Genomic DNA, 115,343 nt, shown 5'->3' with positions numbered 1-115,343 from the left:
GTTACATGCTCTGCCATTACATCAGCATAATACTCTATGTATGAAGATGGAATAATCACTTGAACAATTTCAGCATCTTTTAAAACATATTCCATATCATCACTAATATCAGTGAATTTTACGAAACGTTCATCACCTTCATTATTAAAATCAAATCCGCCCTTTTCGATTGCGTTTTGAAACTTACTTATAGATTGATTACGACAATATAATTTAACATCGTGGCCTTTGCTCACCATATCTACTGCTGCCGTAACCGCGCCATTTCCTGATCCTACAATTGCTATTTTCATAAACAACCCTCTTTCTATCTTTGGTTAAAATTAAAAACAAATTATACGTAAGACAATATAAAAATGATGCGAATTCATTACGCATCATTATAAATGTTAAGTATATATAACCTTAAATTAACCTATTTAAACGCCGACGTCCACCAATTATTTTTATTTTTAATAATTGTTTAATAAACATGTTTATTTTTGATTATATTTTGTTATAGTTAAAGATAATATTACAATTTTCAAAGGAGTGTCTAATATGACAACTGAAATGAACGACGTAACAAATCATCAACCGAATCGCAAATCCAATGATGAGAACATTATGGCGATGCTTATCTATTTATTAAGTTTATTCACATCTATTATTGGTCCACTGATAATATGGTTATTGAAAAAAGATGAATCGAAACTAGTTGATCGTGCTGGAAAAAATTATCTTAACTATACGATTTCTTATATTATTTGGTCTATCGTTTTAGTCGTTATCACTTTAATAGGCGTTTTCCTAATTGCTACAGATATTGATTTCATTATTATTATAGGTTTCATCATTACGTTTATCGGTATTTTATCCATATTCGCTTTCTCAATATTATCTTTTGTATTCACAATTATTGCGTGTGTCAAATATTATAATGGTCAAGAATATGTAATACCTTTAACAATTCGATTTATTTAAACATATTACAAATAAATATTTCCTATTAATTATCTGTTAATCTCATTGTAACTTTGACTAATTTTTATTACAAAATTAGTCAAAGTTTTTTTATTCTTTTACAAATCAATAACATTCCCCACAAGAAGCATTAATTTTGTTAAAGTAACTATTGTCATCAATTCGAGATGTGAGAATAAAACAGTCGCTACGTTTTATTTATAAAAAAAGATATAGAACTTTGGAGGACTTTATTCATGAAAAAATTAGTAACAGCAACTACGTTAACAGCAGGAATCGGTACAGCATTAGTAGGTCAAGCACATCATGCAGATGCTGCTGAAAATTATACAAATTACAACAACTATAACTACAACACGACTCAAACTACAACGACTACAACAACTACGACAACTACATCATCAATTTCACATTCTGGTAACTTATACACTGCAGGACAATGTACTTGGTATGTATATGATAAAGTAGGCGGAGAAATCGGTTCTACTTGGGGAAATGCTAATAATTGGGCTGCTGCTGCACAAGGTGCTGGATTCACAGTAAATCATACACCTTCTAAAGGCGCTATCCTACAATCTTCTGAAGGACCATTTGGTCACGTTGCATATGTAGAAAGTGTAAACAGTGATGGTTCAGTTACAATTTCAGAAATGAATTATAGTGGCGGACCTTTCTCAGTAAGTTCTAGAACTATTTCTGCAAGTGAAGCAGGTAACTACAACTACATCCATATTTAATATAAACACGATGATACATATTGTCTTGAAACTTAATTCTAGTACATATGTCATCAACAAACTTTGAGCTTTCCTTTATAGGAGAAGCTCTTTTTTTGCTATTTTTCGTTGCCACCTACTTATTTATATTTCCTCCCATATTCATAATATTAATTTTTTCTAATACTATTAACTTTAAAACTACGTTATCTAATTTAATTGATCCAGTTTTTCCACATTACAATATTCATAGTTCTACAGTGCCTAAATTATATCACCTCCATCAAAAGTACACGCTTACATCATTGATACACAAGACATCATGACATAGTTGTATACTGTCTAATCTTCTACTATACTAAGATAAAAGGAGTGATCTTTTATGGAAAAAGTTTATGTTGCTGGTGCAATACCAGAAGTAGGTTTAAAACTTTTACAAGAACATTTTGAAGTTGAAATGTATGAAGGTAAAGGATTAGTCGATAAAGACACTTTAATTAAAGGTGTTAAAAACGCGACTGCCTTAATTAGTTTATTATCTACAAACGTTGATAAAGATGTTATCGATGCTGGTAAAGACTTAAAAATCATTGCCAACTATGGCGCTGGTTTTAATAATATTGATATCGAGTATGCCCGAGAAAAAAGTATAGATGTTACAAACACACCTAAAGCATCAACAAACGCGACTGCTGATTTAACAATTGGATTAGTACTTGCAGTAGCGCGTCGTATTGTTGAAGGGGACCAATTATCACGTACAACTGGATTTGATGGATGGGCACCTTTATTTTTCAGAGGTAGAGAAGTATCTGGGAAAACAATCGGCATTATCGGTTTAGGTGAAATTGGTAGTGCAGTAGCTCGTCGTGCAAGAGCATTTGACATGGATGTGCTATACACTGGACCTAATCGCAAAGAAGAAAAAGAACGAGAAATCGGTGCAAAATATGTAGATTTAGATACACTATTAAAGAATGCAGATTTTATCACTATCAACGCTGCTTATAATCCTAAAATGCATCATTTAATTGATACAGAACAATTTAAAATGATGAAATCTACGGCGTATTTAATCAATGCCTCTCGTGGTCCAATCGTGCACGAACAAGCACTAGTGCAAGCATTGAAAGATAATGAAATTGAAGGTGCTGCACTTGATGTATATGAATTTGAACCAGATATTACCGATGACTTAAAATCACTTAATAATGTAGTATTAACACCGCATATTGGTAATGCTACATTTGAAGCACGTGACATGATGTCTAAAATTGTTGCTAATGCTGCAATTAGTGCCGTTCAAGGTGAGAAACCACAATTTGTCGTTAACTAATAATTGAATTTATTATAATAACATTATAAAAACAAGAACCCCCATATGTTGAGCTCTCGTTTCAACATACGGGGGTTTTCATATTGTTGTATTATTTTTCTTTCGATTTATATAAGAATTTAGTTTGTCCAGCTGCTAATGCATTTGGCATCATTTTCATAATACGATTTCTAACTGCAACAAATAAACGACTACGATATTGGGCAATTTTACCGATTTTTCTAGAACGCTTAATTACTTTTGCAGTATGTTTGACACGTATTTTATCATAACGCTGTAATGCTTTTTCAAAGTCGTATGCGTTAAAACAATTTACTAATACGATAGCATCTTCCATTGCTTGTCCAGCACCTTGCCCCATATTAGGCGTTGTCGCATGTGCTGCATCTCCTAGTAAAATAGTACGACCATAAACAAAAGATTTGAGTGGTTTCAAATCATAAATATTATGCAATAAGATACCTGTTTCACTTTGTTTGTCTAAGATCTCTCTAACTTCATTTGGATAGTGATTAAAGTATGCTTGCAAATGAGGTTTACCAAACGAACTATATTTATGATTGTTTTCCTTCGAGTTAATTGTAATGAACCAATATGCTTGATTATTTAATAACGGAACAATACCTACTCTTCCTTTTCTTCCCCAGTATTCTTTTGCACAATCCGGATGCTTTAAATCAATATCATCAATTAAACCTCTAAAGCATGTATACCCTTGATATAATACTTTACTGTCAGCATTTACAGATTGTCTCACTTTAGAATGAATTCCATCAGCACCAATACATAAATCAAATGCTTCACTTTCTTGTTCCGCGAAATGTATGGTAACTTTATCTGTCTCATTATCTATATGCGTGACTTCATGATTTGTAAATATTGCGTCATCTTTTACATAAGATTTAATAATGTCAATTAATGTTTGGCGTGGTAACGTCACATTCAATGTATTACTTTTTAATTTAACAGTAGTTAACAGGCGATCTTTGTCATCTAACACTGTCATTGTAGATAAGATTTGCCCAGCATTTTTAATACCTTTAGCTAAGTCATGATTACCTAGTTTTTTAAGCACATTATCTCCGATACCAATCCCAGCGCCAATTTCTTTAACTGACTCATTTTTTTCAAAGACTTTAATAGTATGACCTTGTTCTTGTAATAATGCAGCAGCTGTTAATCCACCGATGCCTGCACCTATAATTGCTATCTTCATATTGTCACCTCTATATTTTTCATTCTTTTCTATTTTATCACATGCACTATTGTTTAAAAATGACTCTTGGAACTAACGTTTCATTTTTAAGGACTTAAGTGTATTATCTGCACCATTGTATATTACATGCACATTTAGACAGCAATATTCATTTACATCATGTACATTTGTAACAATGATGTGGGAGCTTGGGACATAAATCAATGTCCTAGGGTCTATAATATTATATTGGCAGTATTTGACTGAATGAAAATGCGCTTACAACAAGCTTTTTTCAACTCTAGTCAGGGGCCCCAACACAGAGAATTTCGAAAAGAAATTCTACAGGCAATGCGAGTTGGGGTGGGGGTCCCAACACAGAAGCTGACGAAAAGTCAGCTTACAATAATGTGCAAGTTGGGGTGGGACAACGATAAAGAAATACTTTTTCTATAGAAATTAGTATTTCTTATGCATGAGTTTTACTCATGTATTCCTATTTTTAAGTACACATTAGCTGTGGCTAATGTGTAAGAACCACTACATAATAAATCATTAGTGGCTCTTTATCATTTCTGTCCCACTCCCGCGTTTTTTGTTAGGTTAAAATCCATTTAACTAACACACTCAGAATGTGCTAAAGGAGCTCGAAACAATAAATTGTTCCAGCTCCTTTAAGCACCGATGTCTTATTTATAATATGTTTGTCTAATATCATCTTTCTTTATACCAAACTGCTTATAGGATTTATCCATTAATTTGGCAATTTTATCTGCCCAGCGAATGTCACTCGCATATTGATGTTGCGCAGGATTTTCTGGATTCCATCGCATTTGATATAAATTCAGTTGATTGTTTTCAAAATATTCATTACGAATGAACTTTGCACCACCAATAATCGCCTTATCTGGTGATGTCCATTGTTCCTTTTCAGCATAACTTTTCCCACTACGAACAGCACTACTATCGAATGCTCCTATACCAAAAAAGTTGTAATAGCGTTTTTTTCCATCTTTAATGCCTTTTGCTAATTCTGATTTGCCGTTACCTGTTTCTACTAATGCATGGCTAACAAGATAAATGACATTAACCTCATATTTTTCTTGAGCTTCTAGAAAAACTTTCCCTCGATTTTCTAAAATCCCCTTACCTTTTAGCAATTGGTTAACTTCAGATTCCGACATTGGCACTTTTTCTGTGATATCCATATACTTCATATCATTGTCTTTATGTGAAATAGTCATTGCTTTAGCAATTTCATTATTATTTGCTTCAACAAATTTACCATCCTCTTCTTTTGTCTGTACAATACCTTTCCCTTGTTGCATTGAAACAGCCTCATCAAAAGAGTAATTCACATCATTTTTAAACAATTTAGTTTCATTCACGATGAGTAATACAGCAAAAACAACTAAAATAACTATCAATAGTAGCGTTGAAATGCGTAACTTGAAATTCTTCTTCATATAGACAAAACCTCATTTTTCTTACTTAGACAATAAAAAATATGCCACTACAATCGCTAATATTACGATTAAAAAAGAAGCGTTAACGATTACTTTCATCGTTGTTCTATCTCTGAACATCATATTAAAGACAACTAGACTAATTGATAATGAAACAGCAAAAAAAGTAATAGCTAACACTAATTTCATCATAAATAGACAGACTAAACCTATGACTAATAATGTATTAGAAATTACAGCTGACGTTTTTAACATTCTCGAATTAATATGCACTCACCCTTTTTATTTAAATAACTTACATAATCATAATAATACATGATGTTTCATAGGCCTGTCGATGATTGATTCACAATAGCACGTGATTTTTTTGTTTTTCAATATTATTCATTTATTCCATCAAAAACACCCTTTTTAATTTTTACAAAAATTAAAAAAAGTGCTCCTACACTGCTTGCATGTAGAAACACTTTTTCATTGTAATGTTATTCTTCTCGAGACATACCTTTTAGCATATTAAGCATGTATGTTAAACTACGGTTCATGTCGTCATCTTTCAATACGCCCAATAGACTTCTTATAGTTGTCTTAGCATTTGGACTCGCTTGATTGGCAACGTGTAATCCTTTATTAACTTTATTTAGGAAGTCGCTTAAATCTGATACATTGAGTTCACCTAATAAAAATACCATTGAAGCCATATTAGATAATAGCCCTGTATAAATATCTTTATTAAGTTCAACTGCAAATTTATTTATGATGACTTGACGTCCTCGAATTGCACCATTTAAAGCATCTAATAGTTTTGCATCATCTAATGTTTTAATAAGCTTGATTGCTTTTAATATACTATCTTTATTCGCTGCAATTGCCTCTGTAACTTCATTTAAACTTTCTAACTTAATTTGTTCTTCTGATTTTTCTAAGCGTCTAATTTTAGAAGATATTCTCTCAGCCATTATTTATCCACCTGATTTCCCGGGAAAACATAATCTGAACGTTCCCATTTTTTCTGTACTTGAACACTGTACTGCGGATGACGTTTTTTATTGACACGGAAATTATTAGGGTTCAACGGTGACTTACCACGTTTCGTAATTACCTCCAAACGACAGCTAGTACGTTTATAAGATGGTGTATCCGTGTATTGATCAACATCACTATTAGTTAATAAGTTAATTGCACCTAGATCTCCATTTTCCATCGCATCATTATTTAATGGAATATAGATTTCTTTACCTTTAACACGATCTGTCACGTGAACTTGTAATACCGCTTCTCCTGTTTCAGAAATCAGCTTAACTTCTGCACCTTCATGAATGCCTCTATCTTCAGCAAGCTCTGGAGAAATTTCAACAAATGCACGTGGCACTTTGTATTTAATCATTGGTGTTTGATAAGTCATATTACCTTCATGGAAGTGCTCTAACAATCGACCATTGTTTACATGAATATCATAAATTTCATCTTGCTTAAAGTAATTATCAAATGATAATGGGAATAATTTTGCTTTACCATTATCAAAATTGAATCCTTCTAAGTATAGAATAGGCTCATCAGTACCATCAGGTTGTACTGGCCATTGTAAACTATTGAATCCTTCTAAACGATCATAACTTACCCCAGCATATAGAGGTGTTAAGCGTGCTACTTCATCCATAATTTCACTAGGATGCTTGTAATTCCAATCAAATCCTAATTTATTAGCAATTGCTTGGAAAATTTTCCAGTCAGGTTTTGAATCACCAAGAGGTTCTAATGCTTGGTATAAACGTTGAATACGACGTTCGGTATTTGTAAAAGTACCGTCTTTTTCAAGTGAAGGACTTGCTGGCAATACAACATCTGCGTATGTTGCTGTGAATGTTAAAAATTCATCTTGGACTACCATGAAATCTAATTTTTCAAACGCAGCTTGTACAAAATTAATATTTGAATCCACAATACCCGTATCTTCACCATATAAGTACAATGAGTGTACTTCTCCGTCATGTATACCTTCTACCATTTCATGATTATCTTTACCAGCTTTTGGATTCAATTTAACGCCATATTCTTTTTCAAATTTAGCGCGAATATCATCCGCTTCAATACTTTGATAACCAGTAATCTTATCAGGCATACTTCCCATATCACTACATCCTTGAACATTATTATGTCCACGTAATGGATACGCACCAGTACCAGGACGACGATAATTACCTGTTACTAATAATAAGTTTGAAATCGCTGTACTTGAGTCACTACCAATGTCTTGTTGTGTAATACCCATTGCCCAACAAATTACAACAGATTCAGCTTTAGCACATTCTTCAGCAAATTTAATCAATTCTGATTTAGGAATACCTGTTGCTTCTTCAGCAAAAGCCATTGTAAATGTTTCTAATGATTTGTAATATTCATCAAAATCATCTACCCACTCATCGATAAATGCTTTATCGTGTAAATCATGATCAATAATATACTTAGTCACTGCGCTTAACCACGCTAAATCCGTACCTGGTTTCGGTTGATAAAAACGATCCGCACGTTCAGCCATTTCATGTTTTCTAATATCAAACACATGTATTTTTTGTCCAAATAATTTTTGAGCACGTTTCATGCGTGATGCAATAACTGGGTGTGCTTCGGCTGTATTGGTACCTATCAATACAGACATTGCCGCTTTTTCTAGATCTTCAATACTACCTGAGTCACCGCCGTGTCCAACCGTTCTAAATAAGCCTTTTGTTGCAGGTGCTTGGCAATATCTTGAACAGTTATCAACGTTATTTGTGCCAATAACTTGTCTTGCTAATTTTTGCATTAAATACGATTCTTCATTCGTCGCTTTAGAAGAAGAAATGAATGATAGTGCATCTGGGCCATACTTTTCTTTAATAGATGTAAAATTATCTGCAATGACATTTAAAGCTTCATCCCATTCTACTTCATGGAACTCACCATTTTTCCTTACTAGTGGTTTAGTTAATCGTTGATCTGAATTAATATGTCCCCATGAAAACTTACCTTTAACACAAGTCGCAATTTTATTTGCTGGAGAATCATGTGATGGTTGTACTTTTAAAATTTCTCTATCTTTAGTCCAAACTTCAAATGAACAACCCACACCACAATAAGTACACACTGTTTTAGTTTTCTTAATACGCTCTTTACGCATTTCTGCTTCTGAATCTGAGATTGCAAATAGTGGACCATAACCAGGTTCTGCTTTTTTAGTTAAATCAATCATTGCTGCTAATGAACCAGGTTCCGTATCAGTCATATAACCCGCATTACCTTCCATATTCACTTCCATCATGGCATTACATGGACATACCGTCGCACATTGACCACAAGATACACATGAAGACTCATTAATCGGTACATCATTATCCCAAATAACACGTGGATGTTCACGATCCCAATCAATTCTAATAGTTTCATTCACTTCGATATCTTGACATGCTTCTACACAACGCCCACATAAGATACATTGATTTGGATCATAACGATAAAATGGGCCGTAATCTTTTTCGTATGGCTTCTCTTTATATTCATACGTTTGATGCTGAAGCCCCCATGCATCCATCGTATTATGAATTTCACAATCACCATTATTATAATCACATACTGTACAATACAGCATATGCTTTTCTAAAATTCGATCAAGCGCTTCTTTTTGAGCATCTTTCACATCATTGTTCACAGTATTTACAGTCATTGGACGATCAATCACCGTACTACATGAACGTTCAATTTTACCGTCAATCTCAACAGTACATGTATCACATGTTTGAATTGGTCCCATCGACTCGTTATAACAAATTGAAGGTACAAAAGTATCTTGTGATTTAATAAATTCAAGTAAATTCGTACCTGGTTCTACAAGATAATCTTTTCCATCAAGTGTAACCACCAAATGTTCTTGCATATTACTCACCCCGTCTATATATATTTTCCGTAAATGACTTTTAATAAATTGCTCATATCCACCTAAAATAACGATGCCCCACACATCTTTCAGATAGAATTAATTTAATTGTATTACTTTATGTACTAGTTGTTAAGTGAAATTTTGTATTTTGCCTTTTTACAATCATTTTTATTTGAAATATTTTGCGCGAAATTAAATCATCTTTTTGTTTAATTGAAAATAATTATCATTGTTAGTTTTCCAATTATCTGTTTCACGCTTTTCAGTCATATCTTTCACAACCTTATTAATGACAATACTTAATAATCACCTCACCTAAAAATCGTTATACTATTTATAAATACCCTTTTTCTGAAAATTAATAACCCAAGTTTGATAAATATCTACTATCATTTAGAAGGTAATATTTATCTTTAAATTAAATTTGTAATGGATTAATTTATAAAAATCAAATCAGGCATTAAATAAAATAGCCCATAAATACAAAGTGTTATCACCTTCTATTTACGGGCTATTAGTTCTATTCGTTATTCTATTTACAGATCATTCTATCTAATTAATTTGTGTACAATTTTGATAACTTATTTTCCCTTAGTTTACTACTCTAGATTATCTTTTAATAACTTAGTACTTTCAGCTTTTGACTGCTCACTAGGAATGAAGTAGTACAATCCGTCACTTTGAATGCCACCTTGACCACTCAATTGATGTTTATTAATCGTGTCATTAGCATCTTTATAATTGCTTCTAATCGTATTCAAATCACCTAATGTTAAATCTGTTTTAACATTATTTTGAATTTCATTCATTAGACTATTAAAATGTGTAATCGATGATGGGCTTGCAATCTTATTGGCCATCGCTTCAAGCACAATTTGCTGACGTTGTTGTCGACCAAAGTCACCACCAGCACCTTCTTCTTTACGACTTCTAATAAACTTCAATGCTTGATCACCATTTACATGTGTTTGCTGTCCTTTTGTAAAACGAACACCATCAACAGTGAATGTATCATTACTTACTACATCAACACCGCCGATGCTATCTATCATATTATGCAAACCATCCATATCGATTGTCGCATAATGATCAATTGGCACATTCATTAATTTTTCAAGTGATTTAACAGCCATATTTGGTCCACCATATGCATAGGCATGTGCAATTTTTTCAGTAGTACCACGGCCAACAATTTCTGCTCTTGTATCTCGCGGTATACTTACTATTTCAGTTTTCTTCGTTTTAGGGTTGATAGATAAAATCATAATACTATCACTACGCTCTCCACCACCCTTTTTCTTACGATCAGCATCTGAATCGACACCAAATAAAGCGATTGTGAATGGATCACCATCGTTTAAACTCACTTTTTTATCTCTTAATTCTGAATGATTGCGATCTAACGGATTGTGTATCTTATTACCAGTAATAAAAATTTTAGCAGCTACATACACAACAGCCACAATCGCTAAGATTACTAAAATACCGAATACCCATAAAAATATTTTTTTCGGTAGGCTCATTTTACTTTTAGACGAACGTTTCAATCCCACCACTCCTTTACTATTCCTTACATACTTTGTCTGTTTTCTCTATTTATTATATAGTAAAATAATTTTTTTACTATACTTCTGTAGACGTATAACTATTTTTTATCATTTTTTATCTCTAGAGAATATCTATCTGTATTTTTGATAACCACCATTTGCATTTAAAATTTTAAGTACCGTTTCATGACATGCTTTATTACTTATAATAAAAGGTGCACCCTTTAAATGATCAATTGCCTTACCATCTAAAGTCGTCATTTTTAGATTCAATATTTCTGCAAATAAAAACTGTGCAGCAATGTCCCAAGGTTTAGGATTTGTATTAATATGTGCCCCAAATTGACCTTTTGCCACTCGCATAGAATCTAATCCGCAAGCACCAACTAAACGATAACTAAATGAGGCGTCAAATAAATCTTGTACCGTATCCAGATTCATTACTTGTGCATTAAACGATATAATAGCGTCTTCCAATTTTAATGATGGTGGTTCTTCCATCTTAATTCCATTACAAAAAGCACCTTCTCCTCGTATTGCTTTATAAAGCTTTTTATGCGGATAATCATATACGTACGATAACATTGGTTTACCTTCATAAAAATACGCCAATATAATACAATAATCTTCTTGCTGTTTTACTAAATTGGCAGTTCCATCAATGGGATCCATAATCCATAAATGATTAATTTCATTCGTAATCATTTCATTACTTTTTTCTTCCGCTAATAGTTGGTGTTCCGGAAAATGTGTTGCTAAAAATTGTTGAAATTGTTGTTGAATCTGTTTATCTACATTTGTAACTAAATCAAATCGATGACGCTTAGTTTCTGTAGTCATTTCCATAATTAATTGCGGAATAACATTGTCTATTTGTTTCAACCACGAACATATTAACTTATCTATTTGCTGTAATGTTTTATCTGTCATTTCGTCCACCACTTCTCATATCATTATCATTTTATTATTACCCTATATTAAAAGAATCAACAATACAACTGAAGACTTCTTCATTTTATGCATAAAAAAATCGGCTAGTCACGTGCTAGCCGACAAATAGAAAGGAAAGTAAGTAATAAATATTGAAGATGTTGTGATGTAACTTGAACGATTAAAAGCTATCTGTTATATAGCTCTACCCCTTTGTTTAATCGCTCCCCCTGTTACAAGTAATATCATAGCACAATCTTTTTTAAAATGTAAGCGTTTTCCAAAAAATTTTTCCGATTTTTTTAAAAAGATATTGAAAATGTCCTCATTGTCACTCTTATGTTATACTTTGTGTAATATATCATCTTTTAGGAGGTGGCTGTCATGAATAAAGCTGAAAGGCAAAATTTAATAATTACTGCAATTCAACAAAATAAAAAAATGACCGCTTTAGAATTAGCTAAATATTGCAACGTATCCAAACGCACAATTTTAAGAGATATTGATGATTTAGAAAATCAAGGTGTTAAAATTTATGCGCATTATGGGAAAAATGGTGGTTACCAAATACAACAAGCACAATCTAAAATTGCATTAAACTTATCTGAAACACAATTATCGGCCTTATTTTTAGTGCTTAATGAAAGTCAGTCGTACTCGACATTACCATATAAAAGCGAAATCAACGCAATTATTAAACAATGTTTAAGTCTTCCACAAACACGCTTAAGAAAATTGCTTAAACGCATGGACTTTTATATTAAATTTGATGACACACAACATATGACACTCCCAATGCTGTTTTCCGACATTTTAATTTATTGTACAGAACGAAATGTGATGTTAGTAGATCATAGGGTTGATGATAATATTAAAGCCGAAAACGTTATATTTATTGGCCTTTTGTGTAAACATGGACATTGGCATGCAGTCATTTATGACATTGCTCAAGACAAAACTGCCGAACTCGAAATTGAAAATATTATAGATATTTCGTATTCATTCGGTAAGACGATTCAAACCAGAGACATATCCATTGATAACTATCATCAATTTTTAAACCCCATCGATTCCTAAAAAACAGCAGTAAGATGATTTTCAATTAGAAAATATCTTGCTGCTGTTCTCTATTTATACAATACTTCGTATTGAATGGCTTCGCTTTCCTAGGGTGCCGTCTCAGCCTTGGTCTTCGACTGGCACTGCTCCCTCAGGAGTCTCGCCATTAATACTACGTATTAACATGTAATTTTACTTTGAAATACTTAAAAAAATAAAACACTTTGCCCAACTTACACTACCAATAGAAACTGCTGTTAGAATTCCTCAAAATGATATTTCGCGATATGTTAATGAAATTGTTAAAAAGATAGCTGATAGCGAATTCGATGAATTCAGACATCATCGTGGCGCAACATCCTATCATCTAAAAATGATGTTAAAAATCACCTCATATTCATATACTCAATCTGAATTTTCTGGCCGTAGAATAGAAAAATTACTTCATAACAGTATTCGAATGATGTGGTTAGCTCAAGATCAAACACCTTCTTATAAAACTATTAATCTTTTTAGAGTGAATCCTAATACTGATGCGCTAATTGAATCTTTATTTATTCAGTTTCATAATAAAATGCATATCAAAAAAGCTGATTTCTATCAAATAATTAATAGAAATCAGCTTTTTTCATTGCCTAAAAACTTAATGTCCCGACCTCTTTATCTACGCATAAATACTTATTACTGATATAACGAAAGAAACAAAATTATTTGCTATATGTAATGCAATTGTTGAACCTAGGTTTCTTCCAGATTTTAAATAAGTGAAAACTAATATGATGGATAGTATGAGATATGGACCAAACTCAAACGGCGACTTTGCATCAGTCACATGAATAAATGCAAATAAGAACACCGAAACAATACTCATAGCTATAAAATTAAACTTCTTACCTAATTCTCCAATTAAAATATGTCTAAATACGATTTCTTCAACTATTGGACCTACAATCACAATTAATAAGAATGCTACAGGTAAAAATGCAGGCACTTCAAACATTTTATTTAGCTCAAGTTCATTGGCTGTTTCACTATATTGCAAATGTTTAGGTAGAAACTGTGTCATATATTCATATGTATAAATTAAGATGAGAGCAATAATATACGTTATTGACAATCTAAGCCAATATTTTTTGATATACGCAAAACCAGCTCGAAGCCTTGATGGCATCACTTTTAAATGAAATAAATAAAATGCGCCAATCCCAATCGTATATGCTAAAGCTTGTGTGATAGTCGCTACAAATATCAGATTACTATCGATTTCATAATAACCAAACAAAATTGGTCCTATGTAAGCTGCAATTGTGAGTGCATAAAATATAACACCTATAATTGGAATTATAAGCAAATCTCTCCATGCTATATCTTTAAACGTGTATTTCTTTTTTTCATTTTCCACTGTTATATCCTTTCCTGTTTAATAATTGATTTTTGGAGGTACTTCTACATGATAAACGAAACTAAGTATATGAGACAACAAATTACTAATTTGATTCAAATCATTGATACGATTAAATATAATACCTTAATGACAGATTGGAACATTCAAACGCATATTTATAAATTTAACCAAATAGTTACTAATGAATTGAATAAGTTCAAAGGCTTTGAAACATTATATATAATAAACGAAAATCAAGTTTCCTATTATGAAATTATAACACTACTTAATAAACGTCCCCTCCGACAAGTCGACTATGGTAACAAAATTCAATATCTTAATTTTTATCATACACAACTATCTAACGCATTATTTGCAATTAAATTTGCCCATTAACCTATTTTTCATAAAATGTCATTTAAACAAGTTATTTATTAAAATTCACTTTATTACATAAATTATACAATTAAAAAGTTTCTTCAAATTGTAAAGATGCATTAATCGAGTTATAATCATAATGATTAAGATGGTAGATTTAGTCTTATATAACTACATTTACTAAGATTTAAATAGATGAGTACATAATGTATAAATTGGGAATATACAGTATGACTTACGGTAATATATCAATATATTGATATATTATTTGCACATGGGAGTATGCTATTTTTTATCTATACATCTTAAAAATATTTACAGTTTTATAATTCAATATCATTAAACAAACAACATATTCAGCTTATTTTTCATTCTCTTACGTTACAAGTTGTAAATACCATCGCGTTAAACAACAATAGCCAACGCTAATAAAATATATTGCGTTAAAGTGGAGTGATTAATATGTCAAACGTACTAACAGAAATAGATAGTCAATATCCATATATGACTAAAAATGAAAAAAAGATAGCTAAATTTATACTAAATTCACCTCAAAAGGTGATTAAAATGAGGTCTCAAGACTTAGCAAGCTTATTAGATATTAGTACATCATCAGTCATTCGATTCAGCAAGAAAATTACTGATGGCGGTTTTCACGACTTGAAAATAAATATATCTAAATATGTTCCTAAAGCATCATCAATTTACAATGTTGAATTAATGAATAACGAAAGCACAGAATCTTTAAGAACTAAACTCCATACACGTACTACACGCGCACTTAATCATGCTAATAACGAATTAAATGATAAAACTATTGATCAAATATGTCATTGTTTAAAACGTTCTGAGACGATTTTTATATATGGTTTTGGCGCATCTTTTGTAGTTGCTACCGACTTATACCAAAAGTTATCAAGAATAGGTCTTAATATTCAACTTGTTCAAGAAACACATATTTTTGCAACATTATTAGCAACTCACAATTCGAACGACAGTGTTATTCTTATTACTAACAATGGTACGCAAAGTGAAATGCAATCAATGGTTAAAGTTATTGATGACTACCATATACCTATAATTACAATTACTAGTACAAGGGATAATCCCGTAGCACAGGCATCAAATATTGTTTTAACTTATGGGAAAACTGATGAAAATGAGATGCATATGGGAGCAACAACTTCATTATTTGCTCAAATGTTCACTATTGATATTTTATATTATCGTTATGTTGCATTAAATTATCACGCATCATTAGATTTCATAACACAATCTAAAATGGCTTTAGATAACTATCGTAAACATTTATCAAATATTAACTTTAAACATTAACAGTCTTATATAAATTTTTTAATCATGTCATATAATAATTTATGCATCATTTTCAAAGCTTACATGTCTTTTATCTTGTATAACATACGCATATGACCAATGATTTGATAAGGCCATTCTATTTCTTATATTAAAAACAAACGCAGTTGATTAACGGATTCATTCCATATATCAATTGCGTTTGTTATTTTTATAATGCTATTTTTTATTTTAAAGCCCACAGTAAAAACTAACGATAATATTGCCACTTATAAGTTTCTCACACTACAACTTCGATTTAAGCTATATTTATAAAAAAATGCGCCTACTCATAACATTCTTTGGCTATTTAACTTTAATAAGCTAGGGCCAAGTTTGTCATAAAATAAGCGCACATTATAATCATACTATTTTGCTTTTACATTATTTTTATTATATCTAATAAAATAATAAATCGTTACAATCGTTAAGAAGATGACACCAATAAGCACTGATATTCTAGTTTCAACATTAAATACCATACCGACTAATACTAATATTAAGAATAATATTGTTAAGTAGTTACTTACTGCGCCACCAGGCATTTTGAATGGGTGACCTTCCACTTCTTCAGGGTGTAATTTTCTAAAACGTAAGTGACTGAATAAAATCATAAACCAAGGGATCATACCTGGTAAAATAGACGCACTATATACGTATACGAAAATACTCTTCGCTCCATCGATATATAAAGGTAAAATTACATTTAATAAAGCACCAATTAAAATACCAAGAGATACTGCAACAACAGTGTACAATGGCACACCATTTCTCATGATTTTAGTAAATATTTTCGGCATTTCACCTTTATGAGCAAGTGTATAAATCATACGACTCGCACTGAAAATACCTGAGTTACATCCTGACATTGCTGCAGTTAATACAACAAAGTTAATTAATCCAGCTGCAAATGTAATACCGATTTTAGCAAATGTTGCAACAAACGGACTTCCAATGTCGCCTAATTGATTCCAAGGATACACTGAAACAATAACAAAAATAGCACCTAAATAGAAAATTAAAATTCTCCAAACGCTTTTACCGAGAATAAATTCGCTGCCATTAATAATAAAATAGCAATAACACCAGGAATCCAAGTTGGCAATTCCGGGAACCAAAACTTCATATATTCTCCTACTGCGATGACCTCACTCATACCAACTACAATCCATTGGAATATATTACTCCATGCTGTCATATAACCTGCTGCAGGATGTATATAATCACTTGCAAATGTTGCAAATGATCCTGTTGTAGGGTTTAAATAAATCATTTCCCCCATTGCTCTCATGATTAAAAATAAAAAGATACCCGCAATTAAATATGCAAGGATAACTGATGGGCCTGTCCATTTAATTGTACTTGTCGCACCCATGAAAAGCCCCACGCCAATCGTACCACCAAGTGCAATCATTTGAATTTGACGGGCACTCAATCCCCTTTGTAGTTCATTGTTCTCCATAACTTCTTACCCCATCTCTGATTGATACTAAATAAATCCATAAAAAAACTTATTGCCGTAATTATACTATAAATTATCGATTTTGGTACATTAATATTTGCATACCATGCAATCGTTTACAGAACTACTATAGCAGACTTTCGCAACTTTGCAAACAATTATTTTGTGATTTTTCTAAAAAATTAAAAAAGTTGTCCGTGAACCGTTGAGTCACATACAACTTCAGCTATTCTCGGTAATTATGATATAATTTTAATAATATTAAAAAGGAGTATATCAATGTTAAAACAAATACTGCCACGTGCTACAAAAATATCGATACTCTTTGCTGTAGCATTTTTCATCATAAATTATATCGGTATGGAAAAACCTGACATCCTATATTTAGTTGGAAGAACTATTATTGCAACACTTGCTTTCATACTCATTTGTCTTACATTATTTACTATTATTAATTCTCCAGAGCGCAAGATTAAACTCGGTACGACTTTACCGATTGCATTAATTATTGGTATCATTTTCGGCGCCATATTTTTAACGGTACAAATCGGTGTCATCACTGGGTTAATCATCGGTGTGATTGCTACGTTTATTTGGGAATTGATTGAAAAAAATAAAGGAGGTCGTTCATCATGACAACAGCATTAATTGGTGTAATTGTATTAATCTTACTAATTATTAGCTTTGTGCCAAACTACCGTGCTATGAAATCAGCAAAAGAACAAGGAAGTAATGCAACAAGAGCTACAATTATGGTAGGCATAGATATTATCTTAATTGTACTTATCATCGTGACGTTATTATTAAAATATATGTAACTATTTAAACCACCCTATCTCATACATAAACATGAACGTTCTACCATTTCACATACATATGGTCGTCCATTTAATGAGGTAAGGTGGTTTTCTCGTTAAAGTTTACCTTGTAATAGTAAAAAATAGCCAATTGTTGCGAGTATTAAGTAAATCATTGAACCAACAACAAAAGATCTTACTTGCACGCGAAATGGTGTCTGTTTGTTAAATATAGGACCAATCACCAAATTTCCAACGCCTAAAATTACTGGACCAGCTAGAAAAAACAATATAATGTAACCCATCATGATACGCCTCCTATTTCGTAAAGAAACGCGCTACAATTTGATCGTAATCAATATCTTTTGCTACATAATCTACATTAGAAAAGTCCTGTGCGCTTGTCATTTTATTCGTATTAACAATAACATCTAATCCAGCTGCAATCGCGGCTGTTGCACCATTTACAGAATCTTCAATAGCCAAACATTGTGTCGGCATATAATTTAATTGTTGTACTGCAGATAAATATAATTCAGGATCAGGTTTAACTTGTTCAACATCTTCTCTACCAACAACTACCTCTATATAATCATCTAGACCTAATGCTTTAAAGGTAGGCATTATTTCCGCTTTCACACTACTTGTGGCAATCGCCATAGGAATGTGACGTTGCTTTAAAAATGCCATCAATGATTTAATCGTATCAATCATCGGTAATGTTGTACTAGTAAGATGATGTTCTTCATAAAGTTTATCTTTATTTTCCGAACCAATCGCTTTAATTAAATGGTCATGCAAATCTGTAGCTGCTCCTCCAATAGAAGAACGATAAAAATCAATGCTTATAGGATCGGCATTATGCATCTCTAAATGTTTATTAATAACATTAAATAAATGTTGTTCCGTATCTATTATTGTTCCATCGAAATCAAATATAACTGCTCTATACATATATTTACTCCTCTATTTTTTCTCTTTATCAAAGCTTAACACAGTCCGATGACCACTTCATTCTATTAGTGCAATTATAACTTTTTTGACCAATACTTTGCTAAAATAGGCCCTGTTATATTATGAATGAAACTAAACACTGCGCCTGGTACTGCTGCAATTGGATTAAAATGCAATGCTGCTAATGACACAGCTAAACCAGAGTTCTGCATTCCAACTTCAATACTGACTGCTTTTTGATCTTGTCGATCTAATTTTAAAAGACGAGCTAACCAATATCCAATCGTATATCCTAATACGTTATGTAAAATAACTACTAAAAATATTAATAATCCTGTAGTTAAGATTTGGTGCTTACTGCCACCTACAACTATTGCTAAAATTAATGAAATAGCAACAACTGATATAATCGGCAAAGCTGTAGAAGCTTTTTCAGCAATTTTACGATTAATAATTTGCAAAACAATACCTAAAGCAATTGGAATTAATACAACTTGAACAACTGACCACAACATACTCAGGAAAGATACTTCCAACCATTCATTTGCAAATAGATATATTAACGCAGGTGTAACGAATGGCGCTAGCAACGTAGAGACCGTCGTAATAGAAACAGAAAGTGCTACGTTAGCTTTGGCTAAATAACTCATTACATTACTTGATGTCCCACCCGGACAACATCCAACTAATATTACGCCAACAGCAATATCAGGTGGTAAATGAAAAGACTTTGCAATTATAAATGCTAATGTGGGCATAATACTGAATTGTAGACAGACACCAATAATTACTGCTCTAGGTGCTTTAAAGACCATTTTGAAATCATTAGGTGTAATTGTTAATCCCATACCTAACATAACAATACCAAGTAAATAAGGTACCCATTTACCTAATGTCGCAACATGTTGTGGGAAAATAAATCCAATAACAGCTGCTACTAACATCCATACCAAAAAACTCTTCGTGGCAAATATACTCAATTTTTGAAACATTGTTAACACATCCTCGTCGATAATATTGAAAAATATTACCATAAGACCAGTAAGGTTACAATTACTTTTCTGAAAATTAAGATTATTTAGTCGTTCTCTTCTTATTGCAAATATTTTATCACTGATAAACAATTATTTTAAACTTCATTCAAAAGTCTTAGTGAATAAAGAAAAAAAGCGTGGTAAAATCAACTTGAACAAAATTAAGTCACCTTTATAAATATTAAACGTGTATTTAATGCCATGTATTCCTCGGGAGGTCCTCACATGTTAATTGATAAATTCGAAACATACATCATCAACATCGCCGGTTTAAATGACCGTACTACTAGAAAAAAATTAAGTAAGTTATGCAAAAGTGTACAATTTTGTGATGCGTTGCAATTCTCAATAAACAAACAGTTTAATCAATATGTATTAGAAATTAGCTTACCAAAGCAACAACTTCCATACTTCATTTCATTTTTAAGTTTTCATCAGTATAGTATTTTCCAAGTACTTTCACCAAAGAAAATAAATGAATTACTTGATTCTGATAATTTATATCAATCTGCAAAGCGTTTCGATATCAATATTGATGGCTTGCAAGATGCTTTCATTAAAGACAAAGTCATCGATATTATGAATATGTTCCAAAATCACACTGATATCACTTATACGTTGAATAAGTCTCATGCACATATTATATGTACGCCAGAAATATTTGCTAAATTGTTACATACGATTGCAACTAGAAATATCGACATTCTATCTGCCAATTATAGATCGTCATCTATGAGCAAAGCTCGTATATCATAATAAAAGACACATCTATACGATGATCATTTACAATGATTGCGTATAGTGATGTGTCTTTTTTTGTATTATTTATCTTCGGACGATTGATCCTCAACCATTTGTTCAAATGCTTCACGAACTTGTGGTACTGTCATACCTACTACAACTTGGATACTCTTACCACTCTTTACTAATCCGTGTGCCATTTGTTGATGCGTGAAATATTCCGTATCCGCAACTTTACTTTCATCATAAACAGTTAAGCGTAATCTTGTTGTACAGTTAGTAACATCTTTGATATTTTCTTTGCCGCCTAAACCGTCTAGGTAATATGCAGCTTTGTCTTCGTATTCATTACCAGTTGAAGCACGTTTAGAATCTACGCTATCACCTTTTTTATTTTTGTAATCTTGCTTAGAAAATAATTTAACTTCCTCTTCTGTTTTCTTACGTCCAGGTAATGGAATATCAAATTTCAAAATTAAGAATCTGAATAAGAAGAAGTAAATCGCTACAAATATCAGACCGATAATAACTTGTGCAACATAAGTACCCCAATGTTCTTTACCTAATGGCAACCAGTTTGTTGAAATAAAGTCTAACAAGCCACCACCCATGTTACCTACAACACCAAATGCGTACATTAAAGTATCCATTGATGCTGCTAAAACTGCGTGTAAAACAAATAAGTATGGTGCGATGAATAAGAATGTAAATTCTAATGGCTCAGTAATACCTACAACGACTGCTGTTAATGTTGCAGGAATAAGTAATGCTGCTACTTTTTTACGATTTTCTTTAGGTGTCGTAGCATACATTGCTAAAGCAATACCTAAACATCCAAATACTTTCCCATTTCCTTGAAGCATAAAGCCATAAGGGAATTGCTCTTTTAATGGCTTAGCACTCTTAGCAAACTCATTTAAATGTTGTAACCATTCAGCTTTCAAGCCGTGATTGACTACTACTGGTCCAACTTCAATTGGTGCATAAATAAAGTGATGTAATCCTGTTGGTATTAATACACGTTCTAAGAAGTGGTACAGCCAAACACCGATATAGCCTGAAGCGATGATAAAGTGTTGCATTGAACCAATACCGTGCTGAACAGTTGGCCAAATAACACAAGTAATTGCTGCTAATGGTAACATCACAAAAAATGAAATCGTAACTACAAATGTTAAACCTTGGAATACACCAACCATTTCTGGTAATCGTTTACTATAGTATCTATTGTGAATCCAAGTAATAATAGCTGAAATAATAATACCACCTAGAATATTCGTATCCAATGTGGCAATACCTGCAATTGATTTTAAACCAGGTACATTTTCAACGCCTTTTTCTAAATTAGCGCCAAACGTATGTGGCCATTGCGTTAAAATGGCATTTATAAATGTATTAAACATTAAGTAACCCATCAATGCTGCAAGTGCTGCATGACCTGGTGCTTTTTTAGCTAAAGAAAGTGGTAGACCTACAACAAATACAACTTCCATATGCGTAAAAATAACCCAGCCACCAGATTCTATTACTGACCAAAATTTAAACCAAAACGTATGTTGATCTGCTAAACTCCCCATGATTGTAGGATTTTTAAATAATGTCGCAAAGCCAAGCACTATCCCAAAGAAAGCGAACATTAATACCGGTACAATCATTGCACTACCGAAACGCTTTATCGCATTCATCTTCTATTCCCTCCATATCATCTTTCCTAACAATACATCTAATTAGATTCATTTATAAATAGATGTCTTACTATTTAAATATAATATATAGTAAACGCTTACACACCTACAACGACATTGACGTATTTTGAAAGTATTTTGTATAATCAGATTATCTTTTCATATAGTGAAAATTTTTTCACGACCTTATATATGACATCGTTGTATTTGTAATACATTCGTTTTAAACGCATAATCAAACCTATATCAATACACAAATATATATAATGACATACAAGATTTTAATGTAATAACGATCTATCACACATTTATTTTCAAGGAGGTTGAATATGTTTTTAGATGAACACATTAATCGAAACTTTGATAAACTTAATGATAATGATTTACATATCGCTCACTTTATCAATACACATATAGATGAATGTAAAAATATGAAAATACAAGATTTAGCGCAATTCACACATGCCTCGAATGCAACCATTCACAGATTTACACGCAAATTAGGTTTTGACGGTTATAGTGATTTTAAATCGTACCTTAAATTTGAAAGTAATAAGACACACCAATTACCTTCTAACTCTATCGATAGTTTCAAACAAGAAATCGATAGTACATTCAGTTATTTAGAACGCGTTGATTACCAGCTTCTTACTGAAAAAATGCATACAGCTTCAACAATATATTTGTATGGTACAGGGCGTGCACAGTTAAACGTTGCTTCAGAGGCACAGCGTATACTGTTAACGTTACATAATCATGTCATTGTACTTCATGATGAACATGAACTTAAAATGATTTTGAACAAGAGTGAACCTAATGATTTATTCTTTATTATTTCATTATCAGGTGAAACACATGAATTATTAGAAGTAACAAACTTGCTTCAACTTAGACAAAAATACTTTATTTCTGTTACTACAATGAAAGATAATACCCTTGCTCAAAAAGCAAATTACAACGTCTATGTATCCAGTAACACATTCTACTTAACTGATGGTACAGACTATTCTAGCTTCATCAGTTATCATATATTCTTTGAAACACTTGTAAGAAAATATAATGAGTATTTACTACATAATGATATTTCAAATTAGAAAAAAGGAAGTTATGATTTAATGGCCTTGAGCCTATCATAACTTCCTTTTATCATTTTATTGTTGTGTTGATGTTTCGATAACGTGGTACATCTTATCAAACATCAATTCGAAACCATGCACCATGGCATCATGATATTCTTTTTTCTTTTGCTTGTATTCTAAATTAGTAAATCGTCTTTCTTTTTCAACTAATGAACGATAATAAAATAGCATTTGGGTGCCACCTGTTTCACGTTCAAAAAATTCTACCTCAATGACATCTTGTGTTTCACTTAGTCCAGGCATACCGATAGTCATCTTAACGTATTCATCCATAACTAAAGATTCATAAATGCCTTCAATCACATTTACTTTGCCATTACGTTGTTGATCTACAATACGATATTTACCGCCTTCTTTAACGTCCGCTTCAATCTCTTTATTCGTTCTGGCTGATGTCATAAACCATTGTTTCAACAAATCTTTCTTTGTCCAAGCTTCGTATACTAACTCTGGAGAAAATTTATAAAGCTTTTCAATTTCAACTTCGACATGTTCATTCTCTACATTAAATTTTGCCACTGTTGTCCACCCACTTTCGCTCTTACTTTTATTTTAACGTATTTTTGCTCAGTTCCAAACATAGATGATCATCATTTTTAAAAGATTAGCGTTATACGGTGAGTACAACATGATCTGTTAATATAACAAGCCACCTTACTTGGCTACATCGATATATTGTTAAGCATTAATGTTTCATTTCTTGACTAGTGTTCTTTTTTAGCTTTGGAAAATTAAATAAAATCGCAATAAGTCCGCATACACCTAATAATATAGGATAAATGCTGTATGGGAATAACATTAACGGTGAAATACCAGCTACACCAGCCGCTGAAATGACTTGCGGGCTATATGGTAATAAACCTTGGAAGCAGCCTCCAAATATATCAAGAATACTTGCTGATTTCCTTGAATCTACATCATATTCATCTGCAATATTTTTAGCTAAAGGACCTGACATAATAATAGAGATGGTGTTGTTTGCCGTGGCAATATCTGCGACACTTACCAAACTCGCAATTCCTAATTCTGCGCCACGCTTTGATTTCACTTTAGAGCGAACAAATTGCAACAACCATTCAATACCACCATTGTGTTGAATAATACCGACTAAACCACCAATTAGCAACGCAATCATAGCAATATCTTCCATGCTTATAATACCTTTGGACACTGCATCTAGTAGCCCCATCCAACCGAATGAACCATCTATGAGACCAATGATTCCGGCTAATAATGTTCCGCCAATCAATACGATAATGACATTTACACCTAATAATGCTAATACCAATACTAAAATATACGGTACAACTTTAATTAGATTATAATCATAGCTTTTAGCATGATTTAAAGAAATGCCATTCGTTAAGAAATACAGAATAATAATCGTTAAAATAGCACCTGGCAATACAATTTTAAAGTTTACTCTGAATTTATCTTTCATTTTCGTATGTTGTGTTCTAACCGCAGCAATTGTTGTATCTGAAATCATTGATAGATTATCGCCGAACATTGCACCTCCAACAACTGTAGCCATTGCTAGCGCAGTTGGTACATCTGTCGCTTGTGCAAATCCGTAACCAACAGGTGCTATTGCAGCAACAGTCCCTACTGACGTCCCCATAGATATAGAAACAAACATACAAATCACAAACAATCCTACAATAATTAAATTTTCTGGGATTAATGATAGTCCTAAATTAACTATCGACTTTACGCCACCCATTTTTTCAGCTGTATTTGAAAATGCACCTGCTAAAATAAAAATCAACATCATTAAAATAATGTTTGAATGGCCTGCACCTTTCGTGAAGACCTCAACTTTTTTAGCAAATGATTCTTTTCGATTCATTAATAACGCCACAATTACCGTTATCGTAATTGCAACATTTAATGGCATTGAAGTAAAATCACCTGTGATAATACCTACGCCTAAAAACAACGCCACAAATAATAACAAGGGGAATAATGCCCAAGCATTGCTCTTTTTATGTACTTCCATCCTTTTTACCTGCTTTCCAATTAAAAATACCTCTTTCTCACAAACGATGAAGAAAGAGGTTTTCATGTGCTTTACCTGCTTATCTTCAAACCATTACGGTTACTGGAATTGGCACATTCGAGATGTTGCCGAGGCTTCATAGGGCCAGTCCCTCCACCTCTCTAGATAAGTGATGCTTATTTACGTTTACGTTACAAGATAATCCTTAGTACGTCAATCATAAATTAATCAGGAGTCGTATAATATTTTTCATAAACAATCATTGCTACTGTAATAATAATCAAAACAATAATGCTAATAACAAGTAAAAGCCACCATTTAAGCATTAATGCAATAAAAATGAACACGATAGACACACTTACTAATATTAATGATATGACTTTAAATTGCTGAACACGTTGCTTGGAGATGACTTTCAACTGTTTGTTTGATAGACGCGTATTTTTTATACTGATTCCCAGTATATTTTCTAATATTTGAACCAATACGATACTTATTGCAAATATAATAATTGGTAAAACATCATAGCTCCCTATAGTTAATGTATAAATTACAAATCCAATGTAAAGTAACCCTGAGACAAAGGATAAAAAGTATGCGACGTATTTGTTAAACTTAATGATATGCTTTTTAACGTTTTGATGTGTAAACCATACATTCGAAACGATCGCAACTGCTACAAATAATGTGAATACTATATATAATGGTAATTTTTGTTCAGGAAAAACAGTCGCTATTCCAAAAGCTAATGCTAAAATCAAAAATAATATAGCTCTAGATACTATTAATGCCATAATAACAACCCCTTTGTTTAATATCGAGTTTGCAAATTTACGTTTATCAGCGTTTCTATGATCAGTACTTCTACGGGTAGCGTTTCTATGTAATTTACATCATCTTAACATATAAATACTTCGCTATTTAATTGAAAACATATCCTATTATTCTTTGTCCGTTCTGACGTTTAATATCTAGCCTTAGGCATTTCACTTGTTAATGAATTTAACTTTCTTCCACTAACCGTCCCTAAACCCAATCCCGCAACATTTTTTAATTTTTTCGTTGTTGTCCTGACATCCTCATTAAGAAAGTTTATTCTGCTTAAACCTTATAATCCACACCCTGAGCAAACGCTCCTTATGACAGAGTATTAAAATAAGCCGATAAAGATACACACCTTTACCGACTATTTAAAATACACTTCACCAATTCATTTTAATTTAATGGATTGAAGTAACTAAATTAATATTATGTTGTTCAATTAAAAGCTTCATACAACCCTAATCTATTTGCACTCCACCGCTAACACCGAACACTTGTCCAGTTGTATAACTTGATTCTTCTGACGCTAATAGCACATAAGTTCCACATAACTCAACAGGTTGACCTGCACGACCTAAAGGTGTTTTTTGACCAAATGTTGGGATTTTACTTTGAGGTTGTCCACCAGAAATTTGTAATGGTGACCAGAATGGACCAGGCGCTACACAGTTCACTCTAATTCCTTTTGGTCCTAATTCTTCTGAAAAACTTTTAGTTAATGAAATAATTGCTGCTTTTGAAGCGGCATAATCATGAAGAATAGGACTAGGATTATAACCTTGTACAGATGATGTCGTTGTAATTGACGCACCCGGTTTTAAATATTCCAATGCTTTTTGAACTGTCCAAAATAGCGGATAGACATTCGTTTCAAATGTTTCTGTAAATGCCTCAGTTGTAAATCCATGAATATCATCATGATACTGTTGATGTCCAGCAACTAAAGTAACATTATCTAAGCCACCTAATTGTTGATATGCTTGTTCAACAAGGTCATAGTTGAACTGCTCATCTCTTATATCACCAGGAATTAACACTGCCTTTTGACCACTTTCTTCAATCACTTGGCGTACTTCTTGTGCATCTTGTTCTTCACTCGGAAGATAGTTAATCGCTACATCTGCACCTTCTTTAGCATACGCAATTGCTGCTGCACGCCCTATTGCTGAGTCACCACCTGTAACTAACATTTTATAGCCTTGTAAGCGTTGATGACCTTGGTAAGACGTTTCGCCACAATCAGGTGCTGGCGTCATTTCAGATTGTATACCCGGTACCTCTTGTTCTTGTTTTTCATAATCCGTTGTTTTAAATTTTGTTCTAGGATCTTGAGCTGCCATTTTTTAACATCTCCTTATTCGCTTAATGGTTATTATTTACCCAATCTTCCTAGGAACTTAATCATGATTACACTAAAAATTACTTTCTTCTTTATAAAAACAAGCTCGAATTACTCATGCAATAGTCTTTTTACAAATTCAACAAAATACTCAGGTACTTTTTCAAGAATCCTTTCATCCGGTTTATATTGAGGATGATGTAAATCATATTCACTATGAGAACCAATTAACGCAAATACACTTGGAAAATGTTGACTATAACCTGAAAAATCTTCTCCAATCGTAAGCGGCTGTTCCATCATTTCCACCTTATATCCAACATGTTGGGCTACTGCAATTGCTTTATGCGTCAATGCCTCATCATTCATCACAGCGCCAGGTAAATGTGTATAATTTAAATTAATTTTCATATTATATATTTGAGCCAATCCGTCCGCAATATCTTGTAATCGTGTTTCTACAAGCTTTCGTACCACAGGATCAAAACTACGCACTGTGCCTTGTACATACGCATGATCAGCAATGACATTCCAAGTATTACCACATGATATTTGTCCAATTGTTACTACCGCTTCATCAAACGCAGATAGATTTCTACTAACTATGGATTGAATACTATTAATCAATTGCGCCAACACAATAACTGGATCGTTGCATTGTTCTGGCTTTGCAGCATGACCACCCACGCCTTTAATATGAAACTCAAAACGATCTACTGCTGATGTAATTGCCCCTGTTTTGATTGCAAATGTACCTACCGAACGCGATGGGTCATTATGAAAACCCAATACTGCTTGTACATCTTTTAATGCATGTGTTTCAATAATTTTAAAAGCGCCATGTCCTAGTTCTTCTGCTGGTTGAAAAATGAATTTAACACGCCCAGTAAGAGTGCCCTCAATTTCTTTTAATTTTACAGCTGTAGCCAAAATACTAGCCATGTGAATATCATGACCACACGCATGCATAACACCTTCATTTTCAGATTTAAAATCCTGTTCAACAAGCTCTTGAATCGGTAAAGCATCAATGTCAGCCCGAACAGCTATACCACTCAGACCTTGTCCCACTTCAGCAACAAGCCCAGTCGCAAGTGGTAAGTCTAAAATTCTAATATGATGTTCTGTTAAAATATCTTTAATTTTTTGTGTTGTCTTAAATTCTTTATCGGATAGTTCTGGAAATTGATGAAAATATCTTCTCCAGGTAACAGCTTGATCTTTTAATCCCATCGGTCATTCCCCTTCCTTAAGTCAATGATATGTTGTCTACCCTACGATGATCATCTTTGACTATTAAACGATGATTTCACAACAATGTACTCTTGTTAATTGCTTTCGTTAATGATAGACAGTTGTTTAATAATATCGTAACACTGTTGTCAAACTATTCTAACTTTTATAATTAAGAACCTATACAAAAACGTGTTCTCGGATAAACTTGTTTTTACAAACCACAAAAAGCTCTAAACATTAGTTTAAACCAATGCTTAGAGCTTTCTAATTATTTTATGCTTTAAAAGATAATGTGTTATCTACGATGACCTTACCGTCTTTAATAACTTTTTCTGCGTGATTGATACCAAAATGATATGGAATATATTCATGATTTGGTGCATCCCAAATAACTAAATTTGCTTTGTCGCCTTGGTTGATAGTACCCGCTTCTATATCTATTGCTTTAGCAGCGTTGACCGTAACAGCATTCCACACTTCACTAGGCGAAAGCTTTAATTTTAATGCTGCAATGGCCATAACAAGTTGCAAGTTATTCGTTACACTGCTGCCTGGATTATAATCAGTAGCTAACGCGATGGCACCATTATTATCAAGCATACCTCTCGCATCTGCATAATCTTCTTTACCTAAGTAAAATGTTGTCGCAGGTAATAGAACTGCAACTGTATCACTATTTCTCAATTTTTCTTTACCTTTGTCACTCGAAGCTACTAAGTGATCAGCTGATATCGCTTGTTCATCAATTGCTAATTCCAGTCCGCCTAACGGATCAATTTCATCCGCATGTATTTTCACTTTAAAACCTGCTTCTTTGGCTTTTTGCATATAATGTTGCGATTGTTCTATTGTAAATACACCTGTTTCACAGAAAATATCCGCAAAGTCTGCATATTGTTTTACTTCCGGAAGTAACGCAATCATTTCTTCTAAAAATGCCTCATTTGAACTTGCCTCTTTAGGTACAGCATGAGGCCCTAGGAAAGTATGTTTCATGTCTAAATCATATTTCTCAGCTAAACGATTAGACACTTTCAATTGCTTCAGTTCATTTTCTCTATCTAATCCATAACCACTCTTACTTTCAACTGCAAGCACGCCGTGTTTAATCATAGTAAGCAAATCATGCTCTGCTTTTTTAAACAAGTCATCTTCGGATGTTTCTCTAGTAGCATTAACGGTAGATAATATGCCACCACCCATTTCTAATATTTCAAGGTAAGACTTACCTTGACGTTTTAATGACATCTCATGTTCTCGAGATCCACCAAATGTTAAATGGGTATGTGCATCTACTAATGCTGGGGACACTACCTTCCCACTAGCATCAATCGTCTCAGTCGCATCGTAGTCATCTGTATGTGTTCCAGCATATACAATTTTGCCATCTTTAATGACAACTGTACCATTTTTCACAACATTTAATTCATCTAATTCCTTACCCTTCAAAGGTTTATCTGTTGATCTCGGTAAAATTAATTCTGCTATATGATTAATTATTAAATCATTCATTACTTATCACCTGCTTTATCAATCATTGGAATATGAATACCTTTTTCTTTAGCTGTTTGAATAGCGATGTCATAGCCAGCATCAACATGTCGGGCAACACCCATACCTGGGTCAGTCGTCAATACACGTTCCAATCTTCTTTCAGCACGCTCTGATCCATCTGCTACAACAACCATACCCGCATGAAGTGAATATCCCATGCCAACACCGCCACCGTGATGGAATGAAATCCATGAACCACCTGCAGCTGTGTTAATGAGTGCATTCAATACAGCCCAATCACCAACCGCGTCACTACCATCTTTCATACTTTCTGTTTCACGGTTAGGACTAGCAACTGAACCAGCATCTAAATGGTCTCGTCCAATAACAATTGGTGCTGAAATTTCACCGTCACGTACAAGACGATTTAAAGCTAAGCCCATTTTCGCTCTTTCTCCATAGCCTAACCAAGCAATACGTGATGGTAGTCCTTGATATGAAATTTTTTCTTCAGCTAAATCAAGCCATCTTAATAACTTTTCATTTTCTGGGAAAAGTTTGCGCATTTCTTCATCCGCACGCTCGATATCTTTTGGATCACCACTCAACGCAGCAAAGCGGAATGGCCCTTTACCTTCACAGAATAATGGTCTAATGTAAGCTGGTACAAAGCCTGGGAAGTCAAAAGCATTTTTCACTCCGTTATTGAAGGCTACTTGACGAATATTGTTACCATAATCAAATGCTACAGCTCCACGTTTTTGGAATTCAAGCATTAATTCAACATGCTTTGCCATTGAAGCTTGTGACAGTTCAACATATTTTTTCGGATCTTTTTCACGCAATACTTTCGCTTCTTCTACAGAGTATCCTTGTGGCACATATCCATTTAGCGGATCATGTGCACTTGTTTGGTCAGTAATAATGTCAATTTTAAATCCTTTTTCTAGAATCGCTTGATGGATGTCTACAGCATTTCCAACTAACCCGATTGATAATCCTTCTCCACGTTCTTTCGCCTCTTCTGCTAATTTTAATGCTTCATCTAAATCAGCTGTTTTAACATCACAGTATTTCGTATCAATTCGCTTATCAACACGTGTTTCATCAACATCCACGCAAATTGCTACCCCATGATTCATAGTAATTGCTAACGGTTGCGCACCACCCATACCACCTAAACCTGCTGTCAGTGTAACAGTGCCTGCTAAATCTCCATTAAAGTGTTGATTACCTAGCTCGGCAAATGTCTCATAAGTACCTTGCACAATACCTTGAGAACCAATATATATCCAACTACCGGCTGTCATCTGTCCATACATGATTAAACCTTTTTTATCTAATTCATTAAAATGATCCCAGTTTGCCCATTCAGGCACTAATACTGAATTTGAAATTAATACACGTGGCGCTTCTTCATGTGTTTTAAATACAGCAACTGGCTTTCCTGATTGTACTAACATTGTCTCATCTGATTCTAATTCTCGTAACGTTTTCTCTATTGCTTCAAAAGCTTCCCAATTACGTGCTGCTTTTCCAATACCACCATAAACAACTAAATCTTCTGGTCTTTCAGCAACTTCTGGGTCTAAATTGTTGTATAACATTCTAAGTACTGCTTCTTGTTCCCAACCTTTACACTCAATACTCACACCTTTTTTTGCTTGAATTTTTCTCATAAAATTCGCTCCTGTTCTTTTAAGAAGTTAATTCCACTAAATTTAAAACGCTTATATTATTATCTTCAATATTCATTATAGTATGTTAAAATATAGCCAACAAATATAAATAAACTAATTATCCATAGCTTGAATCTATAAATAAAAGGAGCAAAACACATGAAAATTATTCAGTTAGAATACTTCTTGGCTATCGTGAAATATAATAGTTTTACTAAAGCTGCACAATTTTTACATATTAGCCAGCCATCTTTAACTGCTACGATTAAAAAAATGGAAGCAGATTTAGGTTATGACTTATTTACACGTTCAACAAAAGACATCAAGATTACCGAAAAAGGAATACAGTTTTATCGTTATGCGAGCGAATTAGTTCAACAATATCGATCCACGATGGAAAAAATGTATGATTTAAGCGTTACATCAGAACCAAGGATAAAAATTGGGACTCTTGAATCTACGAATCAATGGATTGCGAATTTAATTCGAAAGCACCATTCCGACTACCCTGAACAGCAATATCGTTTATATGAAATACATGACAAACATCAATCTATAGAGCAATTACTGAATTTTAATATTCATTTAGCTATAACAAATGAAAAAATAACCCACGAAGATATAAGATCTATTCCATTATATGAGGAATCTTACATTTTATTAGCACCCAAGGAAACATTTAAAAATCAAAATTGGGTAGATGTTGAAAATTTGTCACTCATATTACCAAACAAAAATTCTCAAGTGCGCAAACACTTAGATGACTATTTTAATAGAAGAAATATTCGTCCAAATGTCGTTGTAGAAACAGATCGATTCGAATCAGCAGTTGGATTTGTTCATCTCGGCTTAGGTTACGCTATCATTCCGAGATTTTATTACCAATCATTTCACACGTCTAATTTAGAATATAAAAAAATTCGTCCAAACTTAGGCCGAAAAATTTATATCAATTACCATAAAAAACGCAAACACTCCGAACAAGTACATACATTCGTACAACAATGCCAAGATTATTTATATGGACTTTTAGAGGCTCTTTAACTTAAGTTATTAGAGCCTCTTATGCAGTTGCTCAGTCAACTGTAAAACAATTTCACAACCAATTTTATGATTTACATGTATAAATCATTACATTCAGACCAACAAACATAAATAAGCAGTAAGATGACTACAACTTAAGAGTCTTCTTACTGCAATTATTTTTCAAATATATCAACGTTAATATAACTTCTATTAAGAAATACTCACATTCTGCCCTGCAATGCAAATCTCGTCACATATAAATATTTTTAATTATTTTAAAAAATGATGCACTAAATTAGCAACGAGCTTAGCAGTTCTATTGTCAGCGTCATATGTTGGATTCATCTCAGCAATACTAACTGAAGACACCTTATCACTTGGAATAATACGTTTTGCTAATTCAAGAACAGTATGTGGATACAAACCTAACACTGCCGGCGCACTTACCCCAGGCGCAAACGCACTATCAATGACATCCATACAAATCGTAAACATAATGACATCATGTTCATGTACAAAACGTTCAATCATATCTTTAATTGTTGGTGATACGTGACTCAATAATTCATCTGCAAAGACATAATCAATCTTTTTCTCTTTAGCATAATCAAATAAACTTTGCGTATTACCACCTTGAGCAATACCAAGCACTAAATAATCTGTGTTTTCATCTTCTTCTAAAATTTGTCTAAAGCTCGTTCCAGATGTAGATTGTTGTTCAGCACGTGTATCAAAATGCGCATCAATATTTATCACACCAATAGATTGTGTTGGATAGACTTTACGTGTTGCTAAATATTGAGCATACGCAATATCATGTCCACCACCTAATAAAAATGTTTGTCTATGATTAGCAATTGACTTCGCTGCAAGCATAGCAAATTCTTTTTGAGTATCAATTAATTCCTCATGATCATGATAAACATTTCCGTAATCGACTAAAGTTTCACATTGATTCAAATCCGGCAAACCTGCAAATGCTTGTTTAATCGCATCTGGTCCTTCTTTTGCACCAATGCGCCCCTTGTTTAAAGCAACACCTTTGTCAACAGCATAGCCTAATATACCGACCCCTGATGGCATACTACTCTTTTCCAGCTTAGACAAATCTTCAAATGTTACTGTTTGAAAATGTCTAAATTTTTTCGGGTCTGTTTCACTATCTAACCTTCCAGTCCATAAATTTGGTTCACCTTGCTTGTACACAGCATTTCCCCCTCTTATTTATGTGGCTTATTAACAATTAAAGTATAACGTATAGGAAATTTTGAATTCAATTCATAGTTAAATCCGTATCTTAAAAATACTTATCTACATTACTTTTACCCCTATTTTCTATGTAATAACGAATACTTAGCTGATTTATGTTAATAAAATACGTCAAGACTATTACATTTTCATTAATATTGACATAGACAATTTATCTCTCGGCTTGTAATATGTATAATTGTTACTAAAAGATATTTTGCTTGTTACCTAATGGAGGTTACATATAATGAAGAACAATAAAATTTCTGGTTTTCAATGGGCAATGACGATTTTCGTCTTCTTTGTCATTACAATGGCGTTATCCATTATGCTCAGAGATTTCCAGTCTATAATTGGTGTCAAACACTTTATATTTGAAGTTACAGATCTAGCACCATTAATTGCTGCAATCATTTGTATACTCGTTTTCAAATATAAAAAGGTCCAACTTGCAGGTTTAAAATTCTCAATCAGCCTGAAAGTAATTGAACGTCTATTGCTAGCTTTAATTTTACCTTTAATTATTCTAATTATTGGTATGTACAGCTTTAATACATTTGCAGATAGCTTTATTTTATTACAATCAACAGGCTTATCAGTACCTATTACACACATTCTGATTGGACATATTCTGATGGCGTTCGTAGTAGAATTCGGATTCCGTTCATACTTACAAAATATTGTTGAAACGAAAATGAACACGTTCTTTGCAAGTATTGTTGTTGGTTTGATGTATTCAGTTTTCTCAGCAAATACAACTTATGGTACAGAATTTGCTGCTTATAACTTCCTTTATACATTCTCATTCTCTATGATTCTTGGTGAATTAATTAGAGCGACTAAAGGACGTACAATTTATATTGCAACGACATTCCATGCTTCAATGACATTCGGACTTATTTTCTTGTTTAGCGAAGAAATCGGCGATCTATTTTCAATCAAAGTCATCGCCATTTCAACAGCAATCGTTGCAGTAGGATACATTGGTTTAAGCTTAATTATCCGAGGTATTGCATATTTAACAACAAGACGAAACCTTGAAGAACTTGAGCCTAATAATTATTTAGACCATGTCAATGACGATGAAGAAACTAATCATACTGAGGCTGAAAAATCTTCTTCAAATATTAAAAATGCTGAAAAAACAGGTGTAGCTACTGCATCAACGGTCGGTGTTGCTAAAAATGATACTGAAAATACAGTGGCTGACGAACAAAGCATTCATGAAGGTACTGAAAAAACAGAACCTCAACATCACATAGGTAATCAAACTGAATCTAATCATGATGAAGATCATGACATCACTTCGGAGTCAGTAGAATCAGCAGAATCAGTTAAACAAGCACCACAAAGTGACGATTTAACAAACGATTCAAATGAAGATGAAATAGAGCAATCATTAAAAGAACCTGCGACTTATAAAGAAGACAGACGTTCATCAGTTGTAATTGATGCAGAAAAACATATCGAAAAAACTGAAGAACAATCTTCAGATAAAAACAAATAATAACAAAGCGCTTGCTAGTACCTCTTAAAAAGATGATGCTAGCAAGCGCTTTTCTATACTATATATTATTTTTCTAAAATTTTAACACCCTCTTGAGTGCCTACAATAACTTGATCTGCCATATCTAAGAAGTATCCTGTCTCAAACACACCTGTCAGATGAATTAAATACTCATGGAACTTATATGGGTCAATTCCTTTTGGTAACTTACAATCTAAAATATAATTGCCATTATCAGTTATAAATGCGACATCTTCGTTTACACGACGTTCTACTTTTATATCAGCGTATGATTCAATTTTACGTAATATGTGATACCAGTTAAATTTATCCACCTCTACTGGTAACTTAAACGTCTCACCTAAGTATTGAACCATTTTCGTTTCATCGACAACCACAACAAAACGCGATGCCATTTCATCTATAACTTTCTCTCTGAACAGCGCACCACCGCCACCTTTAATTATATTTAAAGATGGATCTACTTCATCAGCACCATCAATTGCTAAGTCGATATGATCAACATCATTGATTTCACATATTTTAATACCTAATTCTTTTGCTAAAAATGCAATTTTATTAGAAGTGCATACACCTGTAATATTGTAACCACGTTCTTTAATTAGTTGCGCCATTTGAGGTAAGAGTAATTCCATTGTACTTCCTGTACCAATTCCCAGCGTCATGTCACCATTGATTTGACTTAAAACATCATTTAATGTCATTAACTTGAGTGCTTTGACATCTTTCATGAAGGTAGCCTCCCATATTTATGTAATCTATTCAATTCATATTTTACATGACTCGTATAAATTAACATACCCTTATTTCTAACATTTTTTTAAACATATCAATCAGAATTTACAATTCTAAAAATGTTTTATAGTACAATATATTTTAAATAATACTCGTTAAGGAGAATGATATGATATCAATTCACGCAATTTCGACAGGAAAAATCCAAGATTTGCCTTATAGCTCGAAAAGACCGATGCGCTCTGCTTTAGATAAAACTAAGATTTCACAAACAACATGGTTATCTTCAACTGGTTTCACTGGTGATGAACAGGCTTATAAAGATCATGGTGGACCACATAAAGCAGTTTGTGGGTTTAGTAAACACAACTATGCACTGTATCAAGATGATTTACCCTCACTACCTACTCATGCGATGTTTGGAGAGAATTTAACATTTGATTATTTAGACGAATCTGATGTTTACTTTGGTAATCAATATCGTTTAGGTGATGCGTTAATTGAGGTTTCTGAAATTAGAGAACCATGCTGGAAAATTCAAGCAAAATATAATATTCCTGATTTAGTGAAGCGCATGTCTACATCTGGTAAAACAGGTTTCTATTTCCGGGTATTAAAGCAAGGCTATGTATCTCCAAATGACCAGCTTTACTTAATACAAGAAGCACCAATCGAACATCGTTTATCTGTACAACAGCTTAATGACCTTTATTATAATGATAGACAAAATCAAGATCTGTTACGATATGCACTAAACAATCCATTTCTGTCACCAACAAGACGCGATAAACTTCAAAAAATGTATAACAGAACATTGAAATAATTACCTTTCATTATAAGTGTTAAATGAACTTTTCAAAACAAAAGGAATCAACTTACACATCGTTTGTATAATAGTCTTACCTATAACTACTGATGCTATTGATTCCTTTTTTATGTTATATATTTTTTTATTTCAAACTGTATATTAATGATGTCACTTCATTTGATTCGATTCTTGATAACCTATTCAAAATTCCGCCAAATAACATAAATATTATATAAATGCCGATACTTTTAATCATTTTCTACTTTTTCTTCGATACGGAAACTTGTTTTCGAATTGAACGCTTCACCAGCTTTTAAAATTGACGGTGCTTTTTCACCATATAAATTAATATCATTTGGTAAAAATTGTGTTTCTAATGTAAAGCCAGAATGTGGTTTATAAATATTAAATGGACTATCCCACTCATCAGGCTGGTTAAAAGTAAAGAACACAACATGAGGCATATCTGTATCGACCTCTAACATAAATTCATGATTTTCAACATACATTTTATGTTCACCAACTGTAAATGGGTGATCGAGACCACCAAAACGTGTCATTTGTTGGCTTAATTGCGCATGTTGTGATGTAAAAATATCACTCAATTTTATCTTGTTATCTTCAAACACTTCATGTAAATCTAGAATATCACCTGTAACAATATTTCGCTCATCTAATACATACATATCTAATTGATTACTTGAAATGCGATGATTATCAACGACATTATTATCTCGATTCAAATTGAAGTACACATGATTCGTAGGACTAAACAATGTGTCTTCTGATGCAACTGCTTCGTATTCAATCGACCATTGGTGATCCGCATCATAAATATGTGTAATCGTCACATCGATATCACCCGGGAAATGATCATCAGCTGATTTCAACACCGTCTTAAATATAACTTTAATTTGAGCAATTTCATTTCTAATTTCATAATCAAATAACTTATTGTCCAAACCATGACATCCACCATGTAAATGATGTTCACCGTTGTTTTTTTCTAACTGATATTCTTTACCTTTCAACTTAAATTTAGCATTATCAATTCTACCGCTATATCTTCCTATAGAAGCACCAAATTTAAAAGGATTACTATGATAAAATTCATCCGCTTCAACAACATTTCCAAGAACAATATTATTATCATGATATTTCCAAGACACTACTCTTGCTCCATAATTCGTAAAAATAATTTTAGTTTCATCATTATCAATTTTGATTAAATCTACACCTTGTCTTTGGTGCTCAACTTCAACTATCATTTTTACTTCTCCCTTCTAACCACAAGTGTTCAAGCTCTGCTGGGTAGCAACATTACTAAAACACCTACAATACAAATGATTGCACCGATAACATCATATTTATCTGGCATTTGTTTATCTACGACCATCGCAAAAATCAAACTCATGATGATAAATACGCCACCATATGCTGCATATACTCTTCCGAATGATGGAAATGATTGAAATGTCGCAATGACACCATATAACATGAGTATCGCACCGCCTATTAGCCCAACAAGTGAAGACTGTCCTTCCCTAAGCCACAGCCAAATCAGGTATCCCCCACCTATTTCACATAAGCCAGCTAATATAAATATAAAAATCGGATATAACATGAAATCACTCCATCACACATTTGCTATCAATAATCTATCGGCTACATATCATTTGTTTACATTTCTTCTTACTTCACATTCCCATTTTAAAAAGTTCGTTTTCACATTCATATTGTACACTTTTTTAGACATTATTCTATAGCTAAATATAAAAAAATAAGAGTAACACGCTTTCATCATCATTTTATATGATAAATGTGTGTCACTCTCATCAATTTTATTTTTTAAATACACGTTTCATTGAATTAAATAAGCCACGTTCAAATGTAAGTACTGAATCTTTATATGTTTTAATTGCAATCCATATCAAGACAGCTACCATTACAATTGAGATTAAAGAACTTAAGATGACCTCATATATTTGAAGCCCTGAAGTTTGAGCGCGTACAACTAATTGAAATGGCGCTAAAAACGGAATATAACTTGTGATTAAAGCAAGTTGTCCATCAGGATTATTTATCGTGAATATCGCGATATAAAATGCAATCATACCAAGTAATGTCAGTGGCATCAAAGATTGATTTAAATCTTCTATTCTAGATGTTAATGATCCGAGGATGGCTGCAAGTAATACATATGCCATTATTCCAACAATACTACTTATAATTCCGACAATAATAATTTGCCAAGACAATTGATTCATTTCCACGTTAAAACCTTGTAGCAAGTCTTTTAAGTCAAAGGCAAAAATGCATATAACTGCCATCAATACAATTAAAATAATCTGAGTCACGGCAACTGCTATAACGCCTAAAATTTTAGCAAAAATATGTTGGATTGGTGAAATACTTGTAATAATCATTTCAATGACACGCGATGTTTTCTCACTAGCAATTTCCATAGCTATTTGAGATGCATAATTTAAAACAATGAAGAACATTAGAAAGATAATGCCATAAGCTAAAGCATAGTTGAAAATCTTTTGTCCTTCTGATACTTTATCGACTTCATCATTAGAAATCACCTTATTATCAACTTTACTTTGTGCTTGTAATTTTTGTAAGTCTTCTTTGTTGATATTTAATTCCCCGGCTACCATATTTGTTTGAATAGCTGTAAGCAGTGCTTGTACTTTTTGTGAATCTTCATGACTTACTCGCTTCTCACTAATGATTGTCCCTTGTAACGTGCGATTTTGATTCACCTTGATAATATAAGCTTTATCAAGTTTATGTTTTTTTACTTCTTTTTCAGCATCTTCTATAGAAACTTTAGTAAACTTAGCATCACTATGAAATGTATTCGCCTGTTGCTTGAAAACCTTATAGATTTGTTCATTCGGTGCTGCTACACCAATTTTATCTGGACCATCATCAAACATGTTAATAATCTTATCAATGTTAGATAGGCCAATCATTAAGGCAGCAATAATAATCATAAAAATTACAAATGATTTAGCTTTAATTTTTTTGATATATGTCAAACTAAATGTCGCCCAAAACTTATGCATCCTTGCCACCAACCTTCTCAATGAATATATCTTGTAATGATGGTTCTACCACTTGGAATCGTTTAACATAACCTTGATGTGCCACAACTTGATAAATATTTTTGGCTACTTCTTCATTCTCAATCGTCAACTGAAGACCTTGCTTCATGTTTTCACTATGAATGATGCCTCTAATGTTTGTTAAATCTGGTAGTGTTGTTTCTGATTCAATGACAACTTTCTTGTTACCATTAGATGCACGTACATGATTGATATCACCAGAAACAACAAGTTGACCTTTATCTAAAATACAAACATCATCACATAATTCTTCAACATGCTCCATACGGTGAGAACTATAAACGATTGTACTGCCCCAGTCATTTAAGTCTTTAACTGCTTCTTTTAATAACTCAACATTAACTGGGTCTAGACCACTGAAAGGCTCATCTAATATTAGTAATTCTGGTTTATGTAACATACTTGCTAACAGCTGAATTTTTTGTTGATTCCCTTTTGATAGACTATCAATTCGTTTTTTGCGGTTTTCAGTAATATCAAAGCGCTCAAGCCAATACGATATTTGCTGTTGTATTTCTGTTTTTGACATTCCCTTTAAAGTTGCCAAATATTTCAATTCTTCTTCAACTGTCAATTTCCCATGTAAACCGCGTTCTTCCGGTAAATAACCAATACGATTGTACATTGTTTTATCTAGTTTTTTACCGTTATACGTAATGTGTCCTTCAGTTGGTTCACTTAAGCCTAAAATCATACGAAATGTCGTTGTTTTACCTGCACCATTTCTGCCTAGAAAACCTAACATTTTGCCTGATTCTAACTCTAATGAAATATCATTTACTGCCGTCATCTTGCCAAAACGTTTCGTAACATGTTCAATTACAAGTCCCATACTTTGCCTCCTAAAACAATATGTATTTATCTTAATATAACATTTCTATTCTCTACAAATACAATATTTTAAAAGTGAATTTATTTTTAAAATTTCTGAAATTGAAAAATTTAAATAGTGCCATTTTTGCATGTTAAGTATCATTAGCACTAGATATGTTTTTTTCATGCCTTTATTGCCTTATTTGTAAAAAAATATCCCAGCATCATTGTGCCGAGATATTTATATCATTACAATTGATTATCTGTTTCTTCCGGTGTTTTCGGTGTTTTCGGTGTTTCAGATGTTCCCGCTTTTTCCGGTGTTTCAGATGTCACTGGTTGATTTTTAATTGAAGATGGGTATTTTGGGCTTTCGCCATATTTATTTGCCGGCTTACTGTCAAAGCATAGGAATACTATCATAACAATTGTTAGGCCTAAATAAACAAAATAAAGAAGTACTAACAAAATATTAAGACCCATCGGCATTAAGGTAAAATCACTGTCATAATAACTATCGATAATCTGTAATACTATATAAAATATAATACTGAATGCTGTCATAATCATTGGAAATAACATTGTTCTTGATATATCGTGAAATCTTCGAACGCACAACGCTAAATTTGGAATAAACGTTGCCAAACTATAGACAAAAGTATACACAGAAGTAAGGATAATCATCAATATACTCATAACTATTAATGTTTCGTTATCTGCCGCTATAGAAATAAAGAATAGAAATAGGTTTATTATTAGCACACACACAGCTGGAACCATAAGTATCAAATGCCATAGTGCCATATACCAATATTCACTACGTCTTGATCTCCCCTTAAAATTTACATAATTTTTCCAAAATAATACGAATGATTTCATAAAACCTACTTGAGGTAATTGTTCCATTGTAATCTCCCTTTCGTTAATCATATTTATATTTTTAATTATTGTTACCGTTATAATTTACAAGATTCATTATCAAGCCACTTCATTTCAATCGTCATTCACTTTGGAAAATGGACTTTATATTTCATCACTAGTAAAATGAAAACCCGCTACAAGTACACATCTATATGGAGACTCATTTGAAAGTCAACGCTTCGTTAACTATACTAAAAATATGTCACACTGCAATGTTCACGTTTAAAAGAGTCTCAATCTCTGCAAATAAAATATTCCATAACAAAGTATATACTTTACATTTTTATAATTCTTAACAATACTATTTTATCAAACATTTACCACAATAAAAATATCTTTTTCATTTTTATTTAAATTAATCATATAATTGCGAGGAGAATATTATGGATTTCGTTAATAATGATACAAGACAAATTGCTAAAAACTTATTAGGTGTCAAAGTGATTTATCAGGATACCACTCAAACGTATACAGGCTACATCGTGGAAACGGAAGCATACTTAGGTTTGAATGATCGTGCGGCTCATGGCTATGGCGGTAAAATAACACCTAAAGTTACGTCATTATATAAACGTGGTGGTACAATTTATGCACATGTCATGCATACGCATTTACTCATTAATTTTGTAACAAGATCTGAAGGTATACCTGAAGGCGTACTTATCCGCGCAATTGAACCAGAAGAAGGTTTATCCGCTATGTTCCGTAACAGAGGTAAGAAAGGCTACGAGGTAACGAATGGCCCAGGAAAATGGACTAAAGCATTTAACATTCCACGGGCTATCGATGGCGCTACGTTAAATGACTGTAGATTGTCTATTGATACTAAGAATCGTAAATATCCTAAAGATATTATTGCTAGTCCACGAATCGGTATTCCAAATAAAGGTGATTGGACACATAAATCTTTACGTTACACAGTGAAAGGTAATCCATTTGTGTCTCGCATGCGTAAATCAGATTGTATGTTTCCCGAAGATACTTGGAAATAAATGCCATCTTTCATTGATTACTATCATGAAAATGAAATCTATCTCCTTATAAGTCAATCAATCGTGCCGTCAACATGCGGATGGGTTGATTGTTTTTCTTTTTGTCCATCATATTTTTTGATTCATCTCCTCTTTTTGAACTTGTTCTTAATTATAAAATATAACAATAGAATTATTTATAATTATTAAATTTAGATGCATTAATATTATTGATATTATTTTCAAAAACTAGACATATTGATTTGTTGCATGTATAATGTTAAAAGTGCCCTTTTATAACGCTTACATATAAAAGCTTATTTAGGGAGAGGGATATTCAACAAGGGGGATTTGAAAATGATAGAACTTAATGCAATTACAACATTATGTTTAGCTTGTATCCTTTATTTACTTGGTAAGGCTATCGTTAATCACGTTAATTTTTTAAAACGTATTTGTATACCAGCACCAGTGATTGGCGGCTTAATCTTTGCTATTTTAGTTGCGGCTTTGGATTCATTTGGCATGGTTAAGATTAAATTAGATGCTTCATTCATTCAAGATTTCTTCATGTTAGCATTCTTTACGACAATCGGTCTTGGTGCATCATTGAAATTATTTAAATTAGGTGGCAAAGTCTTGCTATTATACTTTATGTTTTGTGCTATCATTTCAGTCATTCAAAACATAGTTGGTGTATCACTAGCAAAAGTATTAAATATTAAACCTTTGTTAGGATTAACAGCAGGTTCCATGTCTATGGAAGGCGGTCATGGTAATGCTGCTGCTTATGGTAAGACAATTCAAGATTTAGGTATTGATTCGGCACTGACAGCGGCTCTTGCAGCTGCAACTTTAGGTCTTGTATTTGGAGGGCTTATCGGTGGTCCTGTTGTAAAATTTTTAATCAAACGTTATAACTTAAAGCCTCAACATAGTGACGATACATTTAAAGATTATAGCCAAGTAGCATATAACGAACATTTACATAGTAAATTTAATGCCACTGAAGTATTCTTCATTCAATTTACAATCGTTGTATTCTGTATGGCAGTTGGAAGTTATTTCAGTCATTTGTTTACAGCTCAAACAGGGATTAATGTTCCAATTTACGTTGGCTCATTATTTGTAGCTGTTATTGTCCGAAATATCTCTGAAAGTTTTAATTTTAATATTGTAGATTTAAAAATTACTAATCAAATTGGCGATGTCGCATTAGGTATTTTCTTATCTCTTGCGCTAATGAGCATTCAATTAATCGAAATTTATAAACTTGCTATACCTCTTATTATTATCGTTTTAGTTCAAGTTGTCGTTATGATTTTATTTGCTGTTTTAATTTTATTTAGAGGTTTAGGAAAAGATTATGATGCTGCAGTAATGGTAGGTGGTTTTATCGGGCATGGGCTTGGTGCAACGCCAAATGCCATGGCAAATTTAGATGTTATTACTAAAAAATATGGAAACTCACCTAAAGCATATTTAGTTGTACCTATTGTTGGTGCATTCTTAATCGATTTAATTGGTGTTATAGTCATTATGGGATTCATTCAATGGTTTAGTTAAACACCAAACTCATAAATAAAAGAGGAGGCCTTCGCCCCCTCTTTTATTTATCCTCGATGTATATTCAAGTTACGTTGTTCTATCCATGACAATATTTCCGGACTAAATACGATTTGTTTTTGTGTTAAGTCGTCAATATTTTTAGCATCTAACATCGTCATTATTGATTTCATGTGTTCAATAAATGATTCTACATAAGCTACTGTATGTGCAATGCCATTATTTTCAACTTGATTTAAAAACGGACGTGACATACCAGTTGCCTTTGCACCAAGTGCTAAACTTTTAATTGCATCGAGTGGTGTACGTAAACCACCACTCGCGAAAACTGAAATTTCGCTTTGATAAGCCGTTGTTTCAAGTAATGACTCAACTGTAGACTGTCCCCATGATGATAAGTAATCCATATCTTTATTTGCACGACGTTCATTTTCAATATCTACAAAGTTAGTACCACCTTTGCCACTAACATCGACATACTTGACGCCTATTTGTTGTAAGTCATGCATTAATTCTTTGCTCATACCAAATCCAACTTCTTTTATAATGACTGGAACAGACACTCGTGATACAATCGACGCTATATTATCTAACCAAGTCACAAATTCACGATTCCCTTCAGGCATAACTAATTCTTGAGGAGAATTAACATGGATTTGTAACGCTTGTGCCTCAAGTAATTCAACTGCTTCCAAAGCCTTTTCTACTGGTACGTCCGCACCAACATTGCTAAAAATCATGCCTTCAGGATTCATTTTTCGCGCAATCGTAAACGTCTCAGCCATGCGTGGATTTCTCAATGCCGCATGTGTTGATCCAACTGCCATCGCTAAGCCAGTTTCTCTTGCAACTACAGCTAGCTTTTCATTGATGTTTTTCGTCCACTCGCTACCACCCGTCATTGCATTAATATAAACCGGATATGCCATCGTTAAGTCAGGCGTCTGTGATGTCAAATCGATATCATTTACATTAATTGATGGGATAGAATGATGCACAAAACGCATCTTATCAAAATCTGAATGCATTGCGTCAGATTGGGCCATTGCTATTTCAACATGTTCATTTTTTCTCTGTTCTCTTTGAAAATCACTCATGATTAAACCTACCTTTTCGTCATTTCTAATTTAAAACCATTTTTTACGTCTGAAAAAGATGATTAATACGACAGCTATAACAAACATTACAGCTAAGCAAATATAATATCCATAATGTAAATGTAATGCCGGCATATTTACAAAGTTCATACCATAAATCCCAGCTATGAATGTTAACGGTGAAAATATAACTGATACTAACGTTAATACTTGCATAATACTATTCATTCTAAATGACGTGTATGACTCAAAATTTTCTCGTATTTCGTTTGTCATTTCTTGAGCAGTACGAATGATATTACGTTGCTTAATCAAGTGGTCATCGATATGTTGAATGTATAGCGAATGTTTATTATCTATAATCAAATCACCATTTTGTTTCATTGTATCAATTAGCTCTTGCATAGGAAACAGTACACGTTTTACTTTAATCAAATCCGAACGTAACTTAAAAACACTATCCATGACCATTTTATTAAAGCGATCATCTACATGGCGGTCCTCAAAATGATAAACACTATCTTCAAGTGCATATACAAAGTTGAAATATTTATCAACCATCATATCTAAAATTAATATGACGACATCTGCACAATCTAATTCTGCATCTAATGTATTCATATACTTATAGACTACTTTATTTAATGATTCCAACGTTTGATGATGATATGTTACTAATACATTGTCTTGTATAAAAATATTTAGTGCTATTGGTGAATAGTTTGACCCCATAATACTATGGAATACTAAGTATTGATAATCTTTATAAGATTTATATTTAGCTCGTGGCATACCGTTAATTGCATCATCCACTTCTAAATCATTAAAATTAAAATGTGCTTTAAACCATTCATTTTCTTGTTCATTCGGTTCATCAAAATCATACCAAACAATAGTCGCATCTTTTGGTATCTCTTTGATATCATCAACTACTTTAAACGGTTCATATGTAGTTTGATACCGTATCTTTAAAGCCATCGATACTCCCCCTAAATAACGAATTCTCTATTATTTTATCATGAATTAAATAACGTGTATGTCTTAATTTATTTTAGTATGATAGTCACTAAGGAGATGGTTATTATCAAACAACTTTTTACACATACTCAAACCGTAACATCTGAATTCATTGACCATAACAATCATATGCATGATGCAAATTATAATATCATTTTTAGTGACGTCGTGAATCGTTTTAATTACAGCCACGGTCTTTCTTTAAAAGAACGCGAAAATTTAGCATATACGCTATTTACACTAGAAGAACATACGACATACCTCTCAGAATTGTCTCTTGGCGATATATTTACTGTTACTTTATATATTTATGATTACGATTATAAGCGGTTGCATTTATTTTTAACATTAACTAAAGAAGATGGTACACTAGCATCAACAAATGAAGTAATGATGATGGGAATTAATCAGCACACACGTCGTTCTGATGCTTTTCCTGAATCATTTTCAACACAAATAGCACACTATTATAAAAATCAACCAACTATCACTTGGCCTGAACAATTAGGACATAAAATAGCAATTCCACACAAAGGAGCATTAAAATGACAGATGCATTACAACAAAAGATTCATATCGAATTACTAGATTTATTAGATGATGTTAAGTTTGAATTAACAGAATTAAATGCACAAAAAGGGTTATACATTAACGGACCAGCAAATCAGCTACTTAAGCGTGGCGTGCATATGGCTTATGTTCAAGGACAAAAGCAAGCCATCGATAATATTATGACTATTGTGGAACAACAGCTTGAAGATCAACATTTCCTAGAACATTATGATAAATTTCAAAATGAGGTTGCTCATCGCAATTATGATAAAACAGCTAACTTTGCAGAACTTAGTGATATTCCACGTCAATTCGATAATTTTTTAGATCAATTTTATCAAATTAAAGGGCAATACTTTATCATCACACATATCAATACACTTATTGGTGATTTTCACTCAGAAGCTCATTAACAATTAGTCTATATAACCCTTGCTATATTTTCAAAAATAAAACCCAATTACGTTTTCATGTCAAATATCATCTTGCATGAAATCGTAACTGGGTCATTTATATGTTATTAGTTATTTTGTGTTACATCCTCATCTATCGATTTGGCAATTTGTTTAATAGCTTTATGTGATTGTCTAATTGGATAAATTGGAAAATCATGTACCATCTTAGGATAATCATAAAACTCAATGTATTGATGATGTTGCAACATCATTTGTTCAAATAGCTTCATATCAGGATGTGTCATTTCACGTCCACCACCAAACATATAAACTGGTGGCAATCCTTCTATTGTGCCATTAATTGGCGATATGCGCTTATCTGTTAATGGTAGGCCATTCGCCCATTTTTTCATAATCTCATTGACACCAAACTGACTTAGAACCGCATCTTGTTCGATTAAGGCGTCCGAAATATCTTTATTAGATAGTGTTGCATCTAAAATTGGTGAGATTAAATACAATTTATTCGGTAATGGCTGTTGATTATCTAAAAGAGATTGTACAAAGGATAATGCCAGTGCACCACCTGAACCATCACCCATGACTACGACATTTTGAGGTCCTACTTCAGATACTAATTGATCATAAACACGTTGTATCGCTTGGAAAGTATCGTCAATATGAAACTCTGGTGTCTTTGGATAGATAGGCAGTACAACCTCATATAATGTACTTAAAGTGATTTTATCCAACAATCTCCAATGGAACGGTGATGGTTGTAGTGCATTGAATCCACCGTGAATATATAAAATTTTCTTATCAATTTGATGTCTGAAATTAAAGCGAAAGACTTGCATATCATCTAATGATAATTTTTCTAAATTTGCTTTAACATTTAATGTTGAAGGCTGCTTATGTTTTTTTCTATTTTCAATTTCTCTTTTATAAAAAAATCTTTCAACATCTTGATCATTTTTAAACATAATCGAGCGATTGTGAAGCAAATATTTATTGACAACGCTATTCATAACACGGTTTCTAATCAATGTCTTAACCTACCTTTATATATTTTATGTATCCAATGATTGTCTATCCCCTACATTCTTTGCCAAAAAAAGTATATAATGTAGAAGATATTTTCTTTTTCACTTTCAAATTTAAGACTACAATTGAACAGTGATTTTTCATCATTATAACAGACAACTAGACATATTGATAAGTAAAGAAAAGAACTTTATACGGAGGTACCTTGCATGACAAATCCAAATCAACGATTAGAACCATTTGATGAGACATTTCAACAATCGAATATTCATCGTGGTAAGCGATATGGTAAGAAAAAACGTTCATTGGTAAGCATGATTATTCAAATCATTGTTGTTATATTAACCGCAATCGCTGGATACAGCATGTGGAAACAACCCATTTTTAATATTGTCTTCACCAAAGAATCTGTAGATTTTGATGGCATTAAAAATTTTAACGAGACAATTGGAAAAATGCATCAATTAAATATTAATTTGGGTAATATCAATGATTTACAACAAGGAATCGATCGCTTAATTTTAGTCTTTAACGGTTTCTTTATTTTATGTATCGTTAGCCTAGTCATAACAATACTGACAATTGTATTTAATCGCACAGTTCTAAAAGTAGTAAATATTTTAGTGTTAACAATTATGTTAGTCATTACATTGTATTTCAGTTATATTATTAAAGCACTCGCACAAGAAATTGCAGATGCTTTAAAAAAATATTATTTAAATGTACCACCAGATCAAGTGATTACAGAAGCTGACGCTATTCATAACGGCATCATTTTACTGGGCTGTAGCATCGGTTTACTTGTTATAAGCTTATTCTTCCGTAATCGCATGCCTCGTTTAAAATAATGTTATATAGTAGGGATTGGGACAGAAATGTTATTTTCACAAAATTCATTTCGTTGACCCACTTCCTGCTTTTTCTTTATTAATGACCTACTACGTCAATGCCAAATTTTAATATAATTCCTCTTTTATTTTATAAATCAACAAATAAAAAAAGTATCGATAACCATATTTGGCACCGATACTTTAAAAATCATGTCCCCACAACATAATTTTTGATTAGTCACACTTCAATTAATTTATTTTATTTATTCATGATTGTTATTTGAGCTTGCTTCTAACTTTTGAGCTGTAGCTTTTGCTTTTTTATTACTTTGTAAAAATAAACATAAAATTAAGGCGATGATGCTAAATATCGTTGCAACTATAAATGCATCATTAATACCTTCAACCGTTGCTAGTTTATTTACAAATTGTAGTAACACTTTCATTGCGCCTTCTTGTCCGCCATATTGTGATGCTAATTCACGCATATGATCTTGTACAACAGGATTCGTTTTATCTAACTCTTCCCCAAAAGCTGATAAGTGTTGTGTAGTTTGTGTTGTCATTACAGTAACCAAGATTGCTGTACCTATAGAGCCTGCTAATTGACGCATCGTATTTAAGAAAGCATTACCATGAGAGGCAAGTCGTCCCGGTAACGCATTAATAGCTGCAGTTACCATTGGCATCATTATAAATGCCATACCAAATGAACGAAGTACATAGATACCCATGATTGTCATATATGGTGTATCCATATTTAATTTAGTTAATTCCCATGTTGCATAAGTCATGACAGCAATACCAAAGATAGCTAATGGTTTTAAACCAATAGTATCTAACAATTTACCTGCAAATGGTCCAAGTAGACCCATAATTAGAGAACCAGGTAATAATAACAATCCGGAATCTAATGCTGAGAATCCGCGTAAATTTTGTAAATAAATCGGTAATAAAATCATACCACCATATAAACTTAACATTACAACCATATTAATAATTGTTGTTAATGTAAATGTTGGGAATTTTAATACTTCTAAATTCAACATTGGTGATTTCATTCTTAATTCTCTTATTACAAATAGAATAATAAAGATAATACCAATCGCAAACATTGTTTCTATCTCAACAGAACCCCATCCTTTGTTCCCCGCTTCTGAAAAGCCGTATAACAAAGCACCAAAACCAATCGTACTAAAAATGATACCTGGGATATCAGCTTTAGGGTTTGTTGTATATTGATATAACTTAAACCATACAAAACCAATTAAAATAGCGATAATCCCGATAATGAACATACCGTAAAACATCACATTCCAATGGTAATTTTGTACAATATAACCTGATAATGTTGGACCAATTGCAGGTGCTAAAATCATTGCGATACCCATTGTACCCATGGCAGCACCACGTTTTTCAGGTGGATAAATTGTAATAATAACAATTGAACCTAATGGCATTAGTACACCTGCACCAATGGCTTGTAATACACGTCCAACCATCATGATTGGGAAATTCATTGAAATCGCACAGATTAATGAACCAATTGTAAAGAGTACTAACGCAACTAAAAATAATTTTCGATATGAATATTTATTAAATAGATACGCCGTAATTGGTATTAAAATACCGTTTACTAACATGAATCCCGTCATCAACCATTGCCCTGTTGACGCAGAAATATTAAATTCCGTATTAATTTTTGGCAAAGCAACATTTAATAATGTTTGGTTTAAAATCGCAATAAACATACCGAATAATAATGCCGCTAATATTTTACCGCGTGAAACACCTTCACCAAAAATAAAGTTTTTATGTTCTTTTTTTATTTTTTCATTCACTTTATATTCTTCTGATTCAGGATTTTTAGCAGCAACTGCTTCCTCACCATTATTATTAGTGAATGCTTCTTGATCTTTCTCAGACCCCTTTGTGTAACCATTTAGACTAACTTGGCTATGATCATCTTGATTGTCAACACGCAACTCTTGATGCGTCATACGTTGTGTCGATTGATCAGTTGTTTTGTCTAAATCACTAGCTTTAAATTTAGATTGATTTGATTGACGTGTCGTAAATTGTTGTTCCTTTTGTTGGCGTTTGCCTTTTTTTCTTGATCTTATTAAAAATAAATTGATAACCCCAACAATAATGAGCGCTAAAATAATGTAGCTAATAATGAAGGTCGTAGTCATTTAATGACCCCCTTAATTTTTATGAATTTTTACTTCAGCGTTCATTCCAGGAACAACTTGTTTAGACGGTTCTGATTCTAGAGTAATTTTAACAGGTATTACTTGAGAAACTTTAGTGTAGTTACCATCACTATTTGATGATGGCATTAATGAAAAGCTTGCAGCAGTTGCTTTTCCAATACTATCAACTTTACCTTTAATAGAAGCTTTTTGACCGTCAATAGTCACATCAACATCTTTACCTACTTCAACATCTTTAATATCTTTTTCGTCAATATTTGCTGTTACATATAAATCATCTAAATTGTATGCATAAGCGATTGGGTTACCAGCTTGCACCATTGAACCTTCCATACCATCTAATTTGGCAATTGTACCTTTTTGAGGCATTTTAAGATCCATATCTTTCGTTTCGCCATCTTGACCTTGTACAGTAACAGTTGCTACTTTGTCACCTTTATCGAGTTTGTCACCTTGTTTAACATTAAGTGATTTAATTTGTCCAGATGCAGGACTTGCTATTTTAATTTGATCGCCATTTACTTTTGCATTATCAGTTGTTACATAGCTTGTTGTTTTATTCCAGAAATAAAAGCCAGCAATCCCAATTGCTAACAGTACAACAACCGTAATGACATTAATTAATATCATCTTTTTCATGAAACATTTCCTCCTATTTGCTTTTAAAATTCACTTTATTTATTATAGAGACATGATAACTAAAAAAACACCAACAATTTTTATAAGAGTGTTGGTTAAAATTCACAAAGGTGTAACAATATGAAACGACAAGCCAAAATAGAAATTCAAAACGCACTTGTTGATTTGATGGCTGAATATCCTTTTCAAGAAATATCCACTAAAATGATTTGCGCGTATTGTAATATTAATCGTTCTACTTTTTATGATTATTACAAAGATAAATTTGATTTATTGGATACCATCAACTCAAAGCATAAAGAAAAATTCCAATTTCTTCTAAGCGCGCTACATCATAATTTCGAAAATATTAAACAGGATAAGCTTAAACTTTATAAATTCTTCATTATTATTGCTAAGTATATCAAGCACAATGAGCAGTTTTTCAAAGACATTTTAGTTACCTATCCAATGAAAACATTATTCATAGACTATATAAATTTAGCGAGAGATTACTATCAACAAATTATGAATGACTATAGTACTACAGTAACCAATAAACAGCTTTATGTTACATATATCATAGGCGGTCAAGCTGGGGTGTTTATTAATTGGCTTTCGAATGGTTGTAATGAATCACCTGAAGAAGTTGCTGACATTTTATTGGCTAATACGATTAAACTTCAAAACTAATAATACGGTTTCATTCTAATAAAGAAATGCTATAAAACAACTAGATAAAGTTAAACCAAATGGATAGATAATAGTACATATGTTACGGTGCTATCAATATAAAAATGCCGAGATTTCCACATAATAATCTCGGCATTTTTATTTTTGATGCTAAATTCATAGGTCTATGAATAGCTCAAGTTTTGTTTTTTAATTTTTCAATTCAATATAATAGAAGAAACTATGTTTATCATCGATTTGTTTTAAATACCCTCATATTATAAATCTGTAAAATAATTAATATAACTGCTGTAGCTATAATAATAATTATGTAAGGTATAGGATTATCTTCACCTTTTACCCCCACTAATGGCGATGCAACACCACCAAATAAAAACTGCACTAAACCTAATAAACTTGATGAACTCCCTCTACCACTACTACTTTCATCCATAGCTATTGTAAAACCAAGTGTCGCAACACCTGTCACTGGTGCTATTAAAATGATAAATCCTATCGCTAAAATCCAAAAGTTCCAATGATTAAGCAATACAATCGTCACTAAAATTACACCGATAATCTGAATCATCGTCATGCCTCTCATCAATTTTTGTGAGTCTATAAAATCAACAAGGTACCCAGTAAGTTGACTTGATATAATGAGCGTAATACCAATTCCTGCGAACATCCAACTAAATTGTATTGCAGTCATGCCATAAATTTTTTGAATAATAAACGGAGACGCAGAAATATAAGTAAATAATAATACAAATGTCATACCTTGAATGAGCATTGGTAATACAAAACGTGGCGTCTTCAATAATATTTTGAAGTTTTTAAACATTGTCTTTAATCCACTACTTGACTCACGATTTGTCACTGTTAATGATTCAGGTACTTTTAATAAAGAACCTATGACCATGACGAAACCAAAGATAGTCAGAATGACAAAGACCATACGCCAGACAGAATAATTTAAAATTATGCCCCCTATTGTTGGCGCAACAACTGGTGCAATACCATTAACAAGCATCAATAATGCCATAAACTTAGTTAGTTCATTACCACTATACATATCACTTGCTATAGCTCTTGAAATAACTGCTGCTGCGCCACCTGTCACTCCTTGAAGAAATCTTAATGCAACCATCAGCCAAATATTATGTACAAAAACAATAGCTAAACTTGCTAATGTAAAAATAATCATAGCTATAATAAGCGGCTTTCTGCGTCCAGTTGAATCTGAAATTGGACCAGCAAACAAATTACCAAACGCTAAACCAATCATAAACATCGATAATGTTAATTGTGCGTTAGACGTCGTTGTTTGAAAATCATGTCTAATATCTGGTAATCCAGGCAAAAACATATCTATTGATAATGCTCCAATGGCAGTCAAAGATCCTAAAATAATAATAAATATCGGTGAACGCTTGTTAAAATACGTTAAATCATTCATATGACTATCTCCTTTGTATAATGATTAGTTTATAACTATCGCGAACAGAAACTAAATTTAAATATGCTCTTTTATATATTAGCATTAGTCACAAGTTTCATGAACATCATTACAACTTATAAAAGGTATAAAATGATATAAACCTCAGCACTCCATAAATTTTTCCACAAAAAACAATCCCTTCAAAGTAATTCACACTAATTGTAAATACTTTGAAAGGATGTTGTTTGTATTCCATGACACATGCATCTTATTTAAGTTTTATACTCTATTTTTCTGATGTCTTGATTAATTGCAAGCGGTCTTGCGAGCCTTGTTCAAGCTCATATTCTTTATCTACTTGCTTACCGTTTTCATTTATTAATCTTACGGTTGCGGTAATCTTATCACCATGTTTTTCGGCATCTATAATTTGTGGTGAACTAATCATCATTAAACTTCCTTTAGATACACGCTTCTTTACATCATCATAAAAAGATGATCCTTTTTTTATATATGACGATACAAAATCAAAATCCGACTGATTAAACGCAGCATTATTCGCTAAAGAATATCCAGCAAAGAATTCTATCAATTTGTTCTTCAAGCTGTTTTCTTCTTTTTCTTTCTTTTCAACATAGTCTTCGATATCTTCACTGTCAAAATTCAAAGTTATCTCTGTATTGTATTTTAAATCGCTAGCTTTAATCGTCTTCGTCTGTGTTGTAAATGTTTTATCTTTCGCTTTACCTGAAGCTGAAATGGTAATATCTTTATTTTGTGGATATGGACCATACGTTTTGGAACTTGAAAATGCCATTTCATGGTCATTTATAGTTACTTTTTTAGAACTATCATTTAATTTTGTATCGCCTTTTAAAGTTACAGATATATTTGCTTCTTCAAAATCTTCAGTAACATCTACCGTTTCAGAATTACTTTGTCTAAAATCAAATTTTAAATGGCCTGCAAAATCACCGTTCTCAGTCGATTTCATAGCTGGAATTCTATATGTCCCCGGTATAAAATTACCTATTGGCGTCACTTTATTTGCTTCAGCTATAACCATCTTTTTCTTACCACCAGATTTAAACTCATATTTTGTTTTTTCTTTCGGTTTAACAATTGGTTGCTTGGTAGGTGCAGTAAAGCTCATATTATCGAAAAAGATATAACGTGTGCCATTTTTACTTACACGTAATATATTTTGACCAGATCTGGTTTGAATATAAGAAGCTACGCTGGTCTTACTCTTATTCAATTTATGTACCGTATTTTTAAGGTCGCTGACAAATTGCTTAAGCCCAACTTCATCTTTGATATAGTTAATGTATACTTTCGCTTCTTCAGAATCTACTTTATTATCTTTAGTACTTAATAATGTTGCTACTTTTTGTTTATCATTATTCTCAATCGCATTCACTAATATTTTAGTTTGCGCTTCAGGTGAATTGAAGTTTCTTAGTAAAAAGAACAATATAATAATTAAGATTAAAATGAAAAAACCAATTGCCCAAGGCACCATTTTTCTCATCTTGATGTTATTAGTTTGTATATCTTCATCGGTTGACTTTCTATATAATGCTTGACGACTATCAAATTTATGTCCACATTGTGTACATATCTGTACATCATCTTGTGCTTGTTGTCCGCACTTCGGGCAAGATTTCATACTTTCACCTCAATTCTGTTCCTCTTCAATTGTTATATGTATATCACAAAAATTATTTCATTATTTTACCATTATTATTTTACAAATATTATCCCAAGAATACAATTCAAGAAATGATTAACTTTACTTTAGAATTGTACCTTATTACATTATTTATGAAAGTACTCTCTCAATTATAACTAAAAAGAAGGTGTTCAATACATACATATTTAGTCTTATATTTGAACACCTTCAAAAACCTATTTATGATTGCTATATGTTTTAATGCGATGATTGATGACTTCTAATACTTGCCTTACATTTTCAATATCTTCAGAATTTAAATCATTAGTAATATCTTGCGCAATATCTGTCATAATCGCATTACGTTCTTTCAAATATGCTCTACCTTTGTCAGTTAAGGTTATGAATTTCAAACGTTGATCAATATTTAAATTTGGTTTATCTAACTTAACTAATTTAGCATCGATTAACTTTTTAATTCGTCGGCTTACTGTGGCCTTATTTACACCTTGTCTTTGCGTGATTTCACTAATTGTCAAAGGTTCTTTATTTAACATACCTAATACGTTAGACTGCTCTAATGAAATTTCATATTCATTTTGTAAATCTTTCAACATTTTTGCAGTTAATGCGTTAACGTTATTTATAAACTGCTCTAAAAATTGAATATGGTCTTGTAAATGTTTTACCATAATTATTTCTCCCTAATTACTATTTTTATAAAGTATCCTCAGCAATCATTGTATCGCACATCTAAAAAACACAAAAATATTGACCCATATATAATATAACAAATTAAGACTTACATGTTGCTGCGTTCTCCTTGCTTTAATAAATTAAATCATCTACATTTATATTTAATATTTATTATAAGCGAGGTGTCAGTATGTTATTGAATTTATTATTAATATTTATACTTATCGTTATTTGTCCGTTAATTTTCAACTATACTCTGACGTTAAATTTAACATGCTACATCTTAGTTGTCATATCGATATTTTTGTCACTCATCTATAGCATCATGACCTATACTTTCCCTTGGTCTATGTTTGTAACATTTATAATAATCAGTATTATCATGCTATTCAAACATAGATATTTATTTTCTCATACTTCTAGTCGCTTATTTATTAAAAAATTATTATCTTTTTCATATAAATTTGTACTCTACACATCAGCACTTCTATTTATAAGTACGATTCAGTCACCTATTGTGAAAGGTTTGTCTATGTGGTTAGCTATATTATGCCTTTCCCTGTTACTAACCTTTATTTGTTATCTCGTTTGGACAGTATCATATAGACATAGATCATACAACAAAGAAGTCGATATCATAATTGTGTTAGGTGCTGGTATTTTTACCGAATTTGTCACACCAATGCTTGCAGCGCGTTTAGACCGTGCACTTGATATCTATCAACAACAAGCATCAGCAACAAAGATTATTGTATCTGGCGGACAAGGACCAGACGAAGCAATTTCTGAAGCTTTAGCTATGCAACGTTATTTGATTGCACATGGTGTTGATAAAACAGATATACTAATGGAATCTCACTCTATAAATACATACACAAACTTTTTATATTCTAAACAAATCATCAACAATTTGTATCATGAAGCAGTTAAAATTGTTTGTGTAACAAGTCAGTTTCATGTATTGCGCGCCTTACGACTAGCCCAAAAATTAGGTTTATCTATCGATGGTGTCGGAAGTCATACACCATATCACTTTTTCTTACATGTGCTCATTAAAGATTATCTAGGCGTAATGTATCAGTATAGATTGTTATTAACGTTATATTGTTCAAGTAGTTGGTTTATATGTCTTTACGCCGCTTTTATTTATAATAGTTAATCCACAAACAAACTATTATTATAGGTTGTTTCTAATATTGCGTCAAACTATCTTTAAATATTCGTTAATCCTTGATTAGACAATTGTTATATTGAAAATAAATAAACTAAAGCACGTCATCATTTTATATAATAGTGACGCGCTTTTTTGTAAACCCAAATCGTATTCTGTTATCTAACTTTTATACTACTATGTCTTAAATCATTAACATTTAGCGTCTTTACAAGCCACTAATCAGTTATTTTGCCATCTTCTAATTCAATCACTCGATCTGCATATTCAAATAATCTTCGATCGTGTGTAATCATAATACCAATCATTTGTTGTTCTTTAATTTGTTGACGTATCATCTCAACAACTTTTGTTGCTCTATCGGCATCTAAACTTGCTGTGGGCTCATCTGCTAAAATGATTTTCGGATTATTCATAAATGCTCTCATAATCGCAACACGTTGCTTTTCACCGCCAGATAACTGATGCGGATATACATTCAAGCGATCTTCTAAACCAATATTTTTTAAAAGTTGTATTGCTCTTGTTGAACTTTGTTGTTTGGTCATTCCCGCTTCTTGACCTACGAGTGTCAATTGCTCTATCACTTTTAAATAAGGAACTAAATGTGAAGATTGAAAAATAAAACCAATATCTTCCAATCGTAAATCACTAGGACGATGCTGTTTATCAAACAATGGCGCATCATTGTAAAGCACTGTACCACTCGTTTGACTTAACAATCCGCCTAATATCGTTAGCAATGTTGTTTTCCCAGAACCAGAGGCACCATTTAAAATGACAAATTCCCCTTGTTCCACTTCAAAATTAATACCTTTTAAAACTTTTGTTTCAGACAAACCTTCTCCGAAATTTTTGACGATATCTTCAACGACTAATGCCATTATTCTGCACCTCCAATTGCTTCGATAGGATCCACTTTAAATAATTTGATAAATGATAGTGAGGCACCTAAAATCGCAACTAATATAAATATCCCCACCATTAATAAGATATTTTGCGTTGTTAAGTAAAAAGGCATCGTTACCGGCATCATAAATGATAGTCCTACTATGATGATCACAGCAATACCTACCCCAATTATTGTTAGTGTTAAAATTTGTAAAACTAACGCACTCAATAAATGTCTTGTCTTAATACCAATTGCTTTCAAAATGCCAATTTGTGATATTTTTTGAATCGTCATAACATAGAAAAATGCACTTAGAACGATTGCTGTAATAGCAAACAAACTAACAATCATCATATTTAACGGTGCTTGCTCTGCTTGATAACTCGCAATATTACCTGTTAAATCTTTTTCACTCACAACTTGAACGTCATTTATTTTATTAAGCTCATCACGTTGTTGTTGTGTTAAATTTTTCACTGGATAAAATGCCGTATTAACCTTATTCAATGCATTAAATCCGTTATCGTTCAATAGCACAATGGAACTATGCGCATACATTGTGTCGTTTAAAATACCAGAAACTCTATAACTAGTTGAATTATTTTTAAAATGTAATCTATCCCCGACTCTAATGTTGTCTGCAGCTAACTTATCATTAATAGCGACCTCATGAGCATTTTTAGGATAATCACCTTTTTTAAGTTGTATGCGTTGTTGTTTAACGTCATTCATTGTAATCACATCTTGTTCTTTATTAGATAATTTCAATGTTTGAATATTCATTTTATATGGTTCTTGATGAATTACCTTTTTAATTTGATTCTGTTGCGTATCACTAAGTTGCGATTTCTCAATTTGCGGCTCTTTCATTTTTTGAACAACATATTCATCATTATCAAAGTGTTCAAATAACGAAATATTCTCCCTACCAAGCCCTTGAGCTAAACCACTAATAAATAACACCATAATACTTAATAAAAGAATGATTAATGTGATTAACATATAACGAAATTTGTAAAGCATAATCTCTTTTATCGCTAATTTCATATCGATTCACTTCTCCCTATTTCTTCTTTAGCGTCAGTATAAGGTTGAAATATGAACTCAATATGAACAATTGTTTTTTTACGCAAAAATATTTTACATGTATAATAAATGAAAAAGATAAGGGAGTTTATAGCTATGGTGCAATGTCTTGTTGTCGATGACGATCCTCGAATCCTAAATTATATAGCTAGCCATTTACAAACAGAGCACATTGATGCATACACACAACCAAGTGGTGAAGCTGCATTAAAACTTTTAGAAAAACAGCGTGTCGATATTGCAGTGGTAGATATTATGATGGATGGTATGGACGGCTTTCAATTATGTAATACATTAAAAAATGATTATGATATACCAGTTATTATGTTAACAGCGCGGGATGCACTTAGTGACAAAGAGCGTGCGTTTATAAGCGGTACTGACGATTATGTAACCAAACCCTTTGAGGTTAAGGAACTTATTTTTAGAATTCGTGCGGTATTACGTCGATATAATATCAATTCAAATTCAGAAATGACTATTGGCAACTTAACGCTAAACCAATCCTATTTGGAACTCCAAGTATCTAATAAAACGATGACGTTACCGAACAAGGAATTTCAATTATTATTTATGCTTGCAGCACGTCCTAAGCAAATCTTTACTCGTGAACAAATAATAGAAAAAATTTGGGGCTATGATTATGAAGGAGATGAGCGAACAGTTGACGTTCATATTAAGCGACTACGCCAAAGATTAAAAAAATTAAATGCCACACTTACAATTGAAACAGTAAGAGGACAAGGCTATAAGGTGGAGAATCATGTTTAAAACACTCTATGCTAGAATTGCGATTTATTCCATTACGGTTATTTTATTTAGTGCATTAATAAGTTTTGTATTAACAAATGTTTACTATCATTATAATTTAAAAGCATCTAATGACGCGAAAATCATGAAGACGCTTAAAGAAGCAAGACAATATGAACAATCAGCTAAACCAACGCACATTCAACAATATTTCAAACATTTAGGGCAAATGAATTACCAAATAATGACCATTGATCAAAAAGGTCATAAGACATTTTATGGGGAGCCATTTAGAGAAGATACTTTATCACAAAATGCTATTAACAACGTATTAAATAATCAAGATTACCATGGTATTAAAGATAAACCATTCGCATTATTCGTAACTGGATTTTTCGACAATGTAACAGATAATACTGTTGGTATTAACTTTAAGACAAAAGACGGTTCAATAGCAGTATTTATGCGTCCAGATATTGGAGAAACATTTAGCGAGTTTAGAACATTCTTAGCCGTCTTGTTAATGTTGTTATTATTTATCTCGATTTCATTAGTTATCGCATCAACCTATTCAATCATTCGTCCAGTAAAAAAGTTAAAGCTAGCGACCGAACGCTTAATTGATGGTGATTTTGAAACACCTATCAAACAAACACGCAAAGATGAAATTGGAACATTACAGTATCACTTTAATAAGATGAGAGAGTCATTGGGACAAGTTGATCAAATGAGGCAGCATTTTGTACAAAATGTATCTCATGAAATCAAAACACCATTAACACATATTCATCATTTATTAAGCGAGTTACAACAAACTTCTGATAAAACATTAAGACAACAATATATAAATGATATCTATACCATTACAACGCAGCTGAGCGGATTAACAACTGAATTGTTGCTCTTATCCGAATTAGATAATCACCAACATTTATTATTCGATGATAAGATTCAAGTCAATCAACTCATTAAAGATATCATTCGACATGAACAATTTGCTGCTGATGAAAAGTCGTTAATCATTTTAGCTGACCTAGAATCAATCAATTTCCTAGGAAATCAACGTTTGTTACATCAAGCATTGAGTAATTTATTAATAAATGCTATTAAGTATACAGATGTTGGTGGTGCCATTGACATCGCTTTGCAACATAGTCACAACAATATCATTTTCACAATAAGTAATGATGGTTCACCAATTAGTCCACAAGCTGAAGCACGTTTATTTGAACGTTTTTATAAAGTGAGCAAACATGATAATAGCAATGGTTTAGGTCTTGCAATTACAAAATCCATCATTGAATTGCATCATGGTACAATCCAATTCACACAAAGTAACGAGTATGTAACCACCTTTACTATTACACTGCCAAATAATTCACATTAATCTCTACCTCCTGAAAAAACATTTCTGTTTTTATTTCAGGAGGTATCTTTTATATTGATTAGCGCTTTCTAGCCACTTAACATTTAATTTCTACCATTCAACAAAATTTAAATATATCGATGGTCATTTATGGTTTAATAATTTTGAAGGAGGCATTAACCTATGATGAAACTCAATTTATTTATCAATGCAAAAGAGACGGAATCTTATATTGATATACATGCACCTAAAATGAATGATCACGTTCAAAGTATTATTAATGCAGTCAATGATTTAGACAAATCACATACATTAGTCGGATACATAGACAAAGAAATCCATATCATTAATGTATCAGATGTTATAACATTCCAAGTTATTAATAAAAATGTAACAGCCATTACAAGCAATCAAAAATTCAAACTAAAATTACGACTTTATGAACTAGAAAAACAGTTACCACAACATTTCATTCGCATTTCCAAATCAGAAATCGTCAACAAGTATTACATTGAAAAATTATTATTAGAGCCAAATGGACTTATACGTATGTATCTTAAAGATGCACACTACACCTATTCTTCTAGACGTTATTTAAAATCTATAAAGGAGCGCTTATCAATATGAAAAATTTGAAAAACTCATTACTTATTAGCTTAATCATTGGTTTGTCCCTTTCACTGTTCTTTAGTATGTTATTTGCAGACGGCAAATATTATCCACTGAACCCACAATCAACTATTGGCATATTGTATTATACGCATTTCACAGAAACTACCGTAATGTTGATTTCTATCATTTTATGGTTACTCATAGGCGTCGTCTTTTTCCTTGGAGATTTTATCTTTAAATACACAGATTGGAGCATTACTAAAGCAACTATAATGCATTTCATAACAACGTATGTCGGATTCTTGCCTTTAGCAATGCTTGCCGGTTGGTTTCCACTAACAGTGCATTATCTAATCATATTCACAATTATCTTCATTGTGGTTTATGTATTAATTTGGATAATTCAATTCTTTAAAAATAAGAACTACGTAGACACTATTAACAAGCAACTGAAACAATTAAAATGATTTTTATTAACAACTAAAAAACGGTAATGTCTATCACATTAAAAAAGACATTACCGTTTCGTTTATTATTTAACTTGTAAATACTTAGTTACTTCTTCATTAATTTTATGATATAAATCCTCATGATCTGTTAAGCGATAACCAAATGACGGCACCATTTCTTTAATCTTTGGTTCCCATCCTTTGAATTCATCACGATAGCATCTCTGTAAAACATCAAACATAATATCTACAGCTGTTGACGCACCAGGTGATGCACCAAGTAATGCAGCTAATGTGCCATCATCTGACGTAATGACTTCAGTACCAAATTGTAAGTTACCTTTAGAATCCTCAGTATCCTTGATTACTTGGACACGTTGCCCTGCTGTAATCACTTCCCAATCTTCATTTTTAGCATTTGGGAAAAAGACTCTTAAATCATCCATACGCTCATCATTAGATAACATCAATTGTGACACTAAATACTTCGTAAGACTCATTTCTTTGATACCTGCAGATAACATCGTCACGATATTATTTGGTTTAACCGATTTAATTAAATCCATATGTGAACCTGTTTTTAAAAATTTAGGTGAGAAACCTGCAAATGGACCAAATAACAATGAACGCTTGCCGTCTACAAAACGTGTATCTAAGTGCGGCACTGACATTGGTGGCGCACCCACTGCTGCTTTTCCGTACACTTTAGCATGATGACGATCAATCACTTCTTGATTTGTACAGCGCAGGAATAATCCACTTACCGGGAAACCACCAATATGTTTTGATTGTTTAATCCCAGTCTTTTGGAGTAATGGTAAACTCGCACCGCCAGCACCAATAAATACAAAATCAGATTCATATGTTGTCGTTTCATTAGTTTCTAAATCTTTAACTTTAACTAGCCATGCCCCAGATTTCTGTTTCTTGATGTCTAATACATTCTGCTTATATTGAATTCCCACACCACGTTGCTCTAAATTTTCAAATAACTTTACAGTTAACGCACCAAAGTTAACATCTGTACCAGTTTCATCATAAGTTAAAGCAATTGGTTCATCAGACTTACGACCTTCAATCATTAACGGTACCCAAGATTTCATTTCTTCTTCATCTTGCGATAATTTCATTTTTTCGAATAAAACACTTTTCTTTAACGTTGCAACACGACTTTTTATAAAAGCTACATTATCTTCGCCAATGACAAAACTCATGTGTGGCACCGCTTGAATAAAGCGATCTGGGTTATCTAATTGTCCTGTTTTAACTAAATATGCCCAAAACTGTTTTGAAATTTGGTACTGCTCATTTATCTTAATTGCTTTACTACAATCAACTGTGCCATCCTTACCTTCTTTTGTATAGTTCAACTCGCAAAGTGCTGAATGCCCTGTACCGGCATTATTCCATACATTTGAACTCTCTTCGCCAGGTTGTGCTAATTTTTCAAACACTTTAATATTTTTCTCAGGTGATAATTCTTTAAGTAATGTTCCTAATGTTGCACTCATAATACCGCCACCAATTAAGATGACATCTGTTTTGCTATGTTGTGTTGTCATAACAAATACAGTCCCCCTTTTTAAAATGAATAATGGAACGTTCGAGAAATACGACATATTAATACCACTTTAAATCAATAAGTGTCTCAATAGGTTCCCATGGTGATGCTCTATTACTATCTACTATGTATATTAATATTTTATAATAACGAAACTACTTTAATTATATACTTTATGTGCGATAGCACAAAGACAAAACCACAAACCTTAACAGCTATCAACCAATTTAATTTGATTGCTGATTACTCACTATTCATTTTAACATAAAGCGCTACCATTATTATAATGTCAAACTTCTTTCATTAATGATCCATTAAAAAAAGATGAGATGTTAGAAAACATCTCACCCTCTGTATATTTATATTTTGAAATACGTTTTTTTATAATAATGACAAGATGAAAGTCCAAATACAGATGAATATTAGTAAACATACACTGTATTTCAATGTCATTTTTAATAATTCTGATTCCTTACCAACTTGTTTTACTGCTGCAGTTGCAATTGCAATTGATTGTGGTGAAATCAATTTTGCCGCTACACCACCAACTGTGTTAGCAGATACAAGAAGTGAACCACTTGTTCCAATTTGTTGTGCAACAGAAGCTTGAATTGGTGCAAATAATGAGTTGTTATTTACAACTGATCCTGTCATAAACACACCTATCCAACCTAAGATTGGTGATAGAACTGGGAAGACATTACCTGCTTTAGCAATACCTTGACCCATTGCTGCACTTAAACCACCATAAGTTGTGATTTTAGAAATTGCTAAGATGAAACAAATTGTAAGAACTGGTAACCACAACTCTTTAAATGTAACGCCGAATAATCTACCAGCATCTTTAAAGTTAACCTTTTTAGACATTAAAATTGTAATAATAATAGTTAATAAAATAGCTGTACCTGTTTGTCCAATAATATTTAAAGTCAATACTAATGGTTTATGTGTAACTTCGCTGATTGTTCCAGGTAAGTTGAATTTAAATACTAATGATGATAAAGCACCATTTGGTAAGAATAAGTTTTTAAAGAATGGCGCACTCCAAATCATTACAATGACTGTTAATACAATGAATGGACTCCATGCATGTAATACTGCTTTTGCAGAATGTGCTTTTGCAGGTTCAATTTCTTCATCTTTATTAACACGATAAATGTGTTTTGGTTGGAATTTTTTAGAAAATACTGCTAATGCTAACATTGTTAATAACGGTGGAATAATATCTGCCAATTCAGGTCCACTGAATACAGTTAATAATCCTTGAGTAAGTGTATATGTGATTGAAACTACTAAAATTGCTGGTAATGTTTCTTTAACACCTCTAAAACCATCAATAATAAAGATAAGTAAGAATGGAATAATGAAATTTATGATTGCCAATGTTAAAGTTGCTGATTGAGAAACACCTAATACTGAAACATCTCCAGGTAATTTCAACGTTTCTACAACACCTACAGGGATACCAATCGCACCAAAAGCACCAGACGCTGCATTTGCGACTAAACATAACATCGCAGCTTTTAATGGATTAAATCCTAATTGTGTTAATAAAAGTGCACAAATTGCAATTGGTACACCAAATCCTGCTGCACCTTCTAAAAATGCGTTGAATGCAAATCCAATAAGTAAAACTTGAATACGTTGGTCTTGTGAAATATTTGTAATACTATCTTGAATTGTTAAAAATTGTCCAGATTCAACAGTAATTTTGTATAACAATACTGCCATCATAACGATATAGCCAATCGGAATGATACCTTGGAAGAAACCTTCGACTACTGCACCAGAAGCGATACCAACTGGCAATTTGAAAAATGGTATTGCAATTAGTAATGTTACAACAAGTGTTGTAATAGCTGCATAAATACCTTTCATTTTAAAAACAGTTAAACATAGTAAAAACAGTACAATCGGTATTGCTGCAATTAAAGACGATAATAATAAATTATCAAATGGGTTAAACGTATTTACTAACATAGGCTGACTCTTCTTTCCATAAAGTAGTAGTGTAATTGCTTCATTAAAATCATGCTCTGGCTATAGCATTTTGTTATCGATAACATTTTACAGAACAGTGAGATTAATGTGATTTTTTTCACAATTAAAATATACCATTTTTTCAGACTATTAACAATATCACTTTCCTATTTAATTGTTTTATTTTTCATTTTAAATCTGTTCATCAAAATGAATTGTACTTAATGTAATGAAGTAACTTATACTATTCATGAATTTTACATAAGACCGTGCTAAAATAAGGAAGATACTACGATGAGAAATGGAAGTTATAGCAATGATTAAACAGATAAATGTTTCTAATATGCAAAAGTTTGAATCTCAATTAATGAAAGCTCAGTCTGAAGGTTATACACATGTCGTTCCATATGCCAATGAGATAATGATTTATCAATCTATGTTAGATGCGGTTCAATTATATCCTAAGTCTATCGTGGTTGATTATACTGTGGATGGACAATACAAAAATGATTGTCACTATTTCGGTCAATCATCGATCAACATTGCCGATTGGGCTCAAAACAATAATTATTATCCTAACCTGATATATGCGATTCAACAGACTCTTGATTTAATACATTATTACTCTGTAGAAACGATTTTCGATTTAGCTTTATTGACACTTCTGAAAGGTTATTTATCAATCGATGGTCATGTCGTTTTTGATTTTAAAGCCCCTTTAGCAACAAGTGCTTCAATATGGGAAACTATTAAAACTATTGAAGATTTTGATATGATGTCTCAGTTTTATTTGAATAAAATGGCTTATATTGATCATCATCCTATACCTTTTCGCAACCTTTTTATCGAGGATTCACAACAACTTAATTCGCCAGATAATTGGTTGTATTCTACCAAGTTTATGCTACCTAAATGGTTATATAAAATAGCAAAGCAACGTGCTGATAACAAACAATTACAAAACTTCGGCTTGTATACAAAGCAACCAAACGTTTTAAAAGATCACATCGTTTTTATCGGTGATCATCATCAATATATAGGTAATTCAAAATATTTATTTACTTACTTCGTTAAACATAATCCAATGACTGCCTGTTATTTTGTTACTGACGATCGTCGCGGACCACATTTCATATCACCTAAGTCTGAAAAAGCTGACGAATTGATTAACAGCGCACGCGTAGTTTTAGTTGAAAATGATATACCTGAAACGTTACAACCAAACGGTACTTTAATTCAATTACATCAAGGCACACCAATAATGCAATTATTTTTAGATAGTAAAGAACCTATTAAAAATATAGAAACACCTTTTTATCGTGCTAAAAGGTATAATCGCTGGTTGCAATTCGATTATGTTATACATTCTGCTGATGATATTAGCCACTTTTATCAAACGGCTTTTCCTAGTCACCAAGCAAATGTATTGGCTTATGGTAATCCTAAACACCAATATTTACTACAAAAGCGTAACGAAAGTACTACTCAACAACAGTATAAGAAATCGTTTAAAATAAATGATCAAAAACCAGTTTTATTATACGCACCTATTGGATTAGTGAGTGCGCAACAATTACCACTATCAGATGCTTTATTCAAAGCCTATCATGTTGTGGTTCAGGGTGTTGATGAAGCGATGTTACCAGAAGAGGCGCTTGTTGCACCAAAGTATCTTAGTGCTCAAGACTTAATTCTAATGTCTGATGTCGTTATCACTGATTACTCAAATATAATATTTGATGCGATGGCTATAGACAAAACAGTAGCATTATACACTCCAAATCACAGTCAATACATTGAGTCTCAAGGTGTTAACGAAGATATTTGGCGTCATCTATCAAAAATTTGGTATACAGACCGACAATTATTAATTAATAATTTAATTTCCCAGGCAATACCAGTGATTAAATATCCACAAATACAACATAAAGAACAACCATTAGAATCTATTTCACAACTTATATTGTCTAAGATGACATCTAATCAATAGTGTTTAAATTTCTCAGTGGCTGTGAATGAGGTTTAAAAGTGCTATAAAACGTAAACTTTTATACTTTAAAATACGCAAAAAACGGTAAACCCTAATTCATATTATAGAGTTTACCGTTTTATTTTTTTAACTTGCATCATAGTTATATTAACATTATTGTTGGTAGTTTGGATCAGTAACCATTGCTTGTCCAGTATAATCAACCGTTACAATTGAATATTTTCCATTTGCATTTGGGTCTTTAAAACTAAACACATACTTATAGTTGCCATTATGTTCTTCAATAGAATAATCATTATACACTTTATTATTACTACCAAATTTATTTGCTTCATTATTAGCCGCATTTAAAGCTGTTTGGAAATTTGGCAATTGCTGTAAAGCTTGAGTTTTATTTCCATTAAACGGATAAATTTGACGTGCAACCGGTGCGGCATTTTGTCCATAATATGGTGCAACGTAACTTGATTTTTGATTATTATTCGCATGATTATTACTTGATTGGTTATTATTTGTTTGGTTTTGGTCATTGTTTGTTGCATTTGAATTAGATTGTTGCTGGTTATCGTTTGCACTATTATCTTTATTATCTTTGTTTACGTCTTTACTATCATCTTTATTATCTTTCTTATCTTTAGATGAATCATTTGTTTTTTTATCTTGTTGTTCAGTTTTCGCTTTATCATCTTTTTCTTTATTACCGTCTTTTTGTTGGTCACTATCTTGACCACATGCAGCTAAAAATAATGATAATGCTAGTAACCCTGTAACTAATCTTTTCATACATATCTCCTCCTATAATTCGATATTCATTGAATAATCTTGAAATACATATCTACCATGTGTATCTTTTCATGGCTTGTTACCAAAGACGTCAACATTAATATGATCTGAATTATCACAATATCCATAACTACAATCTAAGGTTCTTTTTATTATACCCTAATTTTTGTTCATTATTATTTAATTTTTGTGAATTTTATGTTTTCTATAAATTTAATTATTTTACTTTAACACTTCATTACGCATTTAGCATTTCAAGGCATACACAATATTTATTACTATGATTTCATTTTATCTGCTGCAAAAACAATCATTATAACTCTTTTTCCATAATTAAATCTGTATCCGTTACATCACCTGTTTGAAAATGATGTTCACCAACCACTTTAAATCCATGACGTTTATAAAATGCTTGAGCACGAGGATTATGCTCCCAAACTCCTAGCCAAATTTTATGTTTATTATGTTCTTGAGCAATTTTTTCGGCCAATTCTATCAATTGTGAACCTCTTCCGCCACCTTGAAAGTCTTTCAAAAAATATATGCGCTGCACTTCTAAATAGGTCTCCCCCATTTCTTCAGTTTGAGCACTATTAATATTCATCTTTATATAACCAACATTCGCACCATCTTCTTGATAAAAATAATGAAATGAATCTACATGGTTAATCTCTTGTGTAAATTTTTCTACAGTATAATTGTCTTTAAAAAATTGATCAAAATCTTTGTCATCATAGTAAGAACCAAACGTGTCATAAAATGTTCTAGTTGCTAATTCAACTAATTCACTAGCATTTTGTTCTGAAATTTCTTTGATTATCCCAGCCATATAAATCCTCCAATAAACAGTGATCGAATCAAAATATTACTTATGTTATTTTTCAGCCAAAACTATTTAAAAATACATTAACACAAATCAATTACAAATTGTATTGATTGTGTGTAACATCAATAAATGATACATTTATTCCAGTAAAACGGCCGTATTTTCAAAAGAGAAAAAGAGAGGATGTATCGTTGTGATAGAAACATTTAAAGCGTTTGTAATTGATAAAGATGAGAGCGGTAAAGTGACACCAACTTTCAAACAATTATCGCCTACTGATTTACCTAAAGGAGATGTGCTGATTAAAGTACATTACTCTGGTATAAATTATAAAGATGCTTTAGCGACTCAAGATCATAATGCAGTCGTAAAATCGTATCCTATGATTCCAGGAATAGATTTAGCTGGAACAATTGTTGAATCCGAAGCACCAGGCTTTGAAAAAGGAGAACAAGTAATTGTAACGAGTTATGACCTAGGTGTTAGCCATTATGGCGGTTTTAGTGAATATGCGCGTGTAAAATCAGAATGGATTATCAAGCTTCCTGATACTTTAACATTAGAAGAATCAATGATATATGGCACAGCTGGTTATACTGCCGGTTTAGCAATTGAAAGACTTGAAAAAGTTGGAATGAATATTGAAGATGGTCCTGTACTCGTTCGCGGTGCTTCAGGTGGTGTCGGTACTTTAGCAGTACTCATGCTTAATGAACTTGGTTATAAAGTTATCGCAAGTACAGGTAAACAAGATGTTAGCGATCAATTACTTGAACTTGGTGCCAAAGAAGTTATCGATCGACTTCCTGTTGAAGATGATCATAAAAAGCCACTCGCATCATCAACTTGGCAAGCTTGTGTAGACCCTGTTGGTGGCGAAGGTATTAATTATGTTACAAAGCGTTTAAATCATAGTGGGTCAATTGCAGTTATTGGTATGACTGCCGGTAATACTTATACTAATTCTGTATTCCCTCACATTTTAAGAGGTGTAAACATTTTAGGAATTGACTCGGTATTTACTGCTATGAAATTAAGACAGCGCGTTTGGCGTCGTCTCGCAAAAGATTTAATGCCTGAAAATTTACATGAGATCAAGCAAGTTATTACATTTGATGAACTTCCAGAACAACTTAACAAAGTAATTAAACATGAAAATAAAGGGCGCATTGTTATCGATTTCGGTGTAGATAAATAGTATTCATGAAAAAGACATCCCGTTATGCGAGATGTCTTTTTTAATTTAGTATTGGATATACATACCGCCTGAATCTGGTTCGGTAGGTATAAATCCAAATTTTGTATATAATTTATCCGCTGGGTAGTCTGCAATCAGACTAACGTATGTACTCTCAACAGCCACACCTTTAATATATTGCATAATATGCTCCATAATTAGACTGCCGTAACCTTGACCTTGGTAACTTTTCAAAACTGCAATATCAACAATTTGAAAAACAGTTCCGCCATCGCCAATCACTCTACCCATACCAATTAACCGATCTTTATCATACAAGGTTACTGTAAATAAGGCATTAGGTAATCCTTTTTCAGCTGCTTCGCGCATCTTTGGACTCATACCTGCGTTAATCCTTAATGCGCAATAATCCTCGCAAGTCGGAATATCATATGTCACTTTAACCATTATTTACCCCACTTTTCATCACACAATATATCAACCTAGTATAAATGTTTATTTACAATAGTCTTATTCGCTTCTTTAAACACTTCATGATGACTTGAAACATAACCCTCTGCATTCGCATCTGGTTGGATATATGTTTTAGCAAGGTTCGCTGCATTTGCACCATCACTAAATGCACTTGCAATTAGATGTGATTTTGCATCATGATAAACAATATCTCCACACGCATAGATACCAGGTATACTAGTTGTCGTATTACCAAATCCTTTAACACGACAATCATCATGCATATCTAGCTTTGAAGATGTTTCACTCAATAATGTATTACAACGATCAAACCCATGACTAATAATGACATCGTCAAATTTAACTGTATGCGTATCGCCACTTTCAACATGTTCCAAAACAACTTCACTTATATGCGTTTCATCATCATTGCCGACCAAGTATTTAATACGTGTTTTTGGGCATAGTTTCACATTTAAATCTGTCACCAACGTTTTCATCGCTTCATGACCACTTACATCTTCTTTTCGATAAACAACTGTCACGCTTTTAGCAATCTTGGCAATATCATGCGCCCAATCCAATGCTGTATTTCCTCCACCTGATATTAATACATCTTTATCTTTGAAACGTCTGTAACTTTGTACAACATAATGTAAATTAGTTAATTGATATCTCTCTACACCTTTAACATCTAATTGTTTTGGATTAATAATACCCGCACCAATTGCAATGATAACTGCTTTCGATGTATATATTTCTCCCGCTTCTGTTTCAACTTCGAAATGACGTTCTGCCTTTTTCCTAATATCTACCACACGTTCATTCAAATGAACTTCCGGTTTAAAATATAATCCTTGCTTAATTGTATCTTTTAAAATTTCATGACAAGGTTTTGGCGCAATGCCGCCAATATCCCAAATAATTTTTTCAGGGTAAATTCTCATCTTACCCCCTAATTCAGATTGAACATCTATCAATCTTACAGACATATCTCGCAATCCAGCATAAAAGCTTGCATACAAACCAGACGGACCGCCACCAATGATTGTAACGTCTTTCATTATGTGCCTCCTATGACTCTCTATATTCATTTCTTTCATTAACGCGCTCAAATTGATAATTATTATCATTTAAAGCCATTATACTATTAATATTTATATTGTTAAAATAAATCGCATAGTTAACCATGAATTATCAATAACTATCCCATCACAATATAAAAACACACCTTTCAAAGTAAGAAACAACAATGTTCCTTTGAAAGATGTGTATATTTTTTAGTTCTAGTTATATTATTTTTTAAAAGACTCATCACGTGGTTCTTTAAGAATTGCTTGTCTTAAAAGGAAAAATAGCAACAATAAACCTGCAAGCATACCTGTGTGCCCAATACCTGCAAAGCCTGCAAATGCTTCTGGAGAGTATGATTTACCAGTGACTTGGAAGAATCCTTTTGTCACCATCATACCTATAGTAACGATAACACCTATGTTATATACATAGAAGAACCAGTTAAATAAGTAGTAACTTGATAATTTAAATAACTTCTCCAATGGTAATAATATTAAAAACATAAACATACCTAAAATAAGTGTATGTGTGTGTACAAGTGATAATTGTGTTGTACCAGTAAAATCATATGCTTTTGTTAGCTCTCTATAGAAAAAGCCACTAAATAAACCTATGATCATATAAAAAAGAAATGAATATAATAACCTACGCATTTTGAATCCTCCCTCACCTTTTCATTATATCCGATTATACCTATTATAACAGTGACAAAAAAGCGAAGATATGACACAACTGAATTTGGTTTAGCACATAGTATGACAGCTAAAATAACTTTACATCAAGCGCTATACAAATAAAATAGCTATACCATGACGCTCGCTACAAACGTCTTGTATAGCTATTATTTCTATTTATTAAATTATGACGGCACTTCAGTACGTTTTGTGCTATGTTTTCTAACAATAGCTGAAACTAAACTTGATACAGCGCCAAAAATCATAAACCCTATAAACATCCACATTGTACTATTTAATTCAATATGATGATTCAAGTATAATAGTTCTCTTACACTTGTTGCATAGTGTGTGAATGGATTCCAATCATATACATATTTTTGATAACTTTCAGGCAACATTTGTTTAGGTAACGTTACAAGTTGCATACTAAAGAACATTAAAATGAAGAAAATTGGAACTGACTTCATACCTAGCCATACCATAACACCTAAAATAAGGCCCACGAAACCAAGAATCGCAAATGCTACAAAAATTGCGATACGATTTGGATGGTCAAAATCAAATCCTTGAACGCCTTGCATGAAATAAATATAAACAAAGCTACCTGCAAATGCTGCAACAACTGCAAATATCATCTGTCCAATTGAAGCAATGATACGATGTTGCACGACGATATTGTTACTAGTTCTAAATGCAAAGAACAATAAGATAGACGTTACGATTGAACCTATCCAAATTGGCATAAACATTAGGAATGGTGCATTACCACCTGCTTGGTGTTCTTTAACTTTATTAAGTTTTTCATTATCCACTTTTACTGGATTCGTCAAACCATTGATGTCCGCGGCATTGACTTTAACATTTTGACTCGTTAATGTTTCCAAACTTTGCTTCGTAATTTGAGCATTAATATTATCACCCATACCAGTTAACACAGCTGATGCAATTTGTGAACCTTGTAAGCTTGATCCTTCACTTACAATCGTTTTAAATTTAGCCTGCTTAACCTCTACTTGTTGATTCCCCATTTTTTGTTTCATTTGTTGAACCACTTGTGGCGGAATTTCACCTGAAGCAACTTTTTGTTGCATTTCTTCTTTTTTACTATCCATAACTACTTTTTGTGTTTTACTCATAGCATCTTTTGAAAAGTCTTTATCAATAATAGCTACTCCAAAGATTTTTTGATCTTTCAAATCTTTTTCAAGGTCTTTTTCACTATCAACCTTAACCCATTTAATTTTATTAGAATCACTATCTAATAATTTATCCTCTAATTTTTTACCAATGTTAACATTTTTATCTTGAATCGTTGTACCTTTATCCTCGTTTAATATACCAATTGGTAAATCTTTTGGTTTAGGATTATATGCAGGATAAAAAGCTAAAGAAAAGATTACCAAGATAATCATAGTTGCTATTGGTGCAATCCATAATAATTTATTTTTAAATATATTCATTTTATTAATTACCTCCTTATTAGACAATGTGTTGAATATTTCGCATGTTGTCTATTATAATATGTAAGTGGGAATAAACAATACACAATGTTCATCAATACGTTTATTAATAGACAAATACACCCACATTGTTCAATAACACAAGGAGGTTGATTTATTTTTGAAAGAAGATAGGCGAATTAGAAAGACAAAGTCCTCCATTAAACAAGCGTTCACTAAATTACTACAAGAAAAAGATTTAGAAAAGATTACCATTCGCGACATAACAACACGCGCTGATATCAATAGAGGGACATTTTACTTACATTACGAGGATAAATATATGTTACTCGCAGATATGGAAGATGAGTATATTTCAGAACTAACGACATATACTCAATTTGATTTGTTACGCGGTTCTTCAATTGAAGACATTGCGAATACTTTTGTAAATAATATACTCAAAAATATTTTCCAACATATTCATGATAATTTAGAGTTTTATCATACTATTTTACAATTGGAACGCACGAGTCAATTAGAATTGAAAATCAACGAACATATTAAAAATAATATGCAACGTTATATTAGTATCAATCATTCCATCGGAGGCATTCCAGAGATGTATTTTTACAGTTACGTTTCCGGAGCAACAATTTCAATTATTAAATACTGGGTAATGGACAAACAGCCCATTTCAGTTGATGAATTAGCTAAACATGTGCATAATATTATTTTTAATGGTCCATTAAGAATAATGGCAGAAAACCGTTTGCATAAATCAAACCTTGATTCACTAACTTAAGTAATACTCGCTTTTCCTAAATCCTTTAGAAAGGAACTATATATCATGATTACTTCATTCAGACATTCTGAAGATATAGATAAACATATTATAAAAACACCATTAGATCATACAGCGTCATGGATTAATGTAGTAGAACCAGACCGAGAAGAAATTGAAAATCTTATGGAACAATATAATATACCTGAAGACTTTATACGTGACCCTTTGGACTCAGAAGAAAGTTCCCGTATTGAATATGACGAAGATACTGGTTACTCATTAATCATTATTGATTTACCTATCGTCAATTCAACTAATCGTAGCGTTCTATCTTTTGTAACGATTCCATTAGGCATTATTATTGGCAACGGTATTATCGTAACAGTTTGTGACGCTGAAAATGAATTTTTAGAAAATTTACCTAAGCGTGATATTAATTTAAAATTTCACAGCAGATTTGCATTAGAAATTTTAACTACTATTGCCGACCATTATAATCGTAACTTACGATTACTTAATAAAAGTAGAATTCGTATTGAGAAAGAACTAAAAAATAACATTACTAACAAACAACTTTTCAAATTAATGGAAGTTGAAAAAAGTTTAGTATACTTTTTAGCTGCCTTAAAAGGTAACGATACAATTATTAAAAAGTTATTCCGTTTACCTGCAATTAAACGTTTTGAAGAAGATGAAGAATTACTAGAAGATTTAATCATTGAAAATAACCAAGCCATCGAAACAACAGAATTACATCAACGTATCTTAGAAAGTATCACAACATCATACGCTTCCTTATTATCTAATGATATGAATACGATTATGAAGACATTAACACTTTTCACGGTACTATTAACGTTACCAACACTCGTATTTAGTTTCTTCGGTATGAATGTGCCGTTGCCAATTGATGACCATAGTTATATATCTTGGATTATTGTGGTAGGTATTTCATTAATTCTTGTCGTAATTGTTAGTATTTTCTTATGGCGTAAACAGAAATTATAACTAAATTAAAAGGTATGACAGCTTAAAGTTTCATCCTATTGCATTTGCAATGACTGATACTTTGATTACTGTCATACCTCTTTTTTTATTCTACAACTTCTTTATTTGCTTTTCTTTTAGATAAAATTAAAGTAACTGTTATAGCAATGATGAATGATATTGTCATACCAACAAAGTAGTGTAACCATCCTGCATGTACTGGATTGATTGAAATAAATCCAGGCAATCCAGCAGTTCCTAATGCGATTGCTTTAACCTTGAAGAAAGCAATATATGCTGAACCAATACCTGATCCAACGATAGCGCCAATAAATGGATATCTTAGTTTTAAGTTAACACCAAACATAGCCGGTTCTGTAATACCAAGTAATGCTGAAATACCTGCGGCAGATGCCACACCTTTTAACTTTTTATTTTGTTTAATAATAAAGAACGCTGCAATTGCTGCACCACCTTGTGCAACATTAGACATTGTCGCAATCGGGAATATAAATGATCCACCCGTTTTAGTGGCATCTGCAATTAATGTCGTTTCTACAGCTATAAAGCTATGATGCATACCTGTAATAACAATTGGAGCATACAATAATCCGAATATTAATCCACCAATTGCACCACCAAATTCATAAAGCCATGTTAAACCATCTGATAACCAGTAACCTAATTGTCGAGTGATTGGACCTACAAATGAAAATGTTAGAAATGCTGTTATAAAAATAGATAACAATGGTGTTAACAAATTATCTAACACCGTTGGAATAACTTTGCGTAACCCTTTTTCAATTGAGGCTAAGATATAAGCTGCTACAAGCATAGGTAACACTTGTCCTTGATAACCTACTTGATTAATATGCAAACCAAAAACATCCCAATATGGAATAGCCTTACCTGCTTCAACTGCTTTTGGGAAATCGTATGCGCTCATTAGCGATGGATGAACTAGTATCATACCTAATGCAGCACCTAAAAATGGATTGCCACCAAAGCGTTTTGCTGCACTAAATCCAATTAAAATTGGTAATAATGTAAATGGTGCATTCGCAAAAACATTTATCATTTCAGCTAATCCAGCAAATTGACTATATACATCTATCAATGATTTACCTGAAAAGAATAAATCTTTCGCAGTCAAAATGTTATTTAACCCCATTAATAAACCACCAGCAACGATGGCTGGTATAATCGGAACAAAGATATCTGAAAGCATTTTTACAAATCTCTGTAACGGATTCATATTTTTAGCAGATTGTGCTTTGACTTCCGAAGTGGTTGATGCTTCTTTTCCAGTTAATTTTTCCAGTTCACTAAATACTTTATTGACTGTACCAGACCCAATAATAATTTGGTATTGTCCCCCAGTAGAAAACGTCCCTTTAACTACATCCATATTGTTTAGCGCCTCTTCATTTACTAAACTTTCATCATTTAAAACTAATCGTAGTCTCGTTGCACAATGCGCCATTGCATCTAAATTCTCTTCTCCGCCTATCGCGTTCAAAATATCTTCTGCGGATTGCTTATAATTCATATATTTAGCCTCCTAATTAGAACCGGTTCCATTTATTCCACTTTATTGTAACCGGTTCCAAAAATATTTGCAACACTCTATTATCATTTTATATAAACACCTACACCATTTTTGATAGCGCATTCATTTTTATTGCTATACTATATGCATGTATATTAACATTAATTATCGGAGGTAATTTTATGAAAGAACGTGGCTATATCGAACAGCTTTGGCGTGAGGAAAAATATCATGTATTGTTACACAGTCAACAGTCTTACCAAATAATAAGGAATGCTTTAAAAACGGATTTATCAATTCATCAAGTCCAACAAATGATTGATGATGCTTTGTTAATTGAACCGAGTATAGGAAGTGTATGTAATGCTTTTGATCATATGTGGGGGTATTTTAAAAAATGTGCGAATGAAGAAGAAAGACAACAATCAAAACTACTTAAAGCTGATTTTATTAATGGTAAAATCGACACCCAAACTTTATTAGATTTTTTAGCAGAACTTGCTAATAAATATGATGTTCAATATTTACTACAAAGTCGTGTTTTAAACACAAAAAGAAAGAGATAGATTGAAACTTTAGTTGTAACGGACAAATAGTAGTCATTGGAGTTCAGCAATTCATACTTTGTACTAAAGTTTACTATAATCTATCTCTCAAGGTTTAAATGTACATATCTATATTAAAATGCGTTTCATGATGTTAGAAGATACCATACACATTTAATTAGTTACAGCATAAATCAATTTATACCCTTAATTATTACATTGTTTATATTTTAAATTCGGGGGAGTAATTTTAAGTAATATCTTGTTGCTGCTAATTCTATTGTTAATAAATTGATATTAGATGTAGAAATTGAGTGTGAAAGTTAATAATAGATGATTTAGCTAGTAACATAATTAATTCATATATAGTCAAAAAGTTCTGTTAGATACTGTTCTTGATGTATATTCTTTGATGTTAGGTGTTAGCTATTCTAGATGAGTTTCTTAGATGTGGATGCCTGTCTTGATGAAGTTATCTATGATGTTAATATAATACTTGATGTTGATTCTTAGATGTTAGTGCGATTTCAAGATGCTGATTCTTTGTTGTTGCACTATCTTGGTGACGTTTCTAGTTGTTTATAGTTATCGCATCTCTTGATGTAAAATCTAAGATGTTTATGCATTTCTAGATGTTAATTCTTCGCTGCTTAAGAATTATCTTGATGGTAAATCTAGTTGTGCCATGCATTTTCTCATGATGAATCTAAGGTGTTAATTCATTGATGTGTGCTGTTTCTTGTTGCTTCATTATCTTGATGGTGAATTTCGTTGTCTAATGCACTTTTTCAAATGATTATTCTAATTGTTACGGCAATAACTAGATGGATTTTCTTAGATGTTCACTTTTCTAGATGTTTATACTTATCTTGATGTTTTCTAAACAGAACTTTTAAACGCTTTATTTTTTAGTAGATTGTTTAAAATTTCTTAGTTGATGGTTATTGTTGTTGATTTGAATAATTTGTAGCGAATATTTTGTAACAGGGCTACTAAGAATTTTTATAACAAGAAGTGATTTCAATCGTACTAATTTTCAGCGTTTGATGACAAAAGTGTATGTCCAAACTTAAATAATGGCGATAAAATTTAAGTCATGGGTACATTTAATGTTTTTTGATTCAAACTTCCATTTTGGTCAATTTGCTTTTTTTATAACATAGTTGAATATCAATAAAAGATTAGCAAGTTAGTTCAAAATGGCTATGTATTGTTTTTTGAAATACATAGGTTTGAAATCTATATTAATTATGCACCAAATAATTTAATTAGACTCTATCGAAAATTTCCAAATTTTGCTTACTATCTTTCTAATTTTACTTTTATATTGTGCACAATGCATAAAAACAAGCGTTTTCCTAGGAGTTTTCATTAATTTCTTTTATTTTTCACTATTACCTTTTCAAAAATATTCAACTATAATAGGTATACTATCCATGATTTTAAAAATTTCCATGTTTTACATTTAAATGATAGATTTCAATATATATTAGGCAGGAGAGAGAAATATGACATGCCAACTTAAAATACATCATACATTATCGACAATACCCAGTCGTAATATTAATAATATTATGGTGCTATTTTCACTTACAAGTAAACTCAATATTACGATTAATGGTGAAACCAAAGACGTAAGTAATTATATTATCTTAATTAACCATGGTGATATTTATAATATTAACCACGGCGAAAATATAATCGAATTAATGATACCCGTTTTTTATTTTTATCAACAAGATGATGATTTCTTTAATGGTTATTTAGATCGTCATTTATTACAATCAAGTAATTATATTAAGTCATTAATTGCCGATTTAATCAGTACACCAACAAGTTCTTCTTTAATGGGGAAAAATATAGGTCAAAGTATTATAGACACTTTACTTAAAGAAGCTTTTATAAGAATAGATCATGAATATTTACCAAATATTGCTTTAAGCAATCCGGTGTTCATAGACTGTGTAAACTATATTCATGACAATATTGATGCGCACTTGTCTTTAAAAGATATAGCGATGCATTGCAACATCTCTGAATCATATTGTTCTAATCTTTTTGTTCGATATTTGAGTATGAATTTTAAAGATTATTTTACAAGTATTAAACTTGTTAACGCCATCAATTTATTACTTTCTACAAAACATTCTATTACAACTGTTTCTGAATTGGCCGGTTTTAACAGTCATACAAATTTTGCAAATCAATTTAAGAATTACTTGCATTTTAGTCCTAAACAGTTCCGTTCACTCGTTTCCAAGATTACTGAACCACCACAAATACACTTCCAACAAGATAACGTATCACAATTCACTGAGTTAATTTCAACAATTGATTTAACAGCTCAACTGGCTACAAATACAACAGATATTCATATAGATGATTTTAATCCGAAAGATCGAAGTCAGCGTGCCAAAGTATTTGTTCGATTTAGTAATTTCAATGAACTATTTCAATTTATTTTCAATGAATATTACGATATTAACTTTGAGCACTTACCAAAACCTGTCGTTTTCATTGACGATATTCACGATATTGAGATTAGCCAAACGAATTACAACCTGTTAAATAGATGTTTTGAAAAGCTTTTCGAAAAAAATATAGGTTTAGCAATCGCTATTAAATCAACACAACAATTCGAAACGATGAAGCAATTAATACTAACATTTTTACAAGGCAATCAAGACTATAAGACAAGCAAGAAATTAGTTAAATTTATGCTCGTATTTTGCTCTAATTCTATGACAGCAGAAGAAATTCATTTATGTCATCTTAAAATTAAAAACAAAAATAAAGAAATTAAATATAGTGTGACAGTCGATGGCTTTTTAGAAACTTATTCAACCGTGGAACAAGTTTATGATGTCATGCAGCGTCTTAAATTCCATTATTACTTTATTGATATTGAAAATTCAAAAACTGCAACACATCTTATCACTAAAAACCAACACTATCATCAAACTGACACTCATTTTGAACAGTATAAGAAATTTATTTTAGATTCAGGTATATCATCAACACAATTTGTATATAATAACCTGTCTGTAAGCGGATTTAAATATACTAATGATGGTAAGAATCCAATTCAATTATCTGACATAGTGTATCACTTAATCGCATTATTACGATATGGCGGTGGCATTAGCTATCAATTATTAGATGACCATTCAAATTATATTTCCTTGTACAACAAATATGGTAGCCCCCTACCATTAATGCATTTATATAAAATGTTTAGACCTTTTGTTAATGAAGACATTGAAATTACAAATAATTATGTATTGAGTCGTAAAGATAATAACTACCATTTCTTATTATTCAATAAAATTAATGACCGATATATGTCAGACGTAAAACAAGACTTCATTTTCCATAATGAATTACCTCAAGATTCTTTGATGATTATTAAAACTTTGAATCATGAACATGGTTCAATTCAACATTTGCTTCCAATAAGTGATCAACTTGTCTATATAGAAAAAGAAATTCTAGATGAATTAGACAAAACGAATTACCCTAAAACGGAGCTTGCAGTTCAAGAAGAAACTGGTCGTACATTTGAACTCAAGTTAAATCACGACGAGGTTAAATATATTTGCTTTAAACCAAGCTAAATACTAACAGTCCTCTTGTGTTTAGTTTCTTACGTTAAAGGCTATTTATATCATAAGGAGATGATATAGGATGAGTAACTCACAAGCAATTCAAGCAATTGAAAACGTGTTAGCAACGTCAAAAGTTGGTGTATTATCAACTGCATATAATAACAAACCTAATAGTAGATATATGGTCTTTTATAATGATGGTCTTACTTTATATACTAAAACGAATATCCATTCTGCTAAGGTCAAAGAAATTAAAGATAATCCAGCAGCATATGTTTTGTTAGGCTACAATGATACGACAAATCGCAGTTTCGTTGAAATGGAAGCCACGATAGAAGTAGTTACTGATCAAAAAGTAATCGATTGGTTATGGGAGACTCAAGATAAAAGCTTTTTCAGTTCAAAAGAAGATCCAGAACTTTGTGTTTTAAAGGTGACACCACAATCTGTTAAATTGATGAATGACAAATCATTAGATACACCTATCAAAATCGATTTATAACACAAAGTATATATAGGAAATAACTTTTATGAATTCTAGATATAACAATGTTAAATACTTAAAATAACTCGCTATAATTAAAGTGTTTAATATGTTTACAATTCAATTTGCAATGTATTGTTTTTTAGACACACTTTATTCACATTTAACGTGATTAGGGTGTGTCTTTTTAAATTAATTTTATGTAATATAAATACTGCATTTGCAAACTGTTGCACTTTTAGGTATAACAGAATTAACTACATTTAAGGAGATTGATGAACCATGAAAAAGAAAAAAGGTTTTGGTCTTGGTATTAGTTTAATCGCCATCATGTTAATTGTATGTATTGTATTAGTAATCATGATGATGACTGGCGGAAAGAAAGATACATACTATGGAATTATGAAAGATAATACTACTATTGAAAAAATGATTAGTGAAAAAGATGAAAGCATTGAGAAGAACGTTAAATTACCTTCAGATTCAGATGTTAAAGTTAAAAAAGGTGATTTTGTAATTGTTTATAAATTAGCAGATTCAGATAAAATTGTTAAAGTTAAAAAAGTTGACCATGATGACGTCCCTCACGGTTTAATGATGAAAATTCATGACATGGGCAAAATGCACATGAAACACTAATTGTAATTTAAATTACAAATTTTAGTTGCCATCAAGGTATATACGAGTAAAAGCAGCGGTAAGTTGATTTCCAATTTGGAATCATCTTACTGCTGCTTTTTAAGAATTACTGTGTCAGTCTATTTTCGGTTCGCCTGCGCTTTTGCGCATGCATAAAAGCCCCTAACAACCAAAGGTTGTTAGGGGCTTTAAATGTCAGATAGTATTTTTTAAATTGATTTTAAATATTCTTGACCTTTTGCTTTGTCATATACGTTTTCCCATTTAGCTATAACGATTGTTGATAATGCGTTACCAATAACGTTTACACATGTACGTACCATATCTAAGATACGGTCAACACCAATAATTAATGCTAAACCTTGTGCCGGTAAGCCCATGGCACCTAATGTTGTTAATAAAACAACGATTGAAGTTCCTGGTACTGCCGCCATACCTTTAGACGTAATCATTAATGTTAACATCAACACAATTTGCTCTGATAATGTTAAGTGCATTCCATACATCTGTGCAACGAATAATGCTGCAATAGATTGATAAAGTGCTGATCCGTCTAAGTTAAACGTATAACCAATTGGTATAACAAAAGAAGTAATTTCTTTTGGAGAACCGAAGTTTTCCATTTTCTTCATCATTACAGGAAGTACAGCTTCCGAACTTGATGTAGAAAATGCTAAAAGCAATTCACTTTTCAAGATTCTAATAATATTCATGATATTAATACCACACATCCATGCAACTAGTCCTAGTATAGCGAATACAAAGAACACCATTGCAAAGACAACAACTAATACTAATTTTAATAGTGGTAATAATGCGGATGCACCAAATGTAATAATTGTAGTACAAATGAATGCAAACACTCCAAGTGGTGCTAATTTTAAAATTTTATTAATCATCCAGAACACAGCTTCAAGCGATCCGCTTAAAAATTCTTTAACTGGTTCTGCTTTTTTACCTACAGCAGCTAATCCTAATCCAAAGAATACTGCGAAGAAGATAATAGGTAATAATTCACCCTTATTTAAAGCTTCAAAAAAGTTTGTCGGAATAATATGTACAATGGTATCAATAAAATGATTTCCATATGTAGATTGTTCTGCTGCATGTGCAGTTGATTGATATTTAGAAATATCACCTTTAGGTAATTTTGTTGGGTCTAATCCAGCACCTGGTTTAAATAGGTTACCGAAGATAATCCCTAAACCTATTGCGATTGTTGTAATAATTTCAAAGTATAAAATTGTTTTCCAGCCATAACGCCCTACAGTTTTCGATTCCCCAACGTTCGAAATAGAAAGCGCTAGTGAGCAAAATACAACTGGTATAACGATCATTTTAATTAAATTTAAAAATACGTCACCAAATGGTTTAATGTAATTTGCTACGTTTTCTTGTCCATATAATAAAAGTCCTACGACAACACCTAACACTAATGCAATAACAACTTGCATAGGTAGGCTAATTTTTCTCTTGAATAGAGCCATAGTACAAACTCCCCTTCATCTGACATCACTCAATTATATCAGAAAATTGATAATTATCTATAAAAAATTAAAATATTTATCTTTTATAGATGTCAAAAATCACTAATTTCCATACAAAAACTGTTTACCTCAAATAATTAAAATTGAAGGCACTAAACTGTTTCACCAGTTATACGTTACACTATTTTGATGGTTTATAATTTTGATTAAAATATTTATGCTTTGCAGTTTTCAAACTTTTCTTAGTCTCTGTATCAAAGCCTTCAACAAATAATCCTTTATTAGTACTGATTGGTTGCACAACATAAGTTACACCAGGTTCATCTTTAAATGTAACTTCCTTATAGAAGAGACCTTTTTTAGCACTATACTCTGTTTTTTCTGATTTAATTTTATCTTTTAGATTTTTCTCTTCCAAGTAACTGTCAATTAGTTGAATATTCTTATGGCCTTGATATGTTTTCAGACCAAAGAAAAATGCTACTGCAACAATTAATGAAATAAATAATATAATGATAACTTTAATCGCGTTTTTTTTCTTCTTCATTATGTAACTCCTTTTTGCTTATCTATTCAGTATGAACGAATCAATTTATTTAATAAAGAGTTTTTACCAGATTGTAACAAATTTTTTTATTCTCAATATTATTATAGAAATCGAATTACATACACGATGCTTTTAAAAAATTTAATAACAAATTTTATTTTACTATCTATCAAAATAATTGACTACTTTTAACAATTAAGGATGATACAATTACATTTTTTTCAATTTAAAAAATCAGTCATATCAGTAATTACCGATGAAAATACTAAGATATCGATATATTTTGCATTATTTAACATTTAAATTCAATTATAGACAATTCAATAATTGCGATGAAATCAGTACTTGACAACTATTACACTTCATAATATTGTTTATTTTAACAAGGAGTGATTGGATGTATGTAGAAAACAGCTATCTTAGCAAACAGTTGTGTTTTTTATTTTATGTTTCTTCAAAAGAAATAATTAAAAAATACACAAACTATCTTAAGGAATATGATTTAACCTATACTGGTTACATTGTTTTAATGGCGATTGAAAATGATGAAAAACTTAACATCAAAAAATTAGGTGAACGTGTATTCTTAGATTCTGGAACACTGACACCATTACTAAAGAAATTAGAAAAGAAAGATTACGTTGTTCGAACACGTGAAGAGAAAGATGAAAGAAACCTACAAATTTCTCTAACAGAACAAGGTAAAGCAATAAAAAGCCCTCTTGCTGAAATTTCTGTTAAGGTCTTTAATGAATTCAACATTTCAGAACGAGAAGCATCAGATATAATTAATAATTTGCGGAATTTTGTTTCTAAAAATTTTGACTATTCCGACAAAAAATAACTCCCTATCATAAGGTGATGGGCAGAAGTATGCATCGCTATGTTTATTCATTATCTTTATTGCTTGTATAAATCTCGATGCTCAGTTCTTTTGCCCTGATTCCTTATCAGGCACAAATCTACCCATTTATTACTTTTTTATCTCCCCTTTTACTTTAACTTTTTTAATACTACTCATATAATGGCTTTGTAATACAAATTTCTATAATGGAAGTGATGATATTGAACTTCAATCAATTCGAGAATCAAAACTTTTTTAACGGTAATCCAAGTGATACATTTAAAGATTTAGGTAAACAAGTATTTAATTACTTTTCAACACCTTCATTTGTAACGAATATATATGAAACAGACGAATTATATTACTTAGAAGCTGAACTAGCAGGTGTAAATAAAGAAGATATTAGTATCGATTTCAATAATAATACGCTCACTATTCAAGCTACTAGAAGCGCAAAATACAAATCTGAACAACTCATTTTAGATGAGCGTAACTTCGAATCATTAATGCGTCAATTTGATTTTGAAGCTGTTGATAAGCAACATATTACTGCTAGTTTTGAAAATGGGTTATTAACCATTACCTTGCCTAAAATCAAACCAAGCAATGAAACTACTTCATCAACATCTATTCCAATTTCATAGTTAAATTTAAAATGAATACACTACTAAAGCCTTAATGTCATGCTACGAATATTGCGCATGATATTAAGGCTTTGTATTTAACTAAATGAATGTCATGTATTACATATCAACCGTTTTTCAATGAGCCATATTCTTTTTGGTATAAATGACGCATGGTAAATAATGCAATACATCCAAATACCGCTAAGAAAATAAATGCTAAATGACTTGATCCTGTTAAATTAGCTACGTACGTGATTACTAGTGGTGGGAAGAATCCTCCTAAACCACCCATCATTGATACGATACCATTTGCGGATCCCGCTTCATTTAAGAAGTAGGATGGTACTAATTTGAAGATTAAGCCGTTACCAATACCTGCACAAATACTTATTGTTAAACAGCCTACAGTGAATAATGCGATATGGTCTAAAATACCTAAAATAATGGCACCGATAATCATAACAACAAAATCAATCATCAATACTTTAACTGCATTAAATTTATCACCTAAAATGCCACCTATTGGTCTTAAGAATGTTGCCAGCGCAATGAATACACCTGATCGAATACCAGCATCTACTTTGTCAATTCCAAAATGATTTACTAAGTAGTTAGGTAAGAAAATACCAAATGCTACAAAAGCACCAAAAGTAATGAAATACCAATAACTTAAGTAATATAATTTGTAGTTTTTAGATAATGTTTTCATTTGTGCCATTAATGGCACTTTAATTTTACGTTCTTGTGTATCACCAAATATAAACATAATTAATGCAAATAAAGCGATAATAATTAAGTAACTTCTAACAGTTGTTTGCCAACCAATAATACCCGCAATTGGCGGTGCTAAAAATGAAGAAACTGCTGTACCGATATTTCCCATACCATAAATACCATTTGCTAGACCTACTTTTTCTTTAGGGAAATATTTAGGAACTGATGTAACACCAACTGAGAAAATTGCACCACCTACACCAAGGAAAAATCCTGACGCCATTAACATACCCGGTGTTTGTGCTTGGCTTAAGAAAAATATCGGGAATAACAATACGATAAAACTAGTAAAGAATACCCATTTAGCGCCAACAATGTTTGTTAGATAACCAAATGGCACACGGAGCACCGATCCCAAAATAACTGGTATCGCTAAAATGATTGATATTTGACCTTCAGTAACATTGACATCTTGTTTAATAAAGGGCATTAATGGCGCAATTATACTCCAAGCCATAAACCCAACCACTAAACTTAATGTTTGTAATGTAAGTTGAAAGCCACCTTTTGTTTTGTACATACGTTTCACCTTCATCAAAATCATTTATTTTTTAATAGATATCAATACTCTGCCTATATATTAGAGGTCAATGTTATTTAAAAATGCTTTCATTTATATGAAAACATTCAATATAGACAAAGTATTGACTACATATATATTTTATTATGATTGTGAAAAAGTGAACATAAGGATTTTCCCTTATTTATGAAGTGATTTACCCTATACAATGTCCCTTTAAGATGCTTTTAGACACTTATTCGCCATCATTTTAATCATATTATTTAGGAACACTCACATACTTTTCAATTTCAAACATCCTCTCCATTCATCAACCTAATTCTTAGTCATAACTATCTGCATATATTTAATGATAAAACATACAAAAGCGCCAGAAGATAATCATTTCCTCTCGCGCTTTTATACTGAATTATATTAATTTCAAACTCTAAAACTCTAATAATTTCTTTTTCAATGCATATTCAACTAGCTCAGGTTTACTCTTTAAGCCAAGCTTTGTCATAATATGCGTCTTATGTGCTTCTACTGTTTTCACAGATACAAATAATTTCTCTGCAATTTCTTTATTCCCGTAACCTTTGGCAATAAGCGGCAATATTTCTAGTTCTCGTTTTGATAAGATTTTAAAAGGATCTGTTGTGTTTGCAGTGTCCTGATTTGAATTAGATACAAATTCATTCACTAAAGATGTTGTAAGTTTCATATCTACATATGTTTCACCTTTATATACAGTTCGAATAGCTAACAATAATTGTTCATCAGGTGCATTTTTCAATATGTAACCTTTCGCACCATTACGCAACACATGGAACAAATACTCCTCATCATCAAACATTGTTAATATTAGTATTTTAGTTTCAGGAAAACTGTCAGCAATTTTACTCGTAGCGATAAGACCTGACTCACCTGGTGGCATACTTAAATCCATTAGTAACACATCAGGTTTATATTCCATTACTTTTTGGTAAGCTTCGACGCCATCTGCAGCCGTTGCAACAACTTCCATATCATTTTGATAATTTAAAATCATAGAGAACCCCGTACGGACAACAGCGTGATCATCGGCAATGACTATTTTCAATTTTATTCCCCCAATGTATGTTTCAAATTGGAATGTTCAATGTAACATTGGTACCCTCACCAATTTTCGTTTCAATATTGACGCTACCGCTGACTAACTCAGCTCGCTCATTCATTCCATATAAACCGAGTCCAGAACCTTTAGGCTTAGAACTTGGATCAAAACCATTTCCCGCATCTATCACTTCTGCTACCAAATGGCGCCCAGTTTGACGGATACCTACATTTATTTCATTTACATCAGCGTATTTCAACGCATTTAAAATAGCTTCTTGCACTACTCGATAAACAACCGTTTCAATATCACTATCAAAGCGAGTATTTTTAATATTTGATGTATATATGATTTTTATTCCATAATTTTCTTCAAACTGTTTAAAATATGATTTAAAAGCTGCTTCAAGGCCTAGATCATCCAAAGAAGCGGGTCTTAATTCAACCGACATATTACGTATATCATCAATTAATTTAGCGACAATATATTCAATATTTTCTGCGTCTTCCAAAAGCTTAGTTGTATCTTCTTGATATTTTAATAATCTCAATTGAACATCTACATTGAGCATTTCTTGAATCACACTATCATGTAACTCTCTAGAAATTCGCTTTCTTTCATTTTCTTGGGCTGAGATTGTTTTACGCATCATACGTTGTTGATGCAATTTCTCTTGCTGTTCAATTTGTGATGAAACATTTTGAAGCGTAAATGCATGAATTCCCCTGTCTTGATCAATCAACTGATATGTTGCTGTAAATGGCATCACTTTTTGATCTTTCGTCTTCATAAATACTTGGAAATTCGTAGCTTGTACTTGCATTGATTCTAAGAAACAGTCTTTACATGATTGTACATCATAGGCATTTGTATACCCTTCACATCTGTGACAAATCGCATTCGCCACAGCACTGTAATTATCTTCTTCAGATAATATATCTTTAGCAGCATCATTCATTGCAATAATTTTACCGTTATCATCAGCAAAAACTATCTTTTCGATTGAATGCTCATAATATTTTTTCAATAAAGTATCTAACTGTATACTGTCCTCATTAATCATGACTTACACCCTAATTCATCTCATTATTTATCATCATTGAAAATACCAAACTTACGTTGAATATCATCATTATCAAATATTTTTGGTAAAGGACGACCATCTCTTTGACCAAATAATAGTACGCCATACACTTGATTCTTATACCAAAGCGGCACTGCTAAAACTGCTGTTAATGATTCGCTCAATAAAATTGGATAGTCAATCTTTTCTTCAGGCCCTAAAGCTAAACCAACATTGGCTATTACCATACGCTTTCCTGTTTTCATAACAGTTCCAGCTAATCCACGACCTTTTCTTAGAATAATCAATTTAAATCGATTATTTTTATTACCTGAAACATAGTGCCATTTTATTGGAGATGATGGTTTGTTAGATTCATAGAAAGCGATTGCCGCAAAATCATAACCCTCTTCTTTGCGTATTTTATCTAATGTCTCTTGAAATCTACGATCTTCAATTATTGCTTCTGGTGTCAAATCCTTTCACCTCTTATGCTTACACTTTATTCTTACGGTAAATAATATATCTGCGATTTATATATGTCAAAGGTACACTCCAAACATGTACCAAACGTGTAAATGGCCAACAAGCCATAATAGTGAAACCTAACAATATATGCATTTTAAATGCAATCGGCACACCACTCATCAATGACGCATCTGGTTTTAACATAAATAATTGTCTAAACCAAATTGATAATGAAGTTCTGTAGTTAAAATCTGGATGTTGTATATTTGTTACTAATGTTGCGTAACATCCCATAAATACGATAAGTAATAATAAGAAATTTACAAATATATCCGACGCTGAACTTAATCTTCGAATACTTTTCGTAGTAACACGTCTCGCTGTTAATAAAAACATCCCTATCAAAGTTATTATACCAAAGATGCTACCAATATAAACAGCGCCTATATGATATAAATGCTCAGATACCCCCACTGCATCCATCCATGGTTTCGGTATTAACAATCCAACTACGTGTCCAAAAAACACTGGAATAATACCTAAGTGAAATAATAAACTTCCCCACATCAACCTTTTTCTTTCTATTAATTCACTAGATTTAGCTGTCCAAGAAAATTTATCATAACGATAACGTGCAATATGACCTGCGACAAAGACAACTAAACATAAATACGGAAATATAACCCATAAAAACTGATTAAGCATGATGTTTCACTCCTTTTGGTGATGTCAAACATAATTTCAATGTTTTTCTAAGTGCTTGAATCACATAGGCATATGGATTGTTATCTTCACCAAGTGCATTCGCCATCACATATGTTCCATCCTCAATAATCATAATGATTAATTGAATATTCTCTTCAGCTCTTGGATCATTTCGCCATTCTGCCACTTGCAAAAATTGAAGCATCAACGGTAGATAATCAGAAAGTTCATTATCTACCATTTCTAGTCCAAACATTTCATATAATACCTTCAATTTAGCTAACATTTGACCACGTTCTTTTTGCGTATCAAATTTGTTATACGTCATATATAATGGTGCTTTTTTCGTAAAATCAAATGTATCTGTATAAATCGCTTTGATTTCTGATAATGAAAATGTCATCATTACATTTCTAAATGCTACTAAATCTTCATATGCTGGATGATCTTTCGAAATTGTTTCTTCAAAAGTTTTTGGATGAAAAGTTAATTTTTCTGGAAAACATAACTGTTGTGCCATATATCCAAAACTTTCCTGATATTTTTTAAAATTATCGAAATTAATCACGGAAAATCCCTCCATAGAAATTCTCATTATAAATTTCTTGACCAGTTTTCCCTGAACCTACTGCAACGCCACAGCCTTCACAGTTATCTCCAAAATGCTCGCCGCCGTAATTGTATCCTGTACTACCTTGTGCGTGATACGTATCTAAATAGGTTTCTTTGTGTGATGTTGGAATAACAAATCGATCTTCATATTTAGCTAGTCCTAATAAACGATACATGTCTTTAGTTTGGCGCTCGGTTATACCTAATCGCTCTAATCGAGACGTGTCAAATGGCTGTTGAGTAACTTGAGATCTCATATAACTTCTCATCATTGCCATACGTTGTAGGGCTCCTTTTACTGGCTCTGTATCTCCTGCAGTGAAAATATTAGCTAAGTATTCAATAGGTAAACGCATTTCTTCAATGGCTGGGAAAATCGCATCTGGATTTTGAGTTGTATTTTTACCTTCAAAATAGCTCATAATTGGGCTAAGTGGTGGGCAATACCAAACCATCGGCATCGTTCTAAATTCAGGATGTAACGGAAATGCAAGTTTATATTCAATTGCTAACTTATAAATTGGAGAGTTTTGTGCAGCTTCAATCCAATCGTAACCAATACCATCTTTTTCAGCTTGAGCAATGACTTCTTCGTCAAATGGGTTTAAGAATATATCTAATTGTTTTTCATATAAATCTTTCTCGTCTACTGCTGAAGCTGCTTCATGAACTCGATCTGCATCATATAATAAAACACCTAAGTAACGCATACGTCCTGTACAAGTTTCAGAGCATACCGTAGGCATACCCGCCTCGATTCTCGGGAAACAGAAAGTACACTTTTCAGCTTTGTTCGTTTTCCAATTGAAGTAAACTTTCTTATATGGACAACCTGTCATACAGTAACGCCATCCACGACATGCGTCTTGGTCAACTAATACAATGCCATCTTCATCACGTTTATACATAGCACCTGAAGGACACGATGCAACGCAACTTGGATTCAAGCAATGTTCACATAAACGTGGTAAATACATCATAAAAGTTTCGTCAAATTGGAATTTAATATCTTCTTCTATTTTTTGGATGTTAGGATCTTTTGGACCTGTAACATGACCACCTGCTAAGTCATCTTCCCAGTTAGGTCCCCATTCAATTTCAATGTTATCCCCTGTAATTTCTGAATACGCTCTAGCAACTGGCGAATGCTTCCCTGATTTCGCAGTTGTTAAATGTTCATAATTATAGTTCCATGGCTCATAATAATCTTTAATTAATGGCATATCTGGATTATAAAAAATTTTACCTAAAGCAATTTTTGAAATTCTACTTCCAGATTTTAATTCAAGTTTCCCTTTACGATTTAGTACCCAACCACCTTTGTAGTGTTCTTGGTCTTCCCAACGTTTCGGATACCCTACACCTGGCTTCGTTTCTACGTTGTTGAACCACATGTACTCAGCACCTGGACGATTTGTCCAAGTGTTTTTACATGTCACACTACACGTATGGCATCCTATGCATTTATCTAAATTTAATACCATCGCAACTTGCGCTTTAATCTTCAAGCCAATTAACCTCCTTCATCTTTCTAACTGCTACATATAAATCCCTTTGGTTCCCAATTGGTCCATAATAATTAAAGTGATAACTAATTTGTGCGTATCCTCCGACTAGTTGTGTTGGTTTCAAATGGATTCTAGTCGGCGCGTTGTGTGAACCACCACGTGTATCTGTAATTTCTGACCCAGGCGTTTGAATATGTTTATCTTGTGCATGATACATAAACATTGTACCTTTAGGCATACGATGCGAAATAACTGCTCTTGCCGTTACAACACCATTACGGTTATACACTTCTAGCCAATCGTTATCTTGGATATCGTGTTTTTCAGCATCTTCATTTGATATCCAAACCGTTGGACCACCTCTAAATAGTGTCAACATATGCTTATTATCTTGATACATTGAGTGTATATTCCATTTTCCATGAGGCGTTAAATAACGCAGTACCAAAGCATCTGTACCACCTTTAATTTTCTTATCTCTATTCCCAAATACCATTGGCGGCAATGTCGGTTTATATACTGGTAAGCTCTCCCCAAATTGTTGGAAAACTTCGTGATCCACATAATAACTTTGACGTCCTGTTAATGTTCTAAAAGGTACTAGACGTTCTATATTCGTTGTAAATGGTGAATATCGTCGACCTTGTTTATTTGAACCTGGGAATACTGCTGTCGGTATTACTTCTCGTGGTTGTGAAGTTATATTTAAAAACGAAATTTTCTCAGCAGCGCGTTCGCTAGAAATATCTTTTAACGGCATTCCAGTTTGTTCTTCGAGATCTTCATATGATTTTTGTGATAATTTACCATTCGTAGCAGATGAAATACTTAGTATTGCATCAGCTACATTACGTGCTGTATCAATACGTGGACGATTCGCTCTCACAGAATCATCATTTGTATCACTCCACGTACCTAACATACTTTTTAATTCTTCATATTGTTCACTGACACCGAAACTTACACCATGTGCTCCAACTTTCCCTTTTTCAAGTACAGGACCAAGCGTGACATATTTGTCGTAAATTTTAGTGTAGTCGCGTTCTACAATTGCAAAGTTAGGCATTGTACGTCCAGGTACCGCTTCAATTTCACCCTTCGACCAATCTTTCACTACGCCGTATGGTGTTGAAATTTCTTGCTTTGTATCATGACTAAGCGGAGTTGTCACAACATCTTTAAACGTTCCAGGTAAATAGTCTTTTGCCATTTCTGAAAATGCTTTTGCCAACGTTTTATAAATATCCCAGTCTGAACGCGATTCCCATAATGGATCAATAGCTGGATTAAAAGGATGTACATATGGATGCATATCTGTAGATGATAAATCATGCTTCTCATACCAAGTCGCTGCTGGCAATACAATGTCAGAATATAAAGGTGTTGCTGTCATTCTGAAATCTAAAGAAACGACTAAATCTAATTTCCCTGTTGTTTCCTCACGCCACGTAATTTCTTCTGGCTTTTCATCTTCATTTGGTGTAGCTAATAAACCTGATTTTGTGCCAAGTAAATGCTTCATAAAGTATTCTTGACCTTTTGCAGAACTTGAGATTAGATTTGAGCGCCATATAAACAGTGATTTCGGATGATTCTTTTTCAAATCCGGATCTTCTATCGCAAATTGCGTTTGTTTTGACTTAACTTCATCTATCGCGCGTTTTAAAATTGCCTCATTCGACTCAATGCCTTCATCTTTAGCTTCTTCTGCAAACAACAAACTATTTTTATTAAATTGTGGATAAGATGGTAACCAACCAAGTCTAGCTGCTAAAACATTATAATCAGCTGGGTGTTGATGCTTTAAATCCTCTGTTTTAGCTAATGGAGATTTTAAACGATCTACATTTGACTCTTCATATTTCCATTGGTCTGTTGCAAAATAGAACCAACTTGTTCCGTTTTGCAAACGTGGTGGTCCTTGCCAGTCTTTCGCAAATGCGACAGTACTCCATCCTTCAATCGGACGACATTTTTCTTGTCCCACATAGTGAGCCCAACCGCCACCATTCACACCTTGACAGCCACATAACATAACTAAGTTTAAGATTGAACGATAAATCGTATCTGAGTTAAACCAATGGTTAATACCCGCACCCATGATAATCATTGAACGCCCTTCAGTATCGATAGCGTTTTGCGCAAATTCTTTCGCTACTTGAATGACAACACTTTGTTTTACGCCTGAAATGGCTTCTTGCCAAGCGGGTGTATATTTTGATTCTGCATCGTCGTATCCTTTTGATTCTAATTTATGATCAAAACGACGCACGCCATATTGACTTGCCATTAAGTCAAAAATTGTAGCAATACGGACTTTGTCACCATTTGCTAAAGTAACTTGTCGAGTTGGAATTGGACGATTGAATATCCCATCTCCATCACTATCAAAGTATGGGAATTGAATTGTTTCTAATTCGTATCCACCATCTGTCATTGATAATGTAGGGTTAATTTTAGAACCATCTTCTGTTTCTAGTTTTAAGTTCCACTTCTTACCTTCTTCCCAACGTTGACCCATTGTGCCATTAGGTACTACTAAACTATCGCTGATTGCATCATGAATAACTGGCTTCCATTCGCCTTGCTCTGTTGTTTGACCTAAGTCACTCGCTCTTAAAAATCGACCCGCTTTATATCCATTTTCATCTTCATCCAGCATGATAATAAACGGCATATCTGTATATTGTTTGGCGTAATTTATAAAGCGTTCATTAGGTTGATTAACATAATGTTCTTGTAAAATAACATGCGTCATTGCTTGTGCAATTGCAGCATCTGAACCAGGATTCGGTGCTAGCCAGTTATCTGCAAATTTCACATTTTCTGCGTAATCTGGTGCTACTGAAATGACTTTTGTACCTTTATAGCGGACTTCTGTCATAAAATGTGCATCCGGAGTACGTGTTAAAGGTACATTAGACCCCCACATAATAATGTATGATGCGTTATACCAGTCGCTTGATTCAGGCACATCTGTTTGCTCTCCCCAAATTTGTGGAGAGGCAGGTGGTAAATCTGCATACCAGTCATAAAAACTAAGCATTTCACCACCAAGCAAATTGATGAATCGAGCACCTGCTGCATAACTAATCATTGACATCGCTGGAATAGGTGTAAATCCTGCGATTCGATCTGGACCATATTTTTTTATTGTATACAGTAATTGTGCTGCGATTATCTCTGTAACGTCTTTCCAATTTGAACGCACGTGCCCTCCCATACCTCGGGCTTGCTTATATTGTTTGGCTTTGTCTTCATTTTCAACAATAGACGCCCATGCAGCAACGCGATTACCATTGTTTTCTTCTAATGCTTCAGTCCATAAATCCCAGAGTTTTCCACGAATATATGGATATTTGATTCGAAGCGGACTGTATTCATACCAAGAGAATGACGCACCTCGTGGACATCCTCTCGGTTCGTATTCAGGCATATCCGGACCACAACTTGGATAGTCAGTTTGTTGATTTTCCCAGGTAATCACACCATTTTTCACAAATACTTTCCAAGAACATGATCCTGTACAGTTAACACCATGTGTTGTTCTTACTTCTTTATCGTGGCTCCAACGTTCTCTGTACATTTTTTCCCATTCTCTACTTTTACTTTCTAGGATCGACCAATTCCCATTAAATTTTTCTGTTGGCTTAAAGAAATTCAATCCAAATTTTCCCATATTTATATCCTCCTACGTATAAAAATACGATGTGTAGATGTCGTGTTTTTAAATACTTTAAAATGCCCAAGACTATTGCTTTAATTAGATTGTACATTTTTTCACAAACATAAAATATTAGGGAATCACCTAATTACTTAAGGAATTTCCCTATCAATAACGGGATTTCATTGAAATAGTACACAATCATGTATGGTCATGCTTATTGCCAATCTAAATCGTTCAAATTTGGCACAACGACAAATAAGGCTTCAACACGAATATATTCTCTCGGTTGAAACCTTACTTATTCATTTATTTTTTATAAATTAGTGACATAACACTGTATTAGCATCTGCATGATCGGTTGAAATATATGTTACATTTTCTTGCTGCTTAATAAATGCATCATAGTAATCATATTGCGACGAATGATATGTGCCATTCGATGTATCATTTGGGTTTAGCAAACAGCCATAACCTTCGTCATATAAATGTTCACAGAGCATAAGGGCGTCATGTTTAGAACCACTTACTACATAAAATTGCTTCATAGGATCATATGATTTAGGAGTGTTTTCAGTATAACCAACAACTTCCCCAATAATACATATACCTGGTTTCGCCTCAATTGAATAGTGTTGCAATTTTGAAATAATATTACTTAAACGCCCCTTAACAACAAACTCGTTAAAACACGATGCTTGAAAGACAATCGCTATCGGGTAATCAATATCTGTGTATTGTTGTATCTGTGTGATAATTTTCCCTAAACGTTTTACCCCCATATAAATTGCTAACGTGCCACCATTCACTAAGGAATTGACATCCACTTCATTTTCTTCTGAATCTTTAAAGTGACCTGTAGAAAATGTCACACTTTTAGCAACTGTACGCATTGTCAAACCTGTCTGCATAGTAGCAACTGCTGCGCTCGCTGATGTCACCCCTGGTACAATTTCAAACGCAATATGATGTTCATTTAGTGTGTCGACTTCTTCTTGCACTCGTCCAAATATTGCTGGGTCGCCACCTTTAAGCCTCACAACCTTGTTATATCGACGTGCTGCTTCCACGATACATTCATTTATTTTTTCTTGCTGAATGTGTTTTGCATACGGCTTTTTACCAACATCGATAATTTCAGTAGTCAAATTCGCATATTGTAAAATTAACGGATTCACTAATCGATCATATAGTATAACATCCGCTTCACGTATTAAACGCTCAGCCTTTTTAGTCAAATAATTCGGATTACCTGGTCCCGCACCTATCAAGTAAACCTTGCCATATTTATCTACAGACATATATATACGTTCCCGTCTGTAACTTCTACCTCATAAACATCTACACAACCTTCATCAGGTTCTTGAACAATACCTGTATTTAAATCAATTTTTTGATCGTGGAGCGGGCAAAATACATATTCCCCACTCACTGTCCCTTCAGACAATGGTCCTTGTTTGTGTGGACAGATATTGTGAATCGCATGAATTTTGCCACTTTCTGTTAAAAACAACCCTACCTCTTTGCCTTTGACAATAACCTTTTTTCCAATTAGGGGTGTTAATTCATCTATAGTTGTCACTTTAATTTTTTCTTTTGTTTCCATGTATTACACCTTCTCCACTTCAAAAATTTTACGTGCTTGCGCATTGCTAGTTATTGCTTCCCAAGGTTCAGCTTCGACTGCTTTTTTAGCATCCATAATGCGTTCAAATAGTTCATTTTGTCTTTCTGGGTCAAGTAAGACTTCTTTTACATTTTCAAATCCAAGTCTTCTTAACCATGGCGCTGTTCTTTCAGCATATATACCTGTTTCGCGATAATATTGCATCAAAGCACCACATAATTTGATTACTTCATCTTCTGTTTCTACAGTTGTTAAAAATTCAGCTTTTTCAACTTCTGTACCACCATTACCACCGATATAGATTTGGAATCCATTTTCAACTGAGATAATACCAAAATCTTTAACACCTGATTCAACACAACTTCTTGGGCAGCCTGATACACCCATTTTGAATTTATGAGGTGTATCGATGTATTCAAATGTTTTTTCTAAACGAATGCCAAGTCGTGTCGTGTATTGCGTACCAAATCGACAAAACTCTTTACCAACACAGCTTTTAACTGAGCGAGTTTTCTTACCATAAGCTGATGCTGAACGCATACCTAGGTCTTCCCATATATTTGGTAATTCTTCTTTTTTAACTCCATACAAACCAACACGTTGCGAACCTGTCACTTTAACTAGTGGCACATGATATTTCTTAGCCACTTCTCCTAGACGAATCAGTTGGTCTGCATCTGTAACACCCCCACGCATTTGAGGTATAACAGAAAATGTACCATCATTTTGAATATTCGCATGGTAACGTTCGTTAGCAAATCTTGATTCTCTTTCATCTTCATGTTCATGTGGATAAACCATGTTCAAATAATAGTTAATCGCAGGTCGACATTTTGGACATCCACCTTTGTTTTTAAAGTTTAAAACATGTCGAACTTCTTTAGATGTTTTTAAACCTTTCGCTCTTATTTGCGTTACTATTTGATCGCGTGTCAAATCAGTACAACCACATATACCAGCAGGTTTTGCGGCAACAAAGTCATCTCCTAAGGTGTGCTGCAATATTTGAGCAATTTGCGGTTTACATTTACCACATGAATTCCCCGCTTTTGTTTTAGCCGTTACTTCTTCAACTGTTGTAAAGCCATTTTCCGTAATCGCATTTACTATAGTACCTTTATCAACACCATTACAACCACAAATTGTTTCATCATCAGCCATATCAGCAATTGATAGCGATGCCTCTTCTCCACCTTTAGTAAGCAATGATACAAGTGTGTAATCTTCAGTGGATTCACCTTTTTTCATCATGTTATAAAAGCGTGAACCATCATCGATATCACCATATAGTACTGCACCAACTACATTACCGTCTTTTAAAAAGATTTTTTTATAGTTATTATCAACACTATTAAATATTTCAATACCTTTAATTTCTGCATTTTCTACAATTTGACCAGCACTATACAAGTCACACCCAGAAACTTTTAATGACGTAAATGTTGTTGATCCCTTGTATCCGTTCGTTTCTTTATTTGTTAAATGATCAGCTAATACTTTACCTTGTTCATATAGTGGTGCAACGAGTCCATAAACTTTGCCGTTATGTTCTGCACATTCACCAACTGCATATACATTGCTATCACTTGTTTGCATCACATCATTGACAACAATACCTCGATTAACATCTAGACCTGATTCTTTGGCTACTTCTGTGTATGGTCGAATACCTACTGCCATAACAACTAAGTCTGCCGGAATCTCGCGTCCATCAGCCAATTTAACACCTTCAACATCATCTTCTCCTAAGATTTCAGTTGTGTTGGCTTGCATTTCAAACTTCATACCTTGCTTTTCTAGATCTGCTTTAAGCATATTTCCAGCTTTACGGTCTAGCTGCATTTCCATCAACCATTCAGCTAAATGTAACACCGTTACTTCCATACCTTGATCTAATAAACCACGTGCACACTCTAAACCTAGTAAGCCTCCACCAATTACAATTGCTTTCTTTTTAGTCTTCGCAATGTTCATCATTTGTTCAGTATCATCAATCGTTCTCCAACCAATTACACTCGGTAATGTCGAACCTGGAACTGGAATGACGAATGCTTTAGAACCTGTCGCAAAAATCAATTTATCGTATGATACTTCAATACCATTTGCAGTAGTAACTGATTGATTTGCTCTATCTACTTCAATTACAGGATCATTTGTAATTAACTCGATACCATGTTCCTCATACCACTCATATGGATTCATAATTGTTTCTTCAACTGTCATTTTATTTTGTAAAATATTTGAAAGCATGATGCGGTTATAGTTTGGATAAGGTTCTTTACCTATTACCGTAATATCATATAAATCGTTGGCGCGCTCTAATATTTCTTCGATTGTTCGAATGCCCGCCATACCGTTACCAATCATTACTAGTTTTTGCTTTGCCATAAAATATGCCCCTTTACTCCATAATATTTATTTCAAAAAAAGGTGTTAATTTTTCGTTAGTGCTTTTATATTTTCATCGGAATCATTAAGCTTTCTAATCTATCGTTAATGATTTGCTTTAAAATTGGGTCGAAGTTAATTGAAGGTGTGAAGTGTATATCTGTATTAATAACCATGTCATTCATTTGCTGCTTCACTTTGTTAACAAGTCTTCCGTCATATAAAAATAATGGTACGACAATCAATTTTTGATACCGTTTCGAGATGCTTTCTAAATCATGTGTAAAACTAATCTCTCCATATAGCGTTCTCGCATATGTCGGCTTGCTAATTTGCAAATTTTGAGCGCATATTTGTAACTCTTCGTGTGCCTTAGTAAAATTTCCATTAATATTGCCGTGTGCAACAACCATAACTCCAACTTGTTGTTCGTCACCTGCTAATGCGTCACAAATACGTTGTTCAATTAATCGTCTCATTAAAGGATGTGTGCCAAGTGGCTCGCTTACTTCTACCTTTATGTCTGGATACCGTCGTTTCATTTCATGAACGATATTCGGTATATCCTTGAGATAATGCATTGCACTAAAGATTAGCAATGGTACAATTTTAAAATGGTCAACCCCACTTTGAACCAACGTCGTCATTACCGTCTCTAAATCCTGATGCTCACTTTCTAAAAACGCAATATCATAGTGATGTATATCATCTTTTATTAATTCATAAATAAATGCTTCTAACGCTTGATTCTGTCGTCCGTGCCTCATGCCATGTGCAACAATGATATTCCCATTCACATTTACCAACCCTTTCACACGTATTGTATACCAAATCATTTTGTTTTTGTGAAAAGAATCACATTATAATGTAAAATCAGGGAATTCCCTGATGCCTGTAGTCATGCATATTCCTTATACATTTTCCCTTTTTGTTAAATCAAAAAAAGCGACCGATATATGAATCCCTACTCAACATTTATTTGAGCAAGCATTAATATATCGGTCGCTTGTAGTGTATATTATTATCTTAAAATGGTGGTTGGCCTAATATTGTTTCGTCAAAGCGCTCGGGTATCAATACTTTGCGCATGATCACACCTAAATCGCCATCATCATTTTCATGTTCGCTGTATATTTCATAACCTCTTTTTTCATAAATTTTAAGTAACCACGGATGCAATCTTGCAGATGTACCTAAAGTAACTGCCGCTGACTTTAACGTATCTCGCAAAAATGCTTCTTCAACATAAGTAAGTAATTGGCTACCATAGCCTTTCCCTTCATACTCAGGATTTGTCGCAAACCACCAGACAAAAGGATAGCCCGAAATACTTTTCACACTTCCCCAAGGATATCTAACCGTAATCGTAGATATAATTTCATCATCAATTGTCATGACAAATGTAGTATTTTTATCTATATTTTCTTTAACAGCATCTAAATTAGCATTAACTGAAGGCCAATCAATACCTAGTTCTCTTAGAGGCGTAAATGCTTCATGCATGAGTTGTTGCAATTTTTCTGCATCTTGTTCACTTGCGAGTCGAATCATCGTTTTTGTCATATTAATCCCCACTCTTTTTTAAATGATTTAACCATATTTTATTTTTAAAATAAATATCCATCAAAGTGTATCAATAAATTTATCACATGTCAGAAAGTATGCTTCATCTGAATACACCAATACTCTCATGAAACTTATTAAAAATTACTCTCTCAACGTAAAAAAACCATTCAAATTCATGAATGGTTTGGAAGAATGATTCATTGTTACGCTATTTAATCACTACATCTTAATTATTGTTGCTCTAAACGATTACGCTTACCATTTAAGAAAGCATAAACGAGACCTACAAAAATACCGCCACCGACAAAGTTACCTAAGAAAGCAAAAACGATATTTTTTAAAACGTGTAACCATGAAACTGCATCAAGGTTAAAGAATACCATACCTGCATATAGACCTGCATTGAACACAACGTGCTCATATCCCATGTATACAAAGACCACGACACCACAAGCTATGAAGAATGCCTTTGTTAAGCCGCCTTTGAATTGCATAGAGATGAAAATACCAATATTAATAAAGAAGTTACAGAAAATACCTTTTGTAAAAATATTCAACCATGTTGAATCAACAGTCTTTTTCTGAACTAAAGCTGTTAAAGCTTGTGTCATTTCAGGTGTCATGACATGCGCAAATTTCATTAAGAAAAATAACACAAACCCACCTAAAATATTTCCTAAGAAACAATATAATAAAATCCAAGTCATCTTCTTAACAGAAACGACTTTATAATACCAGCCTACTGTAAAGTACATGAAGTTACTTGTTAATAATTCAGAGTTAGTTAATACAACTAAAATCAAACCTAAACTAAACGCAATGGCTCCCATTAAATTGATAAGTCCATCTACGTGAGTACTCGCAAACTGCGTCTTTATTCCGAACATAAATACAGTAACGATTGAGAGTAAAAATCCGGCCATCATTGCTTTAAGCATATATCGGCCAGGTGTTTGCTGTACCATTACTTGCTTCATTTGTACTGAAGATGATATTGAATCAACAATTGCGCCTGTTGAATATGTATCTTCAACTGTTTTCTTATTTTCTATCACAGTACTTCCCCCATTTACTTTGATCAAATAAAATTTACTTTCTAATTATATTAGTAAATCAATGTAATTGATAGTTTAAATTTCAGAAAAATCTTTTTATTCTCTCAAAAATGTAGTTTTCTTTCATAAAAACAGCGAGATAAATCGCGTGATTGGCTAATATCTTTATGATTTAAGATATTACGACGCTCATTTTATCTCGCTTTATGTAAAGTATTACTTATTCTTTTTTAAATTTGAAAAGTAATGTAAACCATATGCAAATACACTGTAGCCTACGACTGTACGCAAAATAAATCTAACCACTTTATTTGGTACACATTTCGAAGTAACAGTAATTGAAGATAAAAGCGTAGTAAAAATATATAATATTAATACTTTAATGTAACGTTGTGCCATCGAATCATCCTTCATTCAATTAATAATATTACGTTATTATTATAAACTGAATGGCATATAAAATTTTTTACATATTTTCAACAACTTTATTTCAATAAAGCATCAAGTTGATCTAAAGTTTGATTCATACCTTGTTCAACACCCATGTTTATGAATTGTTGAGCGGCTTCTTTTGTTGGAAATACCGATGTTGATGTCACTGTCGTTTTCGTTGTATTGCTCTTGGAAAATGACAAAGTAATTTTCATGCTTGGCATTTTTGTATCTTTTGCACCTTGAGGTGTCGCAAATGAGTCAATATATTCAATTAAATATGGACGCTTAACCGTTTTATATTCTGCTAATGTATAGCTGGTCATTGTAGGTGTTTTAATCGCATAAAATGCATCACCGCCTGAAACAGCATTAAAGCGAAACACTTTGGTACTAGCGTCTTTTGGATGAAACCATTTTTCAAATAATGCTTTTGTCGTATAGGCATCAAACACCTTTTCAATCGGTGCTTCTATCGTTCTTGAAAAAATAATTTTATTATCTTCAACTTTAATCGTCATCTTCCCACTCCCTATCTTTTATATTTACTCATCTTAACATGCATTGAGTAACATATGTTACCAAATCATTTGTTATAAACTATAGTAATATTAATCATTCCCTCTGTTGAAATTGATAACTACGAAATAAAAAACACACTCTATTCAGCTATTAACAGTTGAGTAGAGTGTGCAAACCTGTTGAATTAATGCGCTAACATTTCTTCTTTGATTTGGTCTTTATTTAATTTTGAAGGATAATATGTTGGCCAGTTATCCATTTCTTTTAATAACGCGTCATTATCATTACCCATAAAGATATGGAAGTGTTCTGCCTTTTTAGGTGCAATGTTGTGATCGCTAAATTGGATGAATTTCGGTAAGTCTTTATCATTACCATCGACCAATTTAAACATAAATCTCACGCCACGGTTACCTTTAGGATATTTCAATGTTTTCTTACCATTGTATTCATATTTACCAGTGTGTTTCTTACCATCTTTAGTAAATGTAATTTCATTTCCTTTTATATCAATGTTAGTAATATCAGTTTTATATCCTTTGTCATAATAAGCTTTTAAATCTTTAGCAGATTTCTTAGGATCATTTTCAGCTTTATGTTCCATCACTTCATCAAGCGTACCGTCTTTTAAGTAAGGGTAAACAGATTGCCATTCACCAGCATAATCGCTTAATTCACGGTCTTTAACTTGCTCATCTTTAAAATACCCATCAGAAATTGCTTTGTCATGTTTACTTTCAGCTTTGTCGTCTTTCACTTTAACACCACTGTCTAAAGCTTTACCGATATTTTCAATATTAGATTTCATTAATGATTGATACGTAATATTATCTTTTTTCTGTTGTTCTTTATTTAAAGACTCCATGTTGTAGAATTTTAAAGGCTTCGCATCTGTTTCTTTACGAATTGTTTCAGTCACTTTATTCGCAACATTATCTTCGTAAAGAATATATTTAGCATTGCTATCTCTAATTTCTTTAACAATTTTAGTTAATTCTTTTTGTGATGGATCTTCAGCATTCATATTTTGAATACCTTTTTGAACAAAACCATAACGATCAGCTAAGTATCCAATTGATTCATGTGAAATGAATACTGCATTACCTTGCTTATCTTTTGTAACTTGCTTCATATCGTTATCAATTTTCTTAAGATCGTCGTTTAATTTTTTGTAGTTTTTCTCATAGTCATCTTTATGTTTTGGATCTTTTTTCACTAATTCATCTTTAATTTCTTTAGCGAAAGTTTGGTTAATTTTAGGATCTAACCATACGTGTGGATCATATCCACCATGATGATGATGATGATGTTCTTCTTTCTCATGATCATGCCCCTCATGTTCATGCTCTTCACCATGCTCGTGTTGATCAGTTAAAAGCTTTGCTTTATCTAATTTATCCTCTAAAGACAGTTTTTTATCTTTATCTTTGATAGTAGATGCAACTTTCTTAGCAACCGGATCTAAATTATCCCCTGTATACATAAACAAGTCTGACTTGCTTGCACTTAATATATCTTTTTGTGTTGGTTCATAGCTATGTAAATCTGTCCCTGCTGGATAGATTGATGATACCTTCACGTGTTTTCCACCAATTTGCTCTGCAAATGATTGCAATGGATAAACTGTCGTTTTAATTGTTACCTTGCCATCTTTATCTTTTCCATCATCATTCCCACATGCGGCTAATGATAAAGTTACGGCTGGTACAAGAAGTAACATACCTAATTTCTTTTTCATAGTCACCCTCCTAAATAGTAATCTTTACGTTTTAAAATTATATACTCATGCTACTTAAAATACAAGCACTGTTTTTATAAATAATATAAAGTCGAATCATACTTTAGGTATTTACCACTTTTCGTTTTATCTAATACATGACTATTGTACAAATATGATACAGAAAACTTTATAGTATTTACGAACGTCATAATATAAGAAAAAAAAGACAATCTCTATCATATTGCTAATAGAAATTGCCTTTTCATATTGTCCTAAAATAACTTACCCTATTTTTATAGTGTGACTTTTAGATTTAATAATGGTATTTACATGATGCTATTTTTATATGATTGTCATCTACTGTATAAACCAATCTATGTTCGTGATTGATACGTCTACTATAATACCCAGTCAGATTCGATTTTAACTTTTCAGGCTTACCTATACCTTCCAATGCACCATTTCTGTCAATACTTTTAAGTAACTCATTAATCTTCTTCACCATTTTTTTATCGTTCTGCTGAAAATACTTATAATCTTCAAAGGCTTGAGGCGAAAACGTAATATTTAACCTAGCCATTATACATCTATATCTTTCGTTATAGTTTTCCCACGTTCTAGATCTGCAATTGATTGAGCTAAGTGTTCAGCATTATTTGGGTTCTGTTGGAGGTAAAGTGTTTCCATCATGGAGTTATAATCTGATTCTGACATGATTACTACGTTTTTATCATCAGTAGATGTTACAGTTACCATATCACTATCATCATTTACTTTTGTCATAAGTGCCTTTAAATTCTGTCGAGCGTATGAATAATTTTTAATAATCATATTTATCGCCTCCTTTTAACACACCTCAATTGTACAAATATCTGTACAATAAAACAAGCGACACAGAAAAAAACTACTAATCAAGATTTCGCACGGGGAAGAATCAATACCTATCCTGTACTGATTCCCTACTAAACAATGTTTACATGATAATTTCCACCTATTTAGACTTCATACATTAAAAAGACAATCTCTATCATATCGCTAATAGAAATTGCCTTTTCGTATTGTCCTAATAAATTGGTATCACATACTGATCTCAACAATTAAGACTATTTGATTTTATCTTTTAATAACTTCTCATAACTTTCATAATCATATGGATCTTCAACTTTCTCGCCATTAATAAATGCAGTTGGTGTCGTTTTTATATGATTATCTTTCGCTATTTTTTTATCTTTCTCTGCAGCTTTCCAAGACTTGCTATCTTTTGTCTTGTAATCTTTTATAATTTTATTTTCCGTCTCTTTATCTAAATGCAGTTGTTTAATATGTTTATCTAATAGTTCTTTTGTTAACCATTCTTTATTTTCATCTTGCTGGGCAGCAAATAATTGCTTTTGAAAATCTAAAAATGATTTAGGTGCATACATCAATACTGCATGACTCGCACGCGAACCAACAATTGAGTCTTTACCTAAGAAAGCTAAATTGACAAATTGGTATTCCACTTTGTGATTATCTATATAATTTTTACGCAACTTTGGCATGACTTTTTCATCTAATTCTTTACAATAAGGACATTTATAGTCGCCATATACGACAACTAATGGTTTGCCGTTTTTCGAAGATGTCGTTGCTGATTCTTTTTTACCGCAAGCTGTTAAAATTAACATGCTCACTATAAATAATGTTAGTAATTTTTTAGTCATAATAACTCCTATTCATATCTAGTTCGTCATATTTTCTTCATGATAATCCGCATCATGTTGTTGATAATATCGTCTCGAATCAAAATCTTGCTTATATGATACACGTTTATCACTAAAATCATATGCATAATAATGCACTTCATCATCATTACTCAAAGGTTTATAAGCTAAAATGATAATTTTATCCTTATCATAGACATAAATATTAGCATCTTTGCGTTCAAAATGATCAACACGATCACCGTTGCCTTTTTTGGCAAGTTGTTCTTGTTTTTGATTTTGAATTTTAACTGCTTCATCTATTTCTTTCACATATTTATCATTACCACATCCTGATATAAAGACTAGTAATAATAATACCGTCGCCACAAATCGCTTCAATGCTCCCACTCCTACTATCAACTTCCAACTAACTTTCAATATAATTAATACTATACACCGTCAAACATCAATGCGCTACAACTACTACCAATGCATTTAATATAAATATCCAAAGAAATAACAGTTATGTATAGTCAAAGAAAAATATATTTTATTTTCTATGTGTATTTACAATCAGTTTTTGATAAAATAAAAAAATAGCATTATAAATAAATTCAAAAATTACAGTTCAATTCAGAGAGGGATGGGATAAAATGAACTTTGTAACGTTGACTTCGGATGAGTTCAATGCGTTTACAACAAAGCATTTTTCACATTACACACAATCAGCTATTCATTACAATCATAGAGTTGATTTAAAAGGCGATGTGCATCTTGTAGGAGTTAAAGATGACAATGGTCAAGTGATTGCAGGATGCTTATTGACAGAAGCACGCACACTTAAATTTTTCAAATATTTTTATACACATCGCGGGCCAGTGATGGATTATACAAATCAATCATTAGTAGCATTTTTCTTTAAAGCATTAACGTCATATTTAAAGAAACACAATTGTTTATATGTCCTTGTAGATCCATATTTAATTGAAAATTTACGCAATGCAGACGGTGAAATTGTTAAATCTTATGATAACCGAGCATTTGTTAGAACAATGGATAAATTAGGTTATAAACACCAAGGTTTCCCTGTAGGTTATGATTCAATGAGCCAAATCCGTTGGCTGTCAGTGTTAGATTTAAAAGATAAGACTGAAGACCAACTTTTAAAAGAAATGGATTATCAAACGAGACGTAATATTAAAAAAACATATGATATTGGTGTCAAAACTAAAACGTTAACGATTGATGAAACGCAAACTTTTTTCGACTTATTCCATATGGCTGAGGAAAAGCATGGTTTCAAATTCCGTGAGTTACCATACTTTGAAGAAATGCAAAAGTTATACGATGACCACGCCATGTTAAAGTTGGCTTATATTGATTTAAACGAGTATTTAAAAACGTTACAATTAAAGCAACAACAATTAACAGCTGAACTCTCAGGTGTTGAAGAAGCATTGGAAGAAAGTCCTAATTCAAAGAAAAATAAAACGAAACGCACACAGCTAGAACAACAGCTAAATAGCAATAAGCGTAAAATCGACAATACAATAGAACAAATTGAACAAGATGGTGCAGTCTTAAACTTAGCTTCTGCTTTATTTATCTACAATGAGCATGAAGTTTATTACTTATCTAGTGGTTCAAACCCTAAATATAATGCTTATATGGGTGCCTACCATTTGCAGTGGGAAATGATTAAGTTTGCTAAAGCGCATCATATTGATCGCTATAATTTTTATGGTATTACCGGTGACTTTTCAGAGTCATCAGAAGACTATGGCGTCCAACAATTCAAAAAAGGTTTTAACGCACATGTAGAAGAGTATATCGGTGACTTTATTAAGCCTATCAAACCAATGTTTTACAAAATTCAGCAGTATTTAAATCATAAACGTCGTTAAAATAGGTTCTCCACCAAATGTGGTGGGTATATAATTTAAAGAACTATTTTTAAAATACAACTTTTAGAGTTTTTATTATTAGGCGGCCAGTCCATTATTGGGCTTGGTTGTCTTCTTTTTTTCTCCTTTGTACAAGCTGAAAATCATCATTATACGTGCTTTAAAGTTGTTGAAATTTCTGTAACCAAAAGAAATTCGCTTGATTAATTTTATCTTATTATTAATTCCTTCTATAGCACCATTATTAAATGCTGGGTAATAAATTGTATTTCTTAACATCCTTTGATGTTTTCTATAATATTTAACCGCTTTCCATACACCCTTACTCACAGACTTTTTACTAACTGAATTTAAACGATTAATAAATTTAGGCCAATTACATAACCTTAGGTCTTTTCGTAATCCTTGGACAAGTTCGTAGGAGTGTCGTAGTATATCGTCTTTTGAAAGCATGAATTCTACAATGTCAGATGAGCGTTTATAAGCCTTAAAAGATTTATTCCATCTGTATTTACTAAATATGGTTTTACTAGTATCCATCAATAGGACTTTCCAGTTATTCTTAAAAATTGTATAATCAGGTCCTTTTTTATTACGGTATTCATTCATAACTTGTACACGATACTTATTAAGTTCTCTATTTAAATGTTGAACGATATGGAATCTGTCAAAAATAATAGCTGCATTAGGAAATAGGTCGCGAAATAATCGGACATAGGGTTCATACATGTCAATAGTAACCGTCTTAACTTGTTGTCGATTTTTTAAATCGAATCGCTCGAAATAGGCACGCAAGAATCTTGTAGTTCTATTTTCTAAAATATCTATAACATCATGAGTATCATTATCTATAAAAATGAAACTCATTGATCCAGTTACATTTTTAACGCTTTTAAATTCATCCATAGCGATGTGTTCTGGCAAACAATTAAAGGGTTTAATTCGTAATGAATTAGCCGCTTTAGTTCTAATACGACTTACAGTAGATGGAGAGATACAGTTATCTTCTGCAGTATCAATCTCTGTTTTAACTTTAGTAGCTTCTTCTATAACTTTTTGAGTAACACATCTTGAGATAAAACACGACTCATCAACAATTGACGTTTTAGCAGTAAAAGTGCCATTGCATTCTAAGCATTTAAAACGTTGTTTAGCTAAGTTGAGGTATGTGTTATACCCTTGAGTTTTAAGTAAAGTAATACGAGAAACACGCTTACCATGTTTATGAATTTGTCCTTCATTTTTAACTCCACAACAATAACAGGCCGAAGGCTTATACGTTAGTACAGCATTAACCACTGTTGCTTTTTTTCCTTTGATAATGACGTCAATTTCTTGGTTTATATATTTTATATTTTCATCTTTTATTCTTAGTAATTCTAAGGTATCATTACACATAGGCGCACTTGTCTCCTTTAGTTTGGGTTTGGTCACTTTAAATTATAGAGGCAATTGCGCTTTTTGTGTATTAAAAAAAGCAGGAAGTTTTACCTTCCCACCATAAAAGATGAAGAACCTTAAAAAAATATCGCTCCAAGATTATGACAACATAACAAAGAACCACGCATCATGTATATGGCTTCATCGCCATACTAAAACATGATACGTGGTTCTATTTGATTATTCTTCATTTATAACATTTAAGAAACGTCTTAATTCTTCTGTTTTCGGACGATTGAACATCTCTTCTGGAGCCCCTTGTTCTCCGATCATGCCTTCATGAATAAATACAATGTTATTAGATACTTCTTTAGCAAAACGCATTTCATGTGTCACAATGACCATTGTCATGCCTTCATTAGCCAAATCTTTAATAACCTTTAAAACATCATTCACAAGTTCAGGATCAAGTGCAGATGTTGGTTCATCAAACAACATCACTTTAGGGTTCATTGCTAGTGCTCTTGCAATAGCAACACGTTGTTGTTGACCACCTGATAATGCATGTGGACGTTGATCTTTGACATGTGTTAAACCAACTTTCTCAAGTAACTCAAGTGATTTCCCACGTGCCTCATCCTTTTTCAACTTTTTAACTGTGATAAGACCTTCCATTACATTTTCTAATGCCGTCTTATGCGGAAAAAGGTTATAACTTTGAAATACCATACCAGACTGTTTACGAACTTCTATTTGTGATTTTTTATCTTTAGATGTATATGTTTTGCCGTTAACATAAACTGTACCTTCAGTTGGAATTTCTAATGCATTAATCATACGTAACAATGTTGTTTTACCTGAACCAGATCGACCGATTAAGGTTACAACCTCACCTTGTTCAACAGATAAATCAATACCTTTGATGACTTCAACATCATTAAATGATTTATGGATATTGTTCAATTGAATCATGAGCGATACCCTCTTTCAATATAAGATTCATAGATACCTTGGATAATTGAAATAATAAAGCATACCACCCAGTACATTAGCGCAACTAACACATAAATTGTTAAATATTCATATGTTGTAGACGCAACTTCTTGAGCTTTTCTAAACATTTCAGCCACTAAAATAAATCCTAATAATGATGTATCTTTGATTAAACTTAAAAATGTATTACCTAGTGCAGGAATCGACACTCGAATTGCCTGCGGTAAAATGATACGTTGTATCGTTTGACCATACGTCATACCGATGGAATATGCAGCTTCTGTTTGTCCTTTCGGTATAGAAATAATACCGCCACGAATAATTTCCGAAGCATACGCACCTACATTTAATGATAAACCAATAATAGCAGCCACTACAGGTGCCAATGTCCATTGGTTGTCAGCGTCATTTGTTAATAATCTACCTAATTCTGGAATACCATAAAATATGATAAATAATTGTACTATCATTGGTGTTCCTCGAATAATAGATACATAGACACGTGAAATACTTCTTAAAATTTTACTCGTTGAAATTCGCATTAATGCTGTAAATAATGCAATAATCAATCCTAAAACAAATGTAACTAATGTAATAGGAATTGAATATTTGACCAAACCTTCTAGCATAGGTCCGAAAGCTTGTTTTGCAGCATCTAGCGCATGTTGTTGTTCGCTATTTAGATTTAGAAACATCTTGACCAAACCATTTCTTACCTATTTTAGCTAATTCACCGTTTTCCTCGATTTTTTTCAAGCCATCATTGAATTTTTGAACTGTTTCATCATCTGCTTTTTTAGAAAATGCAAATGCAGATCTACTTTGTTCAGCATTACCTTTGATTGCTTTGATCTTAGCATTAGGTTTTTGTTTTTTATAATCCAAGTATGACAGACTATCATTAAATGTACCATCAACACGCTTAGACAATAATAAATCCATTGATTGGTTAAAGCCATCAACTTTTGTAATATCAGCACCTTTATCCTTAGCTAATTTACCATAATTAGATGTGAATGTTTGTGCTAACTTCTTACCTTTAACATCATCAAAATCTTTAATATCTTTTTCATTTTCACGAATAACTAAAACAGCACTTGAGAATGTGTAAGGCTTAGAAAATTTATATTTCTTTTCTCTATCAGGATTTATACCCACTTGGTTCGCGATTACATCAAAACGCCCTGCGTCTAAACCTGCAAACATAGAATCCCAAGAAGTTTCATTAAATTTAAGTTTTAAACCTTCTTCTTTAGCCACTGCTTTAATAACATCAATATCGTAACCAGTTAATTTACCATCTTTATCATGGAAACTAAATGGTGCATAAGTCCCCTCAGTACCAACATTAATTGTCTTGCTATCTTTATTAGCTTCCTTGTCTTTTGACGAATTGTTTCCACATGCAGCCAATATGAAAACGAAAGCTATCATCACAAATAAAAGTCTTTTCATAGAATATATCTCCTTATTCTTATTATTCTAATCGGAATAAAAATATTTTAATCTGAAATGCCGGATAAGTCAATATGTTGAACTTTTGCTAAAAAGCTTTATATAGCTAGCAACTTATATTTATTGACGAGAATCAACTTCTTTTTTCTTACCTTGTAACATAAATGAACAAAAGAAACTAACAACTGTAATCAATAAT

At 32.5% G+C, this 115,343-nt stretch carries 113 protein-coding genes, 3 pseudogenes and 1 riboswitch (2 of these 117 cut by a window edge); of the genes and pseudogenes, 36 read left to right on the top strand and 80 right to left on the bottom strand.

The window, feature by feature from the left end; translation table 11 throughout:
- Nucleotides 1-293, bottom strand: partial view of an NAD/NADP-dependent octopine/nopaline dehydrogenase family protein gene (locus tag JQN76_RS05865; RefSeq protein WP_000684567.1) — the 5' portion only. It extends 790 nt beyond the left edge of the window; 293 of the gene's 1,083 nt are visible here — the first part of the coding sequence; the start codon lies at nt 291-293; its stop codon lies off the left edge, out of view.
- Between the two features lie 247 nt (nt 294-540).
- Between JQN76_RS05865 and JQN76_RS05860 the strand changes: the two genes are divergently transcribed.
- From JQN76_RS05860 to JQN76_RS05850, 3 genes are all read left to right on the top strand, one after another.
- Nucleotides 541-963 carry a DUF4870 domain-containing protein gene (locus tag JQN76_RS05860; protein WP_000206109.1) on the top strand — a complete coding sequence of 141 codons (423 nt, stop codon included), beginning with the start codon at nt 541-543 and terminating at the stop codon, nt 961-963.
- Between the two features lie 236 nt (nt 964-1,199).
- A complete protein-coding gene (locus JQN76_RS05855) occupies nt 1,200-1,700 on the top strand; it encodes a CHAP domain-containing protein (protein ID WP_000737705.1) in 501 nt (166 codons plus the stop codon).
- Between the two features lie 361 nt (nt 1,701-2,061).
- Entirely contained in the window at nt 2,062-3,015 is a 954-nt protein-coding gene (locus JQN76_RS05850) for a 2-hydroxyacid dehydrogenase family protein (RefSeq protein WP_000417016.1), read from the top strand.
- 91 nt (nt 3,016-3,106) lie between these two features.
- On the opposite strand, the gene JQN76_RS05845 is transcribed toward JQN76_RS05850, so the two are convergent.
- From JQN76_RS05845 to JQN76_RS05815, 7 genes are all read right to left on the bottom strand, one after another.
- The gene (locus JQN76_RS05845) at nt 3,107-4,231 is read right to left on the bottom strand and encodes an FAD-dependent monooxygenase (RefSeq protein WP_000684141.1); all 1,125 of its coding nucleotides are present in this window, start codon (nt 4,229-4,231) and stop codon (nt 3,107-3,109) included.
- 668 nt (nt 4,232-4,899) lie between these two features.
- Nucleotides 4,900-5,676, bottom strand: coding sequence for an N-acetylglucosaminidase (locus JQN76_RS05840; protein ID WP_000739224.1), 777 nt, complete (start codon nt 5,674-5,676; stop codon nt 4,900-4,902).
- 21 nt (nt 5,677-5,697) lie between these two features.
- Nucleotides 5,698-5,931 (bottom strand): hypothetical protein, encoded by a 234-nt coding sequence (locus JQN76_RS05835; protein ID WP_000921246.1) that lies wholly within the window; start codon nt 5,929-5,931, stop codon nt 5,698-5,700.
- Between the two features lie 227 nt (nt 5,932-6,158).
- Nucleotides 6,159-6,632, bottom strand: a complete 474-nt coding sequence (locus tag JQN76_RS05830; RefSeq protein ID WP_000840811.1) for a helical membrane plugin domain-containing protein — start codon at nt 6,630-6,632, stop codon at nt 6,159-6,161.
- Nucleotides 6,632-9,586: a formate dehydrogenase subunit alpha gene (gene fdhF, locus JQN76_RS05825; protein WP_001836595.1), complete on the bottom strand. Its 2,955-nt coding sequence runs from the start codon at nt 9,584-9,586 to the stop codon at nt 6,632-6,634. The genes JQN76_RS05830 and fdhF overlap by 1 nt, the downstream gene beginning before the upstream one ends.
- A 602-nt stretch (nt 9,587-10,188) precedes the next feature.
- Nucleotides 10,189-11,136 (bottom strand): LCP family glycopolymer transferase, encoded by a 948-nt coding sequence (locus JQN76_RS05820; protein ID WP_000831055.1) that lies wholly within the window; start codon nt 11,134-11,136, stop codon nt 10,189-10,191.
- Nucleotides 11,137-11,268: 132 nt separating this feature from the next.
- Entirely contained in the window at nt 11,269-12,066 is a 798-nt protein-coding gene (locus JQN76_RS05815) for an inositol monophosphatase family protein (protein ID WP_000130453.1), read from the bottom strand.
- A gap of 384 nt (nt 12,067-12,450) precedes the next feature.
- Here JQN76_RS05815 and JQN76_RS05810 point away from each other — a divergent pair, with 384 nt between their 5' ends.
- Nucleotides 12,451-13,143: a helix-turn-helix transcriptional regulator gene (locus JQN76_RS05810; RefSeq protein ID WP_001030125.1), complete on the top strand. Its 693-nt coding sequence runs from the start codon at nt 12,451-12,453 to the stop codon at nt 13,141-13,143.
- Nucleotides 13,144-13,339: 196 nt separating this feature from the next.
- A pseudogene (locus JQN76_RS05805) lies at nt 13,340-13,699 on the top strand (transposase); the annotation flags it as partial.
- A 90-nt stretch (nt 13,700-13,789) separates the two neighbouring features.
- Here JQN76_RS05805 and sdpB read toward each other — a convergent pair.
- Complete coding sequence (sdpB, locus tag JQN76_RS05800) at nt 13,790-14,527, bottom strand: CPBP family intramembrane glutamic endopeptidase SdpB (protein ID WP_000426696.1); 738 nt, start codon at nt 14,525-14,527, stop codon at nt 13,790-13,792.
- Nucleotides 14,528-14,575: 48 nt separating this feature from the next.
- Between sdpB and JQN76_RS05795 the strand changes: the two genes are divergently transcribed.
- Nucleotides 14,576-14,905, top strand: a complete 330-nt coding sequence (locus JQN76_RS05795) for a hypothetical protein (protein ID WP_000606723.1) — start codon at nt 14,576-14,578, stop codon at nt 14,903-14,905.
- Nucleotides 14,906-15,349: 444 nt separating this feature from the next.
- Nucleotides 15,350-16,222: a pentose phosphate pathway transcriptional regulator RpiRC gene (gene rpiRc / locus JQN76_RS05790; RefSeq protein WP_000073195.1), complete on the top strand. Its 873-nt coding sequence runs from the start codon at nt 15,350-15,352 to the stop codon at nt 16,220-16,222.
- A 386-nt stretch (nt 16,223-16,608) separates the two neighbouring features.
- Here rpiRc and JQN76_RS05785 read toward each other — a convergent pair.
- A pseudogene (locus JQN76_RS05785) lies at nt 16,609-17,702 on the bottom strand (amino acid permease).
- Nucleotides 17,703-17,981: 279 nt separating this feature from the next.
- Here JQN76_RS05785 and JQN76_RS05780 point away from each other — a divergent pair.
- Nucleotides 17,982-18,338, top strand: coding sequence for a hypothetical protein (locus JQN76_RS05780; protein WP_000917669.1), 357 nt, complete (start codon nt 17,982-17,984; stop codon nt 18,336-18,338).
- A complete protein-coding gene (locus tag JQN76_RS05775) occupies nt 18,335-18,520 on the top strand; it encodes a hypothetical protein (RefSeq protein ID WP_000205307.1) in 186 nt (61 codons plus the stop codon). The genes JQN76_RS05780 and JQN76_RS05775 overlap by 4 nt, the downstream gene beginning before the upstream one ends.
- A 95-nt stretch (nt 18,521-18,615) precedes the next feature.
- On the opposite strand, the gene JQN76_RS05770 is transcribed toward JQN76_RS05775, so the two are convergent.
- From JQN76_RS05770 to JQN76_RS05760, 3 genes are all read right to left on the bottom strand, one after another.
- Nucleotides 18,616-18,807 (bottom strand): hypothetical protein, encoded by a 192-nt coding sequence (locus JQN76_RS05770; RefSeq protein ID WP_000971980.1) that lies wholly within the window; start codon nt 18,805-18,807, stop codon nt 18,616-18,618.
- Between the two features lie 10 nt (nt 18,808-18,817).
- A complete protein-coding gene (locus JQN76_RS05765; protein ID WP_000285450.1) occupies nt 18,818-19,453 on the bottom strand; it encodes an HAD family hydrolase in 636 nt (211 codons plus the stop codon).
- Between the two features lie 74 nt (nt 19,454-19,527).
- Nucleotides 19,528-20,445: a bile acid:sodium symporter family protein gene (locus JQN76_RS05760; RefSeq protein ID WP_000486810.1), complete on the bottom strand. Its 918-nt coding sequence runs from the start codon at nt 20,443-20,445 to the stop codon at nt 19,528-19,530.
- Between the two features lie 267 nt (nt 20,446-20,712).
- On the opposite strand from JQN76_RS05760, the gene JQN76_RS05755 reads away from it, so the two are divergent.
- Nucleotides 20,713-21,243, top strand: coding sequence for a hypothetical protein (locus JQN76_RS05755; RefSeq protein WP_000904065.1), 531 nt, complete (start codon nt 20,713-20,715; stop codon nt 21,241-21,243).
- Nucleotides 21,244-21,308: 65 nt separating this feature from the next.
- On the opposite strand, the gene JQN76_RS05750 is transcribed toward JQN76_RS05755, so the two are convergent.
- Nucleotides 21,309-22,913: an alpha-glucoside-specific PTS transporter subunit IIBC gene (locus tag JQN76_RS05750; protein WP_000991494.1), complete on the bottom strand. Its 1,605-nt coding sequence runs from the start codon at nt 22,911-22,913 to the stop codon at nt 21,309-21,311.
- Between the two features lie 329 nt (nt 22,914-23,242).
- On the opposite strand from JQN76_RS05750, the gene JQN76_RS05745 reads away from it, so the two are divergent.
- Nucleotides 23,243-24,007, top strand: a complete 765-nt coding sequence (locus tag JQN76_RS05745) for a MurR/RpiR family transcriptional regulator (protein WP_000477989.1) — start codon at nt 23,243-23,245, stop codon at nt 24,005-24,007.
- Nucleotides 24,008-24,064: 57 nt separating this feature from the next.
- Here the strand turns inward: JQN76_RS05745 and JQN76_RS05740 are convergent, their stop codons facing one another.
- The 7 genes from JQN76_RS05740 to hutU form a co-directional block, all read right to left on the bottom strand.
- Nucleotides 24,065-24,571, bottom strand: coding sequence for an SRPBCC family protein (locus tag JQN76_RS05740; RefSeq protein ID WP_001051556.1), 507 nt, complete (start codon nt 24,569-24,571; stop codon nt 24,065-24,067).
- Nucleotides 24,572-24,737: 166 nt separating this feature from the next.
- Nucleotides 24,738-26,051 carry a Na+/H+ antiporter NhaC family protein gene (locus tag JQN76_RS05735; protein ID WP_001836801.1) on the bottom strand — a complete coding sequence of 438 codons (1,314 nt, stop codon included), beginning with the start codon at nt 26,049-26,051 and terminating at the stop codon, nt 24,738-24,740.
- 76 nt (nt 26,052-26,127) lie between these two features.
- Nucleotides 26,128-26,223, bottom strand: a riboswitch (SAM riboswitch).
- A gap of 52 nt (nt 26,224-26,275) precedes the next feature.
- The gene (locus JQN76_RS05730; RefSeq protein WP_001185193.1) at nt 26,276-26,845 is read right to left on the bottom strand and encodes a hypothetical protein; all 570 of its coding nucleotides are present in this window, start codon (nt 26,843-26,845) and stop codon (nt 26,276-26,278) included.
- Between the two features lie 486 nt (nt 26,846-27,331).
- On the bottom strand, nt 27,332-28,213 hold the full coding sequence (locus JQN76_RS05725) for an SDR family oxidoreductase (RefSeq protein ID WP_000730034.1): 882 nt from the start codon (nt 28,211-28,213) through the stop codon (nt 27,332-27,334).
- Between the two features lie 110 nt (nt 28,214-28,323).
- Nucleotides 28,324-29,445, bottom strand: a complete 1,122-nt coding sequence (locus JQN76_RS05720) for a M20 peptidase aminoacylase family protein (RefSeq protein WP_000523154.1) — start codon at nt 29,443-29,445, stop codon at nt 28,324-28,326.
- Between the two features lie 276 nt (nt 29,446-29,721).
- The gene (hutI, locus tag JQN76_RS05715) at nt 29,722-30,960 is read right to left on the bottom strand and encodes an imidazolonepropionase (protein WP_000998768.1); all 1,239 of its coding nucleotides are present in this window, start codon (nt 30,958-30,960) and stop codon (nt 29,722-29,724) included.
- A complete protein-coding gene (hutU, locus tag JQN76_RS05710; protein WP_001836806.1) occupies nt 30,960-32,621 on the bottom strand; it encodes a urocanate hydratase in 1,662 nt (553 codons plus the stop codon). Before hutU ends, hutI begins: the two co-directional genes overlap by 1 nt.
- 159 nt (nt 32,622-32,780) lie before the next feature.
- On the opposite strand from hutU, the gene JQN76_RS05705 reads away from it, so the two are divergent.
- Nucleotides 32,781-33,665 carry a LysR family transcriptional regulator gene (locus JQN76_RS05705; protein WP_001836807.1) on the top strand — a complete coding sequence of 295 codons (885 nt, stop codon included), beginning with the start codon at nt 32,781-32,783 and terminating at the stop codon, nt 33,663-33,665.
- 252 nt (nt 33,666-33,917) lie between these two features.
- Here the strand turns inward: JQN76_RS05705 and hutG are convergent, their stop codons facing one another.
- The gene (hutG, locus tag JQN76_RS05700) at nt 33,918-34,853 is read right to left on the bottom strand and encodes a formimidoylglutamase (protein ID WP_000277968.1); all 936 of its coding nucleotides are present in this window, start codon (nt 34,851-34,853) and stop codon (nt 33,918-33,920) included.
- Nucleotides 34,854-35,142: 289 nt separating this feature from the next.
- Here hutG and lyrA point away from each other — a divergent pair, with 289 nt between their 5' ends.
- Nucleotides 35,143-36,402, top strand: a complete 1,260-nt coding sequence (lyrA, locus tag JQN76_RS05695) for a lysostaphin resistance protein LyrA (protein WP_000794446.1) — start codon at nt 35,143-35,145, stop codon at nt 36,400-36,402.
- 65 nt (nt 36,403-36,467) lie between these two features.
- Here the strand turns inward: lyrA and JQN76_RS05690 are convergent, their stop codons facing one another.
- Nucleotides 36,468-37,154 carry a ribose 5-phosphate isomerase A gene (locus JQN76_RS05690; protein ID WP_000655867.1) on the bottom strand — a complete coding sequence of 229 codons (687 nt, stop codon included), beginning with the start codon at nt 37,152-37,154 and terminating at the stop codon, nt 36,468-36,470.
- 173 nt (nt 37,155-37,327) lie between these two features.
- Between JQN76_RS05690 and JQN76_RS05685 the strand changes: the two genes are divergently transcribed.
- Nucleotides 37,328-37,981: an MOSC domain-containing protein gene (locus tag JQN76_RS05685; RefSeq protein WP_000623444.1), complete on the top strand. Its 654-nt coding sequence runs from the start codon at nt 37,328-37,330 to the stop codon at nt 37,979-37,981.
- 233 nt (nt 37,982-38,214) lie between these two features.
- On the opposite strand, the gene JQN76_RS05680 is transcribed toward JQN76_RS05685, so the two are convergent.
- From JQN76_RS05680 to JQN76_RS05655, 6 genes are all read right to left on the bottom strand, one after another.
- Nucleotides 38,215-39,234, bottom strand: a complete 1,020-nt coding sequence (locus JQN76_RS05680) for an aldose epimerase family protein (RefSeq protein ID WP_000634684.1) — start codon at nt 39,232-39,234, stop codon at nt 38,215-38,217.
- Between the two features lie 29 nt (nt 39,235-39,263).
- Nucleotides 39,264-39,590, bottom strand: a complete 327-nt coding sequence (locus JQN76_RS05675; RefSeq protein WP_000966695.1) for a YnfA family protein — start codon at nt 39,588-39,590, stop codon at nt 39,264-39,266.
- A 48-nt stretch (nt 39,591-39,638) separates the two neighbouring features.
- The gene (locus JQN76_RS05670; protein WP_001789152.1) at nt 39,639-39,824 is read right to left on the bottom strand and encodes a hypothetical protein; all 186 of its coding nucleotides are present in this window, start codon (nt 39,822-39,824) and stop codon (nt 39,639-39,641) included.
- Nucleotides 39,808-41,040 carry an ABC transporter permease gene (locus JQN76_RS05665; RefSeq protein WP_000548683.1) on the bottom strand — a complete coding sequence of 411 codons (1,233 nt, stop codon included), beginning with the start codon at nt 41,038-41,040 and terminating at the stop codon, nt 39,808-39,810. The genes JQN76_RS05670 and JQN76_RS05665 overlap by 17 nt, the downstream gene beginning before the upstream one ends.
- Complete coding sequence (locus JQN76_RS05660; RefSeq protein ID WP_001836791.1) at nt 41,033-41,932, bottom strand: ABC transporter ATP-binding protein; 900 nt, start codon at nt 41,930-41,932, stop codon at nt 41,033-41,035. The genes JQN76_RS05665 and JQN76_RS05660 overlap by 8 nt, the downstream gene beginning before the upstream one ends.
- A 230-nt stretch (nt 41,933-42,162) precedes the next feature.
- Nucleotides 42,163-42,819, bottom strand: a complete 657-nt coding sequence (locus JQN76_RS05655) for a DUF805 domain-containing protein (protein ID WP_000436817.1) — start codon at nt 42,817-42,819, stop codon at nt 42,163-42,165.
- 398 nt (nt 42,820-43,217) lie between these two features.
- Between JQN76_RS05655 and JQN76_RS05650 the strand changes: the two genes are divergently transcribed.
- Together JQN76_RS05650 and gltS are read left to right on the top strand one after the other, a co-directional pair.
- The gene (locus JQN76_RS05650; RefSeq protein ID WP_000348303.1) at nt 43,218-43,826 is read left to right on the top strand and encodes a DNA-3-methyladenine glycosylase; all 609 of its coding nucleotides are present in this window, start codon (nt 43,218-43,220) and stop codon (nt 43,824-43,826) included.
- 336 nt (nt 43,827-44,162) lie between these two features.
- Nucleotides 44,163-45,371, top strand: a complete 1,209-nt coding sequence (gene gltS, locus JQN76_RS05645) for a sodium/glutamate symporter (RefSeq protein ID WP_000571584.1) — start codon at nt 44,163-44,165, stop codon at nt 45,369-45,371.
- 47 nt (nt 45,372-45,418) lie between these two features.
- On the opposite strand, the gene fni is transcribed toward gltS, so the two are convergent.
- Entirely contained in the window at nt 45,419-46,468 is a 1,050-nt protein-coding gene (gene fni / locus JQN76_RS05640; protein ID WP_001279381.1) for a type 2 isopentenyl-diphosphate Delta-isomerase, read from the bottom strand.
- 30 nt (nt 46,469-46,498) lie between these two features.
- Nucleotides 46,499-47,446, bottom strand: a complete 948-nt coding sequence (gene corA / locus JQN76_RS05635; RefSeq protein WP_001185431.1) for a magnesium/cobalt transporter CorA — start codon at nt 47,444-47,446, stop codon at nt 46,499-46,501.
- A gap of 96 nt (nt 47,447-47,542) precedes the next feature.
- Here corA and JQN76_RS05630 point away from each other — a divergent pair, with 96 nt between their 5' ends.
- Nucleotides 47,543-48,034 carry a thioesterase family protein gene (locus tag JQN76_RS05630; RefSeq protein WP_000234723.1) on the top strand — a complete coding sequence of 164 codons (492 nt, stop codon included), beginning with the start codon at nt 47,543-47,545 and terminating at the stop codon, nt 48,032-48,034.
- A complete protein-coding gene (locus JQN76_RS05625) occupies nt 48,031-48,450 on the top strand; it encodes a hypothetical protein (RefSeq protein ID WP_000128656.1) in 420 nt (139 codons plus the stop codon). The genes JQN76_RS05630 and JQN76_RS05625 overlap by 4 nt, the downstream gene beginning before the upstream one ends.
- A gap of 107 nt (nt 48,451-48,557) precedes the next feature.
- On the opposite strand, the gene JQN76_RS05620 is transcribed toward JQN76_RS05625, so the two are convergent.
- Nucleotides 48,558-49,478 carry an alpha/beta hydrolase fold domain-containing protein gene (locus JQN76_RS05620; protein WP_000620870.1) on the bottom strand — a complete coding sequence of 307 codons (921 nt, stop codon included), beginning with the start codon at nt 49,476-49,478 and terminating at the stop codon, nt 48,558-48,560.
- Between the two features lie 207 nt (nt 49,479-49,685).
- Here JQN76_RS05620 and JQN76_RS05615 point away from each other — a divergent pair, with 207 nt between their 5' ends.
- Nucleotides 49,686-50,324, top strand: a complete 639-nt coding sequence (locus tag JQN76_RS05615) for a hypothetical protein (RefSeq protein ID WP_000184234.1) — start codon at nt 49,686-49,688, stop codon at nt 50,322-50,324.
- A gap of 245 nt (nt 50,325-50,569) precedes the next feature.
- Here JQN76_RS05615 and JQN76_RS05610 read toward each other — a convergent pair whose 3' ends face one another.
- Together JQN76_RS05610 and JQN76_RS05605 are read right to left on the bottom strand one after the other, a co-directional pair.
- Entirely contained in the window at nt 50,570-52,501 is a 1,932-nt protein-coding gene (locus tag JQN76_RS05610) for a DHA2 family efflux MFS transporter permease subunit (protein WP_001836805.1), read from the bottom strand.
- A gap of 12 nt (nt 52,502-52,513) precedes the next feature.
- A complete protein-coding gene (locus JQN76_RS05605) occupies nt 52,514-53,161 on the bottom strand; it encodes an HlyD family secretion protein (protein WP_000738250.1) in 648 nt (215 codons plus the stop codon).
- Between the two features lie 120 nt (nt 53,162-53,281).
- On the opposite strand from JQN76_RS05605, the gene JQN76_RS05600 reads away from it, so the two are divergent.
- Nucleotides 53,282-53,833 carry a TetR/AcrR family transcriptional regulator gene (locus tag JQN76_RS05600; RefSeq protein WP_000828570.1) on the top strand — a complete coding sequence of 184 codons (552 nt, stop codon included), beginning with the start codon at nt 53,282-53,284 and terminating at the stop codon, nt 53,831-53,833.
- A 229-nt stretch (nt 53,834-54,062) separates the two neighbouring features.
- Here the strand turns inward: JQN76_RS05600 and JQN76_RS05595 are convergent, their stop codons facing one another.
- The 4 genes from JQN76_RS05595 to JQN76_RS05580 form a co-directional block, all read right to left on the bottom strand.
- On the bottom strand, nt 54,063-55,271 hold the full coding sequence (locus JQN76_RS05595) for a putative multidrug effflux MFS transporter TcaB (RefSeq protein ID WP_001836808.1): 1,209 nt from the start codon (nt 55,269-55,271) through the stop codon (nt 54,063-54,065).
- Between the two features lie 109 nt (nt 55,272-55,380).
- Nucleotides 55,381-55,509 (bottom strand): hypothetical protein, encoded by a 129-nt coding sequence (locus JQN76_RS05590; RefSeq protein ID WP_001792521.1) that lies wholly within the window; start codon nt 55,507-55,509, stop codon nt 55,381-55,383.
- A 30-nt stretch (nt 55,510-55,539) separates the two neighbouring features.
- Nucleotides 55,540-56,922, bottom strand: coding sequence for a glycopeptide resistance protein TcaA (gene tcaA / locus JQN76_RS05585; RefSeq protein WP_000833797.1), 1,383 nt, complete (start codon nt 56,920-56,922; stop codon nt 55,540-55,542).
- Nucleotides 56,923-57,161: 239 nt separating this feature from the next.
- Complete coding sequence (locus JQN76_RS05580) at nt 57,162-57,617, bottom strand: MarR family transcriptional regulator TcaR (protein WP_001836800.1); 456 nt, start codon at nt 57,615-57,617, stop codon at nt 57,162-57,164.
- A gap of 194 nt (nt 57,618-57,811) precedes the next feature.
- Here JQN76_RS05580 and JQN76_RS05575 point away from each other — a divergent pair, with 194 nt between their 5' ends.
- Entirely contained in the window at nt 57,812-58,780 is a 969-nt protein-coding gene (locus JQN76_RS05575) for a YdcF family protein (protein WP_001836809.1), read from the top strand.
- A 230-nt stretch (nt 58,781-59,010) separates the two neighbouring features.
- Here JQN76_RS05575 and JQN76_RS05570 read toward each other — a convergent pair whose 3' ends face one another.
- Together JQN76_RS05570 and JQN76_RS05565 are read right to left on the bottom strand one after the other, a co-directional pair.
- Nucleotides 59,011-59,676 (bottom strand): ABC transporter ATP-binding protein, encoded by a 666-nt coding sequence (locus JQN76_RS05570; RefSeq protein ID WP_001229911.1) that lies wholly within the window; start codon nt 59,674-59,676, stop codon nt 59,011-59,013.
- Nucleotides 59,676-60,731, bottom strand: a complete 1,056-nt coding sequence (locus tag JQN76_RS05565) for an ABC transporter permease (protein WP_000761411.1) — start codon at nt 60,729-60,731, stop codon at nt 59,676-59,678. Before JQN76_RS05565 ends, JQN76_RS05570 begins: the two co-directional genes overlap by 1 nt.
- Nucleotides 60,732-60,866: 135 nt before the next feature.
- Between JQN76_RS05565 and hssR the strand changes: the two genes are divergently transcribed.
- The 4 genes from hssR (at nt 60,867) to JQN76_RS05545 (ending at nt 63,965) form a co-directional block, all read left to right on the top strand.
- Nucleotides 60,867-61,541, top strand: coding sequence for a DNA-binding heme response regulator HssR (hssR, locus tag JQN76_RS05560; protein ID WP_000249497.1), 675 nt, complete (start codon nt 60,867-60,869; stop codon nt 61,539-61,541).
- On the top strand, nt 61,534-62,907 hold the full coding sequence (hssS, locus tag JQN76_RS05555; RefSeq protein ID WP_000477328.1) for a heme sensor histidine kinase HssS: 1,374 nt from the start codon (nt 61,534-61,536) through the stop codon (nt 62,905-62,907). The genes hssR and hssS overlap by 8 nt, the downstream gene beginning before the upstream one ends.
- A gap of 162 nt (nt 62,908-63,069) precedes the next feature.
- Nucleotides 63,070-63,513, top strand: a complete 444-nt coding sequence (locus JQN76_RS05550) for a LytTR family DNA-binding domain-containing protein (protein ID WP_000977022.1) — start codon at nt 63,070-63,072, stop codon at nt 63,511-63,513.
- Nucleotides 63,510-63,965, top strand: coding sequence for a DUF3021 domain-containing protein (locus JQN76_RS05545; RefSeq protein WP_000793175.1), 456 nt, complete (start codon nt 63,510-63,512; stop codon nt 63,963-63,965). Before JQN76_RS05550 ends, JQN76_RS05545 begins: the two co-directional genes overlap by 4 nt.
- Nucleotides 63,966-64,030: 65 nt before the next feature.
- Here the strand turns inward: JQN76_RS05545 and mqo are convergent, their stop codons facing one another.
- Nucleotides 64,031-65,509: a malate dehydrogenase (quinone) gene (gene mqo / locus JQN76_RS05540; protein WP_000211373.1), complete on the bottom strand. Its 1,479-nt coding sequence runs from the start codon at nt 65,507-65,509 to the stop codon at nt 64,031-64,033.
- Between the two features lie 380 nt (nt 65,510-65,889).
- The gene (locus tag JQN76_RS05535; RefSeq protein ID WP_000960854.1) at nt 65,890-67,488 is read right to left on the bottom strand and encodes an L-lactate permease; all 1,599 of its coding nucleotides are present in this window, start codon (nt 67,486-67,488) and stop codon (nt 65,890-65,892) included.
- Between the two features lie 316 nt (nt 67,489-67,804).
- Between JQN76_RS05535 and JQN76_RS05530 the strand changes: the two genes are divergently transcribed.
- Complete coding sequence (locus tag JQN76_RS05530; protein WP_025175390.1) at nt 67,805-69,478, top strand: CDP-glycerol glycerophosphotransferase family protein; 1,674 nt, start codon at nt 67,805-67,807, stop codon at nt 69,476-69,478.
- Between the two features lie 153 nt (nt 69,479-69,631).
- On the opposite strand, the gene JQN76_RS05525 is transcribed toward JQN76_RS05530, so the two are convergent.
- Together JQN76_RS05525 and JQN76_RS05520 are read right to left on the bottom strand one after the other, a co-directional pair.
- Nucleotides 69,632-70,261 (bottom strand): hypothetical protein, encoded by a 630-nt coding sequence (locus JQN76_RS05525; protein ID WP_000826998.1) that lies wholly within the window; start codon nt 70,259-70,261, stop codon nt 69,632-69,634.
- Nucleotides 70,262-70,574: 313 nt separating this feature from the next.
- Complete coding sequence (locus tag JQN76_RS05520; protein ID WP_000907311.1) at nt 70,575-71,090, bottom strand: GNAT family N-acetyltransferase; 516 nt, start codon at nt 71,088-71,090, stop codon at nt 70,575-70,577.
- A gap of 190 nt (nt 71,091-71,280) precedes the next feature.
- Between JQN76_RS05520 and JQN76_RS05515 the strand changes: the two genes are divergently transcribed.
- Nucleotides 71,281-72,285, top strand: coding sequence for an oxidoreductase (locus JQN76_RS05515; RefSeq protein ID WP_000573242.1), 1,005 nt, complete (start codon nt 71,281-71,283; stop codon nt 72,283-72,285).
- Between the two features lie 45 nt (nt 72,286-72,330).
- On the opposite strand, the gene JQN76_RS05510 is transcribed toward JQN76_RS05515, so the two are convergent.
- The 5 genes from JQN76_RS05510 to JQN76_RS05490 form a co-directional block, all read right to left on the bottom strand.
- Nucleotides 72,331-72,732: a GNAT family N-acetyltransferase gene (locus JQN76_RS05510; RefSeq protein ID WP_000241594.1), complete on the bottom strand. Its 402-nt coding sequence runs from the start codon at nt 72,730-72,732 to the stop codon at nt 72,331-72,333.
- Nucleotides 72,733-72,767: 35 nt separating this feature from the next.
- Nucleotides 72,768-73,802, bottom strand: a complete 1,035-nt coding sequence (locus tag JQN76_RS05505; protein WP_000655972.1) for an NAD(P)/FAD-dependent oxidoreductase — start codon at nt 73,800-73,802, stop codon at nt 72,768-72,770.
- 10 nt (nt 73,803-73,812) lie between these two features.
- The gene (locus JQN76_RS05500; protein WP_001808030.1) at nt 73,813-73,929 is read right to left on the bottom strand and encodes a hypothetical protein; all 117 of its coding nucleotides are present in this window, start codon (nt 73,927-73,929) and stop codon (nt 73,813-73,815) included.
- A 104-nt stretch (nt 73,930-74,033) separates the two neighbouring features.
- A complete protein-coding gene (locus JQN76_RS05495; protein ID WP_001253464.1) occupies nt 74,034-74,465 on the bottom strand; it encodes a DUF2871 domain-containing protein in 432 nt (143 codons plus the stop codon).
- Nucleotides 74,466-74,671: 206 nt separating this feature from the next.
- On the bottom strand, nt 74,672-75,949 hold the full coding sequence (locus JQN76_RS05490) for a YhgE/Pip domain-containing protein (RefSeq protein ID WP_001020028.1): 1,278 nt from the start codon (nt 75,947-75,949) through the stop codon (nt 74,672-74,674).
- Between the two features lie 160 nt (nt 75,950-76,109).
- Here JQN76_RS05490 and JQN76_RS05485 point away from each other — a divergent pair, with 160 nt between their 5' ends.
- Nucleotides 76,110-76,733 (top strand): TetR/AcrR family transcriptional regulator, encoded by a 624-nt coding sequence (locus JQN76_RS05485; protein ID WP_000656766.1) that lies wholly within the window; start codon nt 76,110-76,112, stop codon nt 76,731-76,733.
- 45 nt (nt 76,734-76,778) lie between these two features.
- Nucleotides 76,779-77,723, top strand: coding sequence for a magnesium transporter CorA family protein (locus JQN76_RS05480; protein WP_000633068.1), 945 nt, complete (start codon nt 76,779-76,781; stop codon nt 77,721-77,723).
- An 85-nt stretch (nt 77,724-77,808) separates the two neighbouring features.
- Here JQN76_RS05480 and JQN76_RS05475 read toward each other — a convergent pair whose 3' ends face one another.
- Nucleotides 77,809-79,251, bottom strand: a complete 1,443-nt coding sequence (locus JQN76_RS05475) for a sucrose-specific PTS transporter subunit IIBC (protein WP_001107107.1) — start codon at nt 79,249-79,251, stop codon at nt 77,809-77,811.
- Nucleotides 79,252-79,433: 182 nt separating this feature from the next.
- Between JQN76_RS05475 and JQN76_RS05470 the strand changes: the two genes are divergently transcribed.
- From JQN76_RS05470 to JQN76_RS05455, 4 genes are all read left to right on the top strand, one after another.
- Nucleotides 79,434-79,817 (top strand): YbgA family protein, encoded by a 384-nt coding sequence (locus tag JQN76_RS05470; RefSeq protein ID WP_000664390.1) that lies wholly within the window; start codon nt 79,434-79,436, stop codon nt 79,815-79,817.
- Between the two features lie 1,487 nt (nt 79,818-81,304).
- Nucleotides 81,305-83,410 carry an AraC family transcriptional regulator Rsp gene (gene rsp / locus JQN76_RS05465; RefSeq protein ID WP_000128366.1) on the top strand — a complete coding sequence of 702 codons (2,106 nt, stop codon included), beginning with the start codon at nt 81,305-81,307 and terminating at the stop codon, nt 83,408-83,410.
- A 70-nt stretch (nt 83,411-83,480) separates the two neighbouring features.
- On the top strand, nt 83,481-83,903 hold the full coding sequence (locus JQN76_RS05460) for a pyridoxamine 5'-phosphate oxidase family protein (protein WP_000071904.1): 423 nt from the start codon (nt 83,481-83,483) through the stop codon (nt 83,901-83,903).
- 264 nt (nt 83,904-84,167) lie between these two features.
- Nucleotides 84,168-84,524: a DUF4889 domain-containing protein gene (locus JQN76_RS05455; RefSeq protein ID WP_000727328.1), complete on the top strand. Its 357-nt coding sequence runs from the start codon at nt 84,168-84,170 to the stop codon at nt 84,522-84,524.
- A 209-nt stretch (nt 84,525-84,733) separates the two neighbouring features.
- Here the strand turns inward: JQN76_RS05455 and JQN76_RS05450 are convergent, their stop codons facing one another.
- Nucleotides 84,734-86,011 carry a cation:dicarboxylate symporter family transporter gene (locus JQN76_RS05450; protein WP_001173165.1) on the bottom strand — a complete coding sequence of 426 codons (1,278 nt, stop codon included), beginning with the start codon at nt 86,009-86,011 and terminating at the stop codon, nt 84,734-84,736.
- Between the two features lie 181 nt (nt 86,012-86,192).
- On the bottom strand, nt 86,193-86,558 hold the full coding sequence (locus JQN76_RS05445; RefSeq protein WP_000727537.1) for a DUF3139 domain-containing protein: 366 nt from the start codon (nt 86,556-86,558) through the stop codon (nt 86,193-86,195).
- Nucleotides 86,559-86,955: 397 nt separating this feature from the next.
- Here JQN76_RS05445 and JQN76_RS05440 point away from each other — a divergent pair, with 397 nt between their 5' ends.
- Both JQN76_RS05440 and JQN76_RS05435 read left to right on the top strand, forming a co-directional pair.
- Entirely contained in the window at nt 86,956-87,402 is a 447-nt protein-coding gene (locus JQN76_RS05440; RefSeq protein WP_000289213.1) for a MarR family winged helix-turn-helix transcriptional regulator, read from the top strand.
- Between the two features lie 215 nt (nt 87,403-87,617).
- The gene (locus JQN76_RS05435) at nt 87,618-88,046 is read left to right on the top strand and encodes an Hsp20/alpha crystallin family protein (protein ID WP_001797427.1); all 429 of its coding nucleotides are present in this window, start codon (nt 87,618-87,620) and stop codon (nt 88,044-88,046) included.
- Between the two features lie 106 nt (nt 88,047-88,152).
- Here the strand turns inward: JQN76_RS05435 and JQN76_RS05430 are convergent, their stop codons facing one another.
- The 23 genes and pseudogenes from JQN76_RS05430 to JQN76_RS05325 form a co-directional block, all read right to left on the bottom strand.
- The gene (locus JQN76_RS05430) at nt 88,153-89,322 is read right to left on the bottom strand and encodes a nitrate/nitrite transporter (protein ID WP_000278557.1); all 1,170 of its coding nucleotides are present in this window, start codon (nt 89,320-89,322) and stop codon (nt 88,153-88,155) included.
- 427 nt (nt 89,323-89,749) lie between these two features.
- Complete coding sequence (gene nreC, locus JQN76_RS05425; protein WP_000706315.1) at nt 89,750-90,403, bottom strand: nitrate respiration regulation response regulator NreC; 654 nt, start codon at nt 90,401-90,403, stop codon at nt 89,750-89,752.
- Between the two features lie 22 nt (nt 90,404-90,425).
- Nucleotides 90,426-91,460, bottom strand: a complete 1,035-nt coding sequence (gene nreB, locus JQN76_RS05420; protein WP_000606546.1) for a nitrate respiration regulation sensor histidine kinase NreB — start codon at nt 91,458-91,460, stop codon at nt 90,426-90,428.
- A 23-nt stretch (nt 91,461-91,483) separates the two neighbouring features.
- Nucleotides 91,484-91,936 (bottom strand): nitrate respiration regulation accessory nitrate sensor NreA, encoded by a 453-nt coding sequence (nreA, locus tag JQN76_RS05415; RefSeq protein ID WP_000186933.1) that lies wholly within the window; start codon nt 91,934-91,936, stop codon nt 91,484-91,486.
- A gap of 19 nt (nt 91,937-91,955) precedes the next feature.
- Entirely contained in the window at nt 91,956-92,633 is a 678-nt protein-coding gene (gene narI / locus JQN76_RS05410; RefSeq protein WP_000934151.1) for a respiratory nitrate reductase subunit gamma, read from the bottom strand.
- On the bottom strand, nt 92,626-93,201 hold the full coding sequence (gene narJ / locus JQN76_RS05405; protein WP_000606768.1) for a nitrate reductase molybdenum cofactor assembly chaperone: 576 nt from the start codon (nt 93,199-93,201) through the stop codon (nt 92,626-92,628). The genes narI and narJ overlap by 8 nt, the downstream gene beginning before the upstream one ends.
- Nucleotides 93,194-94,753, bottom strand: a complete 1,560-nt coding sequence (gene narH / locus JQN76_RS05400) for a nitrate reductase subunit beta (RefSeq protein WP_000692645.1) — start codon at nt 94,751-94,753, stop codon at nt 93,194-93,196. The genes narJ and narH overlap by 8 nt, the downstream gene beginning before the upstream one ends.
- Nucleotides 94,743-98,432 (bottom strand): nitrate reductase subunit alpha, encoded by a 3,690-nt coding sequence (locus JQN76_RS05395; RefSeq protein ID WP_000514384.1) that lies wholly within the window; start codon nt 98,430-98,432, stop codon nt 94,743-94,745. The genes narH and JQN76_RS05395 overlap by 11 nt, the downstream gene beginning before the upstream one ends.
- 308 nt (nt 98,433-98,740) lie before the next feature.
- Nucleotides 98,741-99,718 (bottom strand): uroporphyrinogen-III C-methyltransferase, encoded by a 978-nt coding sequence (cobA, locus tag JQN76_RS05390; protein WP_000109874.1) that lies wholly within the window; start codon nt 99,716-99,718, stop codon nt 98,741-98,743.
- Complete coding sequence (nirD, locus tag JQN76_RS05385; RefSeq protein WP_000448222.1) at nt 99,709-100,023, bottom strand: nitrite reductase small subunit NirD; 315 nt, start codon at nt 100,021-100,023, stop codon at nt 99,709-99,711. Before nirD ends, cobA begins: the two co-directional genes overlap by 10 nt.
- Nucleotides 100,024-100,026: 3 nt before the next feature.
- Nucleotides 100,027-102,432, bottom strand: a complete 2,406-nt coding sequence (gene nirB, locus JQN76_RS05380) for a nitrite reductase large subunit NirB (protein WP_001118730.1) — start codon at nt 102,430-102,432, stop codon at nt 100,027-100,029.
- 65 nt (nt 102,433-102,497) lie between these two features.
- The gene (locus JQN76_RS05375; protein ID WP_001014072.1) at nt 102,498-103,229 is read right to left on the bottom strand and encodes a sirohydrochlorin chelatase; all 732 of its coding nucleotides are present in this window, start codon (nt 103,227-103,229) and stop codon (nt 102,498-102,500) included.
- Nucleotides 103,230-103,458: 229 nt separating this feature from the next.
- A complete protein-coding gene (locus JQN76_RS05370; protein WP_000169317.1) occupies nt 103,459-103,995 on the bottom strand; it encodes a GNAT family N-acetyltransferase in 537 nt (178 codons plus the stop codon).
- A gap of 233 nt (nt 103,996-104,228) precedes the next feature.
- Nucleotides 104,229-105,053 (bottom strand): formate/nitrite transporter family protein, encoded by an 825-nt coding sequence (locus tag JQN76_RS05365; RefSeq protein WP_000572040.1) that lies wholly within the window; start codon nt 105,051-105,053, stop codon nt 104,229-104,231.
- A gap of 216 nt (nt 105,054-105,269) precedes the next feature.
- Nucleotides 105,270-105,452 (bottom strand): hypothetical protein, encoded by a 183-nt coding sequence (locus tag JQN76_RS05360; protein WP_000079142.1) that lies wholly within the window; start codon nt 105,450-105,452, stop codon nt 105,270-105,272.
- Nucleotides 105,453-105,538: 86 nt separating this feature from the next.
- Nucleotides 105,539-106,006 (bottom strand): SRPBCC family protein, encoded by a 468-nt coding sequence (locus JQN76_RS05355; RefSeq protein ID WP_001836792.1) that lies wholly within the window; start codon nt 106,004-106,006, stop codon nt 105,539-105,541.
- A gap of 185 nt (nt 106,007-106,191) precedes the next feature.
- A complete protein-coding gene (gene adcA / locus JQN76_RS05350) occupies nt 106,192-107,745 on the bottom strand; it encodes a zinc ABC transporter substrate-binding lipoprotein AdcA (RefSeq protein ID WP_000727769.1) in 1,554 nt (517 codons plus the stop codon).
- Between the two features lie 183 nt (nt 107,746-107,928).
- Nucleotides 107,929-108,006: pseudogene (locus JQN76_RS14195) on the bottom strand (hypothetical protein); the annotation flags it as partial.
- A gap of 34 nt (nt 108,007-108,040) precedes the next feature.
- Nucleotides 108,041-108,307: a Txe/YoeB family addiction module toxin gene (locus tag JQN76_RS05345; RefSeq protein ID WP_000113262.1), complete on the bottom strand. Its 267-nt coding sequence runs from the start codon at nt 108,305-108,307 to the stop codon at nt 108,041-108,043.
- Nucleotides 108,307-108,558 (bottom strand): type II toxin-antitoxin system Phd/YefM family antitoxin, encoded by a 252-nt coding sequence (locus JQN76_RS05340; protein WP_000584499.1) that lies wholly within the window; start codon nt 108,556-108,558, stop codon nt 108,307-108,309. The genes JQN76_RS05345 and JQN76_RS05340 overlap by 1 nt, the downstream gene beginning before the upstream one ends.
- A gap of 164 nt (nt 108,559-108,722) precedes the next feature.
- The gene (locus JQN76_RS05335) at nt 108,723-108,824 is read right to left on the bottom strand and encodes a hypothetical protein (protein WP_031774922.1); all 102 of its coding nucleotides are present in this window, start codon (nt 108,822-108,824) and stop codon (nt 108,723-108,725) included.
- A gap of 6 nt (nt 108,825-108,830) precedes the next feature.
- Nucleotides 108,831-109,430, bottom strand: a complete 600-nt coding sequence (locus JQN76_RS05330; protein ID WP_000162813.1) for a DsbA family protein — start codon at nt 109,428-109,430, stop codon at nt 108,831-108,833.
- Between the two features lie 18 nt (nt 109,431-109,448).
- A complete protein-coding gene (locus JQN76_RS05325; RefSeq protein ID WP_000819843.1) occupies nt 109,449-109,811 on the bottom strand; it encodes a DUF4467 domain-containing protein in 363 nt (120 codons plus the stop codon).
- A gap of 254 nt (nt 109,812-110,065) precedes the next feature.
- Between JQN76_RS05325 and fmhA the strand changes: the two genes are divergently transcribed.
- Nucleotides 110,066-111,316, top strand: coding sequence for a FemA/FemB family glycyltransferase FmhA (gene fmhA, locus JQN76_RS05320; RefSeq protein WP_001012223.1), 1,251 nt, complete (start codon nt 110,066-110,068; stop codon nt 111,314-111,316).
- Nucleotides 111,317-111,394: 78 nt separating this feature from the next.
- Here fmhA and JQN76_RS05315 read toward each other — a convergent pair whose 3' ends face one another.
- The 5 genes from JQN76_RS05315 to mdeA form a co-directional block, all read right to left on the bottom strand.
- Nucleotides 111,395-112,714: an ISL3-like element IS1181 family transposase gene (locus tag JQN76_RS05315; protein ID WP_001808146.1), complete on the bottom strand. Its 1,320-nt coding sequence runs from the start codon at nt 112,712-112,714 to the stop codon at nt 111,395-111,397.
- A gap of 222 nt (nt 112,715-112,936) precedes the next feature.
- On the bottom strand, nt 112,937-113,668 hold the full coding sequence (locus tag JQN76_RS05310; RefSeq protein ID WP_000615461.1) for an amino acid ABC transporter ATP-binding protein: 732 nt from the start codon (nt 113,666-113,668) through the stop codon (nt 112,937-112,939).
- Nucleotides 113,665-114,384, bottom strand: a complete 720-nt coding sequence (locus tag JQN76_RS05305; protein WP_000479576.1) for an amino acid ABC transporter permease — start codon at nt 114,382-114,384, stop codon at nt 113,665-113,667. The genes JQN76_RS05310 and JQN76_RS05305 overlap by 4 nt, the downstream gene beginning before the upstream one ends.
- Entirely contained in the window at nt 114,365-115,144 is a 780-nt protein-coding gene (locus tag JQN76_RS05300) for a transporter substrate-binding domain-containing protein (RefSeq protein ID WP_000825921.1), read from the bottom strand. The genes JQN76_RS05305 and JQN76_RS05300 overlap by 20 nt, the downstream gene beginning before the upstream one ends.
- A 120-nt stretch (nt 115,145-115,264) precedes the next feature.
- Nucleotides 115,265-115,343, bottom strand: partial view of a multidrug efflux MFS transporter MdeA gene (gene mdeA, locus JQN76_RS05295; RefSeq protein WP_000038960.1) — the 3' portion only. The gene runs 1,361 nt beyond the window's last position; only the last 79 of its 1,440 coding nucleotides appear in the window; its start codon lies beyond the right edge, outside the window; the stop codon is at nt 115,265-115,267.

The sequence above is a fragment of the Staphylococcus sp. SM3655 genome (assembly GCF_016917315.1).
GTDB lineage: Bacteria > Bacillota > Bacilli > Staphylococcales > Staphylococcaceae > Staphylococcus > Staphylococcus aureus.
The sequence above is the reverse complement of the archived record's forward strand: the minus strand, read 5'-3'. Positions and strand labels throughout refer to the sequence as shown.

Coding starts and splice junctions, on each gene's coding strand:
- JQN76_RS05860 (WP_000206109.1), top strand. CDS start 541: ATGACAACTGAAATGAACGACGTAACAAATCATCAACCGAATCGCAAA.
- JQN76_RS05855 (WP_000737705.1), top strand. CDS start 1,200: ATGAAAAAATTAGTAACAGCAACTACGTTAACAGCAGGAATCGGTACA.
- JQN76_RS05850 (WP_000417016.1), top strand. CDS start 2,062: ATGGAAAAAGTTTATGTTGCTGGTGCAATACCAGAAGTAGGTTTAAAA.
- JQN76_RS05845 (WP_000684141.1), bottom strand. CDS start 4,231: ATGAAGATAGCAATTATAGGTGCAGGCATCGGTGGATTAACAGCTGCT.
- JQN76_RS05840 (WP_000739224.1), bottom strand. CDS start 5,676: ATGAAGAAGAATTTCAAGTTACGCATTTCAACGCTACTATTGATAGTT.
- JQN76_RS05835 (WP_000921246.1), bottom strand. CDS start 5,931: ATGTTAAAAACGTCAGCTGTAATTTCTAATACATTATTAGTCATAGGT.
- JQN76_RS05830 (WP_000840811.1), bottom strand. CDS start 6,632: ATGGCTGAGAGAATATCTTCTAAAATTAGACGCTTAGAAAAATCAGAA.
- fdhF (WP_001836595.1), bottom strand. CDS start 9,586: ATGCAAGAACATTTGGTGGTTACACTTGATGGAAAAGATTATCTTGTA.
- JQN76_RS05815 (WP_000130453.1), bottom strand. CDS start 12,066: ATGACAGATAAAACATTACAGCAAATAGATAAGTTAATATGTTCGTGG.
- JQN76_RS05810 (WP_001030125.1), top strand. CDS start 12,451: ATGAATAAAGCTGAAAGGCAAAATTTAATAATTACTGCAATTCAACAA.
- JQN76_RS05795 (WP_000606723.1), top strand. CDS start 14,576: ATGATAAACGAAACTAAGTATATGAGACAACAAATTACTAATTTGATT.
- rpiRc (WP_000073195.1), top strand. CDS start 15,350: ATGTCAAACGTACTAACAGAAATAGATAGTCAATATCCATATATGACT.
- JQN76_RS05780 (WP_000917669.1), top strand. CDS start 17,982: ATGTTAAAACAAATACTGCCACGTGCTACAAAAATATCGATACTCTTT.
- JQN76_RS05775 (WP_000205307.1), top strand. CDS start 18,335: ATGACAACAGCATTAATTGGTGTAATTGTATTAATCTTACTAATTATT.
- JQN76_RS05770 (WP_000971980.1), bottom strand. CDS start 18,807: ATGATGGGTTACATTATATTGTTTTTTCTAGCTGGTCCAGTAATTTTA.
- JQN76_RS05765 (WP_000285450.1), bottom strand. CDS start 19,453: ATGTATAGAGCAGTTATATTTGATTTCGATGGAACAATAATAGATACG.
- JQN76_RS05760 (WP_000486810.1), bottom strand. CDS start 20,445: ATGTTTCAAAAATTGAGTATATTTGCCACGAAGAGTTTTTTGGTATGG.
- JQN76_RS05755 (WP_000904065.1), top strand. CDS start 20,713: ATGTTAATTGATAAATTCGAAACATACATCATCAACATCGCCGGTTTA.
- JQN76_RS05750 (WP_000991494.1), bottom strand. CDS start 22,913: ATGAATGCGATAAAGCGTTTCGGTAGTGCAATGATTGTACCGGTATTA.
- JQN76_RS05745 (WP_000477989.1), top strand. CDS start 23,243: ATGTTTTTAGATGAACACATTAATCGAAACTTTGATAAACTTAATGAT.
- JQN76_RS05735 (WP_001836801.1), bottom strand. CDS start 26,051: ATGGAAGTACATAAAAAGAGCAATGCTTGGGCATTATTCCCCTTGTTA.
- JQN76_RS05730 (WP_001185193.1), bottom strand. CDS start 26,845: ATGGCATTAATAGTATCTAGAGCTATATTATTTTTGATTTTAGCATTA.
- JQN76_RS05725 (WP_000730034.1), bottom strand. CDS start 28,213: ATGGCAGCTCAAGATCCTAGAACAAAATTTAAAACAACGGATTATGAA.
- JQN76_RS05720 (WP_000523154.1), bottom strand. CDS start 29,445: ATGGGATTAAAAGATCAAGCTGTTACCTGGAGAAGATATTTTCATCAA.
- hutI (WP_000998768.1), bottom strand. CDS start 30,960: ATGAATGATTTAATAATTAATCATATAGCAGAATTAATTTTACCGAGA.
- hutU (WP_001836806.1), bottom strand. CDS start 32,621: ATGAGAAAAATTCAAGCAAAAAAAGGTGTGAGTATTGAGTGTAAAGGT.
- JQN76_RS05705 (WP_001836807.1), top strand. CDS start 32,781: ATGAAAATTATTCAGTTAGAATACTTCTTGGCTATCGTGAAATATAAT.
- lyrA (WP_000794446.1), top strand. CDS start 35,143: ATGAAGAACAATAAAATTTCTGGTTTTCAATGGGCAATGACGATTTTC.
- JQN76_RS05690 (WP_000655867.1), bottom strand. CDS start 37,154: ATGAAAGATGTCAAAGCACTCAAGTTAATGACATTAAATGATGTTTTA.
- JQN76_RS05685 (WP_000623444.1), top strand. CDS start 37,328: ATGATATCAATTCACGCAATTTCGACAGGAAAAATCCAAGATTTGCCT.
- JQN76_RS05680 (WP_000634684.1), bottom strand. CDS start 39,234: ATGATAGTTGAAGTTGAGCACCAAAGACAAGGTGTAGATTTAATCAAA.
- JQN76_RS05675 (WP_000966695.1), bottom strand. CDS start 39,590: ATGTTATATCCGATTTTTATATTTATATTAGCTGGCTTATGTGAAATA.
- JQN76_RS05665 (WP_000548683.1), bottom strand. CDS start 41,040: ATGCATAAGTTTTGGGCGACATTTAGTTTGACATATATCAAAAAAATT.
- JQN76_RS05660 (WP_001836791.1), bottom strand. CDS start 41,932: ATGGGACTTGTAATTGAACATGTTACGAAACGTTTTGGCAAGATGACG.
- JQN76_RS05655 (WP_000436817.1), bottom strand. CDS start 42,819: ATGGAACAATTACCTCAAGTAGGTTTTATGAAATCATTCGTATTATTT.
- JQN76_RS05650 (WP_000348303.1), top strand. CDS start 43,218: ATGGATTTCGTTAATAATGATACAAGACAAATTGCTAAAAACTTATTA.
- gltS (WP_000571584.1), top strand. CDS start 44,163: ATGATAGAACTTAATGCAATTACAACATTATGTTTAGCTTGTATCCTT.
- fni (WP_001279381.1), bottom strand. CDS start 46,468: ATGAGTGATTTTCAAAGAGAACAGAGAAAAAATGAACATGTTGAAATA.
- corA (WP_001185431.1), bottom strand. CDS start 47,446: ATGGCTTTAAAGATACGGTATCAAACTACATATGAACCGTTTAAAGTA.
- JQN76_RS05630 (WP_000234723.1), top strand. CDS start 47,543: ATGGTTATTATCAAACAACTTTTTACACATACTCAAACCGTAACATCT.
- JQN76_RS05625 (WP_000128656.1), top strand. CDS start 48,031: ATGACAGATGCATTACAACAAAAGATTCATATCGAATTACTAGATTTA.
- JQN76_RS05615 (WP_000184234.1), top strand. CDS start 49,686: ATGACAAATCCAAATCAACGATTAGAACCATTTGATGAGACATTTCAA.
- JQN76_RS05610 (WP_001836805.1), bottom strand. CDS start 52,501: ATGACTACGACCTTCATTATTAGCTACATTATTTTAGCGCTCATTATT.
- JQN76_RS05605 (WP_000738250.1), bottom strand. CDS start 53,161: ATGAAAAAGATGATATTAATTAATGTCATTACGGTTGTTGTACTGTTA.
- JQN76_RS05600 (WP_000828570.1), top strand. CDS start 53,282: ATGAAACGACAAGCCAAAATAGAAATTCAAAACGCACTTGTTGATTTG.
- JQN76_RS05595 (WP_001836808.1), bottom strand. CDS start 55,271: ATGAATGATTTAACGTATTTTAACAAGCGTTCACCGATATTTATTATT.
- JQN76_RS05590 (WP_001792521.1), bottom strand. CDS start 55,509: ATGGAATACAAACAACATCCTTTCAAAGTATTTACAATTAGTGTGAAT.
- tcaA (WP_000833797.1), bottom strand. CDS start 56,922: ATGAAATCTTGCCCGAAGTGCGGACAACAAGCACAAGATGATGTACAG.
- JQN76_RS05580 (WP_001836800.1), bottom strand. CDS start 57,617: ATGGTAAAACATTTACAAGACCATATTCAATTTTTAGAGCAGTTTATA.
- JQN76_RS05575 (WP_001836809.1), top strand. CDS start 57,812: ATGTTATTGAATTTATTATTAATATTTATACTTATCGTTATTTGTCCG.
- JQN76_RS05570 (WP_001229911.1), bottom strand. CDS start 59,676: ATGGCATTAGTCGTTGAAGATATCGTCAAAAATTTCGGAGAAGGTTTG.
- JQN76_RS05565 (WP_000761411.1), bottom strand. CDS start 60,731: ATGAAATTAGCGATAAAAGAGATTATGCTTTACAAATTTCGTTATATG.
- hssR (WP_000249497.1), top strand. CDS start 60,867: ATGGTGCAATGTCTTGTTGTCGATGACGATCCTCGAATCCTAAATTAT.
- hssS (WP_000477328.1), top strand. CDS start 61,534: ATGTTTAAAACACTCTATGCTAGAATTGCGATTTATTCCATTACGGTT.
- JQN76_RS05550 (WP_000977022.1), top strand. CDS start 63,070: ATGATGAAACTCAATTTATTTATCAATGCAAAAGAGACGGAATCTTAT.
- JQN76_RS05545 (WP_000793175.1), top strand. CDS start 63,510: ATGAAAAATTTGAAAAACTCATTACTTATTAGCTTAATCATTGGTTTG.
- mqo (WP_000211373.1), bottom strand. CDS start 65,509: ATGACAACACAACATAGCAAAACAGATGTCATCTTAATTGGTGGCGGT.
- JQN76_RS05535 (WP_000960854.1), bottom strand. CDS start 67,488: ATGTTAGTAAATACGTTTAACCCATTTGATAATTTATTATTATCGTCT.
- JQN76_RS05530 (WP_025175390.1), top strand. CDS start 67,805: ATGATTAAACAGATAAATGTTTCTAATATGCAAAAGTTTGAATCTCAA.
- JQN76_RS05525 (WP_000826998.1), bottom strand. CDS start 70,261: ATGAAAAGATTAGTTACAGGGTTACTAGCATTATCATTATTTTTAGCT.
- JQN76_RS05520 (WP_000907311.1), bottom strand. CDS start 71,090: ATGGCTGGGATAATCAAAGAAATTTCAGAACAAAATGCTAGTGAATTA.
- JQN76_RS05510 (WP_000241594.1), bottom strand. CDS start 72,732: ATGGTTAAAGTGACATATGATATTCCGACTTGCGAGGATTATTGCGCA.
- JQN76_RS05505 (WP_000655972.1), bottom strand. CDS start 73,802: ATGAAAGACGTTACAATCATTGGTGGCGGTCCGTCTGGTTTGTATGCA.
- JQN76_RS05500 (WP_001808030.1), bottom strand. CDS start 73,929: ATGGTTAACTATGCGATTTATTTTAACAATATAAATATTAATAGTATA.
- JQN76_RS05495 (WP_001253464.1), bottom strand. CDS start 74,465: ATGCGTAGGTTATTATATTCATTTCTTTTTTATATGATCATAGGTTTA.
- JQN76_RS05490 (WP_001020028.1), bottom strand. CDS start 75,949: ATGAATATATTTAAAAATAAATTATTATGGATTGCACCAATAGCAACT.
- JQN76_RS05480 (WP_000633068.1), top strand. CDS start 76,779: ATGATTACTTCATTCAGACATTCTGAAGATATAGATAAACATATTATA.
- JQN76_RS05475 (WP_001107107.1), bottom strand. CDS start 79,251: ATGAATTATAAGCAATCCGCAGAAGATATTTTGAACGCGATAGGCGGA.
- JQN76_RS05470 (WP_000664390.1), top strand. CDS start 79,434: ATGAAAGAACGTGGCTATATCGAACAGCTTTGGCGTGAGGAAAAATAT.
- rsp (WP_000128366.1), top strand. CDS start 81,305: ATGACATGCCAACTTAAAATACATCATACATTATCGACAATACCCAGT.
- JQN76_RS05460 (WP_000071904.1), top strand. CDS start 83,481: ATGAGTAACTCACAAGCAATTCAAGCAATTGAAAACGTGTTAGCAACG.
- JQN76_RS05455 (WP_000727328.1), top strand. CDS start 84,168: ATGAAAAAGAAAAAAGGTTTTGGTCTTGGTATTAGTTTAATCGCCATC.
- JQN76_RS05450 (WP_001173165.1), bottom strand. CDS start 86,011: ATGGCTCTATTCAAGAGAAAAATTAGCCTACCTATGCAAGTTGTTATT.
- JQN76_RS05445 (WP_000727537.1), bottom strand. CDS start 86,558: ATGAAGAAGAAAAAAAACGCGATTAAAGTTATCATTATATTATTTATT.
- JQN76_RS05440 (WP_000289213.1), top strand. CDS start 86,956: ATGTATGTAGAAAACAGCTATCTTAGCAAACAGTTGTGTTTTTTATTT.
- JQN76_RS05435 (WP_001797427.1), top strand. CDS start 87,618: ATGATATTGAACTTCAATCAATTCGAGAATCAAAACTTTTTTAACGGT.
- JQN76_RS05430 (WP_000278557.1), bottom strand. CDS start 89,322: ATGTACAAAACAAAAGGTGGCTTTCAACTTACATTACAAACATTAAGT.
- nreB (WP_000606546.1), bottom strand. CDS start 91,460: ATGATTAATGAGGACAGTATACAGTTAGATACTTTATTGAAAAAATAT.
- narI (WP_000934151.1), bottom strand. CDS start 92,633: ATGCTTAATCAGTTTTTATGGGTTATATTTCCGTATTTATGTTTAGTT.
- JQN76_RS05395 (WP_000514384.1), bottom strand. CDS start 98,432: ATGGGAAAATTTGGATTGAATTTCTTTAAGCCAACAGAAAAATTTAAT.
- cobA (WP_000109874.1), bottom strand. CDS start 99,718: ATGTCTGTAGATAAATATGGCAAGGTTTACTTGATAGGTGCGGGACCA.
- nirD (WP_000448222.1), bottom strand. CDS start 100,023: ATGGAAACAAAAGAAAAAATTAAAGTGACAACTATAGATGAATTAACA.
- nirB (WP_001118730.1), bottom strand. CDS start 102,432: ATGGCAAAGCAAAAACTAGTAATGATTGGTAACGGTATGGCGGGCATT.
- JQN76_RS05370 (WP_000169317.1), bottom strand. CDS start 103,995: ATGACAAAAACGATGATTCGACTCGCAAGTGAACAAGATGCAGAAAAA.
- JQN76_RS05360 (WP_000079142.1), bottom strand. CDS start 105,452: ATGGCACAACGTTACATTAAAGTATTAATATTATATATTTTTACTACG.
- JQN76_RS05355 (WP_001836792.1), bottom strand. CDS start 106,006: ATGACGATTAAAGTTGAAGATAATAAAATTATTTTTTCAAGAACGATA.
- adcA (WP_000727769.1), bottom strand. CDS start 107,745: ATGAAAAAGAAATTAGGTATGTTACTTCTTGTACCAGCCGTAACTTTA.
- JQN76_RS05345 (WP_000113262.1), bottom strand. CDS start 108,307: ATGGCTAGGTTAAATATTACGTTTTCGCCTCAAGCCTTTGAAGATTAT.
- JQN76_RS05340 (WP_000584499.1), bottom strand. CDS start 108,558: ATGATTATTAAAAATTATTCATACGCTCGACAGAATTTAAAGGCACTT.
- JQN76_RS05330 (WP_000162813.1), bottom strand. CDS start 109,430: ATGACTAAAAAATTACTAACATTATTTATAGTGAGCATGTTAATTTTA.
- fmhA (WP_001012223.1), top strand. CDS start 110,066: ATGAACTTTGTAACGTTGACTTCGGATGAGTTCAATGCGTTTACAACA.
- JQN76_RS05315 (WP_001808146.1), bottom strand. CDS start 112,714: ATGTGTAATGATACCTTAGAATTACTAAGAATAAAAGATGAAAATATA.
- JQN76_RS05310 (WP_000615461.1), bottom strand. CDS start 113,668: ATGATTCAATTGAACAATATCCATAAATCATTTAATGATGTTGAAGTC.
- JQN76_RS05305 (WP_000479576.1), bottom strand. CDS start 114,384: ATGTTTCTAAATCTAAATAGCGAACAACAACATGCGCTAGATGCTGCA.
- JQN76_RS05300 (WP_000825921.1), bottom strand. CDS start 115,144: ATGAAAAGACTTTTATTTGTGATGATAGCTTTCGTTTTCATATTGGCT.